This window comes from Agrobacterium rubi TR3 = NBRC 13261, from assembly GCF_000739935.1.
Classification (GTDB): domain Bacteria; phylum Pseudomonadota; class Alphaproteobacteria; order Rhizobiales; family Rhizobiaceae; genus Agrobacterium; species Agrobacterium rubi.
Map to the genome: position 1 here is coordinate 1 of NZ_BBJU01000029.1, position 115,343 is coordinate 115,343.

Genomic DNA, 115,343 nt, shown 5'->3' on the forward strand with positions numbered 1-115,343 from the left:
CTGGCGGGCCGCATCGTCGATTGCCAGTCCACCTTCGTCATCACCTGCGACGAGGGCGTGCGCGGCGGCAAGCCGATCCCGCTGAAAGACAACACCGACAAGGCCATCGACATCGCTGCCAAGCAGCATGTGATGGTCGACAAGGTGCTGGTGGTGCGCCGCACCGGCGGCAAGACCACATGGGCACCGGGCCGCGATCTCTGGTACCATCAGGAAATCGCCTCGGTTAAACCACACTGCGAGCCGGTGAAGATGAAGGCGGAAGACCCGCTGTTCATTCTCTATACGTCAGGCTCCACCGGCAAGCCCAAGGGCGTGCTGCACACGACAGGCGGCTATCTCGTCTATGTGTCGATGACGCATGAATATGTCTTCGACTACCATGATGGCGATATCTACTGGTGCACGGCCGATGTCGGCTGGGTGACGGGCCACTCCTATATCGTCTATGGGCCGCTCGCCAATGGTGCGACCACCCTGATGTTCGAGGGCGTGCCGAACTTCCCTGATCAGGGCCGGTTCTGGGAGGTGATCGACAAGCATCAGGTCAATATCTTCTACACCGCCCCCACCGCTCTGCGCTCGCTGATGGGTGCGGGCGACGAGTTCGTCAAACGCTCCTCGCGTTCCAGCCTGCGCCTGCTCGGCACGGTGGGAGAACCCATCAACCCGGAGGCGTGGGAATGGTATTACCATGTGGTGGGCGAGGATAAGAGCCCGATCGTCGACACCTGGTGGCAGACGGAAACCGGCGGCATTCTGATCACGCCGCTGCCGGGTGCGACCGATCTCAAGCCCGGCTCGGCCACCCGTCCCTTCTTCGGCGTGCAGCCGCAACTGGTCGATGCCGAGGGCAAGGTGCTAGAAGGGGCAGCCGACGGCAATCTGTGCATCGCCGACAGCTGGCCGGGGCAATCGCGCACGGTCTATGGCGATCACCAGCGGTTCATCGAGACCTACTTCTCGACCTACAAGGGCAAATACTTCACCGGCGATGGCTGCCGTCGCGATGAGGACGGCTATTACTGGATCACAGGTCGTGTCGATGACGTTCTCAACGTCTCCGGCCATCGCCTCGGCACGGCAGAGGTGGAATCGGCGCTGGTCTCGCACAATCTGGTCTCGGAGGCCGCCGTCGTCGGTTATCCGCACGCCATCAAGGGACAGGGTATCTATTGCTACGTCACGCTGATGGCAGGCCAGACCGGCGACGATGCGCTGCGCGCCGAACTGGTCAAGCATGTCCGCAACGAGATCGGCCCGGTTGCCACGCCCGACAAGATCCAGTTCTCGCCGGGCCTTCCCAAGACCCGCTCGGGCAAGATCATGCGCCGCATCCTGCGCAAGATCGCCGAGGATGATTTTGGAGCGCTGGGGGATACCTCCACACTCGCAGACCCCGCCGTCGTCGATGACCTCATCGAAAACAGGCAGAATAGGGCAAAGGCGGCGTAAGGGACCACTCAGTGGCTATTGTCGCTTCAGTGGTGGACCTTTCCCATCACAACGGCCTATAGCCATCGGCATGTGCGCATTCTGCAATGGAGAAAAGCCTGATGACATCAGCCAGTTCGATCAGTGAACATATTCGCGTCGTGCTGTCGGACGAGATTTCCACTGGTGTCATCAAGCCCGGCTCCGTTCTCGATGAAGGAACGCTCAGCAGCCGCTTTTCCGCATCGCGAACGCCTGTCAGGGAAGCTCTGAGGCAGTTGGAGGCGAGCGGTCTTGTCGAGATACGCCCGCGCAAGGGCGCCTTCGTCCTGCCCCTCACCTTGCCGCGCCTGATGCAGATGTTCGAGGTCACGGCCGAGATGGAGGCGATGTGCGTGGGCCTCGCAACGCATCGCATCACCGGTGTCGAGCGAGCCGAGCTTTTTCACATCCATGAGAAAGCATCCGCGGCGGCAACGGACGAAAATTTCGACCACTATGACGAGCTGAACCTCGCTTTCCACGAGCTGCTCTATCGCGGCGCCCATAATGATTTTCTATTTGAAGAGCTCATGAGGCTTCGGGCTCGCCTTTTGCCGTTTCGCCGCACGCAATTGCGCTATCCCGAACGTTTGCGTTCATCCAACCGCGAACATGAGGCGATTATCAGGGCCATCATGCAGGGTGACGCCACCCAGGCGAGCCTAATGATGCGCGAACACATGTTGAATGCAGGCGTGGCGCTTGCCCTTTTCATGCAGACATCTGGCGAAACAGAGCATGGATATAGCAGCGACTGATATCATGACGAACGGATTTTCACCGGTCGCCATGACAAACTCAAACGTCAGTCCATCTGCACATTGGCGTCTTTGACCACCGGAGCCCACTTTGCGATTTCTTCCGTAACATGGGTTTTCAGCTCATCTGGGGTAGAACCAACAATTTTGGCACTGAAATCAGCCATGCGGGCAGCGACAGACGGATCTGCGAGAGCTTTTTTTGCTGCCGCATTCAGCCTGTCGATGACATCTTTCGGTGTATCCTTTGGCGCAAACAAGGCGTTCCAGGTGTAGGTTTCATAGCCCGGCACCGTTTCAGCGATCGTCGGCACATCTGGAAAGGACGAGGCTCGCTCGGCTGTGGTCACGCCCAGCGCCCGCAACGTCCCGGATTTGATATGTCCTGACGACGATGGCAGATTGTCGAACATGATCGAAACCTGATTGCCGAGCAGGTCGTTCAAGGCAGGGCCCGATCCCTTGTAGGGAACGTGCTGCATGCTGACACCCGCCATGCTCTTGAAAAGCTCGCCGGACAGGTGAAGAGGCGTACCGTTGCCCGACGATGCATAGGCATATTTATCCGGCTCCGCTTTCAAAAGGGCAATCAGTTCGGCGACATTTCTGACCGGCAATTGGGGATTGACCACGAGGACGTTGGGAACGATCACCAGCAGGGAAATCGGGGCAAAATCCTTTTCGGGATCATAGGGTTTGGTCTTGAGAATGAGCGGGTTGAGCGCATGTGTCGCGACTGTGCCCATGAGGATCGTGTAGCCATCCGGTTCGGCGCGTGCCACCCGGTCAGCGCCCAGATTGCCACCGGCACCGGCAATATTCTCAACGATGACCTGCTGCCCCAGCTCGTCACCCATCTTCTGCGCGATGACGCGTCCGACCACATCGGTGGAGCCGCCGGCGGCGAACGGAACGACAAGCGTCACGGTTCTCTCTGGAAAGCCCTGGGCCTGTGCGGTGCCACCCAGTGTCAGGGCGGAAGCGACGGAGGCGGCAAGCGCCATCACTCCACGCCGATTGAATAGCTGATGTCTCATTGAACCTCCTCGTGCTGTGGCCTCCTCGCCACGACGGCCACTGTAGCGTAATATTGGGCGAGGGCAACACAAGTGGCGTTTCTCATTTTGGTAGGAAGAATATGTCTGCCTCCGGTTCCTCAGACCATCATTTGCCTGGCGTGTGCATGCACGGCTTGGAATGCCGCTTGCGCCCCTGCGATCACCCGGTTTTCCTCGTCTTCACTCAAGGAAACCGCATCCAGCGCTGCAACGAAGGTGCGCCAATGAAGACCGCGGCCTTCGGGAGCGCCGGCCAAGTGGCGTGCACCGAATGTCTCATCGAGACCAAGCTTGGCGGCGTCTTTCAGGAGAAACGCGGCACCAAGGTTTGAGCCTTCCACCACATAAAGCCACCCCATGGCCTGCGGGAGATCGAAGGTATCGTCGTTTTCACGAAATCTGACGTCGGCTGCTGTGGGCACGGAAGCCTCCAGATCGGCCAAATCCTGCTCGATGAAGCCCAACCGTCGGCGGCCTTTCAGATCGGGCAGCAGGCCATCCAGCGTATCATTGGAGTAGAAGACATCCAGATCGCGGTGAAAAAGATACTGGGTCTGAACGAACTTTGCGAAGTTGCTCCTGTTTTCGAAGGGTTTGGCCGTCGTAATGAACGTGTCGAGGGCTTCATGCGCGCTACTGGTTGCCGCTTTCAGGCGTTTCGTGCGGCTTTGTTCTGCCTGTTGTTGTCCGACGTTCATTTCGATTGTAGTCATGTGCCAGTCCCTTTCATCGTCCCTCACCGCAGATAAAAATCTTTCCTTTGAGAGTCAAATTTATTTCATCAGTCTAACGCTTTAACGCGGCTGCCTCAGCTCAACGCATGACTGCTTTGCGAAATCAGCCTGTTCGTCATTCGGGTGCGCAAGAGAGCGTTGAGCATAGGCTGAACCGAAAATTGCTTGTCCTTTGCTCTTTCTGTCAGGCTTCGCAGGTAGCCGCCCGCCGAATGTATCGACTGCGCACGCTCCAAAATACACGCTATGATTGCGTTAACCCTATGTGGTCCCATCGCCTTTTCCGCCTCATCGTAAGCCGACTGGCTGATGGATAGCATGGAACGGACCACTGTCGTGGCCTGTTTCAGGTCGCTCCAGTCCCTCACAGAGCCGTTTGGCCCGTAAAGCGAGATTTCTGGGCATGCGTTGAGGACCGTTTGGAGGTCGAAGTTGTCGGTCTTCTCCTGTTTTGGATTGGCAACCACCGAATTTCTCTTCAACTCGTTCGTTGCAGCAACTGTTTCCATGGTCTCGGCTTCTGCCGGTTTCGTATCCTTATCCACATCGTGCTTTTCAAATAGGGATTCGGATTCTGAACTCTGTATAAGCCGCTCATTTTGATAGGCATTGGCGCTTAAATTTTGTTTTTCTATGTGGATTTCCAATATCTTAGCCATGTAATCGCGCAAATCGGTTAATTCTTCCAGCGCCAAGGCGAGATGTGGTGCTTTGGATTTGCGATCGAGCATCGATGTGATGGTATAATAGCGTTGTTTGTAGACATCCCATTGACCTGCGACCTCATCTGCAAATCCGATTTCGGCGAACTTCATGATGTCCCGTCTGCACAGGCTGATTTTTTCACGCAGCCTTTGGAGCTGCACACGCTCTTCAATGATCTGCTCTGCGAGAGCCTGAATTTCATCCGCACGGCTGATCAGAGGGGCGAGCGAAAAACCGTAGGCATCGCTGATATCGCCGCTTTTGTCTTTGCGTGCATAGCGTTTTCCATTGGGGCTATCTTTGCGCAAGATAAGACCGGCATCCACGAGCGCTGCCAAATGACGCCGCAATGTTTGTTCCGGCATTCCATGTGCACGAAGGGAAAGCTGCTGGTTTGATGGAAAGACCACCAGACCGTTTTCTTCTGACAGCTCAGTCTTCGGATAAAAACTGATCAGCGCATTGAGCACAGCGAGCGATCTGTCTGAAATTTCGAGCAGCGGTCTAGCTTCGCAGGTGGCGCGAAACAGCTTCCATTTGTCGATGGATTTGGAACGGTCGATGTTTCTAGACGCGAATTGGTTAGCGAGCAGGCCAAGTGAGACCCCTCGCCGCCCAAAAGGCGTCGTTACATTATCGCTATTCATGTCTTTCACCTTCAAAAAGGCAAAAGAAAATCGCTCACCGAAAAAAATCGATGCCAAGACTCTTGACTATGATTCGCGGAAATGAGATTCTTTGGGTGCTTAGATCAAAGAAAGCTTCCGTGCGGCAACGTTCGGGGGCTTTTTTCTTTTGTGCTTAGTGCTCCTGTTGATTGTTGGAACGAGAAATGGACATCACTGCTTGGAGCGATGCTCTTCAAACAGCGATTGTAGGTGCTCCATGACGAAGTCGGCGAATTCTGGTGCCTGACGACGATCAATGGAAATATCGATTCTCTGGTCCGTCTCGACAATTTTTGCCAGTTTCTGGCCGCTCATCGATGAGAGAACACCGGTTTTCTTCGGCTCTGGCTTCGGCTTGAGAAACTCCAGAAGAGATTTGAAACGTTCTTCGGATGCGAGCTCTGAGACGTTCTCATCACGAAGATAAGCGCGCGCAGCCTCGTTGACCTTGGAAGATGAGAGTTGATCTGCAAGGTCCATCCAGTTGCGGCGACCAACGCCCGGTGCTGGACCAATACTGTCGACGATATCGTCTGGTATGCGGCCAACCACCGACAGCATGTTGGAGAGATCGCCCTTGTGGAGCGACATCGCAGCCATGATGGTTTCTCGCGAGAAACGCATCTGAAGTTTTTGGGCGAATCGGGCTTTCTCGATATAGCTGAGGTCACGGCGCTCGTTGTTTTCCTGACCCTGGGCCACGACAAGCTGCTCATCCGTGAGATCACGAACAACAGCGCGAACGGGAATGCCGATCGCTGCAACAGCACGCAAACGACGGTGACCGAACGCCACCTGATAGCGGCCTGGATGCTCGGGGTGAGGGCGCACGAGGATAGGAACCTGCTGGCCCTGCTCCCGGATGGCTTCGACCAGACCGGCATCGGCTTCCAGCGAGGCAGGCATGCGGTCGGGTATGAAGGAAGGATCGATTTCCGATGGATCGAGAGCAACGATCGTCAGGCCTTCAGCCAACCGCCGCTCGATCTCTTCTGCTCGCTTGGAGCGTTCAGACACTTCATTCAGCGACTGTCCGATCATGCCGACCGGCGAATTAATCACGTCTGTCACCAGTTCCGGCGAACCCAGAATGGGACGAATGCGTGGACGCGCCCGCTCGACTGGCGCCTCGGCATTGTCTGCGGACTTCGTGGTGAGATTGGCGAAGATTTCTTTTCTGCTCATACGGCTCTACCCCAGGCTTTCTTGATCAAGCCTTCAATTTCGGCATTTACGTTGGTCATGGATTCCAGTGCGCGATCATAGGTGGAGCGCGTGAATTGCGTGCGCTCGACTTCAAACAGCGTCTGATTGGTAAGCCCTGCATCTGAGACGGCAGTTGTCTTCAGCATCGGATGATTGAGGACGTGCTCGCCGAAGATCGAACGTAGGAATGCGACCATCTGGTTTTGCGGTCCGTCACTCGGCTCGAACCGCGTAACAAGGTATCGCATCCAGTGATAATCCGAACGGGCACCGGCGCGTCCGATCTCGGCCAGCAGATCGCCGGTCATGGCCAAAAACTGGTTCATGGACATAACGTCCAGCATTTGCGGATGAACTGTGACGAGCACGGATGTTGCAGCCGTCAGTGCCGATAGCGTGAGGTAACCCAGCTGTGGCGGGCAATCGATCACGACGACATCGTAGAAATTCTGCGCCTGTGCGATGGCTTGGCCAATACGAGCGAAAAACAAGGTATCACCGGGCGCACGGCGCATCAGGGCACGCGGCGTGTCGTGTTCGAATTCCATGAGTTCCAGATTGCCGGGAATGATATGGAGGTCCGGTATGTAGGTTCCGCGAACGATCTCTGCGATGGGACGCTGTTCGCTATCATATCGGATGGCGCCGTAGAGTGTTTCGTTCGGTCCGACATCGAGTTCTGGTTGATGACCGAAGAGAGCTGAGAGACTGGCTTGCGGGTCAAGGTCGATGGCGAGCACGCGGTAACCGCGCAGAGCAAGATATTGTGCAAGATGCGCCGAAGTCGTTGTCTTGCCGGAGCCGCCCTTGAAATTCATGACTGCGATGACCTGGAGATCTTCGCCCTCGCGTCGGTGCGGAAGATAGCGTCGCGTGCCGCGCGCGCCCTGATCCAGGAACTTGCGGATGTCATGGATGTCCTGAACAGAATAGCTTCGGCGTCCACCGCTATGAGAAGCACTGAGGTCCGGCTGTTCGGCGGCGATCTGCCTCAGATAGGCTTCCCCTATGCCGATCAGCTTCGCAGTTTCCGACGGGGAAAAGTTTCGCATGCTTTTTTCAGCGAGAGGTGCAAAGGTGCTCGCATTGTGCGCTTGCAGCTGTGCAGACAACGCAGCCGAATGCTGTAGGATGAGGCCCGTGAGATCGGGTGCCTTTTCAGCAGATTTCAGATCGGCGTTTTGGGTCATCTCTTGTCTTTTCCACCTGTTGGATCAGTTGCGGTTTTTTTCGCTGAAATCGGTTTTTTCCGCAACTGAGATATAAGCGCCGATTCTCTTTTGGGTGCAATAGCCATTCTGTCTGGCTAAACATGAATCTTTTCAGCCGGCTAACAGGCAAAATCCTCTCTTCGTGCTTCATCTGGACGAGAGATTTCTGCGCAGTTAGCCGCGGCAAACTTTTCATGACGCAGCTTGCGTCTGAATCAAGCGGTGAATTTCAAGTTTGCGTTTTCTCCGGCATTGGGCTTTCCTGCGCCGCGTTGAGTCTTAATGAGGTGCCGAATGTTTTATGATGTAGCCGTTGTCGGTTCCGGGTTTTCGGCGATCAGTCTTGTCACCAACCTGCTGGAGCAACTTCCGGCAACGACGTCCATTGCCATCGTCGGCGATGACTCGGCCTTCGGTCGTGGAACTGCGTATCGCACCGAACTGCACCTTCACCGATTGAATGTGCCAGCGGCGCGGATGAGCGTGTTCGCGGATCGACCGGGAGATTTTCTGGATTGGCTGGCCAAGCGGGGGCAGGCGCTGGATGGAACGAGTTTCGCGCCGCGCAATGATTATGGATTGTATCTGCGAGACAGACTTGCATCTTTGTTGCGAAGCCAGCATCAGCGGGCTCGCGTTGACTTCGTGAAAGCAAAGGCAGTCTGCTGTCTCTCCTGTACGCAGGAGGGCGCTGACTTCCGTCTGAATGACGGTCGCCATTTGCACGCAGCGAATGTTGCGCTGTGTCTTGGTGTTGGCACCGCAAGTTTGCCGCGGCTAACTGCCGATGCTGATGTTGCGTTGTTGCGTCGGGTCGTTCGAAATCCCTGGAAGCTGGGATGGCTGTCGAAGGTGGGGCAGAATGATACGGCTGTTATCCTCGGCTCAGGTCTGACCATGATCGATCAGGTCCTGTCCCTGCGCAATAAGGGGCATCGAGGACCCATCCACGTGTTGTCTAGACGTGGGCTTGTCCCTCACGGGCACAGCAAAATGCCGTCAAAGCCGATTGAGCCTGCTTTGGACGGCCCGGCAGAGATAAGCGAAATTCTTTCGCGGCTGCGCCGACAGGTTAGGAATGGTTCCGACTGGCGCAGTATAATGGATGGTCTGCGGCCCAAAACCCAACATCTGTGGCAGCAGTTGGGTGTAGCGCAGCGGGCGCGGTTCTTACGCCACGCGCTGGCGTGGTGGAATATCCACCGGCACCGTATCGCGCCACAGGTGCATGAGGTTTTCGACGCACTCGTCAAGGATGGGACCGTGCAGATTCATGCTGGATTTGTGTCCAGAATAGCGCGGGCGAATGGAGAGAATAATCTCACCTACCGGCGCCGCGGTTCAAGCGACGAGATTACTCTGCCATTTGACTGGTTGATCAACTGCACCGGAATGGAGCGAGCTGGCATCAGCCATTCACCGCTGCTGCAGGACATGCTGGCCCACAATATGATCGAGACGGACCCGCTGGGATTGGGTATTCGTGTCGATGGCCAATCGCGAATCGTATCGGGTGAGGGGAGCTCACGGGAAGGCATGTTTGCGGTAGGTGCCTTGACAGCGGGGCAGTTTTGGGAAATTACTGCTGTGCCTGACATTCGCGTGCAGACTCGCAACGTCGCCGAGGCCATAGCCCGACGCATCAATCATACGGGCTCACAAGCGTCAATCTCATCAGCATTTTAACGATACGAAGTGGTGAAACAAAACCGCCGGATCATTTTCATTTGGCAATTTTTTCTGTTGAAAAACAGCGACATAAATTGACAAAAAATCCGGCAGATTTTGGTCGATATGGTTAACGGGAGCGAATGGTTCCGCTCCCGTCCAGTCCTGTTCGTCAGGCGATCCGCCGAAGGGCGTCGCCGATTGTCGAGACGATCTTGGCGATCTCGTCTTCATTGATGATCAGCGGTGGCGACAGGGCGATGATGTCTCCCGTCACTCTCACCAGCAGGCCCTTCTGGAAGCAATCGACAAAGACGTCATAGGCGCGGGTGCCCGGCGCTCCATCGCGTGGTGCAAGCTCGATGGCGCCGACCAGCCCGAGGTTTCGGATGTCGACGACATTTGGCAAGCCTTTGAGGGAATGAAGCGCGTCCTGCCAGACGCTTTCCAGCTCAGCCGCGCGGTACAGCAGACCTTCTTCCTCGTAAATTTCCAGCGTCGCGATACCAGCGGCGCAGGCCACGGGATGGCCGGAATAGGTGTATCCGTGGAAAAGCTCGATCTGGTTTTCAGGTCCGTGCATCAGGGCGTCGTAAACGAAACGCTTGGCAAAGACCGCGCCCATCGGGATGGCACCATTGGTAATGCCCTTGGCCGTGGTTACGAGATCGGGCACGACGCCGAAGTAATCCGTGGCAAAGGGTTTGCCGAGGCGGCCGAAGCCGGTGATGACTTCATCATAGATCAGCAGAATGCCGTGCTTGTCGGCAATGGCGCGCAAACGCTCGAGGTAGCCACGCGGCGGCAAGATCACACCGGCGGAACCCGACATGGGTTCGACAATGACAGCGGCAATGGTTTCTGCGCCGTGCAGAGCGACGAGACGCTCGAGATCTTCGGCCAGTTCAATGCCGTGTTGCGGCAGACCTTTCGAGAAAGTATTGCGCTCGACATCGAGCGTGTGACGCATGTGGTCGGCGGGGATTTGCGGAAAGACACGCCGGTTGTTGACGAGACCGCCCACCGATATGCCGCCAAACCCAACGCCGTGATAACCTTTTTCGCGACCGATGATGCGGCTGCGTGTGCCCTGGCCGATGGAGCGCTGATAGGCGATGGCAATCTTGAGTGCCGTGTCGACGGACTCCGAACCTGACCCGGTGAAGAAAACGCAGTCGAGCTGGGCTTCTGCGCCACCAGGGGCTATGGCTGCGAGCTTCTCGGCAAATTCAAATGCGATGGGGTGGCCCATCTGGAAGGTGGGGGCAAAGTCCATCGTGGACAGCTGGCGTTCAACAGCCTGCGTGATGCGTTTGCGCCCGTGTCCTGCATTGACGCACCACAATCCGGCGGTGCCATCCAGAACCGTGTTGCCATCGATATCGGTATAATACATGCCGTCGGCACTCGCCAAGAGACGCGGTGCGGCCTTGAATTGCCGGTTGGCCGTGAACGGCATCCAGAAATTTTCAAGGTTGGGCATATTGGATTTCTTGCTGTGGTCCATCGGAGTTCCTTCATTCAGATGGCGCATCATTCCAGCACTTGACCTCATCGAACAAGTCTTTTTCTTCTCTATGCTAACCTGCTGATAACAATGACGCTGCGAGGAAAAGTTGCTATATATCGAACACATGAAACCTGGAGGTTCCAATGGTCGTCGATATCGGCAACAGACTGCGTCATTTGCGCTCAGTCCATAAACTCTCACAGCGTGAACTGGCCAAGCGCGCGGGTGTCACGAACTCCACGATTTCCCTCATCGAATCCAATTCGGCCAATCCGTCGGTTGGGGCGCTCAAACGCATTCTGGATGGCATTCCCATCGGTCTTGCCGAATTCTTTGCGTTCGAACCCGACAAGCCGCGCAAAGCTTTTTATGCCGCAGAGGAGTTGGTGGAGATCGGCAAGGGCCCGATCTCCTATCGCCAGATTGGCGACAATCTTTTCGGTCGCAGCTTGCAAATCCTCAAAGAGTGTTACCAGCCGGGTGCTGGCACCGGACGGGTTCCGTTGGTCCATGAGGGGGAGGAGGGTGGTATCGTACTGTCCGGTCGCCTCGAGGTGACCGTCGACGATGAGCGCCGCATTCTTGGAGCAGGGGACGCTTACTATTTCGAGAGCAAACGCCCCCATACATTTCGCTGTGTCGGACCTGTTGCGTGCGAGGTCATCAGCGCTTGCACGCCGCCGAGTTTCTGAGCCCGGTTCGTTCGACGATCGAAAACTACCGATATAAAGACATTAGCCGACGAATGATATTCTGATCCGTCTTTTGATGGTTGCTTTTCGACGCGCCGTGCTACGGCCCGTCAAACGGTTGCAATGACTATCGTGTTTCGCCTGTTAGTTTTTATATTTCAAATTCATAAACTGTTAACCTTCCTCAAGCGAGAATTAGAATGTTCTGATTACCCGTTATTCGAGTGACATTCGTTGCCCGCATTCGGGAACATCGGCAATGCGTCAATCAGGGGAAAGCGTATGGCGTTCAGGGTGTTACGGGGTATATTGATGGTTGCTGGAGCGCTATGCGCACCGACAGCGGGTTTGGCTCAGGTTGCAACAAACACGTTCAACGTGCAGATGACCATCCAGGGTGAGTGCAAAATAAACTCGGCGGCTGCGATGAATTTCGGCAACCGTGTTCTGCTCGACAGCAATGTCGATCAAACGAGCGAAATTATCGTTCAATGCACAGCCAGCACGCCTTTCACCATCGGGCTGAACCAGGGCGCATCGACCGGTGCCACGGTCACGAACCGTTTGATGAAGACGACGAGCGGTGCGACCATTGCCTATTCGCTCTACACCAATGCCGCCCGAACCAGCGTTTGGGGCGATACCGTCGGCGTAGACAGGCAGGCAGGCACCGGCACCGGTGGGACACAAAGCTTTACCGTCTATGGACGCGTTGCGGCCCAAACGACGCCCGTTATCGGCAATTACAACGACACTGTCACCGTCACCATCAATTATTGACCTGCCAAGGAAGAATGCAGATGCGTCTTTTCACCTTAGCGGCTGCGTTATTTGCCGGTTTGTATCTATCGCCGTCCCATGCGGCATCGCTGCGTGTGGCTCCCGTTGTGCTCGATCTCACGGCGCCGACCGCGTCTTCAAGCTTGCGGATATGGAACGACGCACAAAACCCGATCAATGTTCAGGTCAGAGTATTTCGCTGGACACAGCAAAACGGTGCGGATGTCTACACGCCGGTCAGCGATGTCGTTGCCAGCCCGCCGATGACGCAACTGAAGCCCGGTGCCGAAAATCTGGTTCGCATCGTCCGGCTTTCCAAAAAGGTGGTCAAGGCCGAGGAGAGCTACCGGGTCATCGTCGACGAGTTGCCATCACCCACAAACCGTCAGACTGGAATGGTCAATCTCGTCATACGCCATTCCATTCCGGTGTTCTTTTCCGCCCCCTCCATCACCGATGCCCAGCCCATCTGGTCTGTCACGCCTCAGGCGGATGGATACAGGGTTTCGGTCTCCAACAAAGGGGCAAAGAGATTGCGCATCGCCAATCTCAAACTATCGGTCGGAAGCGGTAAGGCAGTGGCTGAGCATAGCGGTCTGGTCGGTTATGTGCTGGGTGATTCCGTAGCGACCTGGGTCGTTCCGGCATCCGGTGGAAAGCAATCGGGCGGAACACTCAAGGTTTCAGCAGACAGCGAAGGCGGTACCGTCAATGCGACGGCACGCGTTATCGGCGGTTAACCTTGCTGTTTTGACGATTACAGGTCTGACGATCATGTCATCGAGCCATCATAGCGTAGCGCAGGACTTACCACCCGCGCTGCCAGCGACCCCGTCTGCCATGGAGCAGGCCGTGTTGCAGCTCGAGGTTTACATCAACGATGTCTCCACCGATCTGATCGCTACATTTCGTCAAAACAGCATGGGTTCGCTGCTGATTGAACCAAAGCAACTGAGAAATGTCGGCATCTCTCCGGTGGACAGTGAGCTCTCTGGGGATGGCTGGATCGACCTGTCAAAATTGCCAGGCGTCACCACACGCTATGATGAGGCTACACAATCGGTTCATTTCACGCTGCCGATGGAGGCGCGTGCCACCAGGGTGATCGATGTCGGGGGCAATGCCGAAACCAGTCAAGACGACGAAGAGAACGTAGACAAGCCGAGAGCCGACAAGGATATCGGAGGGATCGTCAATTATTCGATCTACGGGTCTTCAGGCGGACGCACCTTTTCAGATATTGTAGATTTCAGCGGCGCATCCGTCCTCCTGGAAAATCGCGTTTTTGGTTCATTGGGCGTGCTGTCGTCGTCTCAGGTCCTCAGCACATCGCAGATCGAGGAATTCGATTCCAAGCGGCTGGATAGTTATTGGACCTATTCCGATGAAGAGAATCTGACCACTTACCGTGCAGGCGACCTGATCACAGGCGGTCTGAGCTGGACACGTCCGACGCGGCTGGGTGGCGTGCAGATACGGCGCAATTTCGACTTGCGCTCCGATATTGTCACGATGCCTCTTCCGGCATTTGCGGGCTCGGCAGCCGTTCCCTCCACCGTCGATGTTTATATCGACAACGTCAAACGCGTTTCCAAGGACGTGCCGGAGGGGCCATTTTCCATCACAAACCTGCCTGTCGTCAGCGGTGCGGGCAGTGCGCGGCTGGTTGTGCGCGATGTGTTGGGTCGAGAAACGGTGACGGAAACCGACTTTTTCGCGTCCGGAAATCTTCTGGCACGGGGCCTGATCGATTTTTCCGCAGAGCTTGGTGTCGCGCGCCGCAATTACGGACTGGGATCGTTCGACTACGACGAAAGACCGCTGGGGTCTGCCACGTTCAGATACGGCTTTTCCGACACGCTGACGCTTGAAGGGCACGCGGAAGGCGGTCAAGATTTCTACAATGTCGGCATGGGTGGCGTGTTCTCGCTTGGCACGCAAGCATTGGCCAGTGTGTCCGGCGTGACCAGCCGTTTTGGAAGAGAGAGCGGCCACCAGATTGCGGCGAGCGTTGAGGCAGAAGTGTTCGATGTGCAGTTCATGGCCCGCTCGCAACGTGCGTTCGGCGAATATCACGATCTTGCGTCCGTGACGGCCAATGTCGAGGCGAATAGGATGATGGCGGCGTTTATGAGCACCCGGGCGCCCAAGGCGGTCGATCAGATATCGGCATCCACCAGTCTGGGTTTCGATGAGACGAGCCTGAATTTCACCTACACGCAATATGAAACCTTCGATGACAGGAGATCCAGACTGCTCGGCCTTTCAGCGTCACGTCCCTTCGGGCAGAATGGCAATGCCTATGCCACGGCTTTCAAAGACCTCGAAGACGACAATTCATACGGCATATTCGCCGGTGTTTCCTGGACCTTTGGCGGGGGTATCTCGTCGGCTGCAAGCATGTCGTCCGATGCGGACGGATACACATTCACCGCCGATGTTGCCAAGGCGGAGGAACAGTCGGAAGGCAGTTACGGTTGGCGCGTGCGCGGCTCACAGGGGGGTGGCGACAACCTATCGGCATCCGGTAGCTATCGCGGCAGCCTTGCCCGCGTCGCAGCCGGTGTCGATCACTTCGGCAACACAACGCAGGCTTCCGTGCAACTGGATGGCTCCATTGCTGTGGCCGGCGGGGACGTGTTTATCGGAAACCGGATCGAAGATGCTTTCGCGGTTGTTGATGCGGGGGCTCCCGGCGTCGACATTCTGCTGGAAAATCGACCCATGGGGCAGACCAATCGTCGGGGAAAGATACTCCTTCCCAACCTGCGGTCCCATAGCGCCAACAATATAACCCTCGATCCCAGCAATCTTCCGGTCGATGCCCGGATCGACCGGACGAAACAGACCGTGACCCCGTCCGACAAGGCGGCATCGGTCGTCAGTTTCAAAGTGAAGACAGAAGGACGTGTGGCGCTGGTGACGCTTAAAGATGAAGCTGGCGAGGTCATCGAAACGGGATCGACCGTCACCTTGGATGATGGCCGTGCGTTTGTGGTGGGATATGACGGACAGGCTTATCTGGACGATATCGCCGATAACAGCCGTCTGAGCGTCCAGCAGCCAACCAAACATCCCTGTTCCGCAGATCTCGCGATTGCTGCGACGGATGAAACGCGCGTGACCGTCGATCTCACATGCAGAGGTGTTCAACCATGAGGCTCATCGGCATTCTTGTAGCTTTCATCGGGTTTCTATCAGCTTCCCCGGCACTGGCGGTGAGTTGTAGTTTCAGCATGACCGACCTGAACTTCGGATGGGTCAATCTCACCGGCGGCGGCAGTGTCCAGACGACAGGAAACTTGCGGGTGACGTGCTCCAACCCCCTGGTTGGGAATAACCTTTCGGTTCGTATTTGCTCGAATATCAATGCGGGAAGCGGTGGGCAGGTGAGCGGCACCAGACAAATGAAATTCGGCAACGCCGCGCTCAACTTCGAACTTCATCAGGATGGTTTGAGAACATCGAAATGGGGATCGGTCATGCAGACAGGGCTTGGCTCACCGATGGCGATCGATATGCCGTTGCCGCTGGAGCCGTTGCTCGGCACAGTGACGGTGCCCATATATGGCAGGATTTCCAGCTCTCAAGGCTCTGCGGTGAAGGGACAATACAGCTCCAGCTTTGCGGGTGCGGAGACACGGTTCAATTATGCTGCCTTTTCCGGGTCCGCGCCCAATTGCGCCACGATGACGGAAAACCCCACATTCGTGCCATTCAATGTCGCTGCAACCGTCGAGCCCACATGCATCGTCTCTGCACAAACGCTCAATTTCGGCACTCACAACAATCTTCTGACAGCCGTCAATGCGACGGGGACGATCTCGCTGACCTGTACGTCAAACCTGCCCTATACCGTATCGCTCAACGGAGGGCTGAGCAACAGTCCCGCGGCATCGCGCAAGATGGTGAGGCCAAATGGATCCATCACCTATGGCTTGTACACGGATGCGGCCCGTACCATCCCCTGGGGAAGTGCAGCCGGACAAACCATAAGTGGTACCGGAAACGGCAGCGCGCGATTCTTGACGGTCTATGGGCGTGTGCCGGCGCAGACGACGCCGATGACTGGCCTCTACTCCGACACCGTTGTCGTGACCGTCAATTACTGAGCGATTATCTTTTGCTGGATCGTACAACAGTGGCTCCGATGGCAATATTATCGAAAAACGGTATATTAACGCCTCACCCCTAGACTGGGTGCTGTGTGGGACTGGCACAGTCATGTCCGGCATTCGCAGCACCGCAGAGGTATCCTCAAGGCAAACGTCTTGCTTTCGATCCGACTGTCTCTCGCGAACGTATAGAACATGGCGATGTCAGGACATCGCAGCGCGCAGTTTGCGCAAGACTATGGGATCGTGAACCGATATGGCGATGAGCGGCACCGCATCCGACGCGCGGCAATATAACGAACCTGCCAAGGGCCCGGCCAATCTGTTCAGGCTGGCAGCACTGTTATGGCGAAATGCGCTGTTCATCCTGCTGATCGGCATCATATGCGCAGCACTGGCTTTCGGCGTTTCGTTGCTGATCCCAAATTATTATGTCGCCACGTCGCAAATCCTGCTCGATCCCGAGGGATCGCGGGTTTTGGAAAGCGATCTGCCCGGCCAGCCGCGTGCGGTGGATTCGCACGTTCTCAACCAGCAATACATTATCACGTCGGCTCAGGTTCTCTCGCGCATCGTTGAAAGCGAGAAGCTTTACGACGATCCAAAGTTCGGGGCGGCGTCACCGGTTTATCCCGACAAGGACAGCCGCAGCAATCTGGCGCTCGATGCGCTGCGCAATGTGACCTCGGTTGCGGCCGTGGGCAAAAGCTTCATCGTCAACGTGTCTGTGAAGGCAGATAGCCCGCAGCGGGCAGCGGACCTGGCCAATCTCATTGCCAAGACCTATACGCAGGTCCGCATCGAAATGAACAGCGATGTTCTGCGCCGCACCGGTGGCGGTCTGGCGGCACAGCTGGACCAGTTGAGAAAAGCTGTTGAAGATGGCGACCGGGCCGTACAGGCCTATCGTGCCGAGCACAATCTGGCAGACATTCAGGGTCGCCCTGACATCGAGCAACGCATTGCCGACGCAAACACTGAGATATCGAGGCTGTCGGCAACGGTGGCGGAAAACGAGGCGCTGGTTGCCGAACTCAACCGTGCCAGAAACGACAGGCAGTATCTGCGCTCCATTCCAGACACGTCTTTGACGCCAGCGATCATTTCGCTGCGCGCGCGTTATCAGGAAAGCCGCGAAGAGGAATCGGTTCAGGCCACCTCGTTGGGTTCCCAGCATCCATCCTTGCAGGCCGCACGTGCGCGCACCCAATCGCTGTCCGCCATTCTCGATGAGCAATTGCGCAATTTCTCCACCGCAACGTCGAGCAATCTGGCGCGGCTGAAGAACCAGCTGGCGCTGTCCAAAGCCAATGCCGATATGCTGAAGACCAGCCTCAACAGCGACGAGCAGACCATGGTGCGTCTGCGCGAATTGCAGCGCAAGCTCGAAAGCGACCGGGCGGTTTATGAAGCCTTCCTGCTGCGAACCAAGCAGCTTTCCGAACAGCAGGGCACATCGAGCGAAAACCCGCAGATCATCTCCAGCGCCGAGCCGCCGTTGCGCAAGGCCGGACCGCCGCGCACATTGATGATGGCTGGCGGCGGAATTTTCGGTCTTATTCTGGCAGCGGGACTGTTGATCCTGCGCGACCAATTTCGTGGCATGGGTGATGAGCCTGAGCCGATTCCCCGTTCATCCGCCAAGCCGCTTCCGCTGGATGGCGGGGAGGGCAAAACAGCTGTTGCTTTGCTTCCGGCAGCGGACAGATCGGGCCGCGTCGGCGGCGTTATCCGCGACGCGGACACCAAGGCGCTGAAGGCTGCCCCCGACGAAGGCTTCGATGGTCTGGCCCGCTATGTGTCCTCCACCATCGCGCCTGCAAACAATCATGCCATTCTGGTGGTATCAACCGGTCCCAAAAACCGTGCGTCCTATAGTGCTTTCAATCTGGCCGCCGAGACCGCAAGGCTGGGGCGTCGCGTTTTGCTGGTCGATTGCGCGCTGCACGATCCACTCCTGACAGGCATGCTGTTGCCTGAAGACGTGGATAAAGAAGATGCGCCGCGTGACGACAACCATTTTCATGGCTTCGAAGGCATTCCATTTTTGCATTTTGCAACGGTCGAGCACAGCCAGGCGGCTGGCGATATAAAGGCGGCAAAAGATCAGAATGGCGAACCCTTCGATCTCATCGTCATCGATGGTGGCGTGGCGGCCAAATCGAGGATTAATCCAGCGCTTCGAAATAAGCTGGACGAAGTGTTCCTCATGCAGCATGAAGACGACACCGGCAGCGTCGTCATCGCTCTCGTCACCTTGGAAGAGAGCGGTCTGGAAGACACCAAAGTCTTGCGGATGACGCGGTCCGGCTTGCAATATTGAGGGCTTACTTTGGCTGAAGACAACAACCGTGCAGCCATTCGCATCCCATTTTTGCAGGGTCGATCCATTTCGGGTCTGAATGTCATCTTCAACATGGGCCTTCGCGGTTCGACGCTCGTTCTGCGCTTTGCGCTGTCGTTCTACATCGTCAAGTTCATCGGGCTTGAGGCGGCAGGAGTCTATGGTCTGGCGCTCGGCGTCGTCAACGCAGCGCCCGCGATTCTCGGTTGGGGCCTGAACTACTTCATTGCGCGGGATATCAGCGGCAAAACCACGGGTATTGCCGGTCTTTACATGAAAACGCGATTGCTGGTGACGGTGACGTCGCTTGCTGCAATGACGGCGGTCGCTTTGGTCGTCGCCTCTTTCATGGGGCATGACGTCAGTCCGCTTTATTTCCTGATCCTTCTCGTCGTTTGGCTGGAAACGATATCCTGCGACATCCACGTTCCCTTGATTGCCCAGGAAATGTCGAGCCAGGCGAATGTCCTGTTTTTCCTGAGAACATCCTCGTGGATTTTGCCCGTTATTGGCCTGGGCCTCGCGTTCGAGACATTCCGCACCATCGAGGCGATCATGGTTGCCTGGAGCCTCGGTTATATTCTGATGTTTGCCGGACTCGTCTTTTTCCTGCGCAACTGGCCGTTCAGACGCATTCTCAGCATGCCGATGCGTATGCGCTGGGTGAAGAAGCGGATGCGCAAGGCTTGGCTGATCTATATCAGCGATATGAGCAATGTCGGACTGGTCTATGCGGATCGCTATATCGTGTCGCTGCTGCTGACACTGTCGCTGACTGGCGTCTACACCTTCTACTGGTCGCTGGCCAACGCGTTGCAGACGCTGATTTCCACCGCCGTCCTGCAAGTGGCGATCCCGGCACTTTTCAAGGCGTATAATACCGGCTCCATGAAGGAATGGCGCCAGGTGATGCTCTGGCAATTCAGCAAGACGGCGGCGGTTGCCTTCGGGCTTGGCGTTGCCATCTTCATAGCGGGCAATATTCTCGTGCATCTCATGAACATGCCGGAACTGGGCCAGCATCAGGGCATTTTCGCGCTTCTGCTGTTGACGGCCGTGGTGCGATCTTGCACCGATCTGATGGGGCTGGGTTTGAACAGTCTTCGAAAGGATGGCCATTACGCCTTCGTCAATCTGTCGAGCGTTCTGCTGTCCATCGCCATGAGTTTTCTGCTCATCAGCACCTTTGGCTTTATTGGTGCTGGCTTGTCTGCATTCTTCACGGCGCTGGTGACGGCGTCGATTTCCAGCACGATGCTGTGGCGGGCTTCGCGGTCATGACACTGAGCGACCACCGTCTGCATCTCAAAAGAGGCGTGTGAAATCATGGGACCGGGTCAACCACAGCATTCGCTTGGACGGCGGCTTTTCAAAAAACTCTACCACACGGCCATTCACAGCCTGCCGATCAAGCGGGCGACGCAACTGCAATATTACCGCTATCACAAATTATGGGCCGATCTGGATCATCCCAAGACGCTGAACGAACATCTCGCGGCCCGCAAAATCGCCTGGACCGGACCGCAGTCCGATCCGCGCCTGATCATGCTCAGCGACAAGATTGCCGTAAAAGCGCATGTTGCGGCTGTTCTCGGCGAGACTTGGGTGACGCCGACGCTTTGGCGCGGCAAAAACCTCGATGACTGTCCGGCCCTGCCGTTTCCTTACGTCATCAAGGTCAATCACGGTTCGGATCGCAATATCTTCGTTTACGGACCGGACGACCTGATCGGGGCGAAAGAGACGTGCGATGCCTGGCTTGCCGGTCGCACCGCGTGGCGTCTGGCAGAAGAATGGTACAATCACATCGAGCCGGAAATTTTCATCGAACCCTTCATCGGTGACGATGGCGAAGCACCCGTCGATTATAAGCTGTTCTGCTTCGAGAACGATATTCCCTGCATTCAGATCGATACGGCGCGGTTTACCGATCACCGCCGCTGTTTTTACGATGAACATTGGAACAAGCTGGATTTTGGGCACTATTATCCGCTCGAAACGGGCGATCTTCCCCGCCCGCCGCATCTCGATGACATTCTGGCTGCGGCTCGTACCTTGGCGCAGGGATTCGAATTCGTTCGCATCGATTTCTACGACAAGCCGTCTGGCCCGCTTTTCGGCGAAATGACATTCAGCCCGACATCGGGCTTCGGGGCTTTCCGGCCACCATCGACGGATGCCTGGCTTGGCACGTTCTGGAAAGACAAGCCGCAAGGCACGTTCCGCACCGGCCCGGAAACACTCTAGGTTTTGGCGGCTTGCGCCTTGCTATCAAGAGCCGGCCTGTCGAAGAGGTAGGACAGAATGATCCCGCCCGTGAGCCACGCGGCGACGACGTAAACGTAATAAAATCCGGGCGTGAAAACGGCATTGAACAAAAATAGGAAGGCGATGTAGCCGCAGGCGACCTTGCGCAAGCCCAAACGGTTGGGCTGCAGATTGTCATGCACCCACATTTGCAGCTTGCCGAAATAGTAGCCGAACAGTGTGGCAATGACGACCACGCCGGGAATGCCGAAGTTCAAATAGGCCTCACCGAACAGGGTTGGGCGCAGACCTGCATGGAATTGCGGGTCAAGACCCGCAAGCGTGGCGGTGACCACACCCATGCGAAAATCACCGCGAAAGTCGCTGATAAAGGATGGAATGAGCGCCATGTAGCCGGCGAGATAGGTCATGCCGTGATAGAACCGGCCGTTGAAACCGCTCAAGATCCAGGCATAATCCCGGAAATCCGAAAAATTGTTGCCGTAGAATATCTGGAAGGTCACGACCTGCAACACATCCACGCCACTGTCGCCATCCGCTGTGGAGCGCAAAATGCCGATGGCAATCGCAATCGTCACGAAGCCGAAGATGGATAGCGTGAAGGCTGCGAGATTTCGATAGCGATAGGTCATGATGAGGCAGACGACGAACATGAACAGCACTTCGATGCTGGCGCCGCGCGTGCCGATCATCAGGCCAAGTGCGCTGCACATGAACCCGGCAAACACGAAAAAGCGGCTATAGCCGAAGCCATAAACGAGCAGACTGAGCGTGATCGTCGGCAAGATGACCGAATAAAGGTTGATGGCAGGGCGCAGGGATGTGTTTTCGAAGGAAAACTGTCTGCCTTGGAACGGCCTGACGCCGAGGGCGACCAGCCCCAGCGTCGCCACGATGATTACCCCTAAGGATATCCAGACGCCCGGTTTCGTCTGCCAGAATGCGTACCCCTTCTCGACGAAGGTAAAGACGGCGCTTTTGCCAGAGCTGAAGGTTGCCAAACCCATGCCGACGATGACGAAGACCACGCCTAAAACGGAGAGATAAAATGCTTCGTTGATATAGTCGCGGATGAGGTAGATCGAATCTCCAACCGCTTCCATGTTCTGATCCGACGCGGCAAAGGGCGACATGACCAAGATGGGCAGGACGTTGTAGCGTATCCAGAAATAGGACGAGAAGGTCAGTACGCCCCATTTGTAAAACGAGCTGACGTAATAAAGAAGGAAAACCAACCAGCCGATGATGAGTATGAGCCAAGCCAGATGGGACATGTCGAACCTTATTGCCCAAGCACTGTGCATGAAGCGGCAAAGAAAAACCGTTTCATTGACCGTCGCAGAAGCGGGTTAAGAAGGTGTTAGCCATGTTGGCGCGTCAGCACGTCAACGTGAAACTTACCGCTGAGCCGCCGACAACAATATCTGCTCGAGCCGCTCATAATAGCCGGTATCTTCGGCCATGCCTTTGAAATTGAGGAAGCCGGGGAAAAACTCGTTGCGTTTCTCCCACCATTTTTTCTGGCCGGTGGACAGCGCCTTGTCCAGCAGCTTGGAAAGCGCATCTGGCTGTGCGGGATTATAGGACCAGCCCGTCTGCTGTTTGTCCACGATCTCAGGGGTGCCCCCGCGAGCCGTTGCGATGACGGGCACACCATAAATCGGGGCTTCCACGAGAATGCGGCTTTGCGGTTCATGCCAGAGCGACGGCACGATGATGGCATCGGCCACGCGGTAGATATCCTCTGGCCTGACGAAACCCTTGAATTCGACGGGCGCATCTTTCGACATGGTTTTCAACTTCGCCAAAAACTCCTCGCGGCCACGGCCTGCGAGAATGAGCTTAGCATGTGAGCGTTGCGGCAGCGACAGGAAGGCGCGTACGAGATCCTCGACACCCTTTTCCTTGGTGATTGCGCCCAGATAACCAAAGGTGAAGACCGGGCTTGAGGCTTCGTGCCTGCCGATGAGCGACGTCTCGAAGCTGTTTTCGGTGGCGTTGGTGTTGTGCATCACATGCCACTTCGCATCCTCAAACACACCGTTGCTGATAAACCTCTGGCGCAGGGCATCGCTGACGGCGATGATGCTCATATCGCTGCTTGCCAGCTTGCGCATCCGCCGGTTCAGCACGGAACAGTCGAGGCATGGGCGTTCGCAATTGTCGCCGCCGCGAAACATGCTGGTTTTGGGACAGAGCAGTCCGTAATCTCTCAGGTGCAGGCAAACCGGAATGTCGGCATCGCGTGCTGCCAGAAACAAGGCGGGCTGCATGAAGGCGGAATTCTGCGCATAGATGAGATCGAATTTTTCTCGGATAAAAAAGTCGGTCAGCCCCTTAGGACATATAGCGCCCAATGCGGTGCGCAGATGCCAGCGTGCCCGTCGCAGAAATCCAGCCGTGGATTTGCGAGGCAACGGCAGATAGCTGTTCATCCACGGAAGGCGGATGACCCTGATGCCGCCGGGCAGGCGTGTTTCCCCAGGCGGCGCAATCGCGTCTCCCTCTTGACCGAGAGCGAGCACGGTGACGTCATGGCGCTTCCCCAGCTCCATCGCTCCCAGGCGCGCAGATATTTCCGCGCCGCCTTCCTCCTGTGGGGCGAACGTTTGCGATACGATGCAGATTTTCAAATCCGCTTCCCTCTAGACATCAAAATGCTGTGCTGTTCCCTGGGTTGTACTTATGCCGTGACAACTCTTTAAATATATTGAATCTTAATGTGGCAGCATGCACGGTCAATCATGAGATGATGAAAAATAAATCTGCGACCATGAATGGCCGTCTTCCTTGTTTTGACTTGCGACTACAGAAATAAGCGCAAAAGACATCTGGATTGGCGGAAATTTCGTTATACATTCCAACTTGATTAAGGAATATGCGCTTTAAGTGCATCTGCAAGGGCAGGTCGCCGTTCGATCCGATGCCGCAGGTGAGGTGGATCATGAGGATTCTGCACGTATTCGAGACGCTTCCCGGCGGACCTGCGACCTATGCCAATGAGACCATTCCTACACAGATCAACGATTTGGGTGCTGAAAACGTCAGGATCATCGTGCCCGATGCGCATGTGAATTTTCTGAAACATACACCGCGCTCGTGTGTTGCCACCTTCAAGAGACGACGCAGATTAACCGCACTTCCGGCGCTGGCGCGCACCGTCTTACATGAGGCGAAGGCGTTTAAGCCCGATATCATCCATGCTCACTCGACCTTTGCGGGTCTGGTCGTACGGGCCATCGGTGCATTGCCCGGTACATTCCCGCCGATCGTCTATTGCCCGCATGGCTGGGTTTTCGACATGGAATCACTGGGAATGCTGCGTCGACCGGCATCCTGGGGTGAGCGACTTCTCTCGCCACTTTGCCATACCATCATTGCCATATCCGATCACGAGTATCGGCAGGGCATCAACGCGGGCATTCCAGCAGACCATATGGTCGTGATCGAAAACGGCATATCCACGCAAATGCCGGTGGCGAATGCCGCCACATGGGACGATCCGCGCACCAAAGTGCTGTTCGTCGGCCGCCTCGATCGGCAAAAAGGCGTCGACATTCTGTTGCAAGCGGCAGCGGAGCTGAAAGACAAGGCCGTTTTCCGGGTGATTGGCGCGCATGTCACGACCAGAAATACGCTGACGGACGTGATACCATCCAATGTCGAATTGCTGGGATGGAAATCGTCAGAAGACATTGCCGGGCATCTGGCCGTTTGCGACGTGGTGGCGATGCCGTCTCGATGGGAAGGTTTCGGGCTTGTGGCCCTGGAAGCAATGCGCGCCCACAAACCCGTCATCGCATCGCAGGTGGGTGGGCTGCAATCTGTCGTGCTTGAAGGCCAGACCGGGCTTTTGTTTCCGCCAGGTGACCCCCACGCCCTAGCCACCGCCATCGCATCGCGTGGCGCTGACGACTGGGCACGGATGGGAACTGCCGGTTACGCACGCTTCGTCGAACGCTATAGAAGTGAGCGTACTAACAGCACCCTCATGCAGCTTTACCGCACCATCGTGAATGAAGCGCCGGTAGAAAGTCGCAAAATCGCATGACGCATTTCATCAATGGTCGGTTTCTCACCCAAAAGACCAGTGGCGTCCAGCGCTTCGCACGCGAGATCGTCAAGGCGCTGGACCGCCATCTGACATCGACCCGAGCCGGGCACGAGTGGGTGTTGCTGGCTCCTGAAGCTGCAGCGTTGGATATGGAGCTGTCTTCCATCCGACAGGTGAAAACCGGATCGCTGTCCGGCCACCTGTGGGAGCAGACGCAGCTCTTTGCGGCGTCGCGCCATGGGCGCTTGATCAACCTGTGCAACAGCGGGCCCGTGTTGCACGGCAAAAGCCTGACCGTTATTCACGACGCCATGATTTTTCGCACCCCGGAAAATTTTTCGCGCGCCTATCGCGCTGTGCACGGCACTCTGGGACGGGTTCTTGCGCGTCGTGGACGCATTGCAACGGTGTCCGAATTTTCCCGGCGCGAGCTGGGTGAGACAATTGGCGCCAGGAACGTCGCTGTCATTCCCAACAGCTGTGAACATATGACGGCTATTTCCACCGATGAAACGGTGATCGATCGGCTCGGTCTGACACCGGGACAGTATGTGCTGTTTGTCGGCTCTCCGACACCCAACAAGAACCTCAAGCGCGCCATAGAGGCGATGGCGCTCCTGGGCGAGGCTGCACCACGCTTCGTCATCGTCGGTGCTGCGGCGTCCGCCGTTTTCCAAAACCGTGAGCAAGGCTCGGCGCCGGTAACGAGTGACAAGGTCATCTTTACCGGCAGACTTTCCGATGAAGAGATCGTCGCACTTTATACCCACGCATCCGCATTGCTCTTCCCTAGCGTTTACGAAGGTTTTGGCATTCCGCCTCTCGAAGCGATGCTTCTCGGCTGCCCGGTTCTGTCGTCGAATATCGAGCCGGCGCGCGAAGTTTGCAGTGACGCAGCGCTATATTTCCATCCTGAGAACGCACAGGAGATGGCGCAATCCGTCGCTCACCTGCTTGCAAAGCCCGAACTGCGGCAGGACATGATTGCCAAGGGCCACGCACGCGCCAAGGCGTTTTCGTGGGATCACAGCGCGCAGCGTCTGCTCGACGCTGTCTCAGGACTTTGATGTTATGTTCACATCTCATGATATAACGTGCCAAAAGCAGCTTTCCGGCTTTGCCGGATGTGCCTGCATGGTGGAGACATTGCGAAGCTGATGAAGATTTGTATCGTCGCCCAGACATTCGCGCCCCAGGAAGAGGGCGGGGCAGAGATCGTGGCGCGCATCTGCGCGGCAGAACTTTCGCGCCATCATGAGGTCATCATCCTGTCTTTGGGGCTCGAAGGTGACGAGGTCGCGCCTCCAGGTGAAACGCTGAACGAGGATGGCATCCGGTTGGTGCGCGTCAACTGGCACAACAGTTACCTTCCTGGCCCCCGGAAACCATCGGTCAGCAAATTTACGAAGCTGGCCTGGCATATTCGCAGCGCCTTGGGTGCGACGTCGGCTAAAGACGTGAAAGACCTTCTGGTGCGTGAGCAGATCGATCTGGTCTACGCCCACAATTCCGCACGGATGCAGCCGGCTCTCTTCGAGGCGACAAGCGCGCTTGGAATCCCGCTGTGTTTGCACCTGCACGACTATGCGCTGCTGTGCCCCAAATCGAGTATGTTCCGCGGTTCCGGCAACTGCGAACGGCCGTGCCTTGAGTGCCGTGTGCTGACCGCGCGGATCAAATCCAGCGATGGCGACGGTGTGACGGCAATTTCTGTGAGCGATGCCCTGCGTCAGCGCTTCTTGCAAAACGGCGTTCTGCCGAAAGCGGACTGGCACGTGTTGCTCAACGCCAACCGAAGCCAGGCGTTGCTCGATGCCCGATTGATGGGCCGAAAGAGCGGCACCAGCGAACATTTTACCTTCGGATATCTGGGTGCACTGGCGGAAGAAAAGGGCATCGAGGACTTGATCCGCGCCTTCGTCAAACTACCGCACTCGCAAGACGCCACACTTCTGATCGGCGGACGTGGGCGGGAGGACTATGTGCAGCACCTTAAGTCTTTAGCCGGCACAGCATCGATACAGTTCCTTGGCTTCGTGGAGCCAGAAGAGATTTATCGGGTAGCAGATGTGATCGTTGTGCCGTCGCGCTGGCATGAACCTCAAAGTCTGATCCTGATGGAAGCGGCAACTTATGGCATACCGGTCATTGGTTCGGAACGGGGCGGAACACCGGAGATATTGAGAGACCTCGGCACCGGTTGGTGTTACGATCCTGACAAGGACGAGAGCCTCATTGCGGCGATGGATCGAGCTTTGAGCATTGGACATGCGCGATGGTGGCAGGAGCGCGATACCTATTTTCCAGGCATTGCCGAATTTAAAGGCACATCCGAATCGTCTGGCTACTATCAGAGGCTCAACGATATCCTGGTCGCCGCTGCCTCTATATCGAAAAATGCTAAAAAGACTATTGCCTAGACGCGATCCTGGACTTTTAATGGGCTACAGAGACTTTAAAATCTTTGTTTAGGACCGTGAGGCATTCTGGAGCGACTTTGGGGAGACCGGCAACAGGAGCTTGATCGATGAATGCGGGTTTTGATCTGCACGGTGTGGGGAGAACACGGGTGCAAATCGCTGCGGATTATCCAGTGACGTTTTCCGATACGGTCGGTCTGTTCAGGCCGGCCGATGCGTTGGCGTTGCTGAAGACATCTCGGCCCGGCGGGTTGCAGGAACCAACCGACACAGCTGTTCTCTTCGTCGGCTCCTGGGGCTTCGAAGAGCTCTGCGCGCGCAAATTCTGGCAACGCCTTGCCGTCGAATTGTCGAGGCGCGGCATGGCCAGCGTGCGGTTCGATTATCCCGGAACCGGCGACGCCCTCGATCATCAGGACTATGCCACGGGCCTCGATGTCTGGCTTGATACCATCCGCGCTGCGGTAGAAAAACTGAAAGAACTGTCTGGCGCACAGCGTGTCGTGCTGATCGGGCATGGTATCGGCGGGGCGCTGGCGTGGCGGGCCTCGGAGAACATGGATTGTGTCGCCGGTCTTGCCTTGGCGGCCCCGGCTCTTTCCGGTCGCCACTGGCTGCGGGAATTCGTGGCGTTGAGCCGGATTGCCAATGAAGGGGCCATTCAGACAAACCCTCCAGCATCCGGCCCCGCCATGGGTGAGCAGATTATCCCGCAACAGGTGGCGGTCGGGCTGCGGTCGGTCAACATCGCGTCTGCCACGAAGGCACCCGCGCCCCATATTCTGCTGCTCAAGCAGGAAAACCGGCATGCTGATGTCGAGTTTGCCGAACACATCAAGACACTCGGCGTCGAGGTCCGCTCCACGGATTTCGAAGGATATGACCGCTTCATCCGCGACGTGTTGTTTTCCGTGCCACCCGTGGCAGCGATCGAGACATTGGCCGAATGGGCAAAAGACGTCGCCGATCGCGGGATCGTTAATGGCGCGCGAATTGGCGACGTGCCAGTTCCAACACCCGGTGTCCTTATGGGGAGGGGCTTTACGGAAACGCCTGTTCGGTTTGGTGAGGGCGACCGCCTCTATGGTGTTCTGGCCGAGCCTATGGGGCCTCGCAAGGGTGCGACGGTTCTGGTTCTTCCCACGGGTTACGAACGGGCGTCTGGTTGGGGCCGCATCAGCGCGCAACTGTGTCGGGAACTGGCAAGGGCTGGCATTGCCAGTCTGCGATTCGACATGGCCAATATTGCCGATAGCCCACCCGTTCCGACCCGCCCTGAGCAGATCATTTATGGCGACGGGCAATTGAAAGACGTAGAAGAAGCCACCGATTTTCTGGAGCAACGACAGCTGTTTCCTGTCGTCGTTACTGGCAGATGCAGCGGTGGCTGGGCGGCGTTCAAAAGCGGCGTTCGTGATCCACGCTTCAGCGGCGTGGTTGCCGTCAACGTCTTCGATTTCTACATTCCGCCCGATGCCGACGTGGAGGCGCTGTTGATCTCGTCCCGACAGCCCTTGGCCAGCTATGGTGCAAAACTGATCAGCGGTGGTTTCTGGCGCCGGGTATTGAGCGGAAAAGTGCGCATCCGCAACGGTATCGTCAATCTCTGGGCCATGATCATCAGCAAAGCGATTTCGTTCGCAACGCCGCTCATGGTGCGTTTTCCGTTTCTGTCACCGCGCTTTCACGCTCTCTCCAGGGATTTCAAGGCCATTGCCGCCCATGATACGCAGATGACCGTCGTTTTCACCGAAGGCGATATCGGCGCGGCCATGCTGGAAACCAACTTTGGTCCGCGGGGGCGTATGCTAAGCTGCCGCTACGGAAATCCCCGCATCGTGTTCATCGCCGATGCCGACCATAACCTCACCACCGCAGAAGCGCGTCATGCCTGGGCACAGGAAGTCGAAGCAATCGCATTCCGTTTTCCACCCTCTGCGTGAAGGGCGTCAGCGTCTTCGAGGATCAACATAGAACACGGGGCGAGCGCCCCACATGGACGTTGCCCCGTGAAAACGACGTTCTGGCTAGTTGAATTCAGCAGTGGCCGGCGCGGACCGATGAGAGGTTGATGATATCGGCATGGGTCAGCTCGATGTCCATCTCGCTTTGCAAGGCGGATTGGAGAGCCTGTTTCGCGACGTCGATATACCAGCTGGCAGAGGGTGCCCCCAATGTTTCGGCAACGCCTTCGGCATAAGTCAGCATGTTGATGAGGGTCAGGAATTCTTCCTGGCGTTCGTTGATCTGGGCATCGGTTTTTATGGATGTCATCATAAACTCATCGTGGTCAATTGCGATGCACCCTTATAAAGGGCTGCAACTTATTTTGCGCGTTGCAAAACCGTTGCACACGCAGAGCTTGATTTTCACCACAACAATTTCATCCTATTATAGGTACATTTTTCGGAATAACGGCGTTGCGTTGAACTGCCAATCGGCCGCTTCTGTCGGAAACGCCGTTTGCTGCATCGCCTCAAGCAGCTTCATAGCGTCGAGCTTTTTCTGATCCACCCAACAATGAGCGAGAATGGGCTTGAGCGTTTCGACACCAATGCCGGACAGGGTGGCGATGCTCTTCCAGCTTCTGCGTTTGAAAAACAGCGCTTGTGCTGCATCGTCCAGTGCCTGACACGAGGCTGCGCTCAGTGTGCCGAGTTCGGATATTCTGGCGATGGTCGCCTGGACGTTGACCAGCGGGATGGTTGAGGGTGGATATCCAAGTTCAGCCGGACCATAGGTCAGCGCGACATCGGCATCATCCACTCGCCTGCCGGATACATAGTCCTCGAAGATGGTGCCGATGCCGATCATGCCGAAATCTGCACATTCGGCTGCCCGCAACGCGCCCATGCTTGCGGCACCCAGCACCGTGATGTTTTTCGACAGGGCAAACAGCAACTCTTTGTGCCAGACAGGTGCCACCATTTCGAACTGCCCGTCGATCAAGCCTATTGCGGTCGCACCATCTGCAACCGCGCGCATGACGTCCCCCTGACAAGCGGGCGGACGGATATCGATGTCTGAGGCCGCAAACTGGCGCGCATTCGGCAAACTCGGGCCGACGAAGACAACCTTCATCACAAGGCCCTGGAGAGCGCGCGACTACCAAACCGCCGGTGCCGGTCTCCATCGGGGTTTTCAAGCTGCGGCGCGATGACCTTGACGACGGCCACAGGCAACCATTCCGGTGCGAGATCGACGGCGTAAAGCTTTTGAATGCCGCAGCCTGCAAGTTCGTCCAGAACCAGGGAAAGAGATTGCTCTGTCGATGATGCGCCGAGAAAAGGAAGGTCGTTCAAACGCTTGGCAGCTGGAGCGTCGAGGGCTGCGATTGTCGAAGGGTGGGTCGTGTCAGAAAATATCTCCGGCAGCAGGTCGTCTCGGGCACCGGCAATGAAGGTCATGCGGGACTGGACAGATTCGGTTATGGCTCTCATCGCCGCGATGGCCGGTGAGGTCGAGGCCCCGGCGCCAAGCGTGATGTCGACATGGCGAATCGAACGACCATTTTTGCGATTTTTAGGCCCGAGTAATGCGACAATGCAGGGTATTCCCAAATCTGTCGTGATGTCGAACAGGGCAATCTCCAGACCGGCACGCTCTATTTTGGCCAAGGTGTCACGCAGCTGTGGTTCGACGATCACTTTCGTGTCGATTGCGGATTTGTATCGCTTGGTCACGGGCGTGATCTGCCACAACGTCAATGCATCCCGCTCCACACGCTCCAGCAGGCCGTGCAAAATCGCCTCATCGCGCGTGTTGCCCGAAGCGAGCCCGTCGGATGACTGCCAATAACGTGGGGATATGACGGTTCGGTCAAGGTGAATAGCGTCGAATGGCAGCCATATCTGGGAGCCTGTCAGCATATGCTGAGCTCGCGCCCAGGTGATCTCTTCGCTTGGGCTTACCGAGTTGGCTTGCGGCGAGAGCAGGCTGTCCAAGGTATCATATGTGTAGCCTGATACTTCAAGCGTCTCCCGGCTTGTCATACGTAACTGACAAGAGGGATTGGTAGCGACCGATCGCTCGATTGCTTCCATCGCCGCAGATGTTTTGGCCGCCGCGTCATCCATGCCCTTGCCTTGGGCGATGACAATTGCTTTGGCGTTCGGAGCAAACGCGCACCATACCGGAATACCGATGTCATCGAGACCTGTCTGCCGAGCCAGTCTGGTGATGCCGAGGCGACGAAGAAAAGGCGAAACCCTTGTCAAGGTTTCGCCTGGAGGACATGCGCGATGATTATCGAGCTGCAAGATCAGCAGTCACCTTCGTGAATACCGCCTGCTCCCAAGGTTTCTGCGGACGCGGCGATAGCAAAGTCGATCCCTTTGGTGATTGTCACGCAAGAGGCGCGCAGGGATGCGGCTTTGGCCAGTTCCCCTGTGAGGGGATCTTTAATCGCTGTGATCGTTCCTGATTGCAGATCGGCCAGCCAGAGACCCTCTTCGCCCTCAAGTCCCAGAATAACTGCTTTTGTCATGGTATTCCCTGCCTAAAATCCAGCCCTCTTGAGGCCTTCACGATATAGTTCAGTCTGCCACTGTTCCTTGTGGGGAATAACAGCCAACCAACGTTCCAAATCAAAGCTTGGATTGTCTTCAAAAACTTTTGCACGATGGGCGCGAGCCTTGTCAATTGCCCCGAGCATTCCGCAGCAGGCCGCAGCTAGTCTGGACGCAGCGCGTTTGTTGTCCATCTGATCGATGTAATTCAGGGCTTGATCATATTCCTGTAAAAAGTAGCTTGCACCTGCTGCTGTCCAGAAATAGATATCCGGCGAAATCGGGTTGAGCGAAATGGCGTGTTTGATTTTCACCATCGCACTGACCGGATCACTTGCATGGATCAAACTGTCGGCGTGACTTGCCAGAACATCGGCATATTGGGGGCTGAGATGTTCAGCTTGAGACAGTGCGGCCAGACTATCATCGATCCTGCCCATAAAAAGGCGGCTGACGCCCAGCTCTTTGAAGCCGCTAGCAAATCCATCATTTTCCTTGATGGCACAATCGGCAAAATACTGAGCTTTTGTCAGAAGTTCTTCGTCACACCGTGCAGTCAATATCCACTCTGTGGTCAAGGTGCGTGACATTGCTGCAAGCGCCTCGGGTAGATCATTTCCGTGCTCCAGCGCCTCTTTGAAATATTTCCGTGCGCGCCGTATCGACGGCAGGCTGACGCTCGACAGGGTTTGCAAGCCCTTGAGATAGAGGAAATAAGCCTCTGGCCTACGGGTGAAATCACGGACTGCGCCCTGGTGCAAACCGATTCTGAACATCAGCTCCCGTTGAATGGCTGTTGCCATCGTCTCGCGGTGCGAGGCGATGGCAACAGGGGATAGCTCGAAGCGGTCGGCCCAGATGATTTCTTCCGTTGGCGTGAAAATCAGCTGAACGAACAGATGTGTGTCGTTTCGTCTGCTGTCGAGCGCATAGACAACATTGTGCTTTTCAAGTGCTGCCGCCTTGTCTTTTGATGCCTGTATACGCTCTGATGTATAGGGTGCGACAACCGAGACAGTGCGGCTGCTGCAAAGCCCGATCGTCAAATCCTCGATCAAGGCGTTCAAGATCGAACCTTCGCGGTTGGCTTCTTGTGAGGTTGATGGCGGCAGAAGTGCGATACGCGGCTGTGGCGTCTGCGTCTCTCCAACGGGCTCGCCGGACATGATATGTGCAGGAAGGATCCGCGCGATGGGCGTGGCTGGCAAAATCGCGCTTCTGCCACCCGTCAGACCTGAAGCCAGATGCCGGCGAATGTCGTGATCGTCAGGGTCGGCCTCTAGCAGGAGGACGGCTGTCCGTCTCAGTTCAGTTTTGATGTCGGGGCTTTGTGTCTCAGAGCCTATTATTTCAAGGAATTGCGCACGCAGCGTGCCAAGAAGCCTTCTACGGACATCTCTCACCCATGTGTCGAGCGCCGTTTTGCCATCTCCCAGAGACGGTAAAAACCGCATCGCAATCGCAGAACAGGCGGCTTGGAGACGTTCAACCGGCGTCGCGATCTGTGTGAAATCAAGATCGCAGGACAGCATCTGGAGATTGATAGAAAGACTGTTGCCGTCAATCGTTATCGGCGGGGAGGGTGCATTCTGGGTCGCAAGTGAAAAGCGACGCAGCATCGAACGCAAATTCGTCGATGCTGCGTGACCATGACCGGGCCATAACAGATTGGCGGCATCTCGCCGCGCAACCGGTTTGCCGATGTCGTAGAGATAAGCACATAGGAACAAGGATTGGGTTGGAACGCTGATGACGTTACCAGCCTCATCTTCCAGATTGCATCTGCCGAGTGTCGCTAATCTGAAGGCCATCTTGCTCAGTGTGTGGTGGATGCAGAGGTCTCTGTGCTGCTCTTTTGCGTGTCCGCGCCGCTGCTGTTGCCCAGTGACTGGACGAGTTCCAGGACGCGGCGGCGAACACGGCTGTCTTCGATCGTGCAAAATGCCCTTGCCAGCGATATGCCTTCCTTCGAGTTCATGAACTGCGACAAGAGGCTGGGTTCGGCTAGCGGTTTGTCGTCGGCGGAACCGGGGCTTCCCTCGAAGAAATAGGAGATGTGTACATCCAGCAATTCCGAGATGTGCTGCAGGCGGCTGGCGCCGACCCTGTTTGTGCCCTTCTCGTATTTCTGAACTTGCTGGAACGTGATCCCAAGCCCATCACCCAGTTTTTCCTGGCTTAAGCCGAGCATGACACGGCGCATGCGAATACGTGAACCCACGTGGATATCGATATCGTTGGGCGATTTTTTCATGGTGATGCGAAACTCCAAACCCTGAGGCTATTTGCATGATTGCTGAAACTTGAGGTGATCGCAACGGGTCGGCAAAATAAGTCCCATGCGCGGTATTCTATAATGAGCGGGCAATCCGGTGCGAATGCGACGTCTCATTTTAATCAGGTTATTTCGGGCAGGACGATGACGGCTGAAGGTCAAATCCGGCAAGCCCCAGATTTTGGGACTTGCCAGCTATTGCAGTTTTGTCGTTGGCATCGGCTTCAGCTTCGTCATCAATGCGCCGTAGGGCAAAAGCATGACGAGGCCGACAACAATCTTTACCGTGAGATCACCCAATGCCCACGAGACCCAGCGCGGTGCTTCGCTTGCGAAGATACCGAGGATAGGGGCCTGTTCGATGGCAAAAGCATCGTTGGGGCCGACGAATGAGAAAGTCGCGGCAAAGGCAATCGAGAAGAAGAGAGCGGTGTCGAGCACAGAGCCCAGCATGGAGCCCGCCAAAGGTGCACGCCACCAGCTTTGCTGGCGAAGGCGATTGAAGACCGAGATATCGAGAAGTTGGCCGATCAGATAGGCGGTGCCGGACGCAACGGCAATGCGCGGGATCGATGTCCAGAATGACAAGAATACGCCGACGACGAAACCCGCAAGCACCACCCGTCTTGCAACGGATGGACCGAACTGGCGGTTGGTCAGGTCTGTGATGAGAAAGGCAACCGGGTAGGTGAAGGCACCCCAGGTGAGAAGGTCGCCAAGATTGATGCCGAAGAGAGTGCCCGATAACGGGTACTGAACTAGAATGTTCGATGCCACGACAACGGTGGTCATGAGCAAGATGTAGACGAGCATAAAGCGTTGATAGGGCATTTTTTTATCCTGGGTGATGCCACCAGTTGGAGCGGAATAAAAACACACAAAAGGCTTGAGCGGCAATTGCCATTCAAGCCTTCTGAGTGTTCGTGATATTGACGCCGCTAATTAAGCAGCAGCAACGGCTGTTTCAACAGTCTTCTTGGCGATCTGGCGACGCAGCAAACGAGCGCGCATCGAAAGGTCGCTTTCGCTGGACTTGAGAAGGAACAGGTCAAGACCGCCACGATGCTCAACGGAGCGCAGGGCAGCTGCGGAAACACGCAGACGGAAGCGCTGGCCGAGAGAATCGGAAATCAACGTAACCTGGCAGAGGTTCGGAAGGAACCGGCGCTTGGTTCTGTTGTTGGCGTGGCTGACGTTGTTGCCCGTCTGGACGCCCTTGCCGGTCAATTCGCATACACGGGACATGGGTACACCTATTTGTTGTCGTCTGTTTTACCAACGGTTCGCTATCCGGCAAAATCCGGTCAGCAATCCAACTGGCAATGATTGGAAAGTTGCGGTTCTATAGTCAGACAGGGAGCATCAGTCAAGCCGCCCACTCTTTTTTGTGAGCCATTTCACTGGATTTCCCCACCGCTCCGCTTTTTTATTGCCATAACTCAGCGTATATCATCGCGGCATAAGGCGGCCTTTCCTGCCTGTCGAGGTGTTACCCGAATGAATGTCAAAGCACAAAGGTTTTTCACGGCCATCGTCGTGACACTTGCAAGCATCTCGCCCGTTCTGGCCGCAGAGACCCGGCATGACAGCGAATACAGCATCAATCTGGGTGTGCTGCCCATTGCGCGCGCGAATTTCTCAACGCGCATGAATGGCGCAACCTATTCCATTTCCGGGTCCTTCAGTTCGGCTGGCATTGCCAGCGTATTGAAAGATATTTCCGGCAAGACCAATGTGTCGGGCGCAAAGCGCGGCAACCGAATGCAGGCGAGCGAATATTCGCTGGTCTACAAGGATGGCAAGCGCACGCGCACCTATGATGTCCAATATCGAAACGGCAATGTGACATCGACGACCGTGAACCCGGAGCCGAAATCGCGCCCCGACAATTGGGTTGATGTCAAAGATCGCGATCTGCGCTCGGTGCTTGATCCGATTTCCGGGCTGCTGTTTCCCGTCGGAGGTCGCATCTGCCCCACCCGCCTGCCGATCTATGATGGCGAGTCGCGTCTCGATCTCGTTTTGAGTTCCGGCGGTACGAAGCCCTTTACCACAGAGGGTTTTACCGGTGATGCGATTGTTTGCAACGCGCGGTATGTTCCGAAATCGGGCTTTCGAAAGGGCCGCAAGGACATCGAATATCTGAAGTCGATTTCCATGGAAATCTGGTTTGCAAAGGCAAGCAACATGGACGTCTATGCGCCCGTGTACGCACGCATACCGACCAAGGTTGGACAAGTTTACATCACAGCGACCAAATACGGCGGGTAAGCCGGACGCTGGGAGCCTTGCTCCTTCTCCCGCAAAGAATATATCGCCGTCGCATGGCCGTGGTTGCAGGCATCAGAAACGATCCTTGCGGGTTCTGATCTCGGCAAACACTTCGGCATCCGTGGCGCCCTCGAGACCAAGATGCGCGCGAATGGCTGGATCGGCGACGCGCATATAGGGATTGGTCTGTTTTTCGAGACCGATGGTCGTGGGAATGGTGAACGCGCCCTTGTTTCGCAAGGCCTCGATCCCGCTGGCTCGTTGCTGAAGCGCGGCATTATCCGGATCGACGGTCACCGCGAAACGGGCGTTGGACAGCGTATATTCGTGGCCGAAATAAACGCTGACATCATCGGGCAGTGCCATGAGTTTCTGGAAAGAATGCCACATATCGGAAGCGGGTCGCTCGAACAGACGTCCACAGCCAAGGGCAAACAGGGTGTCTGCTGCAAAAAGCAGGGCATCATCCGGCAGGTAGTAGCAGATGTGACCGGCGGTGTGGCCCGGCGTGGCAATGACCTGCACGCGATGACCTGCAAAGTCGAATTCGTCACCATCGGCGGCTGATTTGTCCAGGCCTGGTATGGCGATTGCCTCATCATGCGGCCCGTAAATCGTGCAGTCGAATTTTTCCTTCAGCGCTAGGTTGGCTTCGACATGGTCCTGGTGGTGATGCGTCGTGAAAATATGGCTGAGCGTCCATCCGCGCCGGTTGAGCGCACCGATGATGGGTGCTTCCTCGGGCGCATCGATGGAAACGGTTGCACCTGTTTCGCTATCGTGCAGCAGAACACCGAAATTGTCGCTGCGGCACGAAAAGACTTCTATTTCCAACGGCTTCATGTCTCTTCTCCCTCTTGTGCGTTCCAGATCATTGGTTTTGCAATGTAGGCTCTGGCGCCTTGAAGTCCAACTGCGGCCTGCTACATTCGCTTCATGAATACCGATATTGTCGATCTGCGCGAATTTTATCATTCCCCTCTCGGTCGCTCGGCCGAGCAGGCGATTACCATGGCGCTATCGACGCTGTGGCCAAGTCTGCCGGATGAGCGGCTGGTGGGCATAGGTTACGCCGTACCGTTTCTCGACCGCTTTCGCCACGACACCGAGAGAACGTTCGCTTTCATGCCGGCGGGGCAGGGGGCGGTGAACTGGCCCGCTGGCGAGCGGTCGTCGACTGCGCTTGTCTTTGACGAGGAACTGCCGTTACCGGATTCGTCCATCGATCGTATCTTGATGGTGCATTCCCTGGAGTTTGCGGAAAATCCCCGCGAGACCCTGAAGGAATTATGGCGCGTTCTGGCGCCTGGTGGGCGGCTTGTCATCGTTGTTCCAAACCGGCGCGGCGTATGGGCGCGCATGGAACATACGCCCTTCGGCTCCGGCCGTCCCTATTCCCGCGGGCAGTTGACCGGACTGTTGCGGGAAACGAATTTTACGCCCGGTGCCTCGGCCGAAGCCCTGTTCTTCCCGCCGTCCAAGGTCAGATCGGTTCTTCGTTTTCGCAGGGTTCTGGAAACCACGGGGCGCAAGCTGTGGCCGGTTTTTTCCGGTGTCATCGTGGTGGAGGCACAAAAGCGGCTCTATCAGGGGCTGCCTGTGACGCAACGAGCATCGCGCCGTGTGTTCGTGCCAGTGCTTGCACCGCAAGGGATGCCGACAGCCAGAGCGGGCAAGGAACCGCGCAAGCCGCGCTGACACTCGACAAACGCCCCATTCCAGTCTAATGCCTGCGGCATTGTCTGGCCGGATTTTCCGGCGTTTTTCCAAGGGTCGATGAAATGAGTGCAGAGCTTAACCAACCTGTCCCGCGTCCAGGTATTCTGGATATTGCCGCCTATGTTCCGGGCAAGGAGCACGTGGACGGTGTGGCCAAGGTCTATAAGCTTTCCTCCAACGAAACGCCGCTCGGGCCAAGCCCCAAGGCGATCGAGGCCTTCAAGACTGCCGCTTCGAACCTTGAAATCTACCCTGATGGCCAGGCGATTGCCCTGCGTCAGGCGATTGCCGACGTGCATGGGCTGAACGTTGCCAATATCCTGTGTGGTAATGGCTCAGACGAATTGCTGGGTCTGCTGTGCCACGTCTATCTAGGTGCGGGCGATGAGGCGATCATCACCGAACACGGCTTTCTGGTCTACAAGATCCAGATCATGGGTGCTGGTGCTGCTGCGATCACCGTAAAGGAAAAAGACTGCGCGATCGATGTGGATGCGATTCTTGCTGCCGTGACGCCAAAGACAAAAATGGTGTTCATCGCCAATCCCGGCAATCCGACGGGCACCTATGTTCCGGTCTCCGAAGTGCGCCGCCTTCAGGCCAGTCTGCCCAAGCATGTCATTCTGGTGCTGGATGCAGCTTACGCCGAATATGTCCGTAAGAACGACTATGAGGCAGGGTTGGAACTGGTTTCCGGCAATGCCAATGTCGTCATGACGCGCACCTTTTCCAAAGTGTACGGTCTTGCAGCGCTTCGCGTGGGCTGGATGTATGGACCGGTAGCCATTGTTGACGCACTGAACCGCGTACGCGGTCCGTTCAACATGAACGCACCCGCCATTGCCGCCGGTGCCGCCGCCATCCGTGATCAGGCCTTCATGCAGAAGGCGGTGTCCCACAATCTCGAATGGCTGGAAAAGCTGACGCAGGCTTTCACCGACCTTGGCCTTGAGGTGACGCCATCCGTCACCAATTTCATCCTCATCCATTTCCCTGATGTTGAGGGCAAGCGTGCCGCTGATGCCGATGCATTTCTATCGCGCCGTGGTTATATTTTGCGTGCGGTTCGCGGTTACGGATTTGCCAATGCACTGCGCATGACGGTGGGATCGGAAGAGGCCAATCTTGGCGCTATCGCCGCGCTCAAAGACTTCATGGGCAAAGCATGACTGACATTTTATTCGACCGTATCGCCCTGATCGGCATCGGCCTGATCGGGTCGTCCATCGCGCGCGATATCAAGGAACTGGGTCTGGCGCGGGAGGTGGTGATTTCCACCCGCAGCGCCGAAACGCTGAAACGGGCGGAAGAACTGGAGCTTGGAACCGCCTACACCGTGTCTGCGGCAGATGCGGTCAAGGATGCCGACCTGGTGATCGTATCCGTACCGGTTGGCGCATCTGGCGCTGTGGCCGAACAGATCGCGCCGCATCTGAAAGCAGGCGTCATCGTAACGGATGTGGGCTCCACCAAGGCATCGGTGATCGCGCAGATGGCACCGCACATGCCGCAAAACGTCCATTTCATTCCCGGCCACCCGCTGGCGGGCACGGAAAAGTCGGGGCCGGATGCCGGTTTTACGGGTCTTTTCCGTGACCGTTGGTGCATCTTCACGCCCTTGCCGGGAACGGATGTTGATGCGCTTGCCAAGCTCAGGTCGTTTTGGGAAAGGCTGGGTTCGCGGATCGATGAGATGGATGCAGAGCACCACGACAAGGTGCTGGCCATCGTCTCGCACCTGCCGCATATCATTGCCTATAACATCGTCGGCACGGCAGACGATCTGGGCACGGTGACGGAATCGGAAGTTATCAAATATTCCGCCTCCGGTTTTCGCGATTTCACCCGTCTGGCCGCATCCGACCCCACCATGTGGCGGGATGTGTGCCTGCACAACAAGGATGCGATCCTTGAAATGCTGGCGCGGTTTTCAGAGGATCTGGCTTACCTTCAGCGCGCCATCCGCTGGGGTGAGGGCGACAAGCTGTTTGAGCTTTTCACCCGCACCCGCACCATCCGCCGTTCCATCGTGCAGGCTGGTCAGGACGTCGATACGCCAAACTTCGGCCGCCCGACGCCCAATCAGAAGACGTAACGAGTTCAGATCGGCGGTATCTTTCCAAGGGGAATGAAGCCGCTGACGGTTGCGCGGCCGCGATCGACCACCAGATCGACCGATGTCCTGTCGCCGCCGCCTGCCAAGGCGCGCAGAAGTTTGCGGGCGGTGTCGATGGTGGATTGCAGCTGCGGGAAGGTCTGCTTGGCGTTGTCGGCCCAATCGCCCAGCTTTTCGATTTCCAGTTTAAACTGTCCGGTGAGATAGCCCTGATCGTCAAACGAGAAGGGGCCGGTGATGCGCATGGTGCGACCATCGCCGATGTCGAGCATGACGCGGCGCAACTCACCGCTGGCACCATAGAGCCCGGTACGGTCGCTGCCGTCGATCATGCCAGCCTTGCCGGCAAGCGTCACGTCTGCGATGGCGTTGAGGCGCGGCAGAAGCTGCGGCCAGTCCTTGATCACGGTCGATGCGTCCGTCAGCGTGATGGCACCATCGAGATCCGCACCGTTCTGGCGCAGATGAACTTCCGTTTTGGCGGCATCGAAATCGATCGTCTGGGCCGTGACAGACGAGACTGCGGTTGCTTTCAGCCCGTCGATGACCACAGATGTGCGATCAACGCCCCTCAACTTCGTCACGAGGCTGGACTGCATATTGGCCCATTGCGCGGAAATGTTCAGCCCGTGACCGGTCTGGATGGTTGCAAGCGAATCCAGTTCCCACACGATGTGACGTGGTGCGTAGATCTGCGCTGCCGAACGCAAGGCACCAAACGACGCCGTCATGTCATTGCGGGTGTTCTTGACGTCGACCTTGGAGCAGAAGAGACCGATGCGGAACGGATAGCCCCTGAAGGCAATGTCTTTGCACTCACCGGTGATGCCAGCGGAGCCGCCGGGGGCCAGCGTGCGAATAACGGTTTCCTGAAGCCGTTGGGCGGCGTAGAACCAACCGGCGGAGTAGATGGCAACGAAAATTATGATCCCAAGACCGAGAAAAAGGTATTTTCTGCCTGTTCGGGATTGGCTTGACGCTGCCATGATGATCTCCAATGGTAAACACAGGTGATTTGCTTTGGCTTGCGATATGGACGATTTTTGGGTCTTTGGCTATGGTTCGTTGATGTGGAACCCGGGCTTCCCGTTTCAGGAGCGCCAGCAGGCACGACTGTATGGCTATCGCCGGTCGCTGTGCATTCGCTCCAATGTCTATCGTGGCACCGATGAAAATCCCGGACTGGTGCTCGGTCTCGAGCGCGGTGGCTCATGCCATGGTGTGGCGTTTCGGGTTGCAGATGCAGATCGCGAAGCCGTGCTTGAGTATCTGCGCGAACGGGAACTGGTCAGCAATGTCTATAAGGAACGGGTGATCTCAGTCGGCCTGATGGATGGCAGGCGGCAACCGGCCATGACCTATGTGGCTGATCCCGACCACCCGCAATATATCGGCGGGCTGGCCTTGGAAGAGGCAGCCAAGATCGTGCGGCATGCGTCGGGGCGTTCAGGCCCGAATGTCGACTACGTGTTCAACACGGTCCAGCACCTTCAGGACATGGGCATCCGCGACGCCGTACTCGAGCAGATCGCTGCCAATGTCGAGGCTCAGCCTGCCGTCTTGCCCTGAAGCTCTGCCAGTCTTTTTTGTGCTGTAGGCGGTAGAGGAAGAGACGGATTGTCGCGCGCGGTTTCCAGCAGCAATTCGTCGCTGGCCCGTTCCGTCACCTCGATCAACTGTTTGAAGAAAACATCGGGGTGCAGGCCGGGCTCAATCGGCGGCAAGATGCGCACCTTGAAATGGCCGGGATAGCGCATGGTGGAGCGGCGCGGCCAGAAGAGACCGGGGTGCATGGCGACAGGCACAACGGGGACTTTGAGGTCGCGGTAGAGGCGGGCAATGCCATAGCGGTATTCAGGCTCGGCACCGGGCGGGCGGCGCGTTCCCTCAGGGTAAATGATCAGCTCGCGTCCCTTAGCCATTTCTTCCTTGGCGCGCTCCATGACCTTCAGCATGACCTTGCCGCGCGCGGCGCGGTTGACCGGGATCATCCGCTGCTTGGCGACATACCAGCCGAAAAGCGGTATCCACATCAGCTCACGCTTCAAGATATAGACCGGGTCCTTTAGGTTGGGCAGCAGCGCGTAAGTGTCCCAGAACGACTGGTGCTTGGGCGCAAAGATGCAGCCGGTCTCGGGAATGTTTTCCAGCCCTTCGATCTCGAATGTCGTGCCGACAATCTTTTCCATCAGCCAGTGATTGGAGCGCGCCCAGGCCTTGGGGATCTCGAACGCGACTTTTCGCGGCACGATGAAGTAGATCGGCGTCAGCACCAGCATGCGCACGATGAGATTGAGGTAAAACAGCGTGTTGAACAGAATGGAACGCAGTCTGAGCATAAAAGGCTTCTCCCGGCGCGCGTTCAACCAAAGAAGCGTTCTTCGATGTGGTACGCGGCATGGAACGCCTACACGAAAACGATGGGTCTCAACAAGACCCACGCGATGCAGGAACGCAGGCAAGAGAAATTTTAGCGAAGAGCGCTTGCGGTGTTGTATATGAGCAAGCGCGTTGCCGCCCGTGCTCATGTTACGATATGCAACGCCCGTCCAAGTCAGACTGCACGTCAAGCCTCCGCGCACCGTGCAGGCTCTCATTATAAAGCACATATCCCACAAAGCCCGGCATGCGTCTCCAGCGCTTGGGAAAGCGCCTTGAGTTTAATTTTCCCCCAATCGCATCGACAATTGGAATAAGAATTCCTCCTTCATGCTGAAGATTGGTCGCCAATCGTTATGCACTATAGGTATTTTCCATACACTAGGGCGGCAAACAGGATGTTGCCCGATGGGAAGTCTCGGTCAGTCAATAAACATTCGAAAGTCATCGTGTGTGGTTCGTGGACAGACGACGAAACACCCGCGGCTGCCATCGTCTGGATTTTTCAACGGACTGACGTTTCCGACCGCCAACGAAAGTGACTTCACGCCTGGCGTTTTTCAGCAACGGACCGAGCGTGCAGTCCACGAACTCTTAGACATTTCAGCATTGATCACTCTGCCAACCCGTCCGGTTTCCAGCAGGTACGCGGTGCTTGTCGCCGCCCACGCCTGACCATTTCGAGAGGAACATTATGATGTCTTTTGCCAAGAGAGAACCGTTGAAATTTGCCTACTGGGTCCCCAATGTCTCGGGCGGTCTGGTCATTTCCAACATTGAGCAGCGGACCAGCTGGACAATTGAATATAACAGAAAGCTGGCGCAAATCGCCGAAGCCAACGGTTTTGATTACGCTTTGAGCCAGATACGGTTCACCGCCGGTTATGGCGCGGAATTCCAGCATGAATCGGTGGCGTTTAGTCATGCGCTGTTGGAATCCACGACCACGTTGAAAGTGATTGCCGCTCTTCTTCCAGGACCGTGGAACCCTGCGCTTGCAGCCAAGCAGATTGCGACGATCAACCATCTGACCAATGGCCGCGTTGCGGTCAACATCGTCAGCGGCTGGTTCCGTGGAGAGTTTCATGCCATCGGAGAGCATTGGCTCGACCACGACGAACGTTACCGCCGCTCCGAGGAGTTCATCAGGGCGTTGCGGGGTATCTGGACCGAGGAGAACTTTACCTTCAGCGGTGATTTCTATCGCTTCAACGACTATTCTCTGAAGCCGAAACCCTTGGACCCGCAACCCGAAATCTTTCAGGGCGGCTCCTCGCGCGCAGCTCGTGATATGGCGTCGCGTGTCTCGGATTGGTACTTCACCAACGGCAATACGCCGGAGGAAATCGGCAAACAGGTTGCCGACATTCAAGGCAAGGCGAAGGAAAATGGCCATACCGTGCGTGTCGGCGTCAACGCTTTCGCAATCGTTCGCGAGACGGAAGAGGAGGCAAAAGCGGTTCTGGCCGAGATCATTGAAAAGGCCAATCCTGACGCCGTCAACGCGTTCGGCCATGAGGTCAAGAATGCCGGTAAGTCCTCACCGGAAGGCGAAGGCAACTGGGCGAAATCCTCCTTCGATGATCTGGTACAGTATAATGACGGCTTTCGATCAAATCTCATCGGAACGCCCAGACAGGTCGCCGAGCGTGTGGTCGCTCTGAAGCGCGCCGGCGCCGATCTCATCCTCCTTGGCTTTCTGCACTTCCAGGAGGAGGTCGAATATTTCGGCAAGCATGTGATTCCTCTGATCCGTGAAATCGAGGACGCCGAGACCGTGAGGGCGGTGGCGGCAGAGTAGATACAACATGCTGGTCGGTTGGCTGGTGGTACGACAAGAAACAAACCCGCAGTTATCGATCTGCGGGTTTGCTTATGGCGTGATGCTGTTTCGCAACCCGTTGTTGCCCTTGCCAAGGCCGGTGATATCGCGTGCAGCGACGGCCACGAACTTGATATATTCGATGATCATGGTGCGCACGACATCCGGGTTTACGAACCAGTTGGTGCGGGCCAGATCCGAATTGATGACGGGGTAGGCGATGAAATTCGTATCGGGGCTTGTGCTGCGCAACTCGTGAAGCGAGCGATGCATGTGGTAATTGTTGGTGACGATGACGACCGATGTGTAGCCGCGATCCTTGATCCATTTCGACGCTTCGTTGGCGTTGCCGATCGTATCGACGGCCTGATAACCCATGTCCACGCAGCAGGCAAAAAGATCAGAAGAGCTTTGCGTCATCTTTCTGATCTGGGCGCGGCTAGTGGCGGGGTTGACGCCGGAGATCAGCAATCGCTTGCCAACGCCATCCCGAAGCAGGCCGACGGCCTGATCTATGCGCAGATAGCCTCCGGTCAGAACGATGATAGCATCCGCCTTGGTGCCGGAGGGCGGCCGCATGGATGCAACGGAATCGGCAAACCACAGGAAACCACCGAAAACAGCGCCGACAATGACCACGCAAAGCAGAATGGTTATCCGCACGAAACGGCGCAAACGACCGCGACGTGAAAGCCATCCGTTTCGCGTCGTTGTGGTCGATTCGTCATCAGGGTCTGTGCGACTCATTGCCATGAGTTATCCATAAGCTTGCATGAAGACAAGGAACAGGCAGTTGTGGCGACTTGGTGGCGCACGCCTCGCTGTCTTACACACCTTCACTTTTCGAAGGATCGGAACGAACGCGATCAATGTCATCGATGGTGCGAATGACGGTGAGGCGTGCCGTGAGCGTGGTCAGCAGAGCGATCACCATCATGGTTGCGAAAATGCCGATATAGCCCTCCACGCCCACCGAAAAGGAGCCGAACAAGGCGCTGGCCTGATCGCTTTGTGGGGTGGCGAGCGAACGCGATTGCCAAAATCCAGCTGCGAGAAAGACGGCGGCCGCCAAGGCGCTGCCGGCTCCCGAACCCTTTAGACTGATTTTCAAAAAGTGCTTTTGAAATTCTCGTGCGACGAAGCTGCTTTCCGCGCCAACGAAATGCAGAACCTCGACGATATGCCGGTTTCCCGAGAGCGCACCGCGTGTGGCAAAAACCACCGTCAAAACCATGGCGCTGAAGACCAGGATCAGCACGCCGAGCCCGATCATGACCGTGGTATGGGCCATGGAGACCAGACGATCGACCCAGGTGCGGTGGTCATCGAGAAAGGCCTGCGGTATTTCCGTTTTCAGCATCGCACGCATGGCTTCGAAATCGGGCGGGTTGGTTTCATCGATGGTGATGATGACGAGGCGCGGGACTGGCAGTTCGGACAGATCGAGGCCTGCGCCAAGCCAGGGCTCCAGAAGACGCGCGGTCGCGGCTTCATCCATGACGGTGCCTTCGCGCGTACCGACGAAGCCCAAAGCCAGATTACGGGCCTTGTTGAGTGCGGCATCCATATCCAGCCCTTCCTCGGGCTTGATCTGGATGGTGATCTCGCGGGAAATCTGGCTTTGCCAGCTGGTGGCCGTGGTGCGCACCATGCTGACGGCACCAAGCGTCAGGCATGCCAGAAACGCCATGATCGCGATGACGACAATCAGCGCATTGCCCTGAATATTGGACGGCGGCAGGATCGGCGCCATCGGGCGGATGCGCATTTGCGGCAGCTTGGGTGCGGCTTTCTGTTCGGGCTTGAGTGGCTTTCGGTTCATCTCATTCATAAACGTCGAGCCGCCCTTCGGTCAGAATCATGCGACGCGCATCCACCTGATCCATCAGACCGAAATCATGGGTGGCGATAACGACGGCCGTACCCAAGCGGTTCAACTCCATGAACAGATTGAGGAGCCGTTTTGCCATGGGAGGATCGACGTTACCGGTCGGCTCGTCGGCAAGAAGAATTTCCGGCTGGTCCATCAGTGCGCGCGCGATCGCTGCGCGCTGCTTTTCACCACCGGACAGGATCGGCGGCAAGACATTGATGCGTTCGCCCAAGCCCACCCATTTCAAAAGCTCTATCACATCATTGCGATAAGCGCTCTCTTCCTTGCCACGCACGCGCAGAGGCAGGGCCACATTTTCGTACGTGGTGAGATGATCCAGCAGGCGAAAATCCTGAAACACGATGCCGACGCGGCGGCGCAGCAACGGCAGCTCGCTGCGCGGGATGCGCGACACATCGCGGCTGAACATGCGAATATGCCCGCGTGTCGGCTGCAGCGACATGAGCAGCAGGCGCAAAAGGGTGGTTTTGCCCGCGCCGGAGGGACCGGTGAGAAACTGGAACGACCCTTTGGGAATATTGAACGTCATGTCCCGTAAAATTTCCGGGCCCATGCCGTACCGTAAACCGACATTTTCAAAGTGGATCAACGAACTTCCAGTCTCTTGCTTCCGTGGTGAGCGATTCGCATCATTGTTTGAGCCTTTTATACCCAACGCACGGCGTGTGGGTGGCTTAAACAATGATCTTTGCGAAGCATTAACCAATTAAATTTACGACTGGTCAGGATTTCATTCAATGCCCAGTTTTATGGGGCCGAAAACCTGACCGAGGGAACTTCATGGCTATGTTCCGTTCATCTCGCCGGCACGCGGCATTCGATTTGGACCTTTTGATGCCGGAAACGCCGCCGCGCCACAAGGCGCAGGCACGTTCCAGCGAAGACATCGTAGATGCCGAGTTTGTCACGATAAAGGAAACGCCCGCACGTGACTACGGCAACGACAACCGGCGCGCGGCGTCTCAACGTAATGTGTCAAAGCCGTTTACGGGGCTGGATGCTTTTCGGATTGCGATAGAGCGCATCGACAGAAAATTATCGGGCCTTTCGGTCGATGGGTACTCGGCCATCGTTGCGGCAGCAGTCGTCGGCGTGTTTTTCCTGTCCGGCGGATTTGCGATGATCCTGCACAAAAACGAAGCCGTGGCGGCTGTCGTCGAGCCGCTTGGTATCAGCCACATCACCATTACTCCGCAGGACGCGGGCGGTATGGAAATCCTCGTCATCAATGGCATCGTTGAAAACAACAGTGGCGTGATGCAGGACATACCGGCTATTCGCGCCGACCTTTTCGTGGCGAAGGGCGAGAAGGTTGCCAGCATGTTGATCGAACCGCCGGTGTCGGAAATCAAAGCGGGTACCCGCCAAGGCTTCACAGCCAAACTGCGCCACCCCGGTGGAAAAATACCTGAAATCAAGCTTTCTTTTGCGCAAACGGGTGTTTCCGACCGCTGATTATGCTACCGGACGCCCGTCTTACCATTTCGGCTGCCGGTCTCATCTGATACGGCGGGCCGGATCAGCGCAGGAGAAGGCATGCCCGTCGTCCGTGGAAAAAATATCGAGCCGCTTTATACTGCCGAGCAGATCGCCGAGCGTAACTGCGAACTGGCCAAGCAGATCGCAACGGGACCGACCAATGACCTACTGGTCATTGCTGTCCTCAAGGGCTCTTTCATTTTCGCAGCCGACCTGATCCGCGCTTTGCACGATAGCGGGCTCGCGCCTGAAGTCGAGTTCATCACCCTTTCCAGCTATGGCACCGGCACGGTTTCGCAGGGCGTGCGGATCGTCAAGGACATCGATAGCGACGTGAAGGACCGGGATGTCCTGCTAATCGACGATATTCTCGAATCCGGCCGCACGCTGTTGTTTGCCAAGGAATTGCTCTACGAGCGCGGCGCACGCAATGTCTCGATTGCGGTGCTGTTGGATAAGACAGTCAAGCGCAAGGAAAAGCTCGAGGCTGATTATGTTGGCTTCGAATGCCCAGACTATTTCGTTGTCGGCTATGGCATGGATGTGGCTTACGCCTTCCGCGAACTGCCGTTCGTCGGCGTCGTCACAGGTGATGCCGAGTAGGCCGCACTGCCTCGTTTTGCAACGATTGGTGGCCGATACAAGCATGGATTGTTAACCATGCCGCTGAGATGGCCGCTTTCATTTACCTCTTGCAAAGGGAAATGACCGAGTTTGAGCTCGCTGGAATGAATACCAGGAGCGATGGAAAATGGCAAAAATACTGATTACTGAAGACGAAGATGCATTGCGGACATTCGTGGCCCGCGCGTTGCGTCTTGATGGACACGAGACATACGAAGCCGCCGATGGCGAGCAGGGCTTCGAAAAGCTGAGCGAAGGCAAGTTCGACCTTCTGCTATCCGATATCCGCATGCCGGTGATGGATGGTATCGAGCTTGCACACCGCGCAGCCTCGCAATTCCCGAACCTCAAGATCCTGCTGATGACGGGTTATGCCGAGCAGCGTGAGCGTGCCGATGACCTGATGGAAAAAATCATCGACGTGATCCCCAAGCCCTTTGCGCTGCCCGATATCCGCAAGGCGGTCGCGAGAGCTCTGGCCGCAGTTCCGGCCTGAAACTTTCCCAATAGGGCGACGTGAGGGCGGTTTGACCGCCCTTTTTGTTGACTGATCCGACTACTGGATGTCGAGAAGGCGTTCCAGATACCGACGCTCGACTTCGCCGGGCGGGTTGTTGCCCAGCTTTTCACGAATGGCTTCCAGAATTTCACGGGCACGCTGAACATCGATTTCATCGGGCACGCGGACCTGATTGTCACCGAAATCAGGGCCATTGCTTTCACGCGGGCGACCGAGAGGATCGCGTCCGTTCTGACCGCCCTGTCCCATCATGCCTTCCTGGCCCTGGCCGGGTTGCTGACCCTGCTGACGCATGGCCTGCATCATCTGCCCCATCATGTCCTGAGCGCCTTGGCGCAGCGCATTGAGCGCATTGCCCTGACCCTGAACCGCCTGCTCGCCTTCGCTGTCGCCAAGCGCCTGGCCCGCACCCTTCATTTCCTGCTCAGCCTTGCCGAAGTTCTGTCCGGGCTCCATGCCGAGATCGCGCAAGCCCTTTTGCAGTTCACCCAATTGCTTGCCGAGGCCATCCTGCTGCTGGCGCAGGTTTTTCAACGCTTCGCGCAATTGTTCGGCTGTCATCTGGTCGGTCGGGTTTTGGCCCGGCTGCTGCTGCCCTTGCTGGCCGGGTGGTTGCTGGCCGTTCTCGCCCATTTGCGGGTCGCCACCATTTTCGCCCTGCGGTTGGTCGCCGTTCTGCATGCGGTCGCGAAGGGCCTGGTCCAGCTTGAAGGTTTCATCCATCAGCTTCTGCTGTTGCTGCATGATCTCGCCCAGCTTGTCGATCTGCTGGCGCAACTGGCTGTTCTGCTGTTGCTGCTGGCCTTGCTGTCCGCGCTGTGGTCGCCCGGCCTGAAGGTTGTTCATCATGCGCTGCATTTGCGACAGCATTTCCTGGGCGGCGTCACGGTTGCCGGAGCGGGCCAGATTTTCGATCTGGTTCATCATGTTTTCCAGATCGCGCTGGCGCAGCACATTTTGAGCCTGTTGGTTCATATTGGCCTGCGGAGCGTTCTGCATGCGCTGGGCCAGTTCACTCATGAACTCGTTCATTGCTTCGCGCAGTTCCTGCATCAGCTTGGCGATTTCCTCATCACCTGCTTTTCGATCGATCGCCTCCGACAGGGCTTTCTGCGCATCGCGAAGTTTCTGTTCGGCCTGCGAGAGATCGCCGTCTTCAATGCCGAGTGCGATTTCCCACAGATAGTCCGAGGTGTTTTTCAACATCTCTTCATTACGGGCGAGCTTCATGCGTGTCTGCGCAGATTGCAGCAGAAGATAATGGGTGGTGTTGGGAATGGTCTCGTCAGGTCGCATGCCGACCGCTTCATTGAAAGCGATGGCTCTCGGCATCTGCCGCGTGTCGAGCGAGAAGATTTGGCGCTGCTCAACGATCGAGGCCGCTATCGGCTCTGCGAAATTCCGACCAGGCAGGATCATCTCCTGCGACGGGCTGCGGCCGGTTTGACCCATGCCATCGGTTGCGACAAGGGTGATGCGAACCTTTTTGCCGGCCATCGGATGTTCGGTCAGGTTGCGGCTGGTGACTCCCTTCATGTCGCGCGGGTTCTGGCGCGGCAGGTCCAGCTTGAATTCCGGCGGTGGATAAAGCGGTGTTGCGCCGGCTGCAAGGCCTATAGGCTCGATCACCGCATGGGCTTCGCGAATGCCATAGTCGTCTTTGGCGGTGAAGCCGATTTCCAAGGCGCCGTTCACGGCACGGCGGGGCAGATTATCGAATGCAATGGTCGGTGCTCTATCCGGGATGACGTTGAACTGCCAGTGCTGGCCATTGGCTTCCACCGTTCCGCTTTCAGACACCTCCATGGCGAAGGTTCGAGGTGCCCGTGGTGCTTCGGTTGCTTGCGGTTCTGTTGTCGCATCAGTCTGAGCATCGGCCTTGTCGTCCCCTTCCGGGGCGAGCGTCTTGATGTCCCCACCGACTTCGGGCTCGAAGGTGACGGTCTCGTCACCTTCGCCGCCGGTCATGCGGATGGTCAATTTCGAGGCCTGCGGCATGGAAACGGCATCCGTTGCGGCTGCGTTGTTGCCGGTCAGGAAGATCGGCGCTCGCCCGGTGTAGGAGGGCGGGGTCACCCATGCATCCAGCCGAATATCCGGATTGGCAGGCCCACCGGCAGGACGGTTGCGAAACGCATCGGCAATATCGCCAGCGCCATTCGAAAATGAAAAACCGAAAGCGGCAACCAGTAGCAGTGCTGGAATGGCGCGCAATGCCATCTGATCGTGGCGGGCGATGTCAGGCTGGGGAAGCCCTGCATCCAACGCGGCGATCCGCTGCGCCATGCGCAACTGGTGTTCTTTCCACAGCGCACGGGCGAATGGGGTTTCGAAGGCGGGTTCGTCTTCCTGCACGCCGACGGGCTGATGATCCAATCCATTCCGGCTTTCCAGCAGGCGCGATGCCTCGTCCTTCGTCGGCCATTTCAGGCGGGCAATCGGCAACAGAGACGTAATGAAGGCAAAGATGAGGACGAAGACCACGGCCCAGCGCAAGACATCCGGCATTTGGCGGTAAAGACCGAACCAGGCGAGTGCGACGAACAGCGCGGCTATGGAAAGAGGCAGCAGCATGTTGGGTGCCAAGCGCTCTAAAACGATGACAAGCTTCGCGACGAAACGCTTGGACGCCACGCGACGCCCAAGGTCCGGTCTGTTTTCGAAAGCACCTTTTCCGCTATGCCTCGATGTGGTCATCAATCCGTTCTCCCGGTTCTGGCCACCCGATTTCGCCATTCCCGAAACGGCGAAACAATTCTATGCAACGGGAGTGAAGATAACACTCTTTATGGCGAAGACGAGAGGAAGCCTGCGCTAACGCCTGTTTTTACGCCCTATTCGCTCAATTGTGATCGCTTAACGGATCACGCGAGCCATGGTGGGACGGAATCCAGCGCTATCAACTCTTCGTACGTCCCGCGTGGACGGATGACGTGGAACGTGTCGCCCTTGACCAGAACTTCAGGCACCAGCAAACGGGAGTTGTAGGTTCCGGCCTGCACCGCACCATAGGCACCGGCGGAACTGACGGCAATGAGGTCGCCGGGTTCGGGTGTCGCCATGTCGCGGTCCAGCGCCAGGTAATCCCCCGTTTCGCAGACAGGACCGACAATATCCGCCTTGATGCGCGGGGCATCCGGTGAAGGTTGAGTGACTGGGCGAATGCCGTGATAGGCTTCATACAAGGTCGGGCGGATGAGGTCGTTCATCGCCCCATCAACGATCACGAAGGTCTTTTCGCCGCCGTCTTTCACATAGATAACTTCCGTCACCAGGATTCCGGCATTGCCGACGATCAGGCGGCCCGGTTCGGTGATTATCTTGCAATCCAGGCTCTTCAGCTCGTTTTTGACGATATAAGCGTAGGCATCCGGCAAAGGTGGTGGGTTGTTGTCTTCCCGATATGGAATGCCAAGACCGCCGCCGATATCCACATGGCTGATCGTGTGACCATCGCCGCGCAGCGCTTCAACCAACGTCCGCAGCAAACGAAAGGCGGATTCGAACGGCTGCAATTCGGTGATCTGGCTACCGATATGCATGTCGATGCCGCTGACGACGATGCCGGGCAGAGTGGCTGCGTGGGTGTAGACCGCACGCGCGCGCTCATAGGGAATGCCGAACTTGTTTTCTTTTTTGCCGGTCGAAATCTTCGCGTGGGTCCCCGCATCGACATCGGGATTGATGCGGAAGGAGACATGCGCCTGTTTGCCAGCCTTGACCGCCCGCAGGTTCAACACCTCGAGCTCCGGTTCGGATTCGATGTTGAAGCAGTAGATGCCGGCTTCGAGCGCAAAATCCATTTCGGCAACGGTCTTGCCGACGCCGGAAAACATGATGCGGCTGGCGGGAATACCGGCCGCCAGCGCGCGGTGCAATTCGCCACCGGACACGACATCGACACCGGCACCCAGCTTTGCCAGCGTGGTAAGAACAGCCTGATTGGAGTTTGCCTTCATGGCGTAGCAGACCATCGCGTCTACATCGGCAAAGGCTTCCGAAAACACCTTGTAATGCCGCTCCAGCGTTGCCGTGGAATAGACGTAGAACGGCGTTCCAACGGCCTTGGCGATTTCAGGCACGGGAACGTTTTCGGCGTGAAGCACACCGTCGATGTAGTGAAAGTGGTTCACGTCTCTAGACCTTACAGGAGCTTATCGAGAATAAAGGGCCGTTCCGGTGTCGCCTTCGCTTTATCGCTGGACGAGCGGATGTTGCGCTGCTCTTTCGGCGTGCTCGGCGGATCGATGTCGCCTTTGCGACCGCAGCCGGAAAGAGCAAGGCTAACGGCAAGCGTTACGCCGAGGGGAACGATGAAATTACGCAGGGTTTTTGAAAGCATGGGCCTGTCCAAAGGAAATCTCTGCATTGCTGATATCGAAAAACAGGGCACTTGTGCACCCTGTTTCTTTTGATGCTGACATAACGCCAGACTGATCAGTTCTTTGCGCGCCACCAGGCGATCTGCTTGCGCACTTCCGAAGGTGCGGTGCCGCCAAAGCTGGTGCGGCTGGCAACGGAGGCTTCCACCGAGAGAACATCGAAAATGCCTGCTGTGATCGCCGGATTGATCGACTGCAACTCTTCCAACGACAGATCGGCCAGATCGCAGCCTTTTTTCTCAGCCAGTGCTACTGCATGGCCGGTTGCGTGGTGGGCATCGCGGAAGGGTAGGCCTGCCTCGCGCACCAGCCAGTCGGCCAGATCGGTCGCCGTTGAATAGCCCGAGCCTGCGGCGTCGCGCATCTTATCGACGCGCACCTCGAGGTCACGGATCATCCCGGTCATTGCTGCAATCGCTAGTTCCAGGCTCTCGGCAGAATCGAACACCTGTTCCTTGTCTTCCTGCATATCCTTGGAATAGGCGAGCGGCAGGCCCTTCATGATGGTCAAAAGTGCGATCAGCGAACCATTGATACGACCCGTCTTGGCACGCACCAGTTCGGCAGCATCAGGGTTTTTCTTCTGCGGCATGATGGAAGAGCCGGTTGAAAACGCATCGGACAGGCGGATAAAGCCGAACTGCGGCGTCGACCAGATGACGATTTCTTCGGCAAGGCGCGAAAGGTGGGTCGCGCAGATGGAGGCGATGGACAGGAATTCTAGCGCAAAATCACGGTCCGAAACGGTATCGATGGAGTTGCGGGTCGGCTCGCGGAAGCCCAGCGCATTGGCCGTCATGTGTCGGTCGATTGGGTAGCCGGTGCCTGCGAGGGCCGCGGCACCAATCGGGCTTTCATCCATATGCTCGATAGCGTGGCGAACACGGGCGCGGTCGCGCCCGAACATCTCCACATAGGCCATGCAGTGATGACCGAAGGTTACCGGCTGTGCCGTCTGAAGATGGGTGAAGCCCGGCATGACGGTGTTGGCATGTTCCTGGGCGCGGTCGAGAAAGGCTGTGATCAGGGCTGTCAGCATGCCCTCGGTCTTTTGAAGCTCTTCCTTGACCCACAGACGGAAATCGAGGGCCACCTGGTCGTTGCGCGACCGGGCAGTGTGCAGACGTCCAGCGGCGGGACCGATGAGGTCGGCAAGGCGCGCCTCGATGTTCATGTGGATATCTTCGAGCTTGCGCGAAAACTGGAACGAGCCTGCCTCGATCTCTGACTGAATCGTGTTCAGGCCGTGAATGATCTTGTCTTTATCTTCGCCAGAAATAATGCCCTTTGCGGCCAGCATGGTGGCATGCGCTATTGAGCCGCGGATGTCCTGAGCATAAAGCTTCTTGTCGAAGCCGATAGAGGCATTTATCTCTTCCATGATAGCTGAAGGACCGGAAGCGAAACGTCCGCCCCACATCTGGTTGGAGGATTTTTGTTCGATGCCGTCAGCCATTCTTCGCCTGCCCTGGAGTATTCGATGACAGAAAAAACGCCTTTCAGGCTTCCTTCCGCCAGACTTGTTGCAATTGCCGCTATCGCCGGTGTCGTCTGCGGTGCGGGTGTGGTGGCGTTCAGGCTTATTGGGTCTGAGGGTCAGGTTCAAGGGGCAGCAGTGGCGCAAGCGGGTTTATGTGAGGGTGCAGCCAAGCGCATAGCCTCGTTGAAGCCGCTTCTAAAGGGGCAGGTCGCCGCCATGTCGGCCAATGAACGCCCTCGTGTCGTGCCGCTGTCTTTCAAGGGACCTGATGGTGCGGCCATGACCGAGGCCGATCTCAAGGGCAAGGCGGTTCTTCTCAATCTCTGGGCCACGTGGTGCGTGCCCTGCCGCGAGGAAATGCCCGCGCTGAACGCGTTGGAGAAGGAAAAAGGCGGCGATGGATTCGAGGTCGTCACCGTCAACATCGATACTGGCGATGACGAGAAGCCCAAAACCTTCATGAGCGAATACGGCATCGATTCGCTCAAACTCTACCGGGACAGCACGATGGGCGTGTTCAACGCCTTGAAAAAAGAAGGCCTTGCCTTCGGGCTTCCGGCAACCCTTCTCGTCGATGATAAAGGCTGCCTTCTCGCATCCATGAATGGACCTGCCGCATGGGACAGCCCCGATGCCAAGTTGCTGGTCGATACGGCCAAGGCGCCGTAACGCCCTGTGACATTACCGCGTCGGAACGGGTGTTTCGCCGCGGTAATCGTAAAAGCCGCGACCGGATTTGCGGCCAAGCCATCCCGCTTCGACATATTTGACCAGCAGCGGGCAGGGGCGATACTTGCTGTCTGCCAAACCATCATGCAGGACCTGCATGATCGACAGACATGTGTCGAGGCCGATGAAGTCGGCCAGTTGCAACGGTCCCATCGGGTGGTTCGCGCCAAGCTTCATGGCCGTATCGATGGCTTCCACCGAACCGACGCCCTCATAGAGCGTGTAGATGGCTTCGTTGATCATTGGCAGGAGAATGCGGTTGACGATGAAGGCCGGGAAATCTTCGGCGACGGTGATAGCTTTATCCAGCGACCGCACGAAATTCTTGGCAGTCTCAAAAGTCTGTTCACCGGTTGCAATGCCGCGCACCAGTTCCACCAGCTTCATTACTGGCACCGGGTTCATGAAGTGGATGCCCATGAACTGTTCCGGGCGGTCAGTGGCCGAAGCAAGTCGTGTAATCGATAGAGACGATGTGTTTGTCGCCAGAAGCGCTTCGGGTTTCAGGACCGGGCAGACCTGCGCATAAATCTTACGTTTGGTGTCTTCGTGTTCGGTGGCCGCTTCGATGACCAAATCCATGGCCGCGAGATCGTTGACATCGGAAGAACCCCCGATCAGCGAGAGTGCTGTCTTGCGTTCCTCGTCCAGCATCTTGCCGTTGCTCACCTGGCGGGCGAGGTTGCCGTTGATGGTAGCAAGACCTGCCTCGATACGATCCTTGGCCAGATCGTAGATGTGGACCTTGTAACCGGCCAGCGCCGAAACATGCGCAATGCCGCATCCCATCTGACCGGCTCCAATAATACCGACATTCTTGATAGGGGCGGCCATGATGTGGTTCTCCTGTAGGGCATGTTTTGAGCGCTTGGCTCTGCGGCGATGTTACGCGTATTGTCGAAAAACAAAAGCGGCGCGTTCAAAAAACGCGCCGCTTTTAAAGTGAGAACAGATCAGAGCGCTTTTTCAAGCTCAGGCAAAGCGTCGAACAGGTCTGCCACGAGGCCGTAATCGGCAACCTGGAAGATCGGCGCTTCCTCATCCTTGTTGATGGCGACGATGACCTTCGAGTCCTTCATGCCGGCCAGATGCTGGATGGCACCGGAAATGCCAGCCGCGATGTAAAGCTGCGGTGCCACGACCTTGCCGGTCTGGCCAACCTGCCAGTCGTTCGGCGCGTAACCGGCATCGACGGCAGCGCGCGATGCACCAACGGCAGCGCCCAGCTTGTCTGCCACGGGAAGAAGGACTTCCTTGAACTTTTCGGCGGAACCCAATGCGCGCCCACCGGAGATGATGATCTTTGCCGATGTCAGTTCAGGGCGGTCAGATGATGCCAATGCGTCCGATACGAAGGTGGAAACACCCGGGTTTTCAGCAGCGGAAACAGCTTCTACAGACGCGGAGCCTCCAGCTTCTGCATGTGCAAAGGTCGAGGTACGAACGGTGATGACCTTTTTCGCATCACTTGCCTGAACCGTCTGAATGGCGTTACCGGCATAGATCGGGCGCTTGAAGGTATCAGGCGAGACGACTTCGATGATTTCAGACACCTGCGCCACGTCGAGGAGAGCTGCCACGCGCGGCAAAACGTTCTTTGCCGATGCCGTGGCAGGCGCGATGATGACATCGTAGGAGGCGGCGAGCGAAACGATCAGCGCCGCCAGTGGCTCGGCCAGCTGGTTGGCATAGGATGCGTCATCGGCAAGCAGGACCTTGGAGAGACCGGAAAGCTTTGCGGCTTCGTCGGCGGCGGCCTTGGCGTTGGAACCGGCAACGAGAACGGTGACATCGCCGCCGATCTGTATCGCTGCCGTCAGCGTCTTTGCCGTCTGGTCGGAAAGGGTCGCGTTGTCGTGTTCTGCCAGAAGAAGAATGGCCATGGTGAAATCTCCCTTTCGCGTTTTTTAGATGACGCCGTCAGCTTTGAGCTTCGATACCAGTTCGGCAACCGAACCAACCTTGACGCCAGCCTTGCGGCCTGCCGGCTCCTCGGTCTTCAAGACTTTGAGGCGCGAGGCAATATCGACGCCGAAATCGGCAGGCGTTTTCTTGTCCAGAGGCTTCTTCTTGGCCTTCATGATGTTGGGCAGAGACGCATAGCGCGGCTCGTTCAAGCGAAGGTCCGTCGTGACAACTGCGGGGAGCGTGAGCTCAACCGTCTGCAAACCGCCGTCGACTTCGCGGGTGACGGCAACTTTGCCATCTGATGGTTCGACCTTGGAGGCGAATGTGCCCTGTCCCCAGCCCAGAAGCGCTGCCAGCATCTGGCCGGTCTGGTTGCTGTCGTCATCGATAGCCTGCTTGCCAACGATGACGAGGCCCGGAGCCTCGGCTTCAACAACGCCCTTCAAAAGCTTGGCGACGGCCAAAGGCTCGACGGCCTCATCGGTCTCGATCAGGATGGCGCGGTCGGCACCCATGGCCAGCGCGGTACGCAGGGTTTCTTCTGCCTTTGCCGGACCGATGGACACGACAACAACTTCTTCCGCCTTGCCCGCTTCTCTCAGACGAAGGGCTTCCTCGACGGAAATTTCATCGAACGGGTTCATCGACATTTTGACGTTGGCCAGCTCGACGCCTGAACCATCCGCCTTGACGCGGATTTTGACGTTGTAGTCCACCACACGCTTTACAGGGACGAGGATCTTCATCGATAACCTTCCTTCAACTCCTGACCATCAAGCGAAACGCCGAACGGTCCTCCTAATTCATCAAGTTGCGACATGGATACGCATTTTTCCCGTAAATTCAACGGAGCAATGCTCATGATCTCATGCGCGTCGCGGATATCTTACGTTAACGTGAACGTAAATATCAATCCTTGTTCCAATCTTCATCGGATACCATCGAAAGGTCGTTCCGTTTGCGACACGACAGCCGCTTGCGGGCCCTGATTTTTATGCTGGACCGCCCGCGGGGTGACGATCGTGCGGTCGAACAGCGGAACGCCTGGTCTGCGCAGAAACAACACCAGAATAACGCCAGCAACAATGCCACCGACATGCGCGCCCCAGGACACCCGGTCCTGCATGCCGAACAGGAACATGAAGAACTGTTGCCCGACCCAGAGCGCCAGCGGAATGAAGGCAGGCAAGGGGATGGGAATACGCATGAATACCAGAATCCAGACCCGGACTTTGGGATGCAGCAAAAGATAGGCGGCGACGACGCCCGATACCGCACCTGACGCACCGATCAGCGGTCCTTGCGACGAGGGCGAGACAAATCCGTGAAACAATGCGCCCGTTGCCGCGCAGGCGAGGTAAAACAGAAGAAAACGCAGATGGCCGAAGGCATCTTCGACATTGTCTCCGAACACCCAGAGAAAGAGCATGTTGGAAGCGAGGTGCCAAAAGCCCAGATGCATGAAGGCATAGGTGAAGACGGTCATCTGGTCGGGGATGAATTGCAGTGCCGGGTCGAGCTGCGCGTAGTCGAATACAACAGCGGGAACGAAGCCGAAGCCCAAGACCGCGGCGTTTCCGGCCTCATCGCTGGCAAAGACGCCGAACAACAACCAGACAAGAACATTGGCCGCGATCAGCGACATGGTGACATATTGCAGTTTGATATGCTTGAGCGAGTTCGCATCGTGAAGTGGAATGAACATGCGAAACGCCCTTGCTGCGGATTAGCGGTTCTTGCCCGGAACCCACAATATGTCTGGAACGTCCGAATTCACCGCATCATTGGCAAACCGGGCCGCCACGAACAGGAAATCGGAGAGCCGATTGATGTATTTCAGCGCAGCAGCGCTCACAACCTCACCCTCCATCTTGGAAAGTTCGACCATCTGACGCTCGGCACGTCGCGAGATGGTGCGGGCAAGATGAAGATAGGCAGCGGCCGGCGTGCCGCCGGGAAGAACGAAGGATTTTAGTGGCGAGAGATCGGCGTTCAGCGCATCGATTTCGTTTTCCAGACGCGTTACCTGCGCGTCTATGATCCTCAACGGCTCGTAGGATAAAACCTCACCGGTGTGCGGTGTCGCCAAATCGGCACCAAGGTCGAAAAGATCGTTCTGGGCGCGAAACAACATGGCATCCAGCTCTGTAAGGCCTGATGTGTGAAGGCGTGCGATGCCGATGGCGGAATTTGTCTCGTCCACGGTGCCATAGCTTTCGACGCGCAGATCGTGTTTCACGCGGCGCGGGCCTGACACGAGCGCCGTGGTGCCGTCATCGCCGGTGCGGGTGTAAATCTTGTTCAGCTTGACCATGGTATGCCTCTAAAACTCTTATCGTCCGCCGCCGGTCAGCCACAGGACAAACATGATGAGGATGATGGCGATGGCCTGTAACAGAAGGCGCAACTGCATCAGCTTGTTGGATTTGTTGGCATCCGTGCCTTTGAGCATGTTGAACAGCCCGCGTATCAACACGAGCACCACCAGACCCATCACGATGACCGCAAGGACCGTTGCGAAACTGGACATGCTCTACCCTCCCGAAAATGCCGTGTAGTGTTACGTGCGTTGTAGCTGATTGGATCGTGGGAGCGCTAGTCGAACTTGCGCAACAGACGGTAAAACAATCCGGCAGGCAAAAGCCGCTTTAAGATCATGGCCTGCTTGGCGGGCGCGGTGACGAGATAGTGTGGTTTGGGGCGCAGCGCCGTCAAGGCATGCTTGAGTTCTGTGTAGACGGCATCGGGACCAAGCTTGTGCTTGTTCTTCGGCCCACTGTCATCCAGCCGCGCAAGTTGGCGCTTATAGTCTTGCGCGTGGGCTGAATTTTCGAGGTCGATATTGCCCTTGATATGCGCCAGCGCCGTTGCGGTGAATTTCGAGGCGATCGGGCCCGGTTCGATGAGGCTGACATGAATGCCGCTGCCCTGAAGCTCCATGCGCAACGTGACCCCCAAACCCTCGATCGCGAATTTCGACGCGGTATAGGCGCCCCTGTAACGGTAGGGCACAAGGCCGAGAATGGAAGAGCAATGAACGATGCGACCTTGCCCGCGCCGTCTCATGAAGGGAATGACACGGCAGGTCAGATCGTGCCAGCCGAACACATTGGTTTCGAACTGCTGGCGCAGCACATCTACGGAGATGTCTTCGACGGCACCGGGTTGGCCATAGGCACCGTTGTTGAACAGCGCATCGATCCGTCCGCCCGTTCTGGCGGCCACTTCATCTACCAAGGCCGCGATAGTGTCCGGCTTGGTGTAGTCCATCAGCAGGGTTTCGATGCCTTGTTGTTCGAGCGCCAGCATATCTTCTGCCCGCCGCACCGTCGCAAAAACCCGCCAGCCATCCCCATGAAGCGCTTGGGCGCAATAGGCGCCAATTCCAGAGGAGCAGCCGGTGATGATGATGACCGGTTTTTCAAGCATGGAAAGTCTTTCCTAAGATCGGCGTCGTATAAGGGGTGCCCAGCATGGGTGTTGAATTCAGTAGCGCGCAATTCTTCTCGTATGCGTGGAACCGGTGCATGGTCTCACGCGCTGTACAAGCGGTGCTTGACTTCCCATATCTCGCCATGGGTTACAAATGAAATGTCGATTGAGGAGGTGACATGGTTGCCGCATTGGACATCGTCCGCAAAGTCGCCTTGGATGCCTATTTTCACTTTGCCGAAGATGACGGCTGGGCAATGGCAAGTCACGTTGCGCTTTCCATCCTCCTTGCTTTGTTTCCCTTTCTGATTTTCGGAACGGCGCTGGCCGGTTTTCTGGGTGCAGACCAGTTTGCCGAAACGGCCGTCCACATCATATTCGACACATGGCCCGAGGCCATCGCAGCACCGCTTGCAGCCCAGGTACAACAGGTTCTGACCATTCCCCGCGGCGGATTGCTGACGATCTCGGTTCTCGCCGCTGCCTATTTCGCCTCCAACGGCGTCGAAGCGATCAGAATTTCGCTCAACCGCGCCTATCGGGTCAGCGAGACCCGCTGGTGGTACGTCACGCGCCTGCTCAGCCTGTTCTACGTCGTCATCGCGGTAACGATCTTCACCGTCATCAGCATCGTCCTCGTTGCTGTTCCCGTGGCCTTGTCTTTTGCCGAAACGCGTTTTCCCTTGCTGAAAGGGTTTCTGGAAACGGTCTCCAATCTCGGGCTCTATGGAACGATTATCGTTCTGGCTGTCGGCCTTGCCGCTGCGCATTTGTGGCTGCCAGCAGGGCGACGCCGCATATGGGACGTGCTGCCGGGGATCGTCCTGACATTGCTGTTCTGGATCATCGGCGCAGCGATATTCGCCTATTATCTGGCGACCTTCGCCAATTATGCCGCAACCTATGCCGGTCTGGCGTCGGTCATGATCGTGCTGGTCTTTCTCTATATGGTCGGCGTCATCTTCATGCTGGGTGCCGAGGTCAATGCGGCCTTAATGAAGTACCGCATCCGGCACATCATCAAGGCTGGTATCCACAATGGTAGCTTAAGAGAGGCATTAGACGCCGAGGAGGCTGCGGATATCTGAGGGTGAAACGCCGCTCTCCCGCAAGGTTCCGAGGCAGGTGCTGCCGATGCTTTTGGAAAGCTTTTTGCCATCATCATCCAGCACGAGACGATGGTGATGATATTCCGGCACCGGGAGCGCCAACAGGTCCTGCAACAACCTATGGACTGAAGTTGCGTGAAACAGGTCCATGCCTCTGACGACATGGGAAACCTCTTGGCGAGCGTCGTCGAGAACGACGGAGAGGTGATAGCTCGATGGCGCATCAGAGCGTGACAGGACCACGTCTCCCCATGCTGCTGGATCGGCCTTGACGGTGGTTTTCATGCCGCTGCCGGTCTCGTCCCATTCGAGCGGGTGTCGAAGTCTTGCCATCGCCTCATTCATATCCAGCCGCCACGCGTGTTTCACCTTCGAAGACAGAAGGTCAGAAACCTCTTGCCCTGACCTCTGTTTATCGAGCGGGGGGTAAAGGGGAGCGCCATCAGGGTCGCGTGGCCACGCTTTCCCATCTGCTTCATAGTCTTTCACGAAAGCCTTCGTCTCGCTGCGGCTCATGAACGAAGGATAGGCCAATCCCATTTCGATCAGTTTTTCCAGTCCTTGTCGATAGTCCCCGAAATGCTCTGACTGTCTGTGCACGGGCGTCTCCCAGGTCAGGCCAAGCCATGCAAGGTCGGCATAAATCTCCTGCTCGAGTTCAGGCGTACAGCGCGTAAGATCGATATCCTCGATGCGCAAAAGGAACCGCCCTCCCATCGCCTGTGCCATGTCACGATTGAGAATGGCAGAAAGCGCGTGGCCAAGATGAAGCCGCCCGTTGGGGCTGGGGGCAAAGCGAAAAACCGGTTTTTGACCTGAAAGCAAAGACATGGTTTCTTCTGCCACGGTTTTCAGTGCTTCGCCAAGGCGAACTCATGCGTGTGAGGTGCAGTGGTCAACATCATTCGAAATGCTGCCGATATCGAGGAGGGGCTGGCAAACCTTCTGCGGATCGACCCACGCCTGAAGGCGGTCGCCGTGAAGGCTGGGCCGCTGCCATTGCGGTTGAATAAGCCGGGTTTTGCAGGCTTGGCCCATATCATCGTTTCTCAGGTGGTGTCGCGCGCCAGCGCCGATGCCATCTGGCGCAGGATGGCAGACGCGGTGGGGGAGATCACAGCGCAGAATTATCTGGCTGTAGTAACTGCCGAGGCCGCACAATTTGGCCTGTCACGTGCCAAGGCCAGAACGTTGCATGGTGTCGCGACCACCATTGCCGAGGGTAGACTAAACTTTGATGCGCTGAATGTTCTGGATGAGCGGGAAGCATTTGCCCGGTTGACGGCGCTCAGAGGCATCGGTCCATGGACCGCGCAGGTCTATCTGATGTTCTGCGGCGGGCATGCGGATATTTTTCCATCCGGCGATGTTGCACTCCAGGCAGCCGTAGCGCACGCGTTCCAGATGAATGCGCGCCCGAGTGGGAAAGAGTTGAGCGAGATGGCGTCTCTCTGGTCGCCGTGGCGCTCCGTGGCGGCCCGGCTTTTCTGGGCTTACTACGCGTCGATGACGCAGCGGGAGGCCGTTCCGATCGCCTGAAATAAGCCTTTCTTTCAGCGCTTCATTTATGGGCTTCACAATCCTGTAACAACAGACTTAATATACAAGATGTAGATGCAGAATCGGTCAGGAGACGCCCTTGACGATTGCCGTTTCACCACAGGCCTTGCCTGCGCTCGTTTTGAACGCAGACTACCGGCCACTGAGTTATTATCCCTTGTCGTTGTGGTCCTGGCAGGACGCGATCAAGGCCGTGTTTCTTGACCGTGTGAACATCATTGCAGAATATGATCACGCGGTATGTTCACCCAGTTTCTCCATGCGGCTGCCGAGTGTCGTCAGCCTCAAGACCTATGTTCAGCCTACACGAAATCCCGCCTTCACACGCTTCAACGTGTTTTTGCGGGATAAATTCGAGTGCCAATATTGTGGATCGCACGAGGATTTGACCTTCGATCATGTCATCCCGCGCGCGCATGGCGGCGAAACGACATGGCTGAACGTCGTTGCGGCCTGTTCGCCGTGCAATCTGAGAAAAGGAAGCAAGCTACCCAAGATTGCCGGGATGATTCCCCACCAGAAGCCGTTTCAGCCAACAGTGCAGGACCTCCACAACAACGGTCGCTCGTTTCCGCCCAACTATCTGCACGAAAGCTGGATGGACTATCTCTACTGGGATACCGAATTGCAGCCGTGACCGTCGGCTCAAGCGCTCTTGCGGCTAGCGCCAAAGAAGGCGATGCCCGCAAGCACGATGCTGGCAATCACGTTCCAGCCGGCAAAGGACAGACCCAGAACTCGCAGTGCCGCATCATTGCATGACGGCGGCTTGACGGCGTTGAGGTCGCTCAGCAAACTTCCGGCATTGGTGGTAATCGATGGCGCGCCCGTGGAGCATGTGATGGGCCCTGGCCAGAAACCCCATTCCACGCCCGAATGATAGACGCCAAGACCGGCGCCGATCACCATGGCAAGGCCAACGATGATGAGTGCTGCCCGCGTGACCCAGACCGGCAGCTTGAAAAGGCTGGCTGCAATGGCCAGAATACCAATGGGAATGGCGTAATAATAGGGATCGCGCTGCAAAAGGCAAAGTGCACAAGGCGTATAGCCGCCAATATGCTGGAAGCCGAGCGCCGATCCCACGGTGAAAATCATTCCTGCTGTCACTAGGATGGCAGACGTGCTGCGGGTTTTCTCAGCGGAAACTGAACGTGCCATGATCTGTCCTTAACATTCGACGCGGGATTTAAAAGCACCTGATCAGGTGGAAAACAAGGCGGGATGCGGCATTGTTGAAACGCCAAGCAAAGCCTCTAATCCAGTCTCATCTCGCTTGCAAATCCTTCGTTGAGCGTTGACATATCTGCCGCAAACAAAGTTTCGTGAAATCGAAATTTTCGCAAAAATCGGTTGACCTAGCACAGTCGGTTCGTATAGTCCGCCGCATACCAAGGAATACGATTCCAGAGTTGCCCCTTTGGCGGAATTGGTAGACGCGCCTGACTCAAAATCAGGTTCCGAGAGGAGTGCTGGTTCGATTCCGGCAAGGGGCACCAAAAACATCATTGTAATTCAAATACATGATGCGTTTTCAATAGGTTAAACTTCCATCTGCTACAGCGAACTGCTACAGCGAGGCATGGAAGACGTGACAATTTACCCTTGGTTGACCCTCAGAAATCGCACATATTATCTGCGCGCACCCGTGCCAGCGGACATCCGTAAGTCGCTGGGAAAAAACAAAATCTTGAAATCTTTTGGGATACAGGACAGCCGAGAGGCGGTTGAGAAGTTGCACATCCAGAGCGCTGTCGTTACCGAGACTTTCGAAAATGAACGCGGGAGTAAAGACGCGTCTCAGCCGCCGCTAGAGGAGCTGACGGATCCTCAGATCAAGATCATCAGTGATGTCCATTTCACCCATCTGCTGGATAATAATGAATAGCGGCGGCTGAGCGGTACAATGCCCCTGACTGGATAGAAGTCCTCGATAAGGATAATCGGAGAGGCAACCGAGGTTTTATCTTGGGATGGCCCCGGGCTTCGCTCTGTCAGTGCATTCGCTTCACCAGTCGTCCGAACCTCGTTTTCGGCGGCGCAAAGAAGAACCGCCTCTCCGTGGCGAGCAGCCACTCGGTCTATGCATTTTACGTGGAAACACGCGGCAATGTCTGATCGTCACCGCTTCGATATCAACTGAAGCGGGGGGCTGAATTTCGGGCACTCGCCGTTCTCTTCGAATCAGAAAAGACATACCGCAACTGTTTTCACGCACAAATAACTGAAAGTTGATCGGCCATGGTGCACTGCAGAAGCCTCATATTTCAGCAGCCTTGAATTCGCCGAATTTTAAGTCAGTGTTAAGGAATACATTCCTTTTTTTGGAGATCGGCCATGGCGCTTGGCGCATCGCATCGCTTGCAGGAAAGCCTGGCGGCGGTCGAAACGATGACACGTTTCGCCCTTGCCGTTCTCGCACTTGCTTCTGGCGTCTACACCTATCTGGGTGTGCGCAGCATTCTGGACGGTTCGCCGACGGCGGTCTTCTTTGCTGCCATCATCTACTCCGCCTCTGTATCCGTCGGCATCTATGCATTCTGGTCATATATGGCGCGGTTTTATCCGCACGTCACCAGTCGTTCCAGCCGCACCGCCATGTTGGCGGTGATGGCCGTTGGCTGCGTGATGATCCTGGCCATGTCGAGCTGGTTGAATGCTGCCGCGTTGGCAGGATCGGCGGCACTGGAACAGCATCTTGCGGAAACGGTCGAGGATTACACGGAAGATCTGGATCAGGCACACCAGAATGCGCTGGCAGCACAGAGCCTGTTGCCTGACATTCAACGCGCCAAGGAGCGTTTCACCCAGCTAGCGGCATCCGAACGACAGTCTGGCGCGCTGACCGGAACCACTGGCTCCGGCAGTGTCGTCTCGCTCCTGTCGCAGATGTCGTCACAACTGAACGAACTGGAAAACGGCATCAATGCATCGCGTGAGCAGGTTACCAACCTGTTCAACGAAGGCCAAAAACGCCTCGAGACGATGCGTGGTCTCGTCTCGGCACCCGGCGTCGTCGAACCGCGCGCCGACAAGTTCTCGTCGGAAGTCGTGGCCCTGACAGGCGTCATTGCATCGTTGGGGCAAACCTCGATCGCTCCCTCCATCCGCCGTGCGGCCGACGATCTTTCGCTCGGCTTCATCGCTCCGATCCCCGACGGCGGCGAACAGGATCTGATCAGCCGTCAGGATCGCGTGATGGAAACCATCCGTGCCTCGGTTGCTGCGCAATCCAAGGTGTTGTCCGACGCTGCCGACGAAATTCTCTCGCGTGCTCCTGTGGCTGAGCGGCGTTTCGTGCCGCTCTCGTCGGCGGAAGCCGTTCTGCGTTATGCTTCCGACTTCATTCCCGCATGGGCAGGGGCCATTTCCATTGATCTGTTGCCAGGTGTCATGGTGTTCATTCTGGCCGTGGTGAATGGTGCAATCCGCAGGCAGGAAGAGACCATGCCGTTCGCCGAACGGATCACCGTGGCAGAACTGATGCAGACGCTGGCGATGCAGAAGGCCATCGCCGCTGAAACCATGTCAGCCACCGAAGTGCAGGCCACAGAAAATGCCATTGCAGAAGCCGAAGACAATAAGGACGACACGGAGACAAACAACATCACCAGTCTCGGTCTGAACAAAACACCCCGCAAAGGTCCGGCGACATGAAACCGGCATCCGCGCTTAAGGCCGTGATCAGCATGGATGACGGCGTGCTGATGCGCGGCGCCTTCTACGTGCTGCTGGCGGCAGCGGTCGCCTTTCTGGTGATCGACATCCGGGAGATCAGCACGGCCGAAGCGGCACGACCAGGTCTTGAAACATTGCCGGACGTGCCGACTTTTCTCCCTCCGACGACCGCGCCAGGAGCGCCTGGCGCGCCGCCAGTCCAACCTTCAAGCCCGGAGGAAGTCTTGCGCAAGCCGATGACATTCAATCTTGTCTCGGGTGGCGTGCTCGTTGCCGAAGGCACTATCGACCCCGGCGCAGCTGGCCGCTTTGCCAACGAGGTCGAGGCTCGTGGCGAGTATATCAAATTGATCTCTTTGAACTCACCGGGAGGTTCGGTCGATGACGCCATTGCGATGTCCAAGCTGATCCGAGAGAAGAATATCGCCACGAAGGTCGCGGAAAAGGCGCTCTGCGCCTCCTCCTGCCCAATCGTCTTTGCGGGTGGCGTGACACGATCGGCAGAAAAGGATGCCGTGGTGGGCGTGCATCAGGTGTTCAATGGTGGCATTGAGCGCCCGTCACCGGACCAAGCGATGTCCAGTGTTCAAGCAACCACCGCGCGCGTCGCGCGACACCTCGACGAGATGGGTATCGGCGCCGGTTTATGGATCCACGCGCTGGAGACCCCGCCCAACCAGCTCTATTATCTGACACCCGCAGAAATGGCGAAATACCGGCTGACGACCGACGCAACCCCTGCGGCGACACCAGGCGCTGGCTGATGTTCGATCAGATGTCGAAACCCGGTGGCTATATCCACAAAACCTCGAAGAGGTGACCTTTACAACAGGTAATCTGACATGTGCGGCGCATCGTTTGCGCGGAGCAGCGATCTTGTTTTTTGTTCTGCCGCGTCGCGTTGAATTGGTTCCACGGTCGGGATCCCGTGCCATTCGATCGCGTGATGCGCAAGATGAATAGGGACATGGATACCTGTGTCCGAATGCCTTGTTGAAGCGCTCTTGATGCTCAGGGTCGACCAAGACAATCGGATATTGGCCCGCGATATCAACGATACGGAACCGCTGCAGACGAAACGTGACCTTCGTCTGTTTGTAAAGGAACGCTGGAGGGCTCGCGCGACGTTCAACCCGCTCTCGCTTAAGCGGTCGCACCTGCCTCGACTATGCGCCATCACTGCCCAGAGATATGCGTATTAAACCGCGGCGCTTTGAGCGGAAACTGGGCTCGCATGGCGCTGCTTCTCCCTCAGAAACCAAGCCAAGGGAAACCCAAAATTCAACGCCGATTGACACGAGGACTCCCGGTCGCGCGATTTGGGACTACGATGTTGAGATTGACGCCCATCGGCCATCATCATGTTCTCAGGACAGTCAGATTGAGCTATCCAATGCTAAGAAAAGCTAGCTTTTCGAAGTAGAGGTCGAGCTTAAGCTGAACTTACCTAGGGTCACATATATTGAAAGTATATGTTATATATCAGAAAGTTAGATCGAAAATCTTTAGGCGCGGTTGGTTCGTTCCACTCTAGGCGAAGAGGCTCCATCCTATTCGTGGCGTAGCCGAAAGACGATAATCTGACTTCTCGTAGCAAGCAAATATCTCGTGGCATTCAACTGACTTGATCCAGATGAAAGTTAGGTGGTAGTCGTGTCACCACAGTGTCGAGTGATCCTTGGAGTGCTCATGCCGACATCTGAGTTGCTTCCGGCAACTGATAGAAGAAAAACACATGAAGGGCGATTTAGCACTGATGGCAGCAATTCACGATGACGCCGTGGCGCAGACCGTAAATCCAGCCCGGTTGGGGATGCGGTTGCGACTGGCGCGTCAGACGCGGGGGATGACGTTGAAGGCTCTTGCCGATGCCGCCAACTGCTCCGAAAGCCTGCTCTCGAAAATCGAAAACGGCAAGGCATCACCTTCCTTGCCGATGTTGCATAGGCTTGTGGGCGCGCTCGATACAAATATCGGCTGGATGTTTGAAGAGTCTGACGATGAGGAGGGCATCGTCTTCCGGTCAGGCACGCGACCGCTTATCGCGCTTGATCCTTTGCGACGCGGCGAGGGAATTTCACTGGAACGAATTATCCCCTATTCAGCGGGTCATTTGCTTCAGTGCAATATCCACCATATCGAGGAGGGTGGAGAAAGCGCTGGCCCAATTCAGCATGCGGGTGAAGAAGTTGGGTATCTTCTGGTGGGTGCGATCGAGCTGATTGTCGATGGAAAAAGCTATATGCTCGCGGCCGGCGATGCCTTTGTCTTCAATTCCGATCTACCGCATCATTATCGCAATACAGGCCATGAGCGGGCCAGCATTTTCTGGGTCAATACGCCCGCCACATTCTGAATTCCTGCTTCCGGAAAGTTCAATTCAAGAGACTTGACAAAAATTCAAGTCTCTTGAATTATGTCCTTGTGCTTAAGCGCCTGATGGTCTGGTTAAAGGCCATTCCGAAAAACAAGGGGAACCCGAATGCGCCTTTCCAGATTTTTGATCCACAGCACCGCAGCCGCCGCTATGACGCTGGCTTTCGGCGTCGCATCCGCCAGCGCAGACACATTTGCGCTCGTTACCATCAACCAGCAGGCTTTGTTCTTCAATCAGATCAATGACGGTGCTCAGAAGGCCGCAGACGCTGCCGGAGCGAAACTGGTGATCTTCAACGCCAACAATGTGCCTGCCGCACAAAATGATGCAATCGAGAACTACATTACCCAGAAGGTTGACGGCATCATTCTGGTCGCCATCGATGTCAATGGCGTGAAGCCAGCCATTACGGCTGCGAAGACAGCGGGCATCCCCGTCATCGCCATCGATGCGCAAATCCCAGATGGTGATAATGTCGCCTTCATCGGTGTCGATAACGCCAAGGCCGGTGAAGATATCGGCAAGTTCTTTTCCGATTATGTGAAGGCCGACATGAGCGGCACAGCCAAGACCGGCATTGTCGGAGCCCTCAATTCCTTCATTCAGAACCAGCGTCTCGATGGCTTCAAGAAGGCTGTAATGGATGGTGGCCAGAAGGTTACCTTCCTCGATACGGTTGATGGACAGAACCAGCAGGACGTTGCGTTGGGTGCTGCTGAAAACCTGATGACCGCCAATCCGGATATGACGACGATCTATGCTACAGGTGAACCGCAGTTGATCGGCGCCGTCTCGGCCGTCGAAAGCCAGGGCCGTCAGAAAGACGTCAAGATATTTGGCTGGGACCTGACCGCACAGGCAGTGAAAGGCATCGAAGAAGGCTGGGTCACCGCCGTCGTTCAGCAGGATCCAGCAGGCGAGGGCAAGGCTGCCGTCGAAGCGCTGACCAAGCTGAAAAAGGGTGAAACCATCGAACCGATCATCAACGTTCCAGTGACGATCGTCACCAAGGACAACGTCGCCAAGTTCAAGGACATGTTCAAGTAAGCCCGCTTCTTTCGGCCAAGGCCTACCCTCATCTGGCTATTGGCTATCGTCTCCCTGCTCGCGGGGAGACGGAATTCGCGGCACTCCCCGTCATTACCCTTTCGCGTTCGCGGGTTTAGGGTGTGGGGCGGTTGAGCTGCAAAGATGCGATGTTTCTTGAAGCCCTTATGAACAGGAACGCCACCATGACCGACGGCGAAACATACCGTGTCCGGATGACCGGTATTTCGAAACGCTACAACCCAATTCAAACGCTGGACAACGTCTCGCTAAGCCTCAAGCCCGGCGAAGTTCTGGGTCTGGTCGGTGACAATGGTGCCGGAAAATCGACGCTGAGCAAAGTGCTGTCAGGTGCCGTCATTCCCGATAGCGGCACCATCGAGATCGACGGCAAAGCCGTTTCTTTCTCCTCGCCCGCCGATGCACGCGCCTCTCATGTCGAGATGGTCTATCAGGACCTGTCGCTCTGTGACACGGTCGATGTTGCGGGCAATCTGTTTCTCGGCCGCGAACCGCGCCGTCATATTCTGGGCATGTCTTTTCTCGACAAGAAAAAAATGCACGGTCTGACGCGCGAGATGCTCGACCGTCTCGGCATCGTTATCGCCGATACCAGGCTCAAGGTCGAAAACCTGTCGGGCGGCCAGCGCCAGTCGATCGCCATCGGCCGTGCCGCATCGTTCGAACCCAAGGTTCTCATCATGGACGAACCGACGGCGGCGCTTGCTGTAGCCGAGGTCGAGGCGGTGCTCGAACTTATCCGCACGGTCAGCGCACGTGGTGTCAGCGTCATTCTCATCACCCATCGCTTGCAGGATCTGTTCCTCGTCTGCGATCGTATTCAGGTCATGTATGAAGGGCGCAATGTCGCCGAACGACTGATTGGCGAGACCAGTATCGAGGAGGTGGTCAATCTGATCGTCGGGCGCAAGTTCTCTGCCCGTTCCGCCCGGCACGGCAATGAAAACGGAGTTTCAGCATGAGCATGCCCTCATCTCAAAGCGGTCCGTCTCAGGCCGGGCATTCTGGTTCGCACGTGTCGCCATCCCGGCTGCGCAAGGCGACGCTGTGGGACAAGTTGCTGGCCAATGGCAGTGTCGTCTCCATTGCCCTTTTCTTTGTCGTCGTCTGCGTCGTCTTTTCATTCATCACCGATGCCTTTCTGACGGCACCGAACCTGCTCAATATCATTCGCCAGTCGGCACCGCTGCTGATCGTTGCCGCCGCCATGACCTTTGTGATCACTACCGGTGGCATTGATCTGTCGGTCGGCTCGGTGCTGGCACTCGTCGCCACCTTGTCGGCAACGGCTCTTCAGGCCGGGCTCGCATGGCCACTCGTCATTCTGGTGATGCTGTTGTTGGGTGCGATCATTGGCGCGATCCAAGGCTTTTTCATCGCCTATGAGCGTATCCCAGCCTTCATCGTCACGCTCGCGGGCCTCTCCGTCATCCGTGGGTTTGCGCTGCTCATTACCGGCGGTTACTCGATCCCCGTTGATCCAACCAGTTTCTTCAACGTCATTGGCCGGTCCTGGTTTCTGGGCGTTCCGGTGCCAGCATGGATTGCGCTATCGATTTTGCTGATCGCCTATGTCACCTTCAATGAAACGCCCTTCGGCCGCTATGTCACAGGGATCGGTGCCAATGCCGAGGCTGTGCGTCGTGCGGGCATCGACACCCGCTTCGCGACGATGTTCGTCTATATCCTCTCCAGCACGGCCGCAGCACTCGCCGGTATTATCGTTACTGCCCGTCTCGGCTCAGGCTCTTCCAATGCAGGCCAGGGCTTCGAACTCGAGGTCATCGCCGCTGTGGTTCTTGGGGGAACCAGCCTGTTTGGTGGACGCGGCACAATCGTCGGCACGGTGCTGGGTGCGCTCACCGTTGCGGTCATCGCCAATGGTCTGATCCTCGCACATATGTCGCCGTTCCTGACGCCAATCGTGACCGGCACCATCATCCTGATCGCCGTTTGGCTCAATTTCCGCCTGTTCCGTGGCGCAGTCAGGGGCAAATAAATATGGATCATCTGTTCGATATGACACCCAGAGGGCGAGCGGAGATTGGCGTCAAATCTGGAACGGTGATGACGGTTCTCGGACCTGTGCCAGTCGCTGACATGGGCATCACCCTCATGCACGAGCATATCCTGCTCGATGGTGCCAAATCCTGGCGCTGCCCCTGCCATCCCGAAGCTCAAGCCATCGGCGAGCAAAAGGTCAGCATGGAGATCATCGGCGAACTGCGGATGAACCCCTATATGAACCGCGATAACGTCTCGCTGGATGACAGCGACTTGGCGCTATCTGAACTGACGCGGTTTCAGGCATTGGGCGGGCACACGGTCGTCGATACGACCAATATCGGGATTGGCCGCGAACCTGCAAAGCTTGCCCGCATCGCAAAAATGTCCGGCCTGAAGATCGTTATGGGAACCGGTTTCTATCTTGAATTCAGTCATCCTGAGTGGCTGAAATCCATGGATGTCGATGAGGTCACCGAGTTTATCGTCAACGACATCGGCGGCGGTGAAACGCAGCCGGAGGTTATGGCAGGCATCATCGGAGAAATCGGCGTCAGCAAGGATTTTACCGCCGAAGAACGCAAGTCGCTGCGTGGCGCTGCGCGGGCATCGAAGATTACCGGCGTGCCACTGTCCATCCACCTGCCTGGATGGGAACGACTGGCTCACGAGGTTCTGGATGTCGTGGAGGAGGAGGGGGCCGATCTGCGCCATACCATCCTTTGCCACATGAACCCAAGCCATGACGATCTGCCGTACCAGAAGGCGTTGGCTGAGCGCGGTGCTTTCCTGGAATACGATATGATCGGCATGGACTTCTATTATGCCGATCAGGATGCTCAGTCCCCATCCGACGAGCAGAACGCCCGCGCCATCCGATCGCTGATCGACATGGGCTACGGCAACCGTATGCTGTTGTCGCAGGACGTGTTCATGAAAATCATGCTGACCCGTTACGGCGGCTTCGGTTACGGTTTCATCCTCAAGCACTTCCTGCCGCGCCTGAAGCGACATGGTGTCGAACAAGCCGCGATCGATCGGATGCTGATCGACAATCCGAAATCCGTTTTTTCCAGCGTGATCTGAAACGCTGATCGACATATCCAAGGAGTTTTTCATGTCCAAGTCCAAAGTTCTTCTCGCAGGCGAATCCTGGGTGTCTACGGCCACTCATATCAAAGGTTTCGACCAGTTTCCGACCGTTACCTATCACACCGGCGCGGACGAGTTGTTGGCCGCGCTCAAGGACAGCCCTTTCGACGTCCAGTTCATGCCAGCGCATGAGGCGCAGCGCGACTTCCCGCAATCGCTGGAAGCCCTGTCGGCTTATGATGCGATCATCCTGTCGGATATCGGTGCCAACACGCTGCTCTTGCATCCCGACACCTGGATTCACTCCAAAACCACACCAAACCGTCTACGCTTGTTGCGAGAGTATGTTCAAAACGGTGGCGCGCTCCTGATGCTCGGCGGCTATTACAGTTTCCAAGGCATCAATGGTGGTGCGCGCTACCGCAAGACGCCGGTCGAAGACGTGCTGCCGGTCTCTTGCCTTGCCTATGATGACCGTGTCGAAGTGCCTGAAGGTTTTGCGCCCGTGGTCACCGGCAATGCAAGCCACCCGATTCTGAAAGGTCTTGGAACGGACTGGCCCATCCTGCTCGGTTACAACGAAGTCACGGTGAAGGACGGCGCTGACGTTCTGGCGACGGTCTCGACGGACTATGGTTCGCAGCCGCTGCTGGTAACGGGAACCTACGGCAAGGGCCGCACGGTCGCCTGGACCTCAGATGTCGGTCCACACTGGCTGCCATCGAGCTTCATCGCCTGGCCGGGTTACAAGACCTTGTTCGAACAGATGCTTGCCTGGGCCACTGTGAAGGCCTGAACCATGCGCGTCCATGTCGTCGGCAATGTCTGTATCGACACCACATTCCGTCTCGACCGTTTGCCGGAAGCGGGCGAAACGCGCAATGCGGCGAGCCACACGGATGGTCTCGGCGGCAAGGGCGCCAATCAGGCTGTGGCCGCCGCACACACCGGAGCGCCGGTCACACTTTGGGCCGCCATCGGCAGGGATGCGAATGGCGGCTGGGTTCGGGATGTGCTGGCTGGCGAGGTCGACAACGCCTGTTTAACGGAGTTCGATCTGCCGACCGACCGTTCAACCGTGGCTGTCGACGCTACTGGTGAAAACATCATCCTCAGCGGCGTCTCTTGCGCCTTGGCATTTAACCCGCTGGGGCAGACCGATTTGGGTGAGACGATCGAACTGGGTGACATGCTGGTCATGCAAGGTAATCTTGCCTCTGCGATAACCGACGCCTGCCTGCGCGCTGCGCGGGAAAAAGGCCTGACAACAATTTTCAATGCCAGCCCGCTGGCGTTGGATGCGCAACCCCGGTTCGACAATGCGGACTTCGTCATTGTCAATGAAGGTGAGGCGCAGTCTATCTCCGGATCGCAACAGCCGGAAGATGCTGCCGCCAGGATCAGGGATCTTGGCGCAAGTTGCGTGATCGTCACGCTGGGATCGCAGGGTTGTCTTCTTCTCTCCAGTGGCAGCATCGAACCTGTTTATATCTCAGCCCCGGAAGTTGCTGTCGTGGATACCAGCGGGGCAGGCGATGTGTTGTGCGGCGTCTTTGCCGGATGCCTTGCTCGAGGGATGAGGCAAGACGCTGCTCTGCGCGTCGCTGTGGCGGCATCGGCGCTGGCGGTTACACGGGTAGGCACGCTCGCGTCTTGTCCCTCAGTCGAGGACATATCACTTCTCATCAAACAATCAGAAACGGAAAGCGCATGACACAGTCCTCAAAACCGGTTGGATCTGGTACCGGCGATGCGATCACTTCTCTCTTCGGACGCAGCAAGGCCGTCATCGGTGTCGTGCATTTGGCCCCCTTGCCGGGAGCGCCGCGCTACAGAGGGGAAGCTGTTGAGGATGTCTATCAACAGGGGCTGGATGATGCCCGCGCCTATCTCGAAGGCGGTTGCGATGGCGTGATCATCGAGAACCATGGTGATATTCCATTTTCCAAACCGGATGATATCGGTCCTGAAACTGCCGCCTATATGTCGGTCGTCTCCGATCGCATTCGCCGCGAACTCGGTCGGCCGATCGGCATCAACGTGTTGGCCAATGCGGCCATTCCCGCACTTGCTATTGCGAGTGCCGCGGGCGCTGGTTTCGTGCGCGTCAACCAGTGGGCCAATGCCTATGTCGCCAATGAGGGCTTCATCGAGGGGGAGGCTGCCCGCGCGATGCGCTACCGTGCGACGCTGCGCGCCAATGGGATCAGAATATTCGCTGATGCCCATGTAAAGCACGGTGCACACGCGATCGTCGCCGACCGTCCGGTCGAGGAACAGGTCAAGGATCTCGTCTTCTTCGACGCCGACGCGATTATCGCGACGGGGCAGCGTACGGGACACGTGGCAGATCTCAGCTATATCCGTATGATCAAGGAGGCCGCCGGATTGCCGACACTGGTCGGCAGTGGCGTGACGCTGGACAATGCCCGCGATATTCTCGACATCGTTGATGGTGTCATCGTTGCAAGTTCATTGAAGTATGACGGTGTGTGGTGGAACAAGGTTGAAAAGGCGCGGGTAACCGCCTTTATCGCTGGTCTGCGACCATGAAACTCTACACGCAGATCAACGGCCAGCGTCTGTTGAAACGTCTTGATGATTTCGCCGCAATCGGGGCAACGCCTGCGGGCGGCGTCAATCGGCAGGCTCTTTCGCCAGAGGACCGGACGGCGCGCTCTCTTCTGGCCAGTCTCGCCATCGAACGAGGCTTTGCAGTCTTTCAAGACGACATGGCCAACCTGTTCATTCGCCGCGAAGGGAAGAACAAGGCGAGCCCACCCTTCCTGATCGGCAGTCACCTTGACAGCCAGCCAACAGGGGGACGCTATGACGGCGCTCTGGGAACACTCTCCGCCTTCGAGGTTCTGGAGACGCTGGAAGATGAGGGCATCGAGACGGATGCCCCGATCGAAGTCGTTGCCTGGACCAATGAAGAAGGCAGCCGGTTCGCGCCTGGAACGATGGGCTCGATGGCATTTTCGCTCGGACAGATTCCGGAAGAATGGCACGGGCTTCGCGGGACGGACGGTGTGTCCTTTGATGATGCGCTGACTGAGACGCTCAGTGCGCTGCCCGCTGTGGAGCGACGTACGCTCGGTTTTCCGATATTGGGCTACCTCGAACTGCACATCGAGCAGGGGCCAATGCTCGAAAAAGAAAACATTCCGATTGGAATCGTCACCGGCGTACAAGGGACGCGCTGGTTTGAAGTCACGGTGACGGGGCAGGCGGCGCATGCCGGAACAACCCAACTGGCCTTTCGTCGCGATCCCATGGTCGTCGTCGCTTCTGCCCTACACGTGCTCCACAATACGATCATGCCATTGGACGACAACGCGCGCCTGACGGTCGGACGGATCGTCGCCTATCCCGGGTCGATCAATGCCATTCCAGGGTCTGTCAATCTGACGATGGACCTGCGCCATCCAGAAAGCGATCGTCTAGATGCGATCGAAGCCGAGGTTCTAAACTGTTTCCAGGCTGCGGCTACCGCCCAGTCCTGCCAGATTGATCTTCGCAAGACATTCGACATGCGCCCAGCCTCGTTCTCCAGTCTCGTCATCAATAGTGTCGAAGCCGCGGCCGGTGACCTTGGACTGGCTTTCAAGCCAATGGTTTCCGGCGCGTTCCACGATGCTCTCTACATCTCGCGCTTAGCGCCGACCGCGATGATTTTCGTGCCATGCAGGGATGGGCTTAGCCACAATGAAGATGAATATGTCGAACCCGAACACAGTGTCGCTGGCGCTCAGATATTGTTTCAATCAGCTATGAAAGTCTTGAATGCTTTAGCCATCAACTCGCTCAAACCGGAAACGAGGTCGAAACTCTCGTAGTCATTGCTGCGGGATTTTTGTTTGTCTAAGCGTTTAAGTTTTTGCGCGCAGGCTTGCTCTTCATTTACCATAGCTCATTCGCAATCATCCCATCAGAGCTTGCGGCTCGGAACCTGCCGAGCCGCTTTAAGCATTCATGATCAGAAGTCGAAGCTGGCAATGTTGTCTTTGGTAAAGACCTTGGGCGCCCCAAGCAGGATTTCGCTCTTGTTGATGATCTGGAGATCGCCGAGCTTTCCGGCCTTGAAGGTCTTGTCGCCCGGCTTGAGGGTGCCGTCGGCAATCGCCCGTAGCGCTGTTGCGGCGGCATAACCCATATCCTCGGTGCTCCACAGCACGGCCGATTTAACGCATCCGCTGTTGACGTAAGGCTTCATGGCATTGGGCAAGGCAAGACCCACCACGGAAACCTTGCCGCAAAGGTTGCTCTGTTGCACGGCTTCCGATGCGGCCGGGGTTGCCACACTGGTCATGCCGACAATGCCTTTCAGCTCATCACCATATTTGTTGATCAGTGTCTGGGCCTGATTGAAAGACAGGATGTTGTCTTCCTGCGCCTCGACTGTCTCCAGGAACTTCATTTTCGGATAGCATTTGGCCGAGTATGCCGCCATCTCGCTGATCCAGCGTGCCTGGTTTGGCGTGGTAAAGGTTGAGGTGACGATGGCGAAATGGCCGTCCTGGCCGATCTGTTCGGCAAGCTGGTCGATGAGGGTCTTTGCAACGCCATTCGCGGTGGCAGGATTGATGAACCACTGACGCGCATCAGGCTCCGCGTCAGCGTCGTAGGTAACGACATTGATGCCGCTTTCCAGCGCTTTTTTTAGCACTGGCGCAACGGCAACGGGATCGTTTGCTGAGAGCATGATGCCATCGATGCCGCTGGTGACATAGTTGTCGATGAAGGTGATCTGCTCATCGATATTGGCCTTTGTCGGTCCGTCTGTCGTCACCTGCACACTGCCGATTTCCTTGGCGGCCAGTTGCGCACCCGCTGCGCTGGACATGAAGTAGCCGATGCCGACAAGCTTTGGCACATCGACCACCTTGATCGGCTTGCCCTTGCGGTCCACCGTCGTGGCTGGGCTTGCGCCATTATACGCACCGGGATCGACCGCCGGTTTTGCTGAATCGCAAGCCAGCGGATTTGTCGGGGCGCCGTCGCCACCGGTCCATGTCGCCTCCTGCGCATGGAGCGTCATCGGCGCAAGACTTGCCAGGCAAAAGACGCCCGCTTGTAAGGTCGTGATGATGGATCGCATAAAAACTCCTCCTTTTTATGACACGTTGCACGCCCTTTGCGGGTGCGTGTTGCTGGTTGGTCAATCGCGTGAGAAGCGGTTGACTAGGTTGGATATGACGACGGCGGTGATCAGGACCACACCGATGACAATGACGGTTCCGTCGCCCTTTACGCCAGAAAGCGACAACCCGTTTTTCAGGACTTGTATGAGCATCAGTCCGAGAAGCGTGCCGATGATCGTGCCACGGCCACCGAAGATGGAGGTTCCGCCCAGAACGACCGCGGTAATGGCGTCGAGTTCCAGCCCTGTTCCCATGTCGGAGCGTGTGGTGGACACGCGCGCCACGAAGACAACGGCTGCAGTGCTGGCCAGAAAGCCGGACGCGGCATAGATCCACAGCTTGATCCGGTCGACTTCGATGCCCGAGTAGCGGGCGGCGGCTTCGTTGTTGCCGATGGCATAGACGGCGCGACCAATCGGGGTCACCCGCAGAATCACGATGGCGATGATGACGACTACGGCCAGCAGCCACAACTGCGCCGGTATGCCGAAAAGGTTGCCTTGCCCCAGGCTGAGAAACCACGCCGGATAGCCGCGCACAGATTGCGCCTGACTGATGCCCTCCGCAAGGCCGCGGTAGAGTGCAAGCGTGGCAAGGGTCGCGATTAGCGGCGGTACGCGAAAGCGGGTGATGATGATGCCGTTGGCAACGCCGCCCAGGGTTCCCGCAGCAATGGCAAGGACTGCCGCAATCGGTAATGGCACGCCCATCTTCCACAACTCGCCCACCAGAATGGCCGAGAGGCCGAGAATCGACCCAACCGACAGATCGATACCGCCGGTGATGATGACGAACGTCATGGCGACGGCGATCAAGCCAAGCTCGGTCATCAATCGCGTCTGGTTCAACAGATTGGCGCTCGTGAGAAACCGGTCGTTCTGCGTGGCCAGCACGGCACCGACACAAAGAAGGATCACAAAGAGGAGGGTTTCGTGCCGGAAAAGGATTTTGTAATTCATCGATAAGGTCCTTCACCCGGCCCGGTTACGTCTGGCTACATCCGCAAGGACGGTCGCCAGAATGAGGGTGCCCTGAACCGCACGGAGCCAATAAGCGGAGACATTGACGAAGATCAGCGCGGAACCAATGGCGGCAAACAGGATGGCGGCCAGCGTAGACCCCGTCACGGTACCGATGCCTCCCAGAATGGAGACGCCGCCCACAACCGCAGCCGAGATGATCAGCAGCTCGAGCCCGTTGGGGACCGTCGACTGGATGACCTGCAATTGCGTGGCAAACAGGATGGCGGCCACACCCGCAAACACGCCGTGAATGGCAAAAACCTTCACGGTTGTGCGCTGGTGCGAAATCCCAACCGCATCCGCGGCCTCGCTGTTGCCTCCTACACCATAGACCGTTCTGCCGAAGGGGGTGCGTGCCATGATGAAGGCCATTATGGCTGTCAGGGCGACCATAGCGACGATGGGCACCGGCAGTCCCAGCAGACGGAACTGTGCGAGCTGATACTCCGGCGGCAGACCGGAAATCCAAGCCCCGCCTGTCACGGTGATCAGAAGTCCCCGGAGAATAGACAGCATCGCAAGCGTGGCGATGATCGAGGGAATGCGTATATAGGCGATGAGCGCGCCAAGGCATGTGTTGATGAGGCAACCCGCAAGGATCGGGGCCAGCCAGGCGAACCAGACGGGGTAGCCATTGGTCACCAGAAGACCGGAAATGGTGGCGAGCACGCCAATCAAGGCACCGATGGAGACATCGATATGACCTGAGATAATGACCAGAGACATGCCGATTGCCGCCACGGCGACATAGGCGTTTCCGACGAAGATGGTCGACAGGTTGTTGGCGGACAGAAATCGCGGATTGATGGCGGTGACGACGATGAACAGCAGGATGATGACCGCTGCGAGCGCGATCTCCTGTCCGATTATCTTTTGAAAGCGCGTCTTTGTCATGCTGCTCGTCCTTGCATCATGGCCGCGCCGACGGTTTCCGCCGTCGCGTGCTCCCGGTCGATGATGGCGGCGACCTTGCCGCTGTTCATCACCAGCACACGGTCACTCATGCCCAGAACCTCCGGTAGCTCGCTCGAAATCATCACGATGGCGATGCCCTCCCTTGCGAGGTCGACCATCAATTTGTGAATTTCAGATTTCGCACCGACATCGACACCGCGCGTGGGTTCATCGAGGATTAGCACCCGTGGCTTGGTTGTCAGCCATTTCGCAATCACGACCTTCTGCTGATTGCCGCCGGAGAGTTCCCCGACAATCTGCATCGGACCTCTCGCACGAACTGCGAACCGCTGGATTGCGGTCTGCGCCAGGCTGAGTTCACGGCTTCGATCAACCATCCATCCCTTGGCAATTCTGTTGAGAATGGGCATGACGACATTGTCGCGAATGCTCTGCTGCCGCACGAGGCCATGCTGGCCGCGATCTTCCGGCACATAGGCAATACCGAGGTCGATGGCGTCACGGATTTTCGATATCTTGACCATCTCGCCGTCGAGGCGGATGGTGCCAGAAGACGAAGGCGTCACGCCGAATATCGTTTCGGCAAGCTCCGTGCGACCGGAGCCGACAAGCCCGGCAATACCGAGGATTTCGCCTGCTCTGACACCGAAACTGATGTTATCGATGCGACCAGTGCAGCAGAGATTTTCGATCTCCAGAACCGTCTTGCCCATCTCCACCTCCTGCTTGGGAAAGAGATGGGTGATCTCGCGTCCGACCATCATCGATACCAGGCTTGCTTCCGTCACGTCTTCAATCGGCTTGGTCGAGATCGTCTTTCCGTCACGAAGAACCGTGACGCGATCCGAAATCTGGAAAATCTCGTTCATCCGGTGGCTGACATAAACGATGCCGACGCCATCACGGCGAAGCATGCGCACGACATCCAGCAGCCTGACGACATCGGCCTCGGCAAGCGCTGCTGTCGGCTCATCCATGATCAGAACCCGCGCATTTCTGGACAGCGCCCGGGCAATTTCGACGCGCTGGCGGTTTGCAACGGATAGTTGACCCACCATGCCGTCTACATCGAGATCAGGACAATTGAGGCGCGCCAGAAGCTTGCGCGCTTCCTCGCGCATGGTTCGCCGGTCTATAGTTCCGATGGATGTCCGTGGCGCGTGACCGAGGAAGATGTTTTCCGCGACCGTCATATCAGGAAACAGCAGCAATTCCTGATGCACGACTGCGATGCCAGCACTTTGGGCGCTGCGCGGATTTGCGAAACGTGTGGCGCTGCCTTCAAGCAGAACCTCACCACCATCCGGCTGATGCGCACCGGAGAGGATGCGGATCATGGTTGACTTGCCGGCACCGTTCTCGCCCATGAGCGCGTGCACCTCACCGGCACGGATATCGAAATCCACACCCTTAAGAACCTTGACCGGGCCAAAGGATTTCTCGATATCGCGCATCGCCAGCACCGGTGTGCTCACGCTGGTTCTCTCATCAATGTCAGTGCTCAACGGCGTTGTCCTCCTACGCCGTAGAAGGCGGCGGCATTCGTCTCGAAAATCCGGGTGAGTTGTTCGCTGTCAAAATGGTCGGATAGGAGCATCCTCGCGAGATTGCATACCTCGCTATAGCTTGCGGCCAGCAGACAGACGGGCCAGTCACTGCCGAACATCAGCCGGTCTGCACCGAAGACGGACGCGACATGATCGACGTAACGCCGGAAGTCTTCCAGTTGCCAATCTGGCGAGGCTTCGGTCACCATGCCTGAGATTTTGCAGGACACGTTCGGAAAGGCTGCGATATCGCGCATGTGGCTTGCCCAGGGCTCGAACTGACCCGTGGCGATTTCGGGTTTGGAGATATGATCGACCACGGCTTTCAGCGGCGGCACATGCTCTAGAGCCCGCAACACATGCGGCAGATGGCGTGTGAACGTGAGGATGTCGAACGGCACGCCTGCGGCCTCGATGGCCTTCAGGCTTTTCAACACCCGTGGCCGCAGGATGAAGTCGTCGTCGGGCAGTCCCTGCAACATGGGCCTGACGCCGACGAACAGGGGATTGGCGCGGTAATTGGTAAGCCTGCTTTCGAAATCGTCGGAATCGAGATCCAGCCAGCCGACCACGCCTGCGACAAAATCGGTTTTCGCCGCGATATCGAGCAGAAAATCGGTCTCCGCTTCAGTTTCCGCCGCCTGCACCAGAATGGTTCGCGTGACGCCTGCGCGCCGCATCTCGCGGCGCAGATCGTCCGGCATGAAATCCCGGTAGATCGAACCCAGCTCCGGCGTCAACCAGCCATAATCGGTGCGGCTCGTCGTCCAGAAATGCTGATGGGAATCCAGCATATTTTCCTCCCCATTGTGACATCCTCCTCCTGCACATGAAGCGTCAGGGGCGGACGACGCCCTTTCTCAGCAGAATATTGCCGTAGAGCCTGCGTTCGCCCGATGCGATGACGGCAAAAGCGTTTGTTGCGCGCTGGTAGAAGTCGGATGGCGCGATGCCCGCAAGCGCGATGGTGCGGCCCTCTCCCTTTTCGACGGACGCAGCAAATTCCGCATAGATCGGCAGCGGCTCACCGGGAGCCTGCATGTAGCTCACCGGCTGCTCGACAAAATCGTCCAGAGGGAAAACCGTCAGGATCGCGTCGATGATATCTGTTGCACTGATGCCCGGCATATCGATCAGCCGCTCCCCACAGGCAGCCGCCGGAAAATTCGCGTCAACGATGGCGATTTCGTTGCCGTGGCCCATATCCGCCAACACGGACAGCAACTGGCTGGTGAGCAAAGGATGAATATTTTTAAGCATGGACATGTCTTTCTGTGAAAATAAACGTGTGGCGCATCACGCACCGATGAGGCCGTCGTTCTCCAATGTCGTCCAAAGCTCCTCGGGAATATCCTGATCGAACCACGCGACGTTTCCGTTGAGCTGTGCCGCCGTCTTCGCCCCGATGACGACGCAGGTGGTGGCTGGATGGCGCAGGGGAAACTGGATGGCGGCGGCGGGTAGCGGCACGTCGAAGCGATTACAGATCGTGCGTAGACGATCCGCTTTTTCGATGATCTCGACAGGCGCATCGGCGTAGTTGAACTTCGGCTTTGCCGAGGACGATGCCAGAATGCCCGAATTGTAGACGCCCGCCACGACCAGTGCCATGCCGCGCTTTTGCACGAGCGGCAGGAAATCCCGCTCCGCATCCTGATCGAGAAGTGTGTAGCGACCGGCCAGCATGCTGCAATCGAGATCCGCCTCATCAAGCGCATCGCGGATGGCCTGCCATTCGTTGACACCGAGACCAAAGCCCTTGATATCGCCAGCAGCCCGCAGTTCTGTCAGCGCTCTGAACCCGCCACCCTTGGTCAGCGCGGACCAGTGATGATCATGAAGGTCCGCGTGGGTGACGCGGCCGATGTCATGGACATAAAGGATATCGGGATTGGGTAGACCGAGACGCTGCTGGCTGTCATCGAAGCTGCGCATGACGCCGTCATAGCTGTAGTCGAAGACCTCGCGAAACGGCAGACCATTCCACCAGCCGGGGTCTAGTGGGTTCTTTGGCGGCGCGGGCGGCAGCGAGCGACCGGCCCTTTCGGTGGTCATCAGACGTCCGACCTTGGTGGAAAGAACAAAGCTTTTCTCACCTGTCTCGCGCAACACCTGACCGACCAGATGTTCTGAACGACCATTGCCATACATGGGTGCCGTATCGAAGTAGCGGATACCGGCAGCCCAGGCAGCTTGGAGCATGTTGAGGGCATCAGCGGTCTTGACCGGTGCATAGAGACCACCTAACGGCGCACTGCCGATGCCGAGTGCGGTGACCTTAAGCCCGGTCTTGCCGACGGGTCGCGGGGTGGATGCCTTGATTGTCTTGCTCATGATGCTCTGCCTTAGATTTTTGCGCGGTTCTGGCGGCGTGCCCAGACGACAACGGTCACACCGAAGAGAAGCAGCAGGCCGCGAACGATCTGCCGTTGCTGGTCGGTCCAGCCGAGAAGGGCGGCACCACTCAAAAGTGCGGCCAGCAATAGAACGGCGGCCAATGTGCCCACGACATTGGGTTTGCCGTATTTCAACGCCATGCCGCCCAGCAGCACCGCCGTCAGCCCGTCGATGAAATAGGAACTGCCGATGTAAGGCTGGCCGGACGAGAGATCGGCGGTCAGCAGGATGCCAGCCAGTGCCGAAACGACGCCCGACAGAATATAGAGAAGAAACAGGATACGGTTGACCGGCACACCGGCTTCCACGACCGCTGCACGGTTCTGCTCCATGGCATAGAGATAGTGGCCGAAGGTCAGATGTTCCTGAACGACATAGGATGCGGCGTAGATGATCGCAACCACGATGGCAATGACCGGTATGACGCCCAGATTGGCAGACAGCACCGAACCGACAAAGCCTGTCGACGACAGCGAAATCGAGGTGCCGAGACCGATGGCGGCGGCGATGGAGCCCGCAAGCCCACCCGTGGCGATGGTGATCACCAGAGCAGGCAGTCTGAAGCCTGCAACAAGTCCGCCATTGATGAGACCAATGACGACGCCCGCCAAAAGCCCGCACAGACAGGCAAGTGGCCAGCCATAACCCGCCTGCACCAGCCCGGCCACGATCATGTTGGCAAGCGCTGCCACCGACATGAAGCTGACGTCAATTTCACCGGCAGCAATGATCCAGGTCAGCCCGAGGAACATGATTGCGGCAATGCTTGCAGACCGCAGCATATCATTGATGTTGCCAGCGCTGACGAAGGTGGGTCGCAACCAGGCGAACAGGATGAACGCCGCCAGCACCAGCAGAAACAGCCCATAGCGAACAAGGAATGTTTCGATATCCGGGCGGGTCCGCTGCGCCTGCAAATTTTGGCTCAATACAGTCATCCTCTTTCCTCCCGTCATCGGGCCATGCGACCGCCGAGCAGATTGCTCAGCGCCGCCGTCAGTTTGGGGTCGAAAATCGAGATTGCCGCGATCAGTACGAGGCTCACGATCGCATCGCTGTAGTAGTAGGGTATTGCGAGTAGCGTGAAGCCGTTCAGCATGGTCGACATCAGCAAGGTGCCGGCAAGGGTTGCCGGAATGGACGGCGCGCCGAAAAGAGCAGCCCCCAGATAGACAGCCGCGAATGCGGGCATGAGCAACTGGTTGCCCGCCGTCACATTGGCAGCACCGGATGAAGCGACCAGAAGCGTTATGGCAAGACAGGACATGGCACCGCACAGCGCAAAGGCTGCCAATACATAAAGTTTGACGCGAATACCCGAAAAGCGGGCGGATACGCGGTTTTCGCCGGTGGCATAAAAGGCGCGACCTAAACGCGATGCATGCAGAACGATCCCGGCAACGATAGCGGCGGCTGCCAGAATGACGACCGGCATGTCGAAGGTCAGAACCTTGGCATCGTTCAGGTCGAGAATGCCCGACATGAAGAAGTTTTCAGAGATCGATGTACCGTTGCTGTAGAAATAGGACAGTCCGATCGCGACACCGCCCGTGGCAATGGTCGCGACGATATCGGGAAGCCGCAGATAGGCGATGACAGTGCCGTTGATCGAACCGGCCAAGATTCCGACAGCAATCCCACCACCGATTGAAACGCTCAGACCATATCCCGCCGCAAGCAGGAAGCCGAGCGTCATGGCACCTAAAGATGCCACGCCCGGAAAGGAAAGATCGAATTGTCTGACGACGATGACGAATGTCAGCCCGATGGCCGCCAGACCGTTCACCGCCATATGGCGCAGAAGTGCGTGCAGGTTGCCACTGCTGAGATAGACCGGCGCAAATGTTTGGAAGACAGCGGCGATGCAGGCAAGCAGTAAAATGAAGGCCCCTAATCGAAGCACTATTGGTGGAAGCTTGAAACGTTCGCTCATGACCGAACTCCCATGATACCCGCAGCAAGAAGCTGATCACGACTGGGGGCTGCGTCCGTCTGGGTAATGGGACGGCCCTTATAGAGAGCGATCGACCTGTCTGCGACACCGTGGACCTCATCGCAATCGGACGAGATGACAATTACCCCTGCCTTGTGCGACAATTCCCGCATCAGCGCGTACAGCGTTGCGCGCGCGCCGATATCGACACCGACAGTCGGCTCCACGAAGATGTAGATCCGGGCGTCGCGGTAGAGCCCTTTGGCGATTACGATCTTCTGCTGATTGCCTCCGGAAAAGGCGCTGACGGGTCGGTCGAGCTTCGGCGGCTGGAGCGCGACGCGCTTCGCCAAATCCTCGGCGGACTTGCGATTGCGCCCGAAGCGCATGAGGCCGCCGGTCCACGATGCCTTGCCGAGATGTGCGACCACTGTGTTGAAAATCACGTCCTTTGACAGCGTCAGACCCTCGGTGCGTCTGTCACCCGGCACAAGAAAGATACCGCGCCTGAGCGCGTCGTGCGGGTCTTTCAACTTGACTGGCTGGCCGTCGATGCTGATCTCGCCTGCATCCGGGCGGATGACGCCGAAAAGCGCCTTCGACAACTCATCAACCCCAGAGCCGACAAGTCCGAAAATGCCGAGAATTTCCCCCCGGCGGAGGGTGAAGCTGACGTCGGTGAAGAGTCCCTTCTTTTCGAGACCCTTGACCTCCATCATCACTTCACCGCCCGCCCCGTCTGCCCTGGGAGGGAAGATGTCGCCGGACTTTTCGTCCAGCATGAGTTCCGGAATAGAAATACCGTCATCAAGTGCCCCCTTCGCCGGGAAGGTTGCCACGTTGCGGCCGCCGCGAAACACGGTGAACCGGTCGGCAATCTCGAACACTTCTTCGAGGCGATGGGTGATGTAGATGATGGCGATCCCAGCCGCTTTCAACGTGCGCATTAGTTGAAACAGCGATGCCTTTTCACGCTCGGTCAGCGTCGAGGTTGGCTCGTCGAGGATCAGGATTTTTATGTCGTCGCGTCGTAGAGCATGGAGCACCGCGACGATCTCGCGATCGACGGCTGGCATTTCGCCAACACGCCTGTCGAGATCGATTTCAATGGGGAATCGTTGCAGCAGCTTTTGTGCGGCTAGGCGCATGGCTGTACGGTTGATGCGCCCGGTAAGACCCGGCTTGTGCGCCTCTTCTCCGAGAAAGATATTCTCGACGCCGGTAAAGTCGTTGACCAGTTCCGGGTGCTGCTGGACGCAGGCGATGCCTTCCGCGATTGCGGCGGCAGGCGTTCCCAACTCGACCGGCTTGCCATCGATGTCAATTGTTCCGGTATCCTTCGCATAAACGCCGGACAGGATTTTGATCAACGTCGATTTACCCGCGCCGTTGACACCCAGCAGCGCATGGATTTCACCTTTTTCCAACTCGAAGTGAACGCCATCCAGTGCCTTGACGACACCGAAGCGTTTTTCGATTTGCCGCATGCTCAACACGGTTGCCATTGTCATGTCCCGATTGTTGGTGTGCGGCGGGCCCATATGTCGGACCCGCCTTCGTGGGTGGACTTAGAGTGCGCGCGGCCAGCCCAGTTTCAGGGCTTCGCCGGGTTGGTCGTAATTGTCCGGTATCTCTGAGAGGTTTTTCAAACTGTCCTGGGTGACGGCGTAGGACGGTGTGATGACGAAGCGTGGCGCCTTGCGTCCCGCTGCGACCTCATGAGCATAGAAGGCGTTCATGTAGGCCATTTCATAAAAGCTCTGCGCCATGGTCAGTGCGAAGGGCGATCCGGCTTTGATGTATTCGAACGACTGCTTGCCACCATCGATGCCGGTGATGAAAACCTTGCGGGAGGCTGCGCGGATGGCAAGGGTGCCTTCAGAGGCAGCACCGTCCCAGGCGCACCAGATCGCGTCCAGTTCCGGGTTGGCCGTCAGGATATTGTCCACCACTTGGCGTGGCGTCGTCGTTCCACCCAAGGCAAATGCAATCTCCGAGACGATTGTGATATCGGGGAAGCGGGTAAAGACGGAGCGCGCTCCGAGCGTACGCTGATCCCAGGATTCATTGGAGGGAAGGCTCACCAGCGCCACTTTGCCCTTACTGTTCAAGCGCTTGGCGATATATTCCGCACCAGCAGCACCTAGGCCAAAATTGTTCGACATGGCAGTCGAGGTGACGGTGGTGTTGGGGACATAACTGTCGCCACAGAAGATCGGAATGCCGGATGCGACAGCCGCCTGCACGGCTGGAGAAATAGCCGCGGCATCGGCTGGCGTGATGAAGATGGCGGCGGGCTTGGAGGCGACGAAGGCCGCGATCTGGTCGGCCTGTTTCTTGATATCGTAGTTGGCGTCTGCAATAGTCAAGGTACCGCCCAGACGCTGTATCGCGTCCTTATACCCATTGACGATGTGACGGCCAGATTCCCATACGGTCCAGCCCAGCGACGCACAGAATTTCAAATCCTGCGCATAGGCGAAATTGGGTCGACCGAGCGCTGCGGCAACGGTCATCGCCGCGCCTGCGCTCAACACGCCGCGGCGCGTCAGTTTCAGGCCGCAGAGACTGGTCTCTTCCCCCTGCATTCCGATTGTAGTCTCAGACATAGCTTCCTCCCGTCAACACGACCGGAACCATCCGGCCGTCTCATCTCCCGACGCCGCCTTCAAAACGACTGGCGTATGATCTCCAGATAATCTTCTTTCGTGGCCAGCCGCGGGTTCGTTGCATGGCAATGATCCTTCAGCGCCTCGCCCGAAACCTTGTCCATCATCGCCTCCGTCACGCCCATGGCCCCGAGCCCGGAGGGCATGCCGATATCGCGATTGAGCGCGGTGATGATGGCATCGGGCTCCCCACCCAGAATACCCGCCAGCACATCCCACTTCGTACCGATCACGGGCCGGTTGAACTGCAACACCGCTGGCATCAGCACGGCGTTGAGTGTGCCATGGTGCAGATTGAGTTCCCTGATAGCCCCAAGCGGATGGGTGAGGGCGTGCACGGCACCCAGCCCCTTTTGAAACGCCATCGCGCCCTCGAGCGCTGCCATCATCATGTCCCAGCGCGCTTTGCGATCTTGGCCATTCTTCACGGCCTGCCTGATAGCGGGAAAGCCGCGCTTCAGGCCATCGAGGGCAATGGCTTCCGCAGGCGGATTGATGGCGGGCGCCATATAGGTTTCGAGACAGTGCGACAGTGCATCCATACCCGTCGCCGCCGTCAGAAAGGGCGGGAGGCCATGGGTCAATTCCGGATCGCACAGCGCGATGCTAGGCAGCATGAAGCCACTCAATATGCCGAGCTTTCGACCCTCGGCAGTGATGATGACAGCTGCGCGACCGACTTCCGAGCCGGTGCCGGATGTCGTCGGCACCGCAATCATAGGGCAGATGCTCCCGTGAATGCGTGACGCACCACCTTCGACTGCGGTATATTGCGCCAAGGGTCCTTCATGGCCGCTCAGCAAGCGAACTGCCTTGGCAAGATCGAGCGATGAACCGCCACCCAGCCCGACAATCCCATCGCAACCTTTCTCGACATAGAGCGCATAAGCCGCCTCGACCGCCTCTTCCGTTGGGTTGGCGGGTGTGCCGTCAAAAACGATAGGGCGTTCGGAAAACAGGCCCAGCACCCGCTCCACCAATCCGGTCGAAACGAGGCCGCGATCGGTCGCGATCAGCGGTCGGCGCACGCCAAGCTCAGTAAGAAGCGCTGGCAAGCGTGAAATCGCCCCCTCTTCGAATTCGATACGGGTCAGATAATTGATCAAGGCCATGTCGCGTTTTCACCTGTTGCCGAGGCTGCCAGAGTCGACGACGAATGGCAGGCAGACGCCATGGCCTTTCGTGCACAACAATGGCTATCGCCGTTGGTTTTCTTCGCTTTGCTGGATCACACCGGGCTCCCGACCGATGCTTCTCCTCCTCCGTCAGGGGCGTTCAAATTTTCACTTGCGCCGCCAACTAATATATGAGTTATATAAATGCAGATGACAAATCGTCTGTCAACGGAAATTACAGACCGCAAAACGCTCATATATTGAGGCTTTAGGTTGAAGTTGCTGGGAATACACGAGAGATGAAAGCCGCTCCAAAATCTGAGGTGATATATGGGTCACTTCGCCAAGCCATCGTTCATCTGGAGATGCAGCCTGGTGCGGTTATCTCGGAGAAAGATCTCTGCTCCGAGTTGGGCGTGTCACGCACGCCGGTTCGCGAGGCGCTCCAGCGGCTTGCCGACGAGGGTCTTGTGGATATTTTTCCGCATTCGGGTACCTATGTCAGTCGCATCTCTTTCACCGTGGCCGAAGAAGGTTTTGTCATTCGCCGCGCGCTTGAAATCGAAAGCGTTCGCAAGGCCTCAACACTCATCAAGGACGCCCATATCGCGGAACTCGACACAATCTTGGAGGGTATGCGAACGCTTCTGGCCAACAACACGCTTGATCGATATCTCGACGCTGACGACGTCTTGCATGGCAAGATCGCTGCGATCAGCGGCTATCCGCGTATCTGGAAATTCATCACCCTTGCCAAGGTCCATCTGGACCGGATGCGCCAGTTGAGCGCGCCGGTGCCGGGGCATCTCGCCATGGTGACAGAGCAACACGAAGCCATCGTCAAGGCCTTGAAAAACCGCAGCGCCGACCAAGCTGAGCTGGCCATGCGCATCCATCTCGACTCCTCGTTCGCTGTCATGGCCAATATGTACGAGGACAAGATCGCCTTGTTCGAAAGGGAGGAGGACTGAGATGACAGCCTACAGCACCAATTCCCCGTTCCTGCGTCTGAACGCCCGCGACAATGTTTTGATTACCCGTGTTTCGCTGGACCCGGCACCGTTTTCCGAACTAGGCGGGGCATCGCTGTCCGAGCGGATCACGCAAGGCCACAAGGTGGCGATCTCGCCCATGAAAGCGGGTGAAGCCGTCATCAAATACGGGCAGATCATCGGTTTTGCCAGCAAGGATATCGGCATCGGGGAGCATGTTCACACCCATAACATGGCCATGGGCGATGTCGAACTGGCCCATGAATTCTGCATCGAAGCCCACGAGCCTGATTTTCTGCCTGTATCTGAGCGCGCATCCTTTCTAGGCTATGCGCGGCCAAGCGGGCTGGCCGGTACGCGCAACTATGTTGCGATCATCTCCTCGGTGAACTGTTCCGCCACGGTCTCGAGGGCGATTGCGAGCCACTTTACCACGTCGGGTCGGCTGAATGATTTTGCCAATGTCGACGGCATCATCGCGCTCACCCACGGTGGGGGCTGCGCCATCAACACCAAGACAGAGGGCTACGCCTTTTTGACCCGCACGCTTGCTGGCTACGCAACACACCCCAATGTCGGCGGCGTGGTGATGATTGGTCTTGGCTGTGAAACCAACCAGATTCCAGCGCTGCTGACAGCACATGGTTTGGTGGAAGGAGATCGTTTCCGCACGATGACGATCCAGGCCACAGGCGGCACGCGTCGCACGATCGAGGAAGGCATTGCGGCAATCGAAGCCATGCTTCCGGCCATCAACAGCGATGTGCGCACATCCCAGCCAGCATCGATGCTGAAGCTTGCACTGGAATGCGGCGGTTCCGACGGATATTCCGGCATTTCCGCCAATCCGGCACTTGGCTATGCATCCGATCTGTTGATCCGCCACGGCGGCACGACCTGTCTTGCCGAAACCCCAGAAATCTATGGTGCCGAACATCTGCTGACCCGCAGGGCGGCGTCGCCTGCCGTTGCGGAAAAACTGCTGCAACGCATCGATTGGTGGAGAGAGTATGCCGAGCGCGGCAATGCAGAACTCAACAACAATCCCTCGCACGGCAACAAGGCCGGTGGGCTGACGACGATCCTCGAAAAGTCGCTCGGTGCCGTCGCCAAGGGCGGTACATCCCGTCTGAACGCCGTCTACGAATATGCCGAGAAAATCACGCAATCCGGTTTCGTCTTCATGGACACGCCCGGCTACGACCCCGTGGCCGTAACGGGGCAGGTGGCGGGCGGGTGCAATCTCATCTGCTTTACCACCGGGCGCGGTTCCGTTTCCGGTTTCAAACCCGCGCCCTCGCTGAAGCTGGCAACGAACACGCCGATGTATGAGCGCATGAGCGAGGACATGGATATCAATTGCGGCACCATCGTCACCGGTGACGAGACGGTTGAGCAGGCCGGAGAGCACATCTTCCAACTGATCCTGGACACCGCATCGGGACGCAAGACCGCGAGTGAAACCTACGATTATGGCGACAACGAATTTGTGCCCTGGCAGGTCGGGGCCGTGATGTAACGCATGTGAAGGTACGTGGCTGCGCGGGATGGGCGTGCCACCGGGAGGAATGACATGAACGCAATCAAAGATTTTTACGACGTCGTCATCATTGGCGCGGGCGTCGGTGGCGGCGCGATGGCCAACCGGCTTGCAGGTCGCGGGCGTAGCATCCTGATGATCGAGCGCGGACCAAGGCTACCACGCGAGCCCGACAACTGGAGCGTCGACGCGGTTTTCCATACGCGCAAATACGCGACCAAGGAAACCTGGCGCGATCGCGACGGCAAGGATTTCAACCCCAGTACCTATTATTACGTCGGCGGCAACAGCAAGTTTTTCGGTGCAGCCACCTTGCGATTCCGGGCCGAGGATTTTCAGGACTTGCAACATGAGGGCGGGGTGGCGCCTGCATGGCCGGTCAGCTACGACGAATTCGCGCCCTATTACGATATCGCCGAACAGCTGATGGGAACCCATGGCGCGGCCGGAATGGACCCCACCGAGCCACCACGCTCCGGCCCGATGCCTTATCCCGCAATCGGTCATGAGCCGGAAATCGCTTTCTTTGATAAGAAGCTGCGTGAAAAAGGGCTTCGCCCATTTCCGCTGCCCATCGCCATCGATTACCATCAGGGCGGAAGTTGTATCCGCTGTCGCACTTGCGATGGATTTGCTTGTCAGCTGGGCGCAAAGGGTGACGCCGAAGTCCGGCTGGTCAATCCCGCCCTTGCCAAGGGCGATGTTGATCTGGTGACGGAGGCTTTCGTCCACAGACTGTTGACCGACCCGACTGGCAAGCGCGTGACCGGCATTGAGATCACCCATTCCGGGCAAACCCGCACGATCTCTGCCGACCTGTTCATTTCCAGTGCCGGGGCCATCAATTCGTCTGCCTTGCTTTTGCGCTCCGCCAACGATGCCCATAAGCGCGGTCTCGGCAACAACATGTCGGATCAGCTTGGCCGCAACTACATGGCGCACAACAACACGGCGATGATGGCGATCTCGCCGTTCAAGAAGAACCGCGTGACATTCCAGAAGTCGATGGCGATCAACGATTACTATTTGGCCAACAGCGAAAAACCCTATCCGCTCGGAAACGTTCAGGGGCTCGGAAAACTGCAAGGCGGCATGCTAACGGCCAATGCTCGCTGGGCGCCGGAGTGGCTGATGGCGATATTTGCCGAACGCAGTGTCGACTGGTGGTTGATGTCCGAGGACCTGCCCGATCCTGACAACCGGGTTTCACTCGATGCCGACGGCAAAATCCGGCTGAGCTACACGCCCAACAATCTGAAATCCCATAATGAACTGGTGCAGGTGTGGAGCCGCTGCATGCGCTCCCTTGGTTATCCGCTGATCATCACCAACAAGATGGACATCAAGGTATCGATGCACCAATGCGGAACGGCCCGTTTCGGCAACGATCCCAAGACATCTGTCCTTGATCCCCATTGCAAGGTCTGGGACGTCGATAATCTCTACGTCGTGGATGCATCCTTCCTGCCATCGTCAACAGCCCTCAATCCGTCCTTGACGATTGTCGCGCAGGCGACGCGAACGGCAGATCATATTTTGAGCCAATGGGGTGAGGTCAAAATGCAGCCGGTGACCACCTCGTCAGCCGCCTGATTCATCCGGTGTGGAGGCACAGGATCAATTTTCAAAACTGGAGGACGTTGCCGATGTCAGGCACGAACAATAATTATAAGGCCATCTTCGATCTCAAGGGCCGCAAGGCCATCGTCACCGGCGGTTCGCGCGGCATAGGCAAGGCACTGGCGGAAGCGTTGGCCGCCCATGGCGCAGATGTGGCGATTGTCGTCCGCTCTTCTATGGACAGAGCGGAAGTCCTGGTGAACGAGCTAAAAGCGACCGGTGTCGACAGCTTCGCCATTCAGGCTGATGTTTCTGACGAAGCGGATGTGCAGCGTATGACAGACGCGGTCATCGCGCGCTGGGGCCGCATCGACATTCTGGTCAACAATGCTGGCATCGTGCTTCCCGCAGCCGCGGAAGAGTGCGGCCTCGACACATGGCGACAGACCATGGCCGTCAATCTCGATGGCGTCTTTCTGGTCTCGCAGATCGTCGGCAGACAGATGATCGCGCAAAAAAGCGGCTCCATCATCAATATCGGTTCCATGTCCGGCCGCATCGTCAACTGGCCCTTCCGTCACGCCGCCTACAATGTCTCGAAGGCCGGCGTGCATATGCTGACCAAATGCCTTGCTACCGAATGGGCCGAACACGGCATCCGGGTCAACGCCATCGCACCCGGTTACATCAGGACCGAACTGACGGATGAGGTGCTGAAAGAGCACCCCAACGTCGTACGTGATCACTGGGCAAAAGGGGCGGTGCAGAACCGCATCGGCGGTGTCGAGGAACTTGCCGGAGCCGCGGTCTACCTCGCAAGCGATGCGGCAAGCTTTACCACTGGCGAGATCATGACAATTGACGGCGGATTGACGCTGCGCTGACGCAAACGATTTTAATGAGGAACGCAATAAATGACACAACGTGGTTACGGCGGCCCGCTTCGCTATGTTCAAGGCCAGGGCGTGATCGGTGATCTTGCACACTATGTCGAACCTCTGGCAAAAGCCGCACTCATCATCATCGACAGTTTTTTCTGGGAGACGCTGAGACCCGCAATCGAGACGGCGTTGGCGCAAAAACACATCGCCACACGTTTCGTCCGGTTCGGCGGGGAGTCCACCGATGCGGAAGTGGCACGATGCATCGATGAGGGCAGGGCCATCGATGCCGGTGTCGTTATCGGCATCGGAGGCGGCAAGGCGCTCGATACGGCAAAGATTACAGCATTCAACCTTGGCGCCAGGATCGTGACGGTGCCGACTATTGCCTCGACGGATTCGCCAACCAGTTCGATCGGTGTCATCTACTCCGCAGATGGCGTTTATGACCGGGTGGTGCGTTGTGGCCGAAATCCGGATGTCGTGCTGGTCGATAGCGGGTTGATCATTCAAGCGCCGGTCCGGTTTTTGGTGTCCGGCATGGGAGATGCACTGTCGACCTGGTACGAGGCCCGCTCCAACCTTGAATCGCGGTCCAGAAACTATATCGGCGACGGTTATTCAACGACAATTGCCGGTATGCACATCGCCCGCTCCTGCCACGAAACATTGATGCGCGATGGTCGAGCTGCATTCCACGCAGCGCGCGGCGGAAAGCTGACCCCAGCGGTGGAAAATATCATCGAAGCCAACACGCTGCTGAGTGGCCTCGGCTTTGAAAACTGCGGGGTATCCGCTGCTCACGGCATTCACGATGCCTTGACGGCATTGGAGCCAACGCACCACTTCTTCCACGGCGAGAAGGTGGCTTTCGGCGTGATCTGCCTGCTGGTTCTGGAAAACCGGGCACCCGAGGAGGTGGCAGAAGCCCTGGACTTTTGCATCGACATTGGCCTTCCGACCTCGCTTGCCGATCTCGGTTTAACAGATGTCTCGCAAGACGATCTTGCCAGGGTCGGCGAGCTTGCCATGCTTCCGACCAATGTTATCCATTCCGTTCCAGTATCGCTCAACGCGAAATTGATAGCTGACTGTTTATGGACAGCAAGCGTGCTGTCTGAACACCGGAAATCATCGCGGGCTGTTAAATTATAAGATGATGGCGCCTCCCTACGGCGGTAGCGGCGTAAGCGATCTGGACGATCAAAGGAAGCAAACCCAACTCAGGTGCTGAGACGCGTGGAGGCGATGTCCTTGTTGACGAGAGAAAGCGGCAATCAAGAAGAAACATAGCACTTTTTCACTATTGACGGTCTTTAAACAAGCTATACAGTTGACTGGACAACTTGGAGAACCCGATGGTGCGGCTTCAGGAAACGGGCGAACCGTATTACTTGCAAATCGCGAGCAGGCTTCGCGACATGGTCGATAATCTGGCGGCCGGTCAGCGCCTGCCAAGCGAGCCGCAGCTTGCCAAGAATTTCAAAGTCAGCCGTTTCACGGTTGCCAAAGCTGTGGACGAGCTGGCCAAGGACGGTCTAATCGTTCGCAAGCAAGGCAGTGGAACGTTCGTGGCTGAGGTGCCGTTACGGCGCCAGCCGGGCTATCTTCTCTCCTTTACCGAAGCGGTAGGGGCAGCCGGTCACAGGGCTACTCATAGAGTTCTTTCCTTTCGTCCGGTGGCGTGGTCGCCCGGCCTCCCATATTCAGCCGATACGGCGTTAATTCTGTTTGACCGGCTGCGGTACGTTGATGGAATGCCGGTGGCTCGCCATCGCTCGACGTTGTCGGCTGAGCTGGCTAATCGGATTGGGTTGACTGAACAGTCGGTCGCAATATCCGACTTTTCACTCTACCGTCATTTTGAGGATCATGGCCTGACGGTGGCGGCCGCCAACGAGCGGCTGATCGCGCGGCTTGCCGACGCCGAAGAACAGGAACTGCTCGGCATCGCAGAGGATAGTGTCGTCGTTTCGGTCAGCCGCCAAACCCTTTCATCCGATGGAATGCTGCTCGATGCTGTCGAGGCGACCTACGACGCACGTCGCTATTCATATGAGGCCAGGCTTACGAGGCAGCATGAAACAGGGAACCCAAAAATAAAAAAGGGGAATAAAGATGACTTACAGAATCGACATGCTGATCGTCACAACGGCCCTCGCCTCGGTCCTTGGGACACTGACGGCGAACGCCGCTGAAAAGCCCGCAGCCCTGATTATTGCTCAGGGTGGACTGGGCGACCAGTCATACAACGATCTGGCTTTTGCCGGCTTCCAGCGGGCACTGAAGGAAACCGGCCTTGAAGGCAAGCCGGTCGAATCCAAGGACGTGGTGGCGCAGGCTGCCGACATACTGCGTCGCGCCTCCGATGCCGATTTTGGCCTTGTCGTTGACCTCGAATATGCGCATGGCGAGCCGATGCTCGAAGTCGCCAAGGATTATCCCGACACGACTTTCGCCATTCTCAACCAGGTCCAGAAGGGCGACAATATCGTGTCCGTGCTCTTTCAGGAGCAGGAAGGTTCTTACCTTGCCGGCGTTCTGGCAGCCCAGGTCACCACCGATACATCGATCAAGGGCATCAATGCCGAGCCGATCATCGGCGTGATCGGCGGCACCAAGTCGGCCGGTATCGACAAGTTCATCGCCGGCTATATCGAGGGTGCGAAGTCGGTCAATCCCAAGATTGACGTCAAGGTCGCCTATTCCAACAATTTCGCCGACCCGGCGCTCGGTCAGCAGATGGCCAAGGCCATGTTTGAGGAAGGCGCTGATATCATCTACCAAGTCGCAGGCGGCACTGGCACGGGCGTGATTCAGGCTGCCAAGGACACCGGCCACTTCGCAATCGGCGTGGATGGCGATCAGGATGGTGTCGCACCGGGCAACGTGCTGACCTCAATGATCAAGAAGACCGATGTCGCGGTCGAAGACGTGGTCAAGAACTATGCCAAGGACGTCAAGCTTGGTGGCACCACGGTTGCCTACGGTCTCAAGGAAGACGGCGTCGGCCTGTCCGACATGAAATACACAAAGGATATCATCCCGGCTGCCTATCTCTCCAAGGTTGAAGCTGCCAAGGCCGACATCATTTCCGGCAAGGTCAAGGTCTGGAATGTCGTCGAGCAGGGGTACCCGGACTACCTGAAGTGAAGCGGGTGGTAGACCGTGATGAACCGCAAGATCGAACCCCAGGGAGTGTCCGGCCACGTGCGCCTCGGCGCGCGCGCTGTGACCAAGCGATATGGCGCTCTGACTGCTAACGATCACGTGAATTTTTCGGCTGTGGCCGGGACCATTCATGCGATCGTCGGTGGCAATGGCGCCGGTAAATCGACGCTGATGCGCATCCTGCAGGGCATGGATCAGCCCGATGAGGGGGGCGTCATCATCAATGATGTGGCGACCAGCCTGTCGGGGCCGGCGGAAGCATTTTCGCTCGGCATCGGCATGGTGCATCAGGAATTCATGCTGGTGCCGGGGCTGACTTTGCTCGAGAATCTGGTTCTCGCGCGCGAGCCTGTCAAAGGACTCGGCGTCATCGATCGCGCAAAAGCGCTCGAAGCGGCGCATGCGCTAGAGCGGCAGGCGGGCGTGACGCTCGACTGGAACCTGCAGGTGGATGATGCGCCTGTCCATGTGCGCCAGATCGTTGAAATACTGCGCCTGCTCTATCGTGGTGCCGATGTGCTGATCCTCGACGAGCCAACAGCGGTGCTCGCGCCGTCACAGATTCGCGAATTGATGGTTCTGCTGCGGCGCTTGCGCGACGAGGGCCGCACCATTCTGTTTATCAGTCACAAGCTCGATGAGGTCATGTCCGTCAGCGATGACATTACCGTCATGCGCACGGGCAAGGTGGTTTGCAGTATAAGGACATCAGACACCACAAAGGCGCAGCTCGCTGAACTGATGATCGGCGAAATTCCGCACGAAGCGACCGCTCGTGCCGGCCAGCCGGGCGATGTGGTCCTGGCGATGGCGGGTGTCTCAATCGGTGATAACAAGGGCATCGATCAGCTGAAGAATGCCAGCCTTCATGTGCGCAAAGGCGAGATTGTGGCAATAGCCGGTGTGGCTGGCAATGGACAGGACGAGCTGGTCGCGGCTGTTACGGGTTTGTTGAATGTGAAATCCGGCACACTTTCATTGTCAGGCAAGGACGTGTCCGGTCTGCCGCTGTCGGCGCGCCGCGCGCTGGGGCTTTCCTATCTCAGCCCTGATCGGGCGGCAGAAGGTCTCTGCCTCGAAGCCTCCATTGCAGAGAATGCCGTGGCTGGGCATCATCGCTGGCCGGGTCTCGTAAAATCAGGCGTTCTCAATCTTGGCGCGATTGCCGAGCATGCGGAAAAGCTGTTGGATCGCTACTCGGTCAAGCGGGCTTCTTCGAAACTGGCAATCTCCGCTCTCTCGGGTGGCAACCAGCAGCGCGTGGCGATTGCGCGCGAACTGGATGGCGATCCCGATTTGCTGGTCGCTTGCCAGCCGACGCGCGGCGTCGATATCAAGGGCATCGCGTTCATCCATCAATGCCTGCTCGATTATCGCGATCGTGGCGGTGCGGTGCTGTTAGTGTCGGAAGAGCTGGATGAGATCCTCACGCTCGCCGACCGGATCGTGGTTCTCTATAATGGCGAAGTGCGCGGCGAACTGGCGCGCGGCCATGCCGATGTCGAATCGATCGGTCGCATGATGCTGGGGGAGGCCGCGTGATGGTAACAGTCGTTTCCCCCGCGCCGACCAGACGTCAGCTGACCTTTATCAAGCCATTCATGGAGGCTTCGCAGCCGATCATATTGGCGCTGCTACTGGCGGCGATCGTGCTCTTGATTGCCGGGTACAACCCGCTTGAGGTCTACAGGCTGCTGGCGGTCGAATCCTTTGGATCGGTCAAGCGCGTCGCCTCTACGCTTTCTGCGGCGACGCCGTTGATTTTCACCGGTTTGGCGACGGCGATTGCCTTCCGCACCGGCGCTTTCAATGTCGGGGTCGAGGGTTGTGTCAATGTGGGCGGGCTGGCGGCTGCCTTTGTCGGTTTTACCTTCATTTCTCTATCGGGCTATGTGTTGTTGCCAATGGCAATCCTTGCCTCTGCCATTGCAGGCACGCTGTGGATGGTCATTCCCGGCCTTTTGAAATCGCGGCTTGATGTCGATGAAGTCGTAACCACGCTGATGCTGAATTTCATCGCGCTCAGCGTTACGGCTTGGCTGGTCAACGGGCCGCTGCTGGCACCGGGGGCTGCCAATTCCGCGACACCGATGATTTCGGATGCGGCGCGGCTGCCGAAACTGATGCGTGGTTCGACGCTGAATGTCGGCTTCATCATCGCTGTTGCTTGTATCATTCTCTACTGGCTGTGGGGCAAGTGGGCCACTTTGGGCTTCGAGACGCGGATTGCAGGTATGAATGCGCGCTTCGCCACTGCTTCAGGCATGAATGTGCAGGGGCTGGTGTTCCGTATGATGCTGCTGTCTGGCGCCATTGGCGGGCTGGCTGGTGGCATGCATGCGCTCGGCAATGTCTATCGCTACGTGTCCGGCTTTTCCCCAGGCTATGGTTTTGTCGGCATCGCGGTGGCTTTGCTCGGGCGTGGCAATGCCTGGGGCATGTTGCTGGCGGCGATCCTGTTCGGGGCGCTGGCCACCTCGGGTGCGACGATGCAACTGTTCAGCGATTTGCCGATCGAGTTCGTCAATATTCTGCAGGGCATTGTGATGATCTTTGCCGTGGCGCGGCTCGGCAATATCTGGAAAAGGCGCGCATCATGATCGATAATGTCATCCACGCCGCCCTCATCATGACCACGCCAGTGCTGTTGGCGGCGCTCGGCGGCCTCATCAACCGTGTCGGAGGATTGGTCAATATCGGGCTCGATTCGATGATGCTGGTAGGAGCGCTGGTTGGTCTCATCCTCGCTGCCGGAAACGGTAGCTGGATAGTGGCGCTGGCCGGAGCGGGCGTCGTCGGCGCTGTCATGGGTCTGATGATGTCGCTCACGGTAACCAGGCTTGACGCCAACGAAATAGTCGTCGGGCTGGGCTTTAACATCGTAGCAGCCGGGCTGGTACGGTTCTTCCTCAAATCGACTTATAACACGGCCGGTACGCTGAACCTGCCTGAGGTGACGCGCCTGCCGCGCTTCGATATTCCGGTCATCGAGGACATTCCTGTGCTCGGTGCAATCTTCTCCGGCCATGACGTGTTGACATGGATTGCGTGGTTACTGGTGCCTGTCATGGTCTGGTTCCTGGCCTGCACCCGACCGGGCCTGCGTCTGCGGGCTGCCGGAGCTGCGCCAAAGGCCTCACGTGCGCTCGGGCTCGACCCGCTGTTCACCCGCGACATGTCGACCGTGTTTGCCGGCTTCATGGCGGGTCTGGCCGGTGCCTATCTCTCGATCGGCGTCGTCGGCATCTTTAACGAGGGCATTACCTCCGGGCGCGGCTTTATCGCCATGGCGGCCTTCTATTTCGGTCGCAACCGGCCAGTGATGACCGCCGTCGGCGCGCTGCTGTTCGGCTTCTTCGATGCAGCGCAAATCCGCATCCAGGGCCGCGGCGTGCCGGCCGAGCTCGTGCAGATGCTGCCTTATGTGATGGTCATCGTCATTCTCACCCTAATTGCCATATCGGCTCGTAAATCCCGTGGAGCCCGTCCATGACCGACGTCCAGAAGACCGCCCTTGTATTCGTCGATGTGATCAATTCCTTTTTCGAACCCGGTCATCCCAACTATTATCCCGCGGTCGAAGAGGTGCTGGGACCTATGCGTAAGCTGCGCGAGCAGGCCCGTGCCAGCGGGGCCATCACAGTGCACGCTGTCGAGCGGCATCGCCCGGAGTTTCATGATTTCGAATGGAAGAAGCTGCCGATCCATCATCTGGAGGACGCGCATGACGCTGATTTCTTCAAGGATTTTCGCCCCCATGGAACGAACGAGATCGTGGTCTACAAGCGCCGCTTCAGTGCCTTCTTCGCCACCGATCTGGCTTTGTTCCTGACCGAGCAGAAGGTGACACGTGCCATAATCGCTGGGGTCAAGACCAATGTCTGCATTCGCGCCAGCGCGCAGGATGCGTTTGCCAATGGTTTCGAGCCTGTGATCGTACGCGAAGCGACCAATTCCAACCGGCCGCATCTGGCGGAGGCGTCGCTAGAGGATATCGAGCGCTATATGGGCCGTGTCGTCAGCCTTGCCGAGGGGTTGGAGATGCTGACATGAGTGGCATCGTCGTCACCGGTTACGCCAGCCTCGACCACGTGATCGTGCTCGATGGCGATGTGCGTGCGGGTTGCACCACAACCATTCTCAGCCGCCCTCCAAAAGCATGGCCGCGTCTTGGTGGCGGTCCAGCCTATGTGACGCAATCGGTGGCTCGTAGTTTTTCTGGCTTTGTGGCACCGATCAGCTGGATCGGAGGGGATGGGCCGGGCGATCTTTATCTTGACCAGTTGCGAGATAGCGGCGTGTCCGTCGATGGCATCGCAAAGGTCGATGGTGCGCGCACGCCGGTATCGGTGCTGGCCTATGACCCGCATGGCGATTGCGCGGTGCTCTACGATCCCGGCCTGCCGCCGAGCATCGTGTTGACCGATGCGCAGCGGGCGTTGATCCGGGGTGCAGACTGGATCGGCGTCACCATCGGGCCGAAGATCGTCACCGATGAATTGCTGGACATTATCCGGCCCGAACAGAAACTGGCATGGGTGGTGAAGAATGATCCGCGCGCGATTACGCCGGAACAGGTTGCCGCGCTGGTTATCCGTGCCGACCTGATCTTCTGCAATGGGCGCGAACGCGCCTTTCTCGATAGCATCCGCGAGGGCATTGACCGTGTCCGCAAAGACCAGATCTTGGTGGAAACGCAGGGGCGGCTTGGTGCCGGGTTCATCCGCGGCAGCGAAAGCCGGTTCGTGGCCGCTGAGCCTGTCGATGTGACCGATCCGACTGGCGCGGGCGACACCTTTGCCGGCGGCGTCATTGCCGCGATCATGAATGGAGAGAAAAATCTTGACGTGATCGGGCACACCGGCAATGCGGCCGCCCGCAAACTGCTTCTCGAGCGAAAATCCGAAGAAACCGAAAGCTGATAGCATGAGTGAAAAAGAACGGACGAACCGCGCCTGGTACATCGGTGCCAAACGCGAAGAAGTGGGCAAGGCGGCCATCCTTGTGGGCGATCCCGCCCGCATCGAGCGCATTGCCGAGCATATGACCGAGGTCCATTTCGTTCCCGAAAGCCGTGGTCTCAAGACCGTGACGGGCACGCGCGGCGGTGAACGCATTACCGTTGCCGCCTTCGGCATGGGGGCGCCAATCGCGACGATCGTCATGCATGAACTGCATGCGCTGGGGATTTCGACCTTCCTGCGCATCGGCACGGCAATGGCCGTGGCGCCAGCGAAGCTCGGCGATTTCGTGCTGGCCGATGGCGCCATGCGCGCCGATGGAACGTCCAATACTTACGCGCCGCTCGGCTTTCCGGCCATCGCCGATTTCAAGCTCAATACCGAATTGCGTGATCGCCTGACGACCAGCGGTCGCACATGGCACGCCGGGATTTTCGGCACCTATGACGGCTTCTACACCGAGATGTTTGCACTTTCTGGCCAGCGCCGCGAGATGATCGGCAAGCTCAAGGAAGATATCAAGCGGTTGGGGTTGATCGGCACCGATATGGAAACGTCGGCATTGCTGACGGCAGCGCGCATTCTTGGTGTGCGGTCTTCGACACTGTGCGTGGCGACCGTCGATGCCCAGAGTCAGGAAAAGATCGAGGACGACCTTATGGCGAAGCTTGAACGCGACATGTTCGAGATCGCGCTCGATGTCATGCACACTTTTTCCGCCACCACCCAATAAGACATAGAAAGGATGTGGAGATGGCTCCGCTTTCCACGAATTATTTCAACGCCTTGATCGAACGCATGGAAAAGGTGCGCGACGAACAGGTTGCCTCGATCGAAAAAGCGGCCGAGATGTGCGCGAAATCGATCGCCGCGGACAAGCTGGTCTTCACCTTCGGCACCGGCCATGGTGCCATTCCCGCACTCGAGAGCTTTCCGCGCACGGGCACGATCGTCGGCTTCCGGCCGATCGTCGAAAGCACGATGATCTCTTTCCACCGCGTGTGGGGTGACATGGGTGCAAGGCAATATCGCTTCATTCACGCGCAGGAGGGCTATGGCAAGGCAATCCTCAAATCGCATCAGCTCGATCCCGCCGACACGATGATCCTGTTCTCGCACTCCGGCATCAACGCCGTGATCATGGACATCGCGCTCGAATGCAAGGACTTAGGCATCGGGGTTATCGGCGTTACGTCGCTGCAGCATTCCTCGGCGACGCCCTCGCGGCATTCATCCAACAAACGCCTGTTCGAAGTGGCCGACGTCGTCATCGACACCGGTGCGCCGCTGGCCGATTCCGCAATTACCATCGACGGACTCGAAGATCCCGTTGGGCCGACATCGACGAGCGTTACCATTGCCATTGCTCATGCGATCGTATCAACCACAGCAGAAAAGCTGGTGCAGCGGGGCATCACGCCGGGCGTCATGGTCAGCCCCAACACGACGAGCAAGGCTGCGGCCAATGCCCAGAACGATGCAAATTATGAGGCTCTCTGGAGCCGGTTGAGAGCGCGCTGAGCCATGGACCGCAAGCTTTACATAGATGGCCACTGGTGCGATGCCCTGGGTGGCCAGACAGCCGTAATCCACGATCCCGCAACTGGCGAGCCAGTCGGTACGAGTTCTATTGCCACGGCGGCGGATGTTGACGCCGCCGTGGCCAGCGCCACAAAGGCATTCCCTGTCTGGTCGGGCATGCATGCCGACGAGCGGGCGCAGATCATGCATCGGGCAGCCAATCTTATCGAGCAACGCATCGACCAGATCGCTGACCTTTTGACCCGCGAGCAGGGCAAGCCGGTGCCCGACTCCAAAAAGGAAATCGCCTTCGGTGTCGAGGTCATCCGCTATTATGCGGAAGAAGGACGGCGCATATATGGGTCGCTGCGTCCTGCGGCGCGTGCCGATATTCGCAACATCGTCACCTCGCATCCGCTTGGGGTGGTCGCGGGGATTATTCCGTGGAACTACCCGGTCGATCTTTATGCCTGGAAGGTCGCGCCGGTTCTCGCAGCCGGTTGCGTACTCATTGCCAAGCCACCGCATGAGACGCCGCTGGCGATCGGCATGGTCGTGCGGTGCTTTGCCGAAGCGGGTCTGCCAGCGGGCGTGCTCAACGACATTCCCGGCACGGGGCCTGAAGTGGGCGCGGCACTGTCGGCGCATCCGGGCATCCACATGATCACCGCCACCGCGTCGGTGCCGGCCGGCCAGGCGATCATGCGGGCGGCGGCTGGCAATCTCAAGCGGCTGTCGCTGGAGCTTGGCGGCCAGTGCCCGCTGCTGGTGCTGGATGATGCCGACCCGGTCGAGGCGGCAGCGGCTGCTGCCCGCCGGTCTTTCTCGAATATGGGCCAGATATGCATTGCCGTGAACCGAATCATCGTCGGCAAGACCATCCACAGGGCTTTTGTCGAGGCGCTTGTGGCAGAGACGGCGAAGATCAAGCTTGGCCATGGCGTCGAGCCGGGCGTGCTTTACGGTCCGGTGCTGAACGATAGCGTCCGCGTGCGAACAAGGCGGCATCTGGACGATGCAGTGGCGCGTGGCGGCAAACTGCTGGTCGGCGGCACGATTCCCAAGGGCGATGCCTTCGACAAGGGCTTCTTCTACCAACCGGCCATCGTAGACCAGGTCCCGGAAGGCGCGCTGGCGACCACCGAGGAAACCTTCGGCCCGCTCGCTGCGGTGCAGGTGGCCTCTGATGACCGGGAGGCGGTGCGGATTGCCAATGCGCTGCCGTTCGGGCTCGCTGCTTACGTGTTCTCCGGCGATCTCGAGCGCGGCTGGTCTGTGGCGGAACGGATCGAGGCGGGTGCTGTGGGCGTGAATGTCAATGACACCAGCGACCTGCAAGCGCCGTTCGGCGGATGGAAAATGAGCGGCATCGGCCGGGAACTCGGACCTGAGGGCCTGCACTCTTTCCTCGAGAAGAAACACATCAAGCTACGGCTTAGACCTAGATGCCACGACCCCTACTAGCTTCGAACTTTCATTAGGTTTGCGCATTCTGAGTGGATTTAGGAAACACGAGTTACCATACCTGAGTATTCCAATATCGCTCCAAATGAACATCCATAAGAATGTCCGAGCCCGTCATTGATCCGCTCTCCCGGCATTGTGATACCGGGAAAGCCCTCATGACAACAGCAGGGACCTTTGTCTCAGACATCGAGTGTCATATCGCTCAACGGGATGGACTGGCAGGTCAGACAGCTGTCGGGGGCCAGTTCGGTTTCGACGGGACAGAGGAACTGCCCCTCCGTTACCTTGACGGCACAGCTTTCGCACTGGCCGACCTGACAGCCGCTTGGCAGCGAAATACCGGCAGCGAGCGCAGCTGAGAGCAGTGAGCCTGACGCCTTGGTCCATTCAAAACTGGCGCCGCTACGCGCAAGGGTTATGCGTGCCGGGGCAATGTCCTTCGGCAATGCCAGCTCGCTCTTGAAGGCTTCGGCGATGATATCGGCGGTTGGCATGCCGCGCGCCACGAGCGCCTGGCGAACGCCATCCATCAAGTTTGCCGGTCCACACAGATAGACCAGCGGGCGTCTGGCCAGCAGGGCATCATCCATCGTCGCAATGATCTGCGCGATATCGCCGCCCGTTCTGACGTGGGATTGCGTCGGCGCATCGCCGCGGCGAAGCCAGAGATTGAAGGACAGCCGCTCGCTGTTTCGAGCAAGGTCAACGAGTTCCCGTTCGAAGGTCGCCGTCTCCCAGGTTCCGGCCACGTAATGCAGCATGATGGGAGCTGTCGAACCACCCTTTGCAGCAGCCCGCAAGGCCGACAGGAAGGGTGTGATCCCGATGCCGCCCGCAATGCAGACGATGGGTCGGTCGATGGCAGGTGAGATCACGAAGCTGCCGGATGGCGGCGTCACCATCAGTTCCGTACCGACCTCCAGATGATCGTGAAAATGATGCGACATGGAAAATGACACGAGCGGATCGGCGCTCGGGCTGCGTCTCACCGCGACTTCGAAGCAGTCTGACGACGCGCCATCGCAGATGAGGGAGTAGAAGCGCCGTTCCTGCGCGCCAGGTATTCTGACGCCGATATGCTGGCCGGGCAGAAATGCGGGTAGAGGAAGGCCGTCTTCCGGCACAACGACGAATCGCAGCACATGGCCTGCAAGCTTCTCTCGGGCCTTGACGATGAAGCTTCGCTCGCCCGACCAGTTGCCGATCGATGTCGGCACATCACGCCTGATGGCGCAGACCATCTGGCGAAGTGGCGGCGCGCCGCTGAGGGGATCACGCGTCTCGTCGCCGATGATGGCGTTGATGTTGCTGGAGTGCTCACCGAATGTGGGAGCGCTTCGTCTGCCAAGAGCGTCATTACCTTGCCACCAGCCAAATTCCGCGATTGCCACGTCGTCGGCCAGATCACCGTCGATCCGCACCCGCAATCGCACCGTTCCATTCGGCGTCGTCACCAGCGCCCAGTCGTTCTCCGCCAGACCGTTCCGTGCCGCCAGAGCAGGAGAAATCTCGATAGCCGGATCAGCGGAGCGCCGTCGCAACGAGGTGATATTGCGCAGCGATGAGTGCGTATAATAGCCCGATTTGGCTGTGGTCAGTGTAATGGGGAATTCGGGATCGACCGGCAATGGCGGCGCAGCAGAGGCGATGGCCGGGTAACCATGCGCCTGTAACTGCCCGGAATGGAATTCGATCCGCTTCGATGGTGTCGGAAAGCCGACCGGCGCTCCGCTTGCATCGCGCGTCGCATAGGCGCGTTCTATAGCGGGCTGCGCCAGCGTGATGCCTTCCGGTGATGCCCGCAATCGATCCACACTCAGTCCGGTGGCTTCCAGCACGGTGCCGATTGCCTTGACGAAAGGTCCCTGCCAGAGATCGCCTTCCAACCCCAGACGCTGGCCGAGCCCGCGTGCAATGGCATAATCCGGCCTTGCCTTGCCGGGTGCTGGCAAGAGAGCGGGACGAAACTGGATATGTGAGGCAGCCCGCGCTGAAATCTCGAAACCGACACGCATCGCATCATGTTCCCAAGGCGCGGTGACGGGCAACAGGATGTCGGCGGTATCTGCCATCGGGGTCATAAACAGGTCGCAATGGACCTGAAAATCCAACACTTCCAGCGCTCTTTTCGTGCGGGGTGCATCAGGATGCGTCAGTGGCATGTTGGCCCCGAAACCGATCAGTGCCCGAACCCGGTTCTGCGCATTGCCTTCGATTGACTCGCACAAATCCCGCGCCGTGATGAAGCCGAAGCGAGGTGGGCCAAGCGGCAGTTCCGCACGGCCAAGTGCTTTTTCCAGCTGCGAGGCAGGGAGATGTTTGAAGTCGGCGATCTTTGCTGTGGCCGGTCCGGCAAACCAGCGATTTCCACCGGCTCGATCGACATCATCCCGCAGGGCGAATAGGCTGGATATGGCCCGTGTCGTCTGCGTGGCGTTCAGCGCCTGCGCAATCCCGGTCCAGTGATAATAGGAAATGCTTGGTGATGACGCGACGATCTCGAAGAATTCGACAAGTTGAGTTTCCGGTATACCCGTTGCCTCTGCAACCTGTGACGGGGTCCATTCGAGACTTTCCTCATAAAGCAAAGCAAGCGAGGTGGCGCAGTGTCTTTCATGTCCGTGGGCGTCGATAATCGTTCCGTCGAACAACAGATAGGCATCGGGGTGCACGCCATAGTCAACAGCAGGATCGACGGTTTCGAGCGATCCGTCGTTTCGCCTGATGACGAGACCTGCATCGGCACCGAAAGCAGTGGCGGAAAGCTTTTCGCCCGTCTGTCGGTCTACGAGAAAGGCCGCGTCGGTCCAGTCGCGAACGAAATCCTGCGCGAAGCGCTTCTGCTCGATCAGAAAGCGGATCGCACCCATTGCCAGCGCGGCATCTGAGCCGGGGCGGATGCGCAACCACAGATCGGACTGTTCGCCGCTGCCCGAACGCTTCGGGTCGATCACCACGATGCGCGCGCCGCGCTGCCGTGCTTCGGCGATGCGTTGCGCCTCCGCCAGCCATGTTCTTGCGGGATTATGACCCCAGAGGATGATGGTATCGGCATTGGCAAAGTCCGGCACACCCAAAGGCAAACCGAATGTGAAGGCTTGCGCATAATCTTTCTGGAAATTGCAGACTTCGACCGAGGTGACGAGGTTGGGTGTGCCGAACTGCCACGCCAGCCGCAATATCCAGTCGATACTATCGGAAATGGCCGTACCGCTGGGCGTCGTCGATGCGATGGCCACGGCTTCCGCGCCATAGCGGTTACGAATATCGGCCATGCGTGCGGCGATTTCGTCCAGCGCTTCGTCGTAACCGATTTCTTCCCAACCTGGATCTGCACTGCCTTTCGGGTAGGTCCGTCGCATCGGTACGGTCAGTCGATCAGGGTGATGGACGATCTCAGGTGCGGCGCGGCCTTTGGCGCACAGAGCGCCGCCGGTCGGATGGTCACGATCAGGATCGACGCGCAACATCCGCCCATCCTGAACGGTATAGATCGCGCCACATCGGGACCTGCACAATGTGCAATAGCCCCGGGTGGTCACCGGTGAGGATGGAGAGGCGTGATCCATAATCGCTTCCTTCGCCGTCATAGCGCCTGTGTCCATTCTATTATTGAAATGACGGGGTCACAGCGTTGCGTCACATCGCATTTCGCGACCCTGATGGAGCCCTCCAGCAGGCAAGTCACGAGTGCAGAAATGGTGGAGGTATTCGTAATTCCATGCTCCCATTTTTCGCTTCTGGAGCACAACGACGGCGCTAGAACAGATGAATGTGTTGATGATAGGAAGCCTATGAGCAAAAAAATGAATGCGCAAGAAATTTGTTGAAGCTTAAATTAAATTAGCGTTGCGGCCTTTGGTAACTGCAAAACCTCGTGTGGTAGAGCCATCTACGTGATCCGGCGGCTACCAGGGTCGTGGTCCTGCTGCGGCTGGCAAATCTTTTTAATATTATTCCAAAAGCGAACTTAAAACTGGATACTAGGGGCGAGGTTGTCTTGCGGCAGAGCTCCACGATTTAGTGCAAAATTCATCTGTTCGCGACGCTGCGATGTTCATTTGGTATGGTCGGCTAGAACCCGCCTTATTGATCCGGCAGTGGCTATACGTGGCAGAATGGCCGCAGCCAGAGGGTCGATAGATAGGCGGCCTGCCACGTGCATTAGCGAACTGCCATTCCTGTAAGGCCCAACCTGGCTCTACCGGTATCATCGTTGTCTTGTCCGACGCCATGAGCTATGAAAATATGCAGCCATAGACGATGATCAGATTTTTCCCGCTGACTGGTCAGTCGGGTGAAGAATGTGGAGGAGCATTGACCACGTCATTTGAAACCATTTCTGTGCGGGCGCGGCGGAACGACCTGCGCAAGGAACATACAGGCAGGGATGCTGCACTGCTTGCATTTTTTACAGCTATTCCGTGAAATCCTTACGGGGAATGCTTGCATAAAAAAGGCCTCAACTGCAAAAAGTAACAGGGCGGTATTTTCGGAGGCGTTTTACGACGCTTCGCCCAGCGCCAAGTCACTGAAGGGTTGATATCATGGCTAACATTGGTCACGTCACAGAAACACCTACGCACATTGACCAGATGATTGCAGCGTTTGAAGCCATCCCCACTCCTATCGTTGGGGACTGCATGCAACGTCTCGCGGGAACATCACAACTGAGAGCCTATCACGGTACTTCCCGCGTTTGCGGTCGCGCCTACACGGTCAAGGTCGCCTCAGGGGATAATTTATATATTCACCACGCACTCAACCAATGCTCGCCGGGTGACATTATCGTGGTAGAGGGATCCGGAGATTTGCAACGCGCGCTCGTGGGTGAACTCATGTTGCTTTTTGCGAAGTCTCGCGGTGTATTGGGCTTTGTCATCGACGGCGCCATCCGAGATGCCGACGCATTCAAGGCGCTTGAGTTTCCATGTTTTGCCAGAGGCCACACATTACGCGGCCCTTACAAAAACGGCCCCGGCGCTGTTGGATTGCCCGTGGTGATCGACGGCATGATCGTCCATCCCGGTGACATCATTCTGGCCGACGAAGACGGCGTGATCGCTATTCCAGCGGATGAGGCGCCAGACTTATTACAGGACTCGCTAAAAAGGCTTGAAGACGAGACCAGTACCAAAGCGGAAATCGCAGCTGGAACAAGCGATCGAAGCTGGGTGGAAAAACGGATCAATCAGGCAGCTTTGTAAGCGGGTCTCATCGAATTCCAGATTCCGGCCTCGAGATTGGCTTTCTGGCGTCCGCGAGGGGCACCAAAAACACATATAGAACTGTTGTCTGAGGCTGGCGTCGTGCCATCCGCTCGTTACGGTAGACATAAAAAAGGGGCGTGCTGTCGCTCGCCCCGTCTTCTTTCCGATCACCTTAGCGTTGGATTACGCCGTAAATGATGCGGTTGTCGTTGTTTCTGTATCTGTCGCGATCATTATCGCGCCAGTTTCCTCGTCTGTCGCGGCGGAAATCGCGGTCGTTACGGTAGTCGCGGCCATTGTCGTAGCGACGATCATAGCCACCCGCCGAGTAATAGCCGCCGCTGCGGTAACCGCGATCATCGACGCAGCCACTGAGTACGCCAACCGAAATCAGGCAGAGTGCGGCAGTAAAAATTTTCATTGAGACCTCCTGTGCAACCCAGCCAAACGCGCTGGGGCGGCTGTGTGTTCCAGGCATCTCGCGCTTTACGATAAATCACGGCCCCGTTCGTGTGGATATGGGTAAAGCAAGAATAGCTCGCAGGCCTGCGGGTTCATTGGGGTGAAGGGAGAGTGATCCGCCATAAAGGCCGGACAATTCGCTGACGATCGACAGGCCAAAACCGGTTCCGGCAACCCGTTCGTCTTCTCTCACACCGGGAAGCAAAACAGCTTCCATCCTGTCTTCGGGGATGCCTGGGCCATCGTCTTCGATGGTGATGCGAACAACTGAACCCTCGCGCTGCGCGCTGATCTTGACATGCGAGGACGCCCATTTGAATGCGTTGTCGATGAGGTTGCCGAGCATCTCTTCGAGATCGTTCTCACTGCAGGCCGCTTTCAGGGTCTCATCAATCGCGATCTCGAAGCTTATGCCTCGTTCCGCATGGATGGAGCCGATTGCGAGGTGAAGGTCGGCGACCGACGCCGCAATATTTGCACTCGCGACATTGCCAGTGGACACCATCGCGTGGCGTGCAGAATTGAGATGGTGTTTGATTCTCTGGTCGATACGTTTCGCAAGGTTGCGCAACGTGCCATCCGTATCATTTCCGTCGTCAAGCGCCAGCATAAGGCTGGCGACGGGTGTTTTGAGGCCGTGGGCCAGATTGGCGAACTGCATGCGGGTTGCGGTCAGCCGTTCCTCATTGGCAATCAACAGGGCATTCGTCTTCTCAGTCAAAGGAGAGAGTTCTGGCGACTTCTGTGGTGGCAGTCGGTCGATATCCCCCCGGTTGATGGCATCGATATCGGCGGCCATGGATGCGAGAGGTTTTAGCCCGAAACGGATTTGCCACAGTGTGCCTGCCAGAAGGACAAGACCCAAAAACAGCATGCAGGGTATCAACCAAAACAGCGCGCGAATGGCCGGGTCAACTAGCGCGCCAAAGGGTGCCGTCGCGGTTATGGTGACGATCTCGCCATCGATGTTGCGCGTGACTTGGCGTGTGTAGAGCGTTTTTCCGTGCAAATCCTCCGCGTCGCCTGGAGACGGCAGGCCGGTCACGGTCTCGCGCAGGCTCTTGCGTCCCTTGGGGCCATCCAGTTCGTTTCCAGCGAGGGATAGTGATGTCAGACGGTCGCGGCCGGTTTCGATTTGCCAGTACCAGCCCGAGTCCCGTCGATCGAAAGGCGGGGCATCAAGGGGCGTGGAAAGCTCAAGATGTCCAGACGGAGTTCGGGTAACAGTGCTGGCGAGCGCACCGATTTGCGTATCCAGCCTCTGGTCGATCTGTTCGCGCACGACGTTTTTCAAGGCAAGCCACAGGATCACGGATGCGACCACAAGCGTTACGGTGACAAACAGGCCGGAAAAGAGCAGCAATCGCCCTGCAAGCGAGTGAGGGATGCGCAACTTTCGTACCATCAAGCCACCACCGCCGCCGTCAGCATGTAGCCTCTGCCTCTGACCGTTTCGATCCGTTCAGCGCCGATCTTCTTTCGCAGCCGTGCGACAATAACCTCGATGGAATTGGAATCGACATCCGCGTCGCCGTCATAGACCCGCTCGTTCAGCTCACGCCGATCCACGATCGTTTCCTTGCGCAGCATGAGGCAGGAGAGCACGCGCCATTCCAGGGCTGTCAGTTTCAGCGGTAGTCCGTCCAGCTCGAACGTACCCAGCTGCGCATCGAAGACGAGAGGTCCGCAGTTCAGCCGCGAGGACGCGTAGCCTGCGGCGCGGCGCACCAGGGCTCTAAGTCGCAATACCAGTTCCTCGGTCTTGAACGGCTTCGGTAGAAAATCATCCGCCCCGGCCTTAAAGCTTGCCACCTTGTCCGGCCAACCGTCTCGTGCCGTCAAAACCAGCACCGGCAGGTTTCGTTCGCTCTCGCGCCAACCTTTCAGGACGGTGACGCCATCTATTTTCGGCAGTCCCAGATCCAGTACGGCAACGTCGAACAGTTCCGTCAGCCCGGCATGCAGCGCGTCCTCGCCGTTGCGGGCAATATCGACCACGAAGTTTTCCAGCCGGAGGGCGGTTGCGATCCGGCCATTGAGATCGTCGTCATCCTCCACGAGCAGCACGCGCATAAGGGAACTTTCTGATGAAAAGAAGCCGAAAACATAAGTGTTGCAGCTTAACTCAAGCTGAACGGGAAGGTTCAGCGAGGCGAGGGCCAGCCGCTGCTAGCTTGTGATTGTCACGAACAAAGGAGCATCACAATGCAGATCGAAGATCACAGCCACCCACACCCAGACCAGAACACCACCGCTGGCTCTCCGCCGCCAAAACCCCGCTCGCGATTGGTATGGCCAGCCCTCGTTACCGTTGTTGCCCTTGCCGTCGGTGTTGCCGGAGGTGCCGCCGCAACGAAACTGGTTCGCCCGACACCGGAAATGGCACCCGTAACCCCGGTTGCGATTTCCACCGTGCCAGCCACGGGTCTCGTCACAATCAAGGGCACGGTTGCCGAAATCTACGGCAACAAATTCATTCTGCAGGATGAAAGCGGCAGGGCGCTGGTGGAAACCGGCCCGGCCGGGGAAGATGGCGATCTCGTTGCCAAGAATGAGGCCGTGACCGTGCAGGGCCGTGCCGATGACGGTGTCGTCCACGCCAGCTATCTCATACGTCAGGATGGCCAAGCGGAATCGATCGGGCCGCAGGGTGGTCCTCCACATTTGCGCCACCCCGACGGCATGGATCACCCCAAGCCAAGACCCTGATAGCGCTGGGTGATTGCAGGCCATAGACATTTTT

108 protein-coding genes, 1 tRNA gene and 1 pseudogene are annotated in these 115,343 nt (G+C 57.4%); 58 read left to right on the top strand and 52 right to left on the bottom strand.

Features of this window, described 5'->3' with window-relative positions:
* Both acs and RRU01S_RS21725 read left to right on the top strand, forming a co-directional pair.
* Positions 1–1,455 (top strand): acetate--CoA ligase (gene acs / locus RRU01S_RS21720; RefSeq protein ID WP_045232327.1); only part of this gene is annotated, 1,455 nt, incomplete at its 5' end.
* Positions 1,456–1,556: 101 nt separating this feature from the next.
* Positions 1,557–2,234 carry a GntR family transcriptional regulator gene (locus RRU01S_RS21725; RefSeq protein WP_234902013.1) on the top strand — a complete coding sequence of 226 codons (678 nt, stop codon included), beginning with the start codon at positions 1,557–1,559 and terminating at the stop codon, positions 2,232–2,234.
* 47 nt (positions 2,235–2,281) lie between these two features.
* Here RRU01S_RS21725 and RRU01S_RS21730 read toward each other — a convergent pair whose 3' ends face one another.
* The 5 genes from RRU01S_RS21730 to repA all read right to left on the bottom strand — a co-directional run bounded on the left by RRU01S_RS21730 (position 2,282) and on the right by repA (position 7,795).
* Positions 2,282–3,271 (bottom strand): Bug family tripartite tricarboxylate transporter substrate binding protein, encoded by a 990-nt coding sequence (locus RRU01S_RS21730; protein ID WP_045232329.1) that lies wholly within the window; start codon positions 3,269–3,271, stop codon positions 2,282–2,284.
* Between the two features lie 119 nt (positions 3,272–3,390).
* Positions 3,391–4,005, bottom strand: coding sequence for a biliverdin-producing heme oxygenase (locus RRU01S_RS21735; protein ID WP_045232330.1), 615 nt, complete (start codon positions 4,003–4,005; stop codon positions 3,391–3,393).
* Positions 4,006–4,100: 95 nt separating this feature from the next.
* A complete protein-coding gene (gene repC / locus RRU01S_RS21740; RefSeq protein WP_439644722.1) occupies positions 4,101–5,435 on the bottom strand; it encodes a plasmid replication protein RepC in 1,335 nt (444 codons plus the stop codon).
* Between the two features lie 135 nt (positions 5,436–5,570).
* On the bottom strand, positions 5,571–6,584 hold the full coding sequence (gene repB, locus RRU01S_RS21745) for a plasmid partitioning protein RepB (RefSeq protein ID WP_045232331.1): 1,014 nt from the start codon (positions 6,582–6,584) through the stop codon (positions 5,571–5,573).
* Positions 6,581–7,795 carry a plasmid partitioning protein RepA gene (gene repA / locus RRU01S_RS21750; protein ID WP_081880162.1) on the bottom strand — a complete coding sequence of 405 codons (1,215 nt, stop codon included), beginning with the start codon at positions 7,793–7,795 and terminating at the stop codon, positions 6,581–6,583. Before repA ends, repB begins: the two co-directional genes overlap by 4 nt.
* Positions 7,796–8,110: 315 nt before the next feature.
* Between repA and RRU01S_RS21755 the strand changes: the two genes are divergently transcribed.
* Entirely contained in the window at positions 8,111–9,502 is a 1,392-nt protein-coding gene (locus tag RRU01S_RS21755; protein WP_045232332.1) for an FAD/NAD(P)-binding protein, read from the top strand.
* Between the two features lie 154 nt (positions 9,503–9,656).
* Here RRU01S_RS21755 and aptA read toward each other — a convergent pair whose 3' ends face one another.
* Complete coding sequence (gene aptA / locus RRU01S_RS21760; RefSeq protein ID WP_045232420.1) at positions 9,657–10,991, bottom strand: omega-aminotransferase AptA; 1,335 nt, start codon at positions 10,989–10,991, stop codon at positions 9,657–9,659.
* 146 nt (positions 10,992–11,137) lie between these two features.
* On the opposite strand from aptA, the gene RRU01S_RS21765 reads away from it, so the two are divergent.
* From RRU01S_RS21765 to RRU01S_RS21800, 8 genes are all read left to right on the top strand, one after another.
* Positions 11,138–11,686: a cupin domain-containing protein gene (locus RRU01S_RS21765; RefSeq protein WP_045232333.1), complete on the top strand. Its 549-nt coding sequence runs from the start codon at positions 11,138–11,140 to the stop codon at positions 11,684–11,686.
* A 312-nt stretch (positions 11,687–11,998) separates the two neighbouring features.
* Positions 11,999–12,466, top strand: a complete 468-nt coding sequence (locus tag RRU01S_RS21770) for a Csu type fimbrial protein (protein WP_234902012.1) — start codon at positions 11,999–12,001, stop codon at positions 12,464–12,466.
* A 20-nt stretch (positions 12,467–12,486) separates the two neighbouring features.
* Complete coding sequence (locus RRU01S_RS21775) at positions 12,487–13,206, top strand: fimbrial biogenesis chaperone (protein WP_045232421.1); 720 nt, start codon at positions 12,487–12,489, stop codon at positions 13,204–13,206.
* Positions 13,178–15,625 carry a fimbria/pilus outer membrane usher protein gene (locus RRU01S_RS21780; protein ID WP_045232335.1) on the top strand — a complete coding sequence of 816 codons (2,448 nt, stop codon included), beginning with the start codon at positions 13,178–13,180 and terminating at the stop codon, positions 15,623–15,625. Before RRU01S_RS21775 ends, RRU01S_RS21780 begins: the two co-directional genes overlap by 29 nt.
* Entirely contained in the window at positions 15,622–16,578 is a 957-nt protein-coding gene (locus RRU01S_RS21785; protein WP_045232336.1) for a Csu type fimbrial protein, read from the top strand. Before RRU01S_RS21780 ends, RRU01S_RS21785 begins: the two co-directional genes overlap by 4 nt.
* A gap of 265 nt (positions 16,579–16,843) precedes the next feature.
* Positions 16,844–18,904, top strand: a complete 2,061-nt coding sequence (locus tag RRU01S_RS21790) for an exopolysaccharide transport family protein (RefSeq protein WP_165572260.1) — start codon at positions 16,844–16,846, stop codon at positions 18,902–18,904.
* Positions 18,905–18,913: 9 nt separating this feature from the next.
* Positions 18,914–20,206: a lipopolysaccharide biosynthesis protein gene (locus RRU01S_RS21795; RefSeq protein WP_045232338.1), complete on the top strand. Its 1,293-nt coding sequence runs from the start codon at positions 18,914–18,916 to the stop codon at positions 20,204–20,206.
* Between the two features lie 45 nt (positions 20,207–20,251).
* A complete protein-coding gene (locus RRU01S_RS21800; RefSeq protein WP_045232339.1) occupies positions 20,252–21,172 on the top strand; it encodes an ATP-grasp fold amidoligase family protein in 921 nt (306 codons plus the stop codon).
* On the opposite strand, the gene RRU01S_RS21805 is transcribed toward RRU01S_RS21800, so the two are convergent.
* A complete protein-coding gene (locus RRU01S_RS21805; protein WP_045232340.1) occupies positions 21,169–22,467 on the bottom strand; it encodes an O-antigen polymerase in 1,299 nt (432 codons plus the stop codon). The genes RRU01S_RS21800 and RRU01S_RS21805 overlap by 4 nt on opposite strands.
* Before the next feature lie 123 nt (positions 22,468–22,590).
* Complete coding sequence (locus RRU01S_RS21810; RefSeq protein WP_045232341.1) at positions 22,591–23,826, bottom strand: glycosyltransferase; 1,236 nt, start codon at positions 23,824–23,826, stop codon at positions 22,591–22,593.
* 311 nt (positions 23,827–24,137) lie between these two features.
* Here RRU01S_RS21810 and RRU01S_RS21815 point away from each other — a divergent pair, with 311 nt between their 5' ends.
* The 4 genes from RRU01S_RS21815 to RRU01S_RS21830 all read left to right on the top strand — a co-directional run bounded on the left by RRU01S_RS21815 (position 24,138) and on the right by RRU01S_RS21830 (position 29,610).
* Positions 24,138–25,244 (top strand): glycosyltransferase, encoded by a 1,107-nt coding sequence (locus RRU01S_RS21815; RefSeq protein ID WP_045232422.1) that lies wholly within the window; start codon positions 24,138–24,140, stop codon positions 25,242–25,244.
* Positions 25,241–26,314: a glycosyltransferase family 4 protein gene (locus RRU01S_RS21820; protein WP_045232342.1), complete on the top strand. Its 1,074-nt coding sequence runs from the start codon at positions 25,241–25,243 to the stop codon at positions 26,312–26,314. The genes RRU01S_RS21815 and RRU01S_RS21820 overlap by 4 nt, the downstream gene beginning before the upstream one ends.
* Positions 26,315–26,404: 90 nt before the next feature.
* On the top strand, positions 26,405–27,667 hold the full coding sequence (locus tag RRU01S_RS21825; RefSeq protein WP_165572261.1) for a glycosyltransferase: 1,263 nt from the start codon (positions 26,405–26,407) through the stop codon (positions 27,665–27,667).
* A gap of 107 nt (positions 27,668–27,774) precedes the next feature.
* Positions 27,775–29,610, top strand: coding sequence for an alpha/beta fold hydrolase (locus RRU01S_RS21830; RefSeq protein ID WP_045232344.1), 1,836 nt, complete (start codon positions 27,775–27,777; stop codon positions 29,608–29,610).
* Between the two features lie 94 nt (positions 29,611–29,704).
* On the opposite strand, the gene RRU01S_RS21835 is transcribed toward RRU01S_RS21830, so the two are convergent.
* The 8 genes from RRU01S_RS21835 to rpmB form a co-directional block, all read right to left on the bottom strand.
* The gene (locus RRU01S_RS21835; protein WP_131367819.1) at positions 29,705–29,941 is read right to left on the bottom strand and encodes a hypothetical protein; all 237 of its coding nucleotides are present in this window, start codon (positions 29,939–29,941) and stop codon (positions 29,705–29,707) included.
* Positions 29,942–30,058: 117 nt separating this feature from the next.
* Entirely contained in the window at positions 30,059–30,748 is a 690-nt protein-coding gene (locus RRU01S_RS21840) for a TfuA-like protein (protein WP_045232346.1), read from the bottom strand.
* A complete protein-coding gene (locus RRU01S_RS21845) occupies positions 30,748–31,926 on the bottom strand; it encodes a YcaO-like family protein (protein WP_081880165.1) in 1,179 nt (392 codons plus the stop codon). Before RRU01S_RS21845 ends, RRU01S_RS21840 begins: the two co-directional genes overlap by 1 nt.
* Before the next feature lie 2 nt (positions 31,927–31,928).
* Positions 31,929–32,153 carry a hypothetical protein gene (locus tag RRU01S_RS21850; RefSeq protein WP_045232348.1) on the bottom strand — a complete coding sequence of 75 codons (225 nt, stop codon included), beginning with the start codon at positions 32,151–32,153 and terminating at the stop codon, positions 31,929–31,931.
* A gap of 12 nt (positions 32,154–32,165) precedes the next feature.
* Positions 32,166–33,341 (bottom strand): tetratricopeptide repeat protein, encoded by a 1,176-nt coding sequence (locus RRU01S_RS26560; protein WP_244446097.1) that lies wholly within the window; start codon positions 33,339–33,341, stop codon positions 32,166–32,168.
* A gap of 650 nt (positions 33,342–33,991) precedes the next feature.
* Positions 33,992–34,429 (bottom strand): helix-turn-helix domain-containing protein, encoded by a 438-nt coding sequence (locus RRU01S_RS21860; protein ID WP_045232424.1) that lies wholly within the window; start codon positions 34,427–34,429, stop codon positions 33,992–33,994.
* A 216-nt stretch (positions 34,430–34,645) separates the two neighbouring features.
* Positions 34,646–35,281 (bottom strand): queuosine precursor transporter, encoded by a 636-nt coding sequence (locus RRU01S_RS21865; protein ID WP_045232425.1) that lies wholly within the window; start codon positions 35,279–35,281, stop codon positions 34,646–34,648.
* Between the two features lie 111 nt (positions 35,282–35,392).
* On the bottom strand, positions 35,393–35,695 hold the full coding sequence (gene rpmB / locus RRU01S_RS21870; protein ID WP_042616811.1) for a 50S ribosomal protein L28: 303 nt from the start codon (positions 35,693–35,695) through the stop codon (positions 35,393–35,395).
* A 252-nt stretch (positions 35,696–35,947) separates the two neighbouring features.
* Here rpmB and RRU01S_RS21875 point away from each other — a divergent pair, with 252 nt between their 5' ends.
* Entirely contained in the window at positions 35,948–36,721 is a 774-nt protein-coding gene (locus tag RRU01S_RS21875) for a DUF3108 domain-containing protein (RefSeq protein ID WP_045232349.1), read from the top strand.
* Between the two features lie 72 nt (positions 36,722–36,793).
* On the opposite strand, the gene gloB is transcribed toward RRU01S_RS21875, so the two are convergent.
* Positions 36,794–37,564 (bottom strand): hydroxyacylglutathione hydrolase, encoded by a 771-nt coding sequence (gene gloB, locus RRU01S_RS21880; RefSeq protein ID WP_045232350.1) that lies wholly within the window; start codon positions 37,562–37,564, stop codon positions 36,794–36,796.
* Positions 37,565–37,657: 93 nt separating this feature from the next.
* Here gloB and RRU01S_RS21885 point away from each other — a divergent pair, with 93 nt between their 5' ends.
* The 3 genes from RRU01S_RS21885 (at position 37,658) to RRU01S_RS21895 (ending at position 40,535) form a co-directional block, all read left to right on the top strand.
* Positions 37,658–38,419, top strand: a complete 762-nt coding sequence (locus tag RRU01S_RS21885; protein WP_045232351.1) for a class I SAM-dependent methyltransferase — start codon at positions 37,658–37,660, stop codon at positions 38,417–38,419.
* A gap of 83 nt (positions 38,420–38,502) precedes the next feature.
* Entirely contained in the window at positions 38,503–39,609 is a 1,107-nt protein-coding gene (gene hisC, locus RRU01S_RS21890) for a histidinol-phosphate transaminase (protein ID WP_045232352.1), read from the top strand.
* Entirely contained in the window at positions 39,606–40,535 is a 930-nt protein-coding gene (locus RRU01S_RS21895) for a prephenate/arogenate dehydrogenase family protein (RefSeq protein WP_045232353.1), read from the top strand. Before hisC ends, RRU01S_RS21895 begins: the two co-directional genes overlap by 4 nt.
* Before the next feature lie 5 nt (positions 40,536–40,540).
* Here RRU01S_RS21895 and RRU01S_RS21900 read toward each other — a convergent pair whose 3' ends face one another.
* Positions 40,541–41,542, bottom strand: coding sequence for a DUF2125 domain-containing protein (locus tag RRU01S_RS21900; RefSeq protein WP_045232426.1), 1,002 nt, complete (start codon positions 41,540–41,542; stop codon positions 40,541–40,543).
* Between the two features lie 46 nt (positions 41,543–41,588).
* On the opposite strand from RRU01S_RS21900, the gene RRU01S_RS21905 reads away from it, so the two are divergent.
* Entirely contained in the window at positions 41,589–42,125 is a 537-nt protein-coding gene (locus tag RRU01S_RS21905) for a gamma-glutamylcyclotransferase (protein ID WP_045232354.1), read from the top strand.
* Here RRU01S_RS21905 and RRU01S_RS21910 read toward each other — a convergent pair.
* Positions 42,104–42,895 (bottom strand): lysophospholipid acyltransferase family protein, encoded by a 792-nt coding sequence (locus RRU01S_RS21910; protein WP_045232355.1) that lies wholly within the window; start codon positions 42,893–42,895, stop codon positions 42,104–42,106. The genes RRU01S_RS21905 and RRU01S_RS21910 overlap by 22 nt on opposite strands.
* Before the next feature lie 737 nt (positions 42,896–43,632).
* Here RRU01S_RS21910 and sfnG point away from each other — a divergent pair.
* Complete coding sequence (gene sfnG, locus RRU01S_RS21915) at positions 43,633–44,736, top strand: dimethylsulfone monooxygenase SfnG (protein ID WP_045232427.1); 1,104 nt, start codon at positions 43,633–43,635, stop codon at positions 44,734–44,736.
* 72 nt (positions 44,737–44,808) lie between these two features.
* On the opposite strand, the gene RRU01S_RS21920 is transcribed toward sfnG, so the two are convergent.
* The 3 genes from RRU01S_RS21920 to ftsE all read right to left on the bottom strand — a co-directional run bounded on the left by RRU01S_RS21920 (position 44,809) and on the right by ftsE (position 47,240).
* A complete protein-coding gene (locus tag RRU01S_RS21920) occupies positions 44,809–45,510 on the bottom strand; it encodes a YdcF family protein (protein ID WP_045232356.1) in 702 nt (233 codons plus the stop codon).
* 73 nt (positions 45,511–45,583) lie between these two features.
* A complete protein-coding gene (locus RRU01S_RS21925) occupies positions 45,584–46,588 on the bottom strand; it encodes a cell division protein FtsX (RefSeq protein WP_045232357.1) in 1,005 nt (334 codons plus the stop codon).
* Entirely contained in the window at positions 46,581–47,240 is a 660-nt protein-coding gene (gene ftsE, locus RRU01S_RS21930; RefSeq protein WP_045232358.1) for a cell division ATP-binding protein FtsE, read from the bottom strand. Before ftsE ends, RRU01S_RS21925 begins: the two co-directional genes overlap by 8 nt.
* Positions 47,241–47,437: 197 nt before the next feature.
* On the opposite strand from ftsE, the gene RRU01S_RS21935 reads away from it, so the two are divergent.
* The 3 genes from RRU01S_RS21935 (at position 47,438) to RRU01S_RS21945 (ending at position 49,250) form a co-directional block, all read left to right on the top strand.
* A complete protein-coding gene (locus tag RRU01S_RS21935) occupies positions 47,438–48,106 on the top strand; it encodes a hypothetical protein (protein WP_045232428.1) in 669 nt (222 codons plus the stop codon).
* 81 nt (positions 48,107–48,187) lie between these two features.
* Positions 48,188–48,733 (top strand): hypoxanthine phosphoribosyltransferase, encoded by a 546-nt coding sequence (gene hpt / locus RRU01S_RS21940; protein WP_045232359.1) that lies wholly within the window; start codon positions 48,188–48,190, stop codon positions 48,731–48,733.
* 148 nt (positions 48,734–48,881) lie between these two features.
* Positions 48,882–49,250 (top strand): response regulator, encoded by a 369-nt coding sequence (locus tag RRU01S_RS21945; protein WP_045232360.1) that lies wholly within the window; start codon positions 48,882–48,884, stop codon positions 49,248–49,250.
* Between the two features lie 60 nt (positions 49,251–49,310).
* Here RRU01S_RS21945 and RRU01S_RS21950 read toward each other — a convergent pair whose 3' ends face one another.
* The 4 genes from RRU01S_RS21950 to argH form a co-directional block, all read right to left on the bottom strand.
* Positions 49,311–51,971 carry a TIGR02302 family protein gene (locus tag RRU01S_RS21950; RefSeq protein WP_045232429.1) on the bottom strand — a complete coding sequence of 887 codons (2,661 nt, stop codon included), beginning with the start codon at positions 51,969–51,971 and terminating at the stop codon, positions 49,311–49,313.
* Between the two features lie 167 nt (positions 51,972–52,138).
* The gene (gene lysA / locus RRU01S_RS21955) at positions 52,139–53,407 is read right to left on the bottom strand and encodes a diaminopimelate decarboxylase (RefSeq protein ID WP_045232361.1); all 1,269 of its coding nucleotides are present in this window, start codon (positions 53,405–53,407) and stop codon (positions 52,139–52,141) included.
* An 11-nt stretch (positions 53,408–53,418) separates the two neighbouring features.
* On the bottom strand, positions 53,419–53,616 hold the full coding sequence (lptM, locus tag RRU01S_RS21960) for an LPS translocon maturation chaperone LptM (RefSeq protein WP_045232362.1): 198 nt from the start codon (positions 53,614–53,616) through the stop codon (positions 53,419–53,421).
* A gap of 95 nt (positions 53,617–53,711) precedes the next feature.
* A complete protein-coding gene (argH, locus tag RRU01S_RS21965) occupies positions 53,712–55,112 on the bottom strand; it encodes an argininosuccinate lyase (protein ID WP_045232363.1) in 1,401 nt (466 codons plus the stop codon).
* 24 nt (positions 55,113–55,136) lie between these two features.
* On the opposite strand from argH, the gene tlpA reads away from it, so the two are divergent.
* Positions 55,137–55,805, top strand: a complete 669-nt coding sequence (gene tlpA, locus RRU01S_RS21970) for a thiol:disulfide interchange protein TlpA (RefSeq protein WP_045232364.1) — start codon at positions 55,137–55,139, stop codon at positions 55,803–55,805.
* A 12-nt stretch (positions 55,806–55,817) separates the two neighbouring features.
* Here the strand turns inward: tlpA and RRU01S_RS21975 are convergent, their stop codons facing one another.
* The 7 genes from RRU01S_RS21975 to RRU01S_RS22005 form a co-directional block, all read right to left on the bottom strand.
* On the bottom strand, positions 55,818–56,699 hold the full coding sequence (locus tag RRU01S_RS21975) for a 3-hydroxybutyryl-CoA dehydrogenase (RefSeq protein ID WP_045232365.1): 882 nt from the start codon (positions 56,697–56,699) through the stop codon (positions 55,818–55,820).
* A 119-nt stretch (positions 56,700–56,818) separates the two neighbouring features.
* Positions 56,819–57,748, bottom strand: coding sequence for an electron transfer flavoprotein subunit alpha/FixB family protein (locus tag RRU01S_RS21980; RefSeq protein WP_045232366.1), 930 nt, complete (start codon positions 57,746–57,748; stop codon positions 56,819–56,821).
* A 24-nt stretch (positions 57,749–57,772) separates the two neighbouring features.
* Entirely contained in the window at positions 57,773–58,519 is a 747-nt protein-coding gene (locus RRU01S_RS21985; protein ID WP_045232367.1) for an electron transfer flavoprotein subunit beta/FixA family protein, read from the bottom strand.
* A 182-nt stretch (positions 58,520–58,701) separates the two neighbouring features.
* On the bottom strand, positions 58,702–59,478 hold the full coding sequence (locus RRU01S_RS21990; protein WP_045232368.1) for a rhomboid family intramembrane serine protease: 777 nt from the start codon (positions 59,476–59,478) through the stop codon (positions 58,702–58,704).
* Between the two features lie 21 nt (positions 59,479–59,499).
* The gene (locus RRU01S_RS21995; RefSeq protein ID WP_045232369.1) at positions 59,500–60,087 is read right to left on the bottom strand and encodes a cob(I)yrinic acid a,c-diamide adenosyltransferase; all 588 of its coding nucleotides are present in this window, start codon (positions 60,085–60,087) and stop codon (positions 59,500–59,502) included.
* A gap of 18 nt (positions 60,088–60,105) precedes the next feature.
* Positions 60,106–60,303: a twin transmembrane helix small protein gene (locus RRU01S_RS22000; RefSeq protein WP_042619921.1), complete on the bottom strand. Its 198-nt coding sequence runs from the start codon at positions 60,301–60,303 to the stop codon at positions 60,106–60,108.
* A 65-nt stretch (positions 60,304–60,368) separates the two neighbouring features.
* Positions 60,369–61,202: an SDR family oxidoreductase gene (locus tag RRU01S_RS22005; RefSeq protein ID WP_045232370.1), complete on the bottom strand. Its 834-nt coding sequence runs from the start codon at positions 61,200–61,202 to the stop codon at positions 60,369–60,371.
* Positions 61,203–61,384: 182 nt separating this feature from the next.
* Between RRU01S_RS22005 and RRU01S_RS22010 the strand changes: the two genes are divergently transcribed.
* Positions 61,385–62,293, top strand: a complete 909-nt coding sequence (locus tag RRU01S_RS22010) for a YihY/virulence factor BrkB family protein (protein ID WP_045232371.1) — start codon at positions 61,385–61,387, stop codon at positions 62,291–62,293.
* Here RRU01S_RS22010 and gluQRS read toward each other — a convergent pair.
* Positions 62,264–63,145 carry a tRNA glutamyl-Q(34) synthetase GluQRS gene (gene gluQRS / locus RRU01S_RS22015; RefSeq protein WP_045232430.1) on the bottom strand — a complete coding sequence of 294 codons (882 nt, stop codon included), beginning with the start codon at positions 63,143–63,145 and terminating at the stop codon, positions 62,264–62,266. The genes RRU01S_RS22010 and gluQRS overlap by 30 nt on opposite strands.
* Positions 63,146–63,205: 60 nt before the next feature.
* Here gluQRS and RRU01S_RS22020 point away from each other — a divergent pair, with 60 nt between their 5' ends.
* Positions 63,206–63,853: a DNA-3-methyladenine glycosylase family protein gene (locus RRU01S_RS22020; protein ID WP_045232372.1), complete on the top strand. Its 648-nt coding sequence runs from the start codon at positions 63,206–63,208 to the stop codon at positions 63,851–63,853.
* Between the two features lie 100 nt (positions 63,854–63,953).
* Entirely contained in the window at positions 63,954–64,511 is a 558-nt protein-coding gene (locus tag RRU01S_RS22025; RefSeq protein ID WP_045232373.1) for an HNH endonuclease, read from the top strand.
* Between the two features lie 8 nt (positions 64,512–64,519).
* Here RRU01S_RS22025 and RRU01S_RS22030 read toward each other — a convergent pair whose 3' ends face one another.
* A complete protein-coding gene (locus RRU01S_RS22030) occupies positions 64,520–65,035 on the bottom strand; it encodes a disulfide bond formation protein B (RefSeq protein WP_045232374.1) in 516 nt (171 codons plus the stop codon).
* A 253-nt stretch (positions 65,036–65,288) separates the two neighbouring features.
* Here RRU01S_RS22030 and RRU01S_RS22035 point away from each other — a divergent pair.
* The 13 genes from RRU01S_RS22035 to RRU01S_RS22100 all read left to right on the top strand — a co-directional run bounded on the left by RRU01S_RS22035 (position 65,289) and on the right by RRU01S_RS22100 (position 77,932).
* A tRNA-Leu gene (locus RRU01S_RS22035) sits at positions 65,289–65,373 on the top strand.
* Positions 65,374–65,456: 83 nt separating this feature from the next.
* Positions 65,457–65,762 (top strand): DUF6538 domain-containing protein, encoded by a 306-nt coding sequence (locus tag RRU01S_RS22040; RefSeq protein WP_045232375.1) that lies wholly within the window; start codon positions 65,457–65,459, stop codon positions 65,760–65,762.
* Positions 65,763–66,211: 449 nt separating this feature from the next.
* A complete protein-coding gene (locus tag RRU01S_RS22045; RefSeq protein WP_045232376.1) occupies positions 66,212–67,531 on the top strand; it encodes a hypothetical protein in 1,320 nt (439 codons plus the stop codon).
* Positions 67,528–68,316, top strand: coding sequence for a COG3904 family protein (locus RRU01S_RS22050; RefSeq protein ID WP_045232377.1), 789 nt, complete (start codon positions 67,528–67,530; stop codon positions 68,314–68,316). The genes RRU01S_RS22045 and RRU01S_RS22050 overlap by 4 nt, the downstream gene beginning before the upstream one ends.
* A 992-nt stretch (positions 68,317–69,308) precedes the next feature.
* Entirely contained in the window at positions 69,309–69,908 is a 600-nt protein-coding gene (locus RRU01S_RS22060; protein ID WP_045232431.1) for a cupin domain-containing protein, read from the top strand.
* Between the two features lie 126 nt (positions 69,909–70,034).
* Positions 70,035–70,976 (top strand): ABC transporter substrate-binding protein, encoded by a 942-nt coding sequence (locus tag RRU01S_RS22065; protein ID WP_045232379.1) that lies wholly within the window; start codon positions 70,035–70,037, stop codon positions 70,974–70,976.
* Between the two features lie 185 nt (positions 70,977–71,161).
* Entirely contained in the window at positions 71,162–71,959 is a 798-nt protein-coding gene (locus RRU01S_RS22070; RefSeq protein ID WP_045232432.1) for an ATP-binding cassette domain-containing protein, read from the top strand.
* Positions 71,956–72,996 carry an ABC transporter permease gene (locus tag RRU01S_RS22075; protein WP_045232380.1) on the top strand — a complete coding sequence of 347 codons (1,041 nt, stop codon included), beginning with the start codon at positions 71,956–71,958 and terminating at the stop codon, positions 72,994–72,996. Before RRU01S_RS22070 ends, RRU01S_RS22075 begins: the two co-directional genes overlap by 4 nt.
* 2 nt (positions 72,997–72,998) lie before the next feature.
* Complete coding sequence (locus RRU01S_RS22080) at positions 72,999–74,087, top strand: phosphotriesterase family protein (protein ID WP_045232381.1); 1,089 nt, start codon at positions 72,999–73,001, stop codon at positions 74,085–74,087.
* Positions 74,088–74,118: 31 nt separating this feature from the next.
* Entirely contained in the window at positions 74,119–74,889 is a 771-nt protein-coding gene (locus tag RRU01S_RS22085; RefSeq protein WP_045232382.1) for a glutamine amidotransferase, read from the top strand.
* 3 nt (positions 74,890–74,892) lie between these two features.
* On the top strand, positions 74,893–75,807 hold the full coding sequence (locus RRU01S_RS22090; protein ID WP_045232383.1) for a ribokinase: 915 nt from the start codon (positions 74,893–74,895) through the stop codon (positions 75,805–75,807).
* Positions 75,804–76,646 (top strand): BtpA/SgcQ family protein, encoded by an 843-nt coding sequence (locus RRU01S_RS22095; RefSeq protein WP_045232384.1) that lies wholly within the window; start codon positions 75,804–75,806, stop codon positions 76,644–76,646. Before RRU01S_RS22090 ends, RRU01S_RS22095 begins: the two co-directional genes overlap by 4 nt.
* The gene (locus RRU01S_RS22100) at positions 76,643–77,932 is read left to right on the top strand and encodes a Zn-dependent hydrolase (RefSeq protein ID WP_045232385.1); all 1,290 of its coding nucleotides are present in this window, start codon (positions 76,643–76,645) and stop codon (positions 77,930–77,932) included. The genes RRU01S_RS22095 and RRU01S_RS22100 overlap by 4 nt, the downstream gene beginning before the upstream one ends.
* Positions 77,933–78,072: 140 nt before the next feature.
* Here the strand turns inward: RRU01S_RS22100 and RRU01S_RS22105 are convergent, their stop codons facing one another.
* The 13 genes and pseudogenes from RRU01S_RS22105 to gbd form a co-directional block, all read right to left on the bottom strand.
* Positions 78,073–79,194 carry a substrate-binding domain-containing protein gene (locus RRU01S_RS22105; RefSeq protein WP_052816198.1) on the bottom strand — a complete coding sequence of 374 codons (1,122 nt, stop codon included), beginning with the start codon at positions 79,192–79,194 and terminating at the stop codon, positions 78,073–78,075.
* Positions 79,195–79,254: 60 nt separating this feature from the next.
* Positions 79,255–80,196, bottom strand: a complete 942-nt coding sequence (locus tag RRU01S_RS22110) for an ABC transporter permease (RefSeq protein WP_045232386.1) — start codon at positions 80,194–80,196, stop codon at positions 79,255–79,257.
* A 12-nt stretch (positions 80,197–80,208) separates the two neighbouring features.
* On the bottom strand, positions 80,209–81,153 hold the full coding sequence (locus RRU01S_RS22115; protein ID WP_045232387.1) for an ABC transporter permease: 945 nt from the start codon (positions 81,151–81,153) through the stop codon (positions 80,209–80,211).
* Positions 81,150–82,151 carry a sugar ABC transporter ATP-binding protein gene (locus RRU01S_RS22120; protein WP_412674303.1) on the bottom strand — a complete coding sequence of 334 codons (1,002 nt, stop codon included), beginning with the start codon at positions 82,149–82,151 and terminating at the stop codon, positions 81,150–81,152. Before RRU01S_RS22120 ends, RRU01S_RS22115 begins: the two co-directional genes overlap by 4 nt.
* Positions 82,146–82,649 (bottom strand): annotated as a pseudogene (locus RRU01S_RS26860) (ATP-binding cassette domain-containing protein); the annotation flags it as partial. The gene RRU01S_RS22120 and the pseudogene RRU01S_RS26860, both read right to left, overlap by 6 nt.
* Positions 82,650–82,675: 26 nt before the next feature.
* Positions 82,676–83,515 (bottom strand): amidohydrolase family protein, encoded by an 840-nt coding sequence (locus RRU01S_RS22125; RefSeq protein ID WP_045232388.1) that lies wholly within the window; start codon positions 83,513–83,515, stop codon positions 82,676–82,678.
* Positions 83,516–83,558: 43 nt separating this feature from the next.
* Positions 83,559–83,981 (bottom strand): RbsD/FucU family protein, encoded by a 423-nt coding sequence (locus tag RRU01S_RS22130; protein ID WP_045232435.1) that lies wholly within the window; start codon positions 83,979–83,981, stop codon positions 83,559–83,561.
* Positions 83,982–84,017: 36 nt separating this feature from the next.
* Entirely contained in the window at positions 84,018–85,055 is a 1,038-nt protein-coding gene (locus RRU01S_RS22135; protein WP_045232389.1) for an aldo/keto reductase, read from the bottom strand.
* Positions 85,056–85,066: 11 nt separating this feature from the next.
* Positions 85,067–86,056 carry an ABC transporter permease gene (locus RRU01S_RS22140; protein ID WP_234936217.1) on the bottom strand — a complete coding sequence of 330 codons (990 nt, stop codon included), beginning with the start codon at positions 86,054–86,056 and terminating at the stop codon, positions 85,067–85,069.
* Positions 86,057–86,070: 14 nt separating this feature from the next.
* On the bottom strand, positions 86,071–87,051 hold the full coding sequence (locus tag RRU01S_RS22145) for an ABC transporter permease (protein WP_045232391.1): 981 nt from the start codon (positions 87,049–87,051) through the stop codon (positions 86,071–86,073).
* On the bottom strand, positions 87,048–88,556 hold the full coding sequence (locus RRU01S_RS22150) for a sugar ABC transporter ATP-binding protein (RefSeq protein ID WP_081880166.1): 1,509 nt from the start codon (positions 88,554–88,556) through the stop codon (positions 87,048–87,050). Before RRU01S_RS22150 ends, RRU01S_RS22145 begins: the two co-directional genes overlap by 4 nt.
* Before the next feature lie 63 nt (positions 88,557–88,619).
* Complete coding sequence (locus RRU01S_RS22155; protein WP_234936218.1) at positions 88,620–89,660, bottom strand: sugar ABC transporter substrate-binding protein; 1,041 nt, start codon at positions 89,658–89,660, stop codon at positions 88,620–88,622.
* 59 nt (positions 89,661–89,719) lie between these two features.
* Positions 89,720–90,832, bottom strand: coding sequence for a 4-hydroxybutyrate dehydrogenase (gene gbd / locus RRU01S_RS22160; protein WP_045232394.1), 1,113 nt, complete (start codon positions 90,830–90,832; stop codon positions 89,720–89,722).
* Positions 90,833–91,134: 302 nt separating this feature from the next.
* Here gbd and RRU01S_RS22165 point away from each other — a divergent pair, with 302 nt between their 5' ends.
* The 15 genes from RRU01S_RS22165 (at position 91,135) to RRU01S_RS22235 (ending at position 106,925) form a co-directional block, all read left to right on the top strand.
* Entirely contained in the window at positions 91,135–91,806 is a 672-nt protein-coding gene (locus tag RRU01S_RS22165; protein ID WP_045232395.1) for a GntR family transcriptional regulator, read from the top strand.
* Position 91,807: 1 nt separating this feature from the next.
* Complete coding sequence (locus tag RRU01S_RS22170; protein ID WP_045232396.1) at positions 91,808–93,346, top strand: UxaA family hydrolase; 1,539 nt, start codon at positions 91,808–91,810, stop codon at positions 93,344–93,346.
* A 54-nt stretch (positions 93,347–93,400) separates the two neighbouring features.
* Positions 93,401–94,960 carry a GMC family oxidoreductase gene (locus tag RRU01S_RS22175; protein WP_045232397.1) on the top strand — a complete coding sequence of 520 codons (1,560 nt, stop codon included), beginning with the start codon at positions 93,401–93,403 and terminating at the stop codon, positions 94,958–94,960.
* A 53-nt stretch (positions 94,961–95,013) separates the two neighbouring features.
* Complete coding sequence (locus tag RRU01S_RS22180) at positions 95,014–95,811, top strand: SDR family NAD(P)-dependent oxidoreductase (protein WP_045232398.1); 798 nt, start codon at positions 95,014–95,016, stop codon at positions 95,809–95,811.
* Between the two features lie 30 nt (positions 95,812–95,841).
* A complete protein-coding gene (locus RRU01S_RS22185; protein WP_045232399.1) occupies positions 95,842–96,963 on the top strand; it encodes a glycerol dehydrogenase in 1,122 nt (373 codons plus the stop codon).
* 203 nt (positions 96,964–97,166) lie between these two features.
* The gene (locus RRU01S_RS22190) at positions 97,167–98,006 is read left to right on the top strand and encodes a GntR family transcriptional regulator (protein WP_052816200.1); all 840 of its coding nucleotides are present in this window, start codon (positions 97,167–97,169) and stop codon (positions 98,004–98,006) included.
* Positions 97,927–98,961: a BMP family lipoprotein gene (locus RRU01S_RS22195; RefSeq protein ID WP_081880167.1), complete on the top strand. Its 1,035-nt coding sequence runs from the start codon at positions 97,927–97,929 to the stop codon at positions 98,959–98,961. The genes RRU01S_RS22190 and RRU01S_RS22195 overlap by 80 nt, the downstream gene beginning before the upstream one ends.
* A gap of 18 nt (positions 98,962–98,979) precedes the next feature.
* Positions 98,980–100,521 (top strand): ABC transporter ATP-binding protein, encoded by a 1,542-nt coding sequence (locus RRU01S_RS22200; protein WP_045232401.1) that lies wholly within the window; start codon positions 98,980–98,982, stop codon positions 100,519–100,521.
* A complete protein-coding gene (locus RRU01S_RS22205; RefSeq protein WP_052816201.1) occupies positions 100,521–101,579 on the top strand; it encodes an ABC transporter permease in 1,059 nt (352 codons plus the stop codon). Before RRU01S_RS22200 ends, RRU01S_RS22205 begins: the two co-directional genes overlap by 1 nt.
* Positions 101,576–102,472 (top strand): ABC transporter permease, encoded by an 897-nt coding sequence (locus RRU01S_RS22210; protein WP_045232402.1) that lies wholly within the window; start codon positions 101,576–101,578, stop codon positions 102,470–102,472. Before RRU01S_RS22205 ends, RRU01S_RS22210 begins: the two co-directional genes overlap by 4 nt.
* The gene (locus RRU01S_RS22215; RefSeq protein ID WP_045232403.1) at positions 102,469–103,032 is read left to right on the top strand and encodes a cysteine hydrolase family protein; all 564 of its coding nucleotides are present in this window, start codon (positions 102,469–102,471) and stop codon (positions 103,030–103,032) included. The genes RRU01S_RS22210 and RRU01S_RS22215 overlap by 4 nt, the downstream gene beginning before the upstream one ends.
* Positions 103,029–103,901, top strand: a complete 873-nt coding sequence (locus RRU01S_RS22220) for a carbohydrate kinase family protein (RefSeq protein WP_045232404.1) — start codon at positions 103,029–103,031, stop codon at positions 103,899–103,901. The genes RRU01S_RS22215 and RRU01S_RS22220 overlap by 4 nt, the downstream gene beginning before the upstream one ends.
* A gap of 4 nt (positions 103,902–103,905) precedes the next feature.
* The gene (locus tag RRU01S_RS22225; protein ID WP_045232405.1) at positions 103,906–104,673 is read left to right on the top strand and encodes a nucleoside phosphorylase; all 768 of its coding nucleotides are present in this window, start codon (positions 103,906–103,908) and stop codon (positions 104,671–104,673) included.
* Positions 104,674–104,693: 20 nt separating this feature from the next.
* Positions 104,694–105,461, top strand: a complete 768-nt coding sequence (locus tag RRU01S_RS22230) for a sugar isomerase domain-containing protein (RefSeq protein WP_045232438.1) — start codon at positions 104,694–104,696, stop codon at positions 105,459–105,461.
* A gap of 3 nt (positions 105,462–105,464) precedes the next feature.
* Complete coding sequence (locus RRU01S_RS22235; protein ID WP_045232406.1) at positions 105,465–106,925, top strand: aldehyde dehydrogenase family protein; 1,461 nt, start codon at positions 105,465–105,467, stop codon at positions 106,923–106,925.
* 182 nt (positions 106,926–107,107) lie between these two features.
* On the opposite strand, the gene RRU01S_RS22240 is transcribed toward RRU01S_RS22235, so the two are convergent.
* Complete coding sequence (locus RRU01S_RS22240; RefSeq protein WP_081880168.1) at positions 107,108–110,533, bottom strand: molybdopterin-dependent oxidoreductase; 3,426 nt, start codon at positions 110,531–110,533, stop codon at positions 107,108–107,110.
* Positions 110,534–111,475: 942 nt separating this feature from the next.
* Here RRU01S_RS22240 and RRU01S_RS22245 point away from each other — a divergent pair.
* Positions 111,476–112,135: an RraA family protein gene (locus tag RRU01S_RS22245; RefSeq protein ID WP_045232407.1), complete on the top strand. Its 660-nt coding sequence runs from the start codon at positions 111,476–111,478 to the stop codon at positions 112,133–112,135.
* Between the two features lie 175 nt (positions 112,136–112,310).
* Here the strand turns inward: RRU01S_RS22245 and RRU01S_RS22250 are convergent, their stop codons facing one another.
* From RRU01S_RS22250 to RRU01S_RS22260, 3 genes are all read right to left on the bottom strand, one after another.
* Entirely contained in the window at positions 112,311–112,559 is a 249-nt protein-coding gene (locus RRU01S_RS22250; protein WP_045232408.1) for a hypothetical protein, read from the bottom strand.
* Between the two features lie 75 nt (positions 112,560–112,634).
* A complete protein-coding gene (locus tag RRU01S_RS22255; protein ID WP_045232409.1) occupies positions 112,635–114,005 on the bottom strand; it encodes a sensor histidine kinase in 1,371 nt (456 codons plus the stop codon).
* Positions 114,005–114,673: a response regulator transcription factor gene (locus tag RRU01S_RS22260; RefSeq protein ID WP_045232410.1), complete on the bottom strand. Its 669-nt coding sequence runs from the start codon at positions 114,671–114,673 to the stop codon at positions 114,005–114,007. The genes RRU01S_RS22255 and RRU01S_RS22260 overlap by 1 nt, the downstream gene beginning before the upstream one ends.
* 132 nt (positions 114,674–114,805) lie before the next feature.
* Here RRU01S_RS22260 and RRU01S_RS22265 point away from each other — a divergent pair, with 132 nt between their 5' ends.
* On the top strand, positions 114,806–115,309 hold the full coding sequence (locus RRU01S_RS22265; protein ID WP_045232411.1) for a hypothetical protein: 504 nt from the start codon (positions 114,806–114,808) through the stop codon (positions 115,307–115,309).
* Positions 115,310–115,343: the final 34 nt, after the last annotated feature.

Bases quoted from the DNA above. Each gene is read 5' to 3' on its own strand.
- RRU01S_RS22070 (WP_045232432.1), top strand. From the start codon at position 71,162: ATGACCGACGGCGAAACATACCGTGTCCGGATGACCGGTATTTCGAAA.
- RRU01S_RS22215 (WP_045232403.1), top strand. From the start codon at position 102,469: ATGACCGACGTCCAGAAGACCGCCCTTGTATTCGTCGATGTGATCAAT.
- RRU01S_RS21825 (WP_165572261.1), top strand. From the start codon at position 26,405: ATGAAGATTTGTATCGTCGCCCAGACATTCGCGCCCCAGGAAGAGGGC.
- hpt (WP_045232359.1), top strand. From the start codon at position 48,188: ATGCCCGTCGTCCGTGGAAAAAATATCGAGCCGCTTTATACTGCCGAG.
- RRU01S_RS22080 (WP_045232381.1), top strand. From the start codon at position 72,999: ATGGATCATCTGTTCGATATGACACCCAGAGGGCGAGCGGAGATTGGC.
- RRU01S_RS22165 (WP_045232395.1), top strand. From the start codon at position 91,135: ATGAAAGCCGCTCCAAAATCTGAGGTGATATATGGGTCACTTCGCCAA.
- RRU01S_RS21835 (WP_131367819.1), bottom strand. From the start codon at position 29,941: ATGACATCCATAAAAACCGATGCCCAGATCAACGAACGCCAGGAAGAA.
- RRU01S_RS22200 (WP_045232401.1), top strand. From the start codon at position 98,980: ATGAACCGCAAGATCGAACCCCAGGGAGTGTCCGGCCACGTGCGCCTC.
- RRU01S_RS21850 (WP_045232348.1), bottom strand. From the start codon at position 32,153: ATGACAAAAGCAGTTATTCTGGGACTTGAGGGCGAAGAGGGTCTCTGG.
- RRU01S_RS21840 (WP_045232346.1), bottom strand. From the start codon at position 30,748: ATGAAGGTTGTCTTCGTCGGCCCGAGTTTGCCGAATGCGCGCCAGTTT.
- repB (WP_045232331.1), bottom strand. From the start codon at position 6,584: ATGAGCAGAAAAGAAATCTTCGCCAATCTCACCACGAAGTCCGCAGAC.
- RRU01S_RS22000 (WP_042619921.1), bottom strand. From the start codon at position 60,303: ATGTCCAGTTTCGCAACGGTCCTTGCGGTCATCGTGATGGGTCTGGTG.
- RRU01S_RS21725 (WP_234902013.1), top strand. From the start codon at position 1,557: ATGACATCAGCCAGTTCGATCAGTGAACATATTCGCGTCGTGCTGTCG.
- RRU01S_RS22225 (WP_045232405.1), top strand. From the start codon at position 103,906: ATGAGTGAAAAAGAACGGACGAACCGCGCCTGGTACATCGGTGCCAAA.
- RRU01S_RS21885 (WP_045232351.1), top strand. From the start codon at position 37,658: ATGAATACCGATATTGTCGATCTGCGCGAATTTTATCATTCCCCTCTC.
- RRU01S_RS22090 (WP_045232383.1), top strand. From the start codon at position 74,893: ATGCGCGTCCATGTCGTCGGCAATGTCTGTATCGACACCACATTCCGT.
- sfnG (WP_045232427.1), top strand. From the start codon at position 43,633: ATGTCTTTTGCCAAGAGAGAACCGTTGAAATTTGCCTACTGGGTCCCC.
- tlpA (WP_045232364.1), top strand. From the start codon at position 55,137: ATGACAGAAAAAACGCCTTTCAGGCTTCCTTCCGCCAGACTTGTTGCA.
- RRU01S_RS22050 (WP_045232377.1), top strand. From the start codon at position 67,528: ATGAAACCGGCATCCGCGCTTAAGGCCGTGATCAGCATGGATGACGGC.
- argH (WP_045232363.1), bottom strand. From the start codon at position 55,112: ATGGCTGACGGCATCGAACAAAAATCCTCCAACCAGATGTGGGGCGGA.
- RRU01S_RS22185 (WP_045232399.1), top strand. From the start codon at position 95,842: ATGACACAACGTGGTTACGGCGGCCCGCTTCGCTATGTTCAAGGCCAG.
- RRU01S_RS22100 (WP_045232385.1), top strand. From the start codon at position 76,643: ATGAAACTCTACACGCAGATCAACGGCCAGCGTCTGTTGAAACGTCTT.
- RRU01S_RS21765 (WP_045232333.1), top strand. From the start codon at position 11,138: ATGGTCGTCGATATCGGCAACAGACTGCGTCATTTGCGCTCAGTCCAT.
- RRU01S_RS21945 (WP_045232360.1), top strand. From the start codon at position 48,882: ATGGCAAAAATACTGATTACTGAAGACGAAGATGCATTGCGGACATTC.
- gloB (WP_045232350.1), bottom strand. From the start codon at position 37,564: ATGAAGCCGTTGGAAATAGAAGTCTTTTCGTGCCGCAGCGACAATTTC.
- RRU01S_RS26560 (WP_244446097.1), bottom strand. From the start codon at position 33,341: ATGTCCGGCGAGCCCGTTGGAGAGACGCAGACGCCACAGCCGCGTATC.
- RRU01S_RS22130 (WP_045232435.1), bottom strand. From the start codon at position 83,981: ATGCTTAAAAATATTCATCCTTTGCTCACCAGCCAGTTGCTGTCCGTG.
- RRU01S_RS22180 (WP_045232398.1), top strand. From the start codon at position 95,014: ATGTCAGGCACGAACAATAATTATAAGGCCATCTTCGATCTCAAGGGC.
- RRU01S_RS22175 (WP_045232397.1), top strand. From the start codon at position 93,401: ATGAACGCAATCAAAGATTTTTACGACGTCGTCATCATTGGCGCGGGC.
- RRU01S_RS21935 (WP_045232428.1), top strand. From the start codon at position 47,438: ATGTTCCGTTCATCTCGCCGGCACGCGGCATTCGATTTGGACCTTTTG.
- RRU01S_RS22110 (WP_045232386.1), bottom strand. From the start codon at position 80,196: ATGAATTACAAAATCCTTTTCCGGCACGAAACCCTCCTCTTTGTGATC.
- RRU01S_RS21790 (WP_165572260.1), top strand. From the start codon at position 16,844: ATGAGCGGCACCGCATCCGACGCGCGGCAATATAACGAACCTGCCAAG.
- RRU01S_RS21875 (WP_045232349.1), top strand. From the start codon at position 35,948: ATGAATGTCAAAGCACAAAGGTTTTTCACGGCCATCGTCGTGACACTT.
- RRU01S_RS22040 (WP_045232375.1), top strand. From the start codon at position 65,457: ATGGAAGACGTGACAATTTACCCTTGGTTGACCCTCAGAAATCGCACA.
- RRU01S_RS21860 (WP_045232424.1), bottom strand. From the start codon at position 34,429: ATGAAAAAATCGCCCAACGATATCGATATCCACGTGGGTTCACGTATT.
- RRU01S_RS21900 (WP_045232426.1), bottom strand. From the start codon at position 41,542: ATGGCAGCGTCAAGCCAATCCCGAACAGGCAGAAAATACCTTTTTCTC.
- RRU01S_RS22265 (WP_045232411.1), top strand. From the start codon at position 114,806: ATGCAGATCGAAGATCACAGCCACCCACACCCAGACCAGAACACCACC.
- aptA (WP_045232420.1), bottom strand. From the start codon at position 10,991: ATGGACCACAGCAAGAAATCCAATATGCCCAACCTTGAAAATTTCTGG.
- hisC (WP_045232352.1), top strand. From the start codon at position 38,503: ATGAGTGCAGAGCTTAACCAACCTGTCCCGCGTCCAGGTATTCTGGAT.
- RRU01S_RS22260 (WP_045232410.1), bottom strand. From the start codon at position 114,673: ATGCGCGTGCTGCTCGTGGAGGATGACGACGATCTCAATGGCCGGATC.
- RRU01S_RS22190 (WP_052816200.1), top strand. From the start codon at position 97,167: ATGGTGCGGCTTCAGGAAACGGGCGAACCGTATTACTTGCAAATCGCG.
- RRU01S_RS22135 (WP_045232389.1), bottom strand. From the start codon at position 85,055: ATGAGCAAGACAATCAAGGCATCCACCCCGCGACCCGTCGGCAAGACC.
- rpmB (WP_042616811.1), bottom strand. From the start codon at position 35,695: ATGTCCCGTGTATGCGAATTGACCGGCAAGGGCGTCCAGACGGGCAAC.
- RRU01S_RS21910 (WP_045232355.1), bottom strand. From the start codon at position 42,895: ATGCTCAGACTGCGTTCCATTCTGTTCAACACGCTGTTTTACCTCAAT.
- RRU01S_RS21975 (WP_045232365.1), bottom strand. From the start codon at position 56,699: ATGGCCGCCCCTATCAAGAATGTCGGTATTATTGGAGCCGGTCAGATG.
- RRU01S_RS22205 (WP_052816201.1), top strand. From the start codon at position 100,521: ATGGTAACAGTCGTTTCCCCCGCGCCGACCAGACGTCAGCTGACCTTT.
- RRU01S_RS22105 (WP_052816198.1), bottom strand. From the start codon at position 79,194: ATGCGATCCATCATCACGACCTTACAAGCGGGCGTCTTTTGCCTGGCA.
- RRU01S_RS21995 (WP_045232369.1), bottom strand. From the start codon at position 60,087: ATGGTCAAGCTGAACAAGATTTACACCCGCACCGGCGATGACGGCACC.
- RRU01S_RS22095 (WP_045232384.1), top strand. From the start codon at position 75,804: ATGACACAGTCCTCAAAACCGGTTGGATCTGGTACCGGCGATGCGATC.
- RRU01S_RS22125 (WP_045232388.1), bottom strand. From the start codon at position 83,515: ATGCTGGATTCCCATCAGCATTTCTGGACGACGAGCCGCACCGATTAT.
- gluQRS (WP_045232430.1), bottom strand. From the start codon at position 63,145: ATGTCTTTGCTTTCAGGTCAAAAACCGGTTTTTCGCTTTGCCCCCAGC.
- RRU01S_RS21735 (WP_045232330.1), bottom strand. From the start codon at position 4,005: ATGACTACAATCGAAATGAACGTCGGACAACAACAGGCAGAACAAAGC.
- RRU01S_RS21830 (WP_045232344.1), top strand. From the start codon at position 27,775: ATGAATGCGGGTTTTGATCTGCACGGTGTGGGGAGAACACGGGTGCAA.
- RRU01S_RS22195 (WP_081880167.1), top strand. From the start codon at position 97,927: ATGACTTACAGAATCGACATGCTGATCGTCACAACGGCCCTCGCCTCG.
- RRU01S_RS22060 (WP_045232431.1), top strand. From the start codon at position 69,309: ATGGCAGCAATTCACGATGACGCCGTGGCGCAGACCGTAAATCCAGCC.
- RRU01S_RS21800 (WP_045232339.1), top strand. From the start codon at position 20,252: ATGGGACCGGGTCAACCACAGCATTCGCTTGGACGGCGGCTTTTCAAA.
- RRU01S_RS21895 (WP_045232353.1), top strand. From the start codon at position 39,606: ATGACTGACATTTTATTCGACCGTATCGCCCTGATCGGCATCGGCCTG.
- RRU01S_RS21925 (WP_045232357.1), bottom strand. From the start codon at position 46,588: ATGAATGAGATGAACCGAAAGCCACTCAAGCCCGAACAGAAAGCCGCA.
- RRU01S_RS21775 (WP_045232421.1), top strand. From the start codon at position 12,487: ATGCGTCTTTTCACCTTAGCGGCTGCGTTATTTGCCGGTTTGTATCTA.
- RRU01S_RS22220 (WP_045232404.1), top strand. From the start codon at position 103,029: ATGAGTGGCATCGTCGTCACCGGTTACGCCAGCCTCGACCACGTGATC.
- RRU01S_RS21820 (WP_045232342.1), top strand. From the start codon at position 25,241: ATGACGCATTTCATCAATGGTCGGTTTCTCACCCAAAAGACCAGTGGC.
- RRU01S_RS22045 (WP_045232376.1), top strand. From the start codon at position 66,212: ATGGCGCTTGGCGCATCGCATCGCTTGCAGGAAAGCCTGGCGGCGGTC.
- RRU01S_RS22140 (WP_234936217.1), bottom strand. From the start codon at position 86,056: ATGACTGTATTGAGCCAAAATTTGCAGGCGCAGCGGACCCGCCCGGAT.
- RRU01S_RS22145 (WP_045232391.1), bottom strand. From the start codon at position 87,051: ATGAGCGAACGTTTCAAGCTTCCACCAATAGTGCTTCGATTAGGGGCC.
- RRU01S_RS21985 (WP_045232367.1), bottom strand. From the start codon at position 58,519: ATGAAGATCCTCGTCCCTGTAAAGCGTGTGGTGGACTACAACGTCAAA.
- RRU01S_RS21950 (WP_045232429.1), bottom strand. From the start codon at position 51,971: ATGACCACATCGAGGCATAGCGGAAAAGGTGCTTTCGAAAACAGACCG.
- RRU01S_RS21805 (WP_045232340.1), bottom strand. From the start codon at position 22,467: ATGTCCCATCTGGCTTGGCTCATACTCATCATCGGCTGGTTGGTTTTC.
- RRU01S_RS21730 (WP_045232329.1), bottom strand. From the start codon at position 3,271: ATGAGACATCAGCTATTCAATCGGCGTGGAGTGATGGCGCTTGCCGCC.
- RRU01S_RS22230 (WP_045232438.1), top strand. From the start codon at position 104,694: ATGGCTCCGCTTTCCACGAATTATTTCAACGCCTTGATCGAACGCATG.
- RRU01S_RS21785 (WP_045232336.1), top strand. From the start codon at position 15,622: ATGAGGCTCATCGGCATTCTTGTAGCTTTCATCGGGTTTCTATCAGCT.
- RRU01S_RS21990 (WP_045232368.1), bottom strand. From the start codon at position 59,478: ATGTTCATTCCACTTCACGATGCGAACTCGCTCAAGCATATCAAACTG.
- RRU01S_RS22030 (WP_045232374.1), bottom strand. From the start codon at position 65,035: ATGGCACGTTCAGTTTCCGCTGAGAAAACCCGCAGCACGTCTGCCATC.
- lptM (WP_045232362.1), bottom strand. From the start codon at position 53,616: ATGCTTTCAAAAACCCTGCGTAATTTCATCGTTCCCCTCGGCGTAACG.
- gbd (WP_045232394.1), bottom strand. From the start codon at position 90,832: ATGGCCTTGATCAATTATCTGACCCGTATCGAATTCGAAGAGGGGGCG.
- RRU01S_RS21980 (WP_045232366.1), bottom strand. From the start codon at position 57,748: ATGGCCATTCTTCTTCTGGCAGAACACGACAACGCGACCCTTTCCGAC.
- RRU01S_RS21780 (WP_045232335.1), top strand. From the start codon at position 13,178: ATGCGACGGCACGCGTTATCGGCGGTTAACCTTGCTGTTTTGACGATT.
- RRU01S_RS21920 (WP_045232356.1), bottom strand. From the start codon at position 45,510: ATGGCAATGAGTCGCACAGACCCTGATGACGAATCGACCACAACGACG.
- RRU01S_RS22235 (WP_045232406.1), top strand. From the start codon at position 105,465: ATGGACCGCAAGCTTTACATAGATGGCCACTGGTGCGATGCCCTGGGT.
- RRU01S_RS22075 (WP_045232380.1), top strand. From the start codon at position 71,956: ATGAGCATGCCCTCATCTCAAAGCGGTCCGTCTCAGGCCGGGCATTCT.
- RRU01S_RS21755 (WP_045232332.1), top strand. From the start codon at position 8,111: ATGTTTTATGATGTAGCCGTTGTCGGTTCCGGGTTTTCGGCGATCAGT.
- RRU01S_RS22150 (WP_081880166.1), bottom strand. From the start codon at position 88,556: ATGGCAACCGTGTTGAGCATGCGGCAAATCGAAAAACGCTTCGGTGTC.
- RRU01S_RS22115 (WP_045232387.1), bottom strand. From the start codon at position 81,153: ATGACAAAGACGCGCTTTCAAAAGATAATCGGACAGGAGATCGCGCTC.
- RRU01S_RS22170 (WP_045232396.1), top strand. From the start codon at position 91,808: ATGACAGCCTACAGCACCAATTCCCCGTTCCTGCGTCTGAACGCCCGC.
- RRU01S_RS22240 (WP_081880168.1), bottom strand. From the start codon at position 110,533: ATGGACACAGGCGCTATGACGGCGAAGGAAGCGATTATGGATCACGCC.
- RRU01S_RS21815 (WP_045232422.1), top strand. From the start codon at position 24,138: ATGAGGATTCTGCACGTATTCGAGACGCTTCCCGGCGGACCTGCGACC.
- RRU01S_RS22010 (WP_045232371.1), top strand. From the start codon at position 61,385: ATGGTTGCCGCATTGGACATCGTCCGCAAAGTCGCCTTGGATGCCTAT.
- RRU01S_RS21905 (WP_045232354.1), top strand. From the start codon at position 41,589: ATGGACGATTTTTGGGTCTTTGGCTATGGTTCGTTGATGTGGAACCCG.
- RRU01S_RS22250 (WP_045232408.1), bottom strand. From the start codon at position 112,559: ATGAAAATTTTTACTGCCGCACTCTGCCTGATTTCGGTTGGCGTACTC.
- RRU01S_RS22005 (WP_045232370.1), bottom strand. From the start codon at position 61,202: ATGCTTGAAAAACCGGTCATCATCATCACCGGCTGCTCCTCTGGAATT.
- RRU01S_RS22245 (WP_045232407.1), top strand. From the start codon at position 111,476: ATGGCTAACATTGGTCACGTCACAGAAACACCTACGCACATTGACCAG.
- RRU01S_RS22255 (WP_045232409.1), bottom strand. From the start codon at position 114,005: ATGGTACGAAAGTTGCGCATCCCTCACTCGCTTGCAGGGCGATTGCTG.
- RRU01S_RS21865 (WP_045232425.1), bottom strand. From the start codon at position 35,281: ATGCCCTATCAACGCTTTATGCTCGTCTACATCTTGCTCATGACCACC.
- RRU01S_RS22155 (WP_234936218.1), bottom strand. From the start codon at position 89,660: ATGTCTGAGACTACAATCGGAATGCAGGGGGAAGAGACCAGTCTCTGC.
- RRU01S_RS21770 (WP_234902012.1), top strand. From the start codon at position 11,999: ATGGTTGCTGGAGCGCTATGCGCACCGACAGCGGGTTTGGCTCAGGTT.
- repA (WP_081880162.1), bottom strand. From the start codon at position 7,795: ATGACCCAAAACGCCGATCTGAAATCTGCTGAAAAGGCACCCGATCTC.
- RRU01S_RS22210 (WP_045232402.1), top strand. From the start codon at position 101,576: ATGATCGATAATGTCATCCACGCCGCCCTCATCATGACCACGCCAGTG.
- RRU01S_RS22085 (WP_045232382.1), top strand. From the start codon at position 74,119: ATGTCCAAGTCCAAAGTTCTTCTCGCAGGCGAATCCTGGGTGTCTACG.
- RRU01S_RS22065 (WP_045232379.1), top strand. From the start codon at position 70,035: ATGCGCCTTTCCAGATTTTTGATCCACAGCACCGCAGCCGCCGCTATG.
- RRU01S_RS22120 (WP_412674303.1), bottom strand. From the start codon at position 82,151: ATGGATGAGCCGACAGCAGCGCTTGCCGAGGCCGATGTCGTCAGGCTG.